Raw genomic sequence first — 115,343 nt, forward strand, 5'->3', positions numbered from 1 at the left:
ATTTTTAACCTTTTCAAATGATAGTGAGATTGGCTTTGTTATAAGTCGTCTAACGTAGAGATTTTTAAAAGCAGAATAATCCTTGCCTTGATGCATCTCGTGTTCAAAAATATAAGTGATGCTGTCAATTTCTTGGTCAATTGAAGTCTTTTGGTCTTTTGAAATAAATTCTATTTGTCGCCAATCGTCCTCAAGAATATTTAAATTGTTGCTATCAGTTTTATTTTCAAAGTCAGGGAAAGTATTTTCAATCGTCGGAATTGTCATTAAGAGTTCGTTAGGATTTATAGTCTGAACATTTCCTGAAGAGTCGGTCGCAATAATTTTACTTTCCTTTTGATTGTTGCAACCAAAAAGCGAAAACAGTCCGGCTATAAGTCCCATAAATATTAAAAGTTGTTTCATGTCGAATGTTTAATCGCAGCCAACGGGCAGGGCTTGGCGAAGTGGGGGAGTGTTGTTCCGTCCGCCCCGGCAAACCGAAGCCCAATTTATAAATTAATGTTGATGATTGGCACTTAGCTTAATTATTAACGTCCAGCCCGATATGAAGCACAACAGAATTACAACTGCTGAAACACAGCTTCCGTCCGCCCCCATTTTGCCAAACCCGATGTTGCCAGCAGTTTAGTAGAGTGCTTTTGAAAGGTTGTTTAAGAATTCACTTAATGCAAAAACCCGGTCTTCAGATATTACCTTTTTATCTCCGATTAGTAATTCATCTCTTTTAATTTCAATAATGATTTCGTTAAGACTGATTTGTTTAATTAACTCTCTAAAAGTATTGGTGATTTTCAGTTGAGCTTTTAGTTTGTCATTGGTTACTACAAAAAAGTGTCGGCTGAAAGCTTTATCATCTTCGAAATCCAACTCTATTGGATTGATAAGTTCATGAATTTTGTCCAAGAAGGTTTCTGTCCTAATTAAAATATGCCCATAATCTTCCTTCAGTTTGTAATAACCCCAGGGTTGAAATTCTACGCTGGGCCCTGGAGAATATCTCGAGTTGCGAAGCCAATCTTGAATATCGGGGAAGCACAAAAAGAATGGTCGATGTCCATTGTTGATTTTAAAGACAGATCCTTTATCATTTAAACCGTTGCTCCTAAATATTTCAAAAGAAGCAAAAGGCAAATTAAATTCGTGATCTACTTCAACTGAATAAGTGACTTTGAGTCTAGTATAAATGTCGAAAAGTCTCTGAGCCTCATCTATGCTCATGTCAAAAGTGCTAAAAGGGAATGGTACTGTCATAAAATTGCGGGCAACGGGCAGGGCTTGCTGCAGGGCTGGAATTCATTGCTGGTCCGCCCGGAACCGCTGCAGATTAAAGATATAAAAGTACAGGTTAACAAACAAAAGCTCGGCAATGTACGTCCAGCCAAGATGAAGCACAACAGCGATAAAATGACGATTGCTCCAACGTCCTGCCAGCCTTGCAGCAAACCCAATGTTGCCTGCTGTACATCTACAACTTTTCCTTTAAAATCTTTTCCAATGACAAAGGAACTTCGGAATTATGAGTTTCACCGTTCCAAATGTCATAGTCATAGGTCAAATTAGCGTACTGCCTGGTGTCAAGAAATACTTTTGCTTCATTAGTGCCTTTCAAGATTTTGTTTACAGTCTCCTTAGAACCCGAAGCAAAGTATAGATACTTATTTTGACTGAACCCTGTTTGTACATGATTGAACTTATAAATTGAATATTTATCAATCCATAAGGCCGGACTAAGAGCAAAATATTTTGAAAATAAATTGTCTGATTTAAAGAGGCAGAAGAATGCAAAAAGTCCGCCTAATGAATGTCCTAATATGCTATTGCTGTCTACGTTTGTTTTAAATTTTGAGTTTATGGATGGAACTAATTCATTTTTGAGATATGAATAAAATTTTTCTGTCTGCCCGTAATTTTTATCTCGTCCAACTGTGTCATAGCCGCTTATCGTTGGCAAAATAAAATCTCTACGGCGCAGAACATGAAAGTTGCCTATGTGTCCAATACCAACAAAAATTGAGTTCCGTAAGTTATTATACTGGTTTGTTGAAATAAGTTCCCGTAAATGTGTGCCTGATTTTAAATTAGCGTCGCAGTAATAAACTATGCTGTAAGTATCATTGAGATTGTAAGCGGGTGGCAAAGAAATGTATATTTCAAAACTGTCGCCTACAGTTTTTGAATATTCAATTTGCATTTTTGTGTCAAACTGTCCATGAGCAGATGCCAACGAAAGCAGCAGGAAGTAGAACAAGAAATGTCGTTTCATAAACGGAGGGTTCAATTGTATAGCAGGCAACGGGCAGGGCTTGCTGCAGGGCTGGAATTCATAGCTCGTCCTGCCCGGAACCGCTGCTGATTAAAGATATAAAAGTACAAGTTAACAAACAAAAGCCCAACAATGTATGTCCAGCCAAGATGAAGCACAACAGCGAAAAAATGACCATTGCTCCAATGTCCTGCCAGCCTTGCAGCAAACCTGATGTTGGTGGCAGGCGTTTACGTCAAGCTGTTTTGAAAATCCTTTTCAGTTTAGTTATGAAACGATTTTTATTTTTTTCGCCGTCCCAGTACTTTTTCCAATTGACATCAAATTTATCGCCCTTCATAATTTTACGATTGTCAGGCGGCATACCGACAACAGCTTTAAAAGGACCAGTTCCTCCCTCTAAATAATAAACCTCATTGTCGTCTCTAAATTCTCGGCTGAAAAACAAATGAACAACTGTCAAATTTGTTGTCGAGAAATAAATGCTGCTGTCAACCCATTTTGGTGTTTTGTCGTCCTGGTAAAATAAGTCGACAACTTGGTCAAATGAAATTTGTCTGCCTTGCAGTTTATTCCAAACTCTTAAATAACCATTTTCCTTTTCAGTCAAATGGTCGCTAACTGTTCGTTCGCTTGGTTCAATAATAAATTTATAATTGTCTGAAAGTTCGTTAAAGCAATTTTGAGATGTCCAGTGGTGCAAATGAACAAGTAGAAGTTTAAAATGGTCTATAAAAGTGTGTCTGTCCATTGCGATAGTAGGGTGTGTCTTTACGCTTGCCACCAACGAGCGGGGCTTTGCGCAGCCTGGGTATTTGTTGCTGTGTCCGCCCCACTGATGATGTAAATTAAGAAATGAATTTTGAAAGCCAAACAAAATTTGCTTTAATAAACGGTCCAGCCCATGACCAATGATTGGTAGCGAACAATTGTTGAAGATTGTTTGTCCTGCCCAAGTTGCGCAAAACCTAATGTTGGCGGCTGTGTTACTTCGTGGACTATCTAGCACTTAATTTTTAGTCGTTGATGTATCGCTGTAAACAGGGTTTCTGTAAGAAGTAATTTTTTCTAAATAGGGGCCTATTGCATCCTTTCTCCATTCGTTTGATGGGGTATAAACTACAGTTCCATTATTTTCTGTTTGCTGAATTTTTATTTCAAAACTGTCCTTTTGCAAACTAACAAAAATCATTTTTGTCTCCCAAATTCGTGATGGGTGTCCTGGGAAATATGCTTCTACATTTTGAAGCAAATTAATGATTGTGTCAATTTGATTTTGGTTAGATATAATAAAGTCTTTGCCTGTCAAATTCACATTCCAATCAGGTGCTGATGGTCGTAACAGAATTTTAGATATTGTTTTGCCTTCTACTTTTGAAATCGCATTCCATTTGCCCCAAAGTTGTCTTGGTAGAAATTGTCCGATAAATATAAGCCCCATTAAAACTCCAAGTGTAACATTCAATTTTTTATTATTCCATTTTCTTACAATTGAGAATGTTATTAGTAATGCCCCGAAAAGAAGCCAAAGTACTGTATGATAAGTCATTTAAAATATTTGTTTCATACACTGTAAATAATTGGAGTGTCGCAACATAGCAGCCAACGTTCAGGTATTGCTGCAGGCGGGATATTTTATAATGTCCTGCCCGTAACTACTGCTGATTGAAAATATTTTGTTGAAGTTAAAGACTAAAGCCAAATTACTAACGTCCAGCCCGAACCAATGTACAGCGATGCAAACTGCTGAAGTTCCAATGTCCTGCCCCGCTTGCTGCAATACCACTGTTGGGCGTAGGTTTTTTCACAACGGATAGTGTTTTAAATATTCGGTTTTGGGATTAATTTTTGTCCATTCGCCAAGTCCAACCCAATCGTAACCTTTACTTAAAGGAATAACTGGCATTTCAATATCGTCTAAAGAATATTGTTGCTCGTCAAAACTTGCTGGAAATACAAAACTCTCAATATAATTTTTGTCTAATTGTAGAATTAATTTGTCGAAAACTTCTTTGTCAAATTTCTTGTAATTGCTTAAAAGAAAGTCTGCAAACATTTTAAAAACGACTGTAGCATATTCATGAGGTGTTATTGATTGGTCAATATCGTCAGCAATGACACTTAGGGTAGCCCATTTTTCTACTTTCTCAAACGTTCTAAACCCTTTTTGTCCAAAAAATAATCTGGTCTTAGTCGCAAATGGACTTGTATATGGAAACGGGAACTTTCGATTCTTAGGTATTGACGGCGAAAAGGAAATAGTGAATACATAAACATATTTGTCACTTTGCAGCACTTTGTTTGGCTTTAATATATTTTCATTAATAAAGTCAAACACATACTCACTCACTTTATGTGAAATGCGAGGTCGAGCCAAAAGGCTTTTATAATTAACACCCCAACTTCTTTTAATCACAAATGGCATTGCTAAATTTTAGGGTCTTGTAAACTTACGCCCAACGAACAGGGCTTTATGCAGGTTGGGTATTAGAATTGTGTCTGCCCATGCCGCTGCTGATTGAAAATATGTTGTTGAAGTTAAGAACTAAAGTTCAGCGATGTTTGTCCTGCCCGAACCAAAGCCCGGCTTTGCAATTGGCTGAAGCTTAGTTTGTCAAGCCCAACTTGCATAAAACCCCATGTTGTGGGCTGTTGCCGTCAAGTTATTTTGTCTCAGTTTGTTCACGCAATTGTGACATATACCAATTGTGATATTCTTCTAACCGAGTAAAATATAATGTCAGTGCTTTATGTTCATCATTTCCTGTTTCCGCTAAAAAGTAGTCCTGCCAAAAACTTGTTTGTGCCGGATTATATCTTGAAGTGTACCATTCTATAAATCCTTTCTCTCCAAAATAAAAGTCAATTTCATTTTGCGAAATATTACTACAAAACTGATACCCAAGAATAAAATTGGGCAGTTTGCTAATTTTTGCTAATCCCAAATACATTCCCGGTCGCTCTCTTATCAGAGTTAGAAGTAGTTCCGTCAAGTTATTATATTGATAGGTTTTCATTTGCTACTTAGTGTGTTTCTTGGCAATTGCCCACAACATGTGTATTATAGCTAAAGTACGCTACTTTTTATCAAAAACAATTTTTCTAACTTCCTGTGAGTGAATAAAATATCTAAAAAAGCGCGGAAATTTATTTGTAGCGGTAATACACAGTTCATTGTTATTTTAAGTCCAGATTATCAAGCGGGCTTACAATTTTTATCAGGTCTTTATTGGTCGTGTGAAGATACCGCAACGTTGTTCTAAGATCATTGTGACCCAGCAACTTTTGTATCATGGAAATATCGGTACCTCTTTCCAGCAAATGTGTAGCAAAGCTGTGCCGTAACGCATGTATACTGCCCGGCTTAATTACACCGGCTTTTTGCTTTGCCTGCTGTATCACTTCTTCCAGGCTTCGGGTACTGTACGCTTGTCCGGCAACAGCTCCTTCAAACAAATATCCCTTTTTTTGAGGCTTATATTTTAATGCATATTCTCTTAGCATTACCAGCAATACTGCACTCAATGCTACCAGGCGATCTTTCTTACCTTTGGCCCTTTCTAAAAAAATACTCATCCTTTTGCTGTCAACCTGGTATGTTTTTAAAGCTACCACTTCACTCACCCGCAGGCCTGCACTGTAGGCCAGCATCAACATGGTCTTGTGCTTTAAATTGGTAATCGAATTGATTATGCCCGCAACTTCATCCTGGTTAAATACCTGTGGCAATTGTATATGTTTTTTGGGCCTTGGTATTTCCCAAAAAAATTTCTCCCGCCCCAACACTTGTTCATAATAAAATTTCAGTGCGTTGATCCTGCTATGCAGGGTATTTTCGGCTAGCCTTAATTTTTCAAAACAAAAAACAAGGTATCTTCTTAAATCAACTGGTGTTAAAGCGTCTGCATTGTTTTTGCCAACCGTTTGCAGTAGCTGGCTCATCTCTGTAAGATAAGTTCTGATAGTAGAGGGGCTATAGGCTTTTAAAACAAGCTGCTGCTTCATGGCTGGCAATACATGCGCATTGATCGCTTGTATGGTGCCTGCTTTTATAACCGTCAGCGGTTTATAAATGGTGGTGGTTGTCTTTTCTTTAACTCCACTAACTGGTGCAGGTGGTAAAGCTACTTTTGCCGGGCTTACGGCGGGGGTAACTTTTTGCCTTTGTATTAAATAAGTTTTTAGTTCAGCAAAGTCTGTTACAGCCAACCCTTCAAACGCAGCAGTAATGGCCATATAATTGGCTTTATTTAATGGAGTGTACCAGCATTTAAAAGTCTTTGTCCAGCGGCAATCGGTTACCTTTCTTACCGATTTGTTCAGTAAGGGCAGGTTGTTGAAGTAAATGCCAATGCAATCTTTTTCTCTGTGATAAAGTGGCCTCAATGTTACTGTTTCCATGTTTTTAAATTTAAAAATTCAATATTCCGGGTTTCATATTTCACCCGCGGAATAGATTTGTTATTTATTTAAATGGAACAGAGGTAGGAATGACGGTAATATTTTTGAATGGCAAAGCCATCTCTCAGTAACAGGATTTAGGTACGGGAGCAAACAACTTTATGGTACAAAATACAAATTATTGCTACATCTATATAAATTTTTATTAAAAGGAATTTAATCTGAATAATCAAGCAAGAAAATAAGAGACATGTTTTTTAAGAGTCCAAAAGTGTATTTCAGCATCCCTTCATTCTTTCCTCTAGTGGCAAGGTGAGACTTAAAAAATGGTAAGGCAACAGTAGCTACATATTTTTATATGGTAATAGTCTTTAAGGTTAATATACATTTCGACAGATTAATGCTATGGTTTTTACAATGTATAAAAGGTCTGCATAAGGAAGCTAAAGCAGTTATAGATATACTGCGTGATAACGATTATAAAGAATAAACCCTAAGCCCAATACCATACATTAACCATTGCTCTGCACAGACTGGAAGTCCCACTTCATTCGTTACCTTATAGAATTCTTAAATCCCCGATAGTTTAGTCATACTAGACAATTTTATGAACTAGTAAGTAAAATGATCTAATATATTAAAATCATCGCCGCAGAAATAACAATGAATTTGACGTTGTTGAAGGATCAGAGTTTCTATATATGAGAGAAGGCAATTTTTAAGAGTAAAAACTTTACATAAATTATTTAGAAATATTGTTTATTTTTTTTTGCCAATAAGCCTGCAATAAATAAAGGGCTTAAATATGACACACATTTTAGTTAAGTATATGTAAATCAATAAGATAAGAATCCTGTTCTGGGCACCCAAAAACTACAAACTTAGAACCCGCTTCCAGAGCGGGTTTTTGTTGCGATAAACTTTTCCTTTAGGTTACTTTTTTGATGACAGCTAAAAAATCAAACAGTGAAAAGCTCGAATACATTCATCCCGGCTTTTTTAGACTGAAACTTTGATCTTTTGAATCTTACACTTCATAAGGGGGAAGAAGGAATGATTGATGAAGTTCGAATCTTGCCATCATGGCTTTTAAAAAGTTGAGAACTTCTACCATAACGATGTCAGCTATTTTTATTTTCGCTGGTGATTGGTTTGGTGATCAGAGTTAGTCGGATAGAGTAAAATTCATTAATTTTTGTGACCAATAGGGAAAGGATTTAGTGCACTTCTACGAATTCTGTGCTTTGTATTTTAGACTGGGAACTGAAAATGTCAATTAATTGGTTTTTTCTAAATTTCTGGATTAGCCCAGTCCAATGGTCGGCCTGTTTTCGCTGATCATGTTTTTTTGTCTATCATTAATTAAAACAAGCTGTGCCTGGAAAAGTCGTGCCATAGGTTAATCCGGCTTCCTGTAAAAATCGACTTTCTCCGGTGCAAGCGGCTTGTTACCCAAAATAATATCCGCTGCCTTTTCTGCAATCATCATAATGGGTGCATATAAATTACCATTGGTTACATAGGGCATTACACTTCCATCTACTACCCTTAAACCCTCAATACCATGTACCCGCAAAGTGAGTGGATCTACAACAGACATATTATCCGTACCCATGCGACAAGTGCAGGATGGATGCAAGGCAGTCTCTGCATCACGACGCACCCAGTCCAGTATCTGTTCATCCGTATCAACTGCCGGTCCGGGTGAAAGTTCTCCACCATTAAATTCATCCATCGCTGGTTGATTCAGGATTTTACGGGCACAACGGATGGCTTCCACCCACTCTTTACGATCCTGTTCTGTAGAGAGATAATTGAACAGGATAGCTGGTTTTTCTTTTGGATCCGATGACTTTATTTTTATTGATCCACGGGCATCAGAATTCATTGGGCCAACATGCACCTGGTAGCCATGTCCCCCTGATGGAGACGTACCGTCGTATCGTATTGCCACCGGCAAAAAGTGAAACTGAAGATTAGGGTAGGCCACCATTTCATTGCTTCTGATAAATCCACCTCCTTCGAAGTGATTGGTTGAAGCAGGTCCTTTCTTAAACAACACCCACTGCAGGCCTACCAAGGGTTTGTTATACCATTTCAATGCCGGGTATACGCTTACTGGTTTCTTGCAGCTGTATTGAATATATACTTCCAGGTGATCCTGTAAATTCTCTCCCACACCGGGCAGGTCGTGCAGCACATCAACTCCTGCTGCTTTCAACGTTTCCGGGTTGCCGATTCCAGACAACTGCAGCACCTGCGGCGAATTAATGGCTCCTCCACAGCAAATTATTTCACCTGCGGTAACCCTGTGCAAATTATTTCCTTTCAAATATTCTACGCCGACGGCACGTTTACCCGAGAACAGAATTTTGGTGGTGAGCGCACCGCAGATTACTTCCAGGTTTTTTCGTTTTCCTAAAACAGGATGCAGGTATGCATCTGAAGCAGACCAACGCTTCCCGTTTTTTATATTGCGGTCGAACTTGCCAAAACCTTCCTGTTGAAATCCATTGACATCATCTGTGAGCGGATAGCCTGCCTGTTTGGCTGAATTAAAAAATGCATTGAATAAAGGGTTCGTTGCAGGGCCAGTTTCAAGATGTAATGGGCCATCGCCACCACGAAAGGCGTTCACTCCGGCGGTTCTGTTTTCTGACTTTTTAAAATAAGGCAGACAATGGGCATAATCCCATGTTTCCATTCCCGGATCCCTGGCCCACTTGTCATAGTCCATGGCATTACCACGAATAAAAATCATTCCGTTAATGGAACTCGATCCACCCAACAATTTTCCACGGGCATGATACACCTGGCGGTTATTCATGAATGGCTCAGGCTCCGACTTATATTGCCAGTCATAAAATTTACTGCCAATCGGGTAGGTGAGCGCTGCCGGCATATGAATAAAAATATCCCACCAGGCATCTGTCCTTCCCGCCTCCAGCACCAGCACTTTATGATCCGGATTTTCACTCAGCCGGTTTGCCAGCACACAGCCTGCAGATCCGCCTCCAATAATGATTGTATCAAAAATTTTATCCATTGCTATTTATACATTTAATAAGGGGAGTCTACATTTCCCAATTCCACATAAACACTTTTTAGCTGCGTATACTGCTGAATGGCAGCAAGGCTATTTTCCCGGCCAAGGCCAGATTGTTTATACCCGCCAAAAGGCAGTTCAATCGGAGTGATGTTATAATTATTGATCCAGCAAGTGCCTGCCTGTATTTGATGAATTACCCGGTGGCCGCGTTTGATATCATTCGTAAATACACCGGCTGCCAGTCCGTAAGCGGAGTCATTCGCTCTTGCAATTACTTCTTCTTCGGAGTCAAAGCAAAGTATGCAAAGCACCGGACCAAAAATCTCTTCCTTGCAGATTTCCATCGCATCCTCGCAATCTGTAAAAATTGCCGGCGTTAAAAAATTACCGGAGCGAATATCCCGTCCTTTAAAATCTTTTTCAGGTCGTATACCTCCGGTCAGTAATGTTGCACCAGCAGCTTTTCCTGCATCAATAAACCCCATTACTTTTTCCAGGTGTGCTTTACTGATCAATGCGCCCATCTGGGTATCCGGATCTGCAGGGTAGCCTACGCTGATTTTTTCAGTGCGCTCCTTTAGCTGCGACAAAAAGGAGTCATAGATTTTGTGCTGCACAAATACCCTTGTTCCATTAGAACAAACTTCACCCTGCGTATAAAAATTAGCCAACAGGGCGGCTGATACCGCATTGGATATATCAGCATCTTCAAAAACAATTAATGGAGATTTGCCACCCAGTTCAAGCGTTACTTTTTTTAGTTGGCTTGCGGCACCGGCAAATATTTTTTTACCCGTTGCCACTGAACCTGTCAGTGAAATTTTTGCGATACCTGGATGAGCTGTTAACATAGCGCCAACCCTGCCATCACCCTGCACTACATTAAATAAACCGGGCGGAGCGCCGGCATCCATAAATGCCTGCGCCAATTCGAGTGCCGTTGCCGGGGTGAGTTCGGATGGTTTAAATATCATCGAATTGCCGCAGGCCAGTGCCGGCGCAGCTTTCCAGGCAGCAATCTGGATAGGATAGTTCCATGCACCAATGCCTGCACAAATACCTAGAGGCTCCGGACGGGTATAGCCAAAGGCGTTTTTTAAATCAACAAAATCTCCGTGTATGGTTGCAGCCATTCCGCCAAAATATTCCAGGGCGTCTGCAGCGGAACTAACATCGACCGCCAGCGATTCCGAAAGCGGCTTACCAACATCCTGCGTTTCCAGCAAAGCAATTTTCTCTAACCTGGATCTTAATATCTCTGCTGTTTTTAACAGCACCCGCCCACGCTCTGCCCCCGTTTTAGTACGCCAGGTTTGAAACGCCTTTTGTGAAGAAGCTACAGCTGCTTCAATATCTTCTTCGTTTGCCTGGTAAACGGTTCCCAGCGGATTGTTGTCAGCCGGATTATAGTTTACCCAGGATTCCCTGTTTGTGTTGGTAGTTAATGCGCCATCTATAAACTGAGTATACTCCATATGCTTGTTAAGAAATTTGTTGTTTTTTATAAAGCCTGTAATTATAAATCAACACTCCAAGGCCAATCAGCCCCGCAGTGTATATCCATGCGGCATACTGATTATACCATCCTTCGCCATAGGTTGCTGTACGGGGCCATGACACATTGATTACCATAAAACTGCTCCAGGCAAGCGCCAGGATATTAACCGGGAAACCCCATTTGCCCAAACTAAACCTTGCGTCCGCATCTTCTCCATTACGGGTCAATATAATCCTGTTTCTCAGTTGAAGTGCTACGACTATCCAGTAGGCCAGGTTAGCCCACAATATAGCGATAGAAGTCACCAACTCAAATACTTTGGGAAATTGCAGGTTGACCGCCAGGATAATGATTGCCGCCAATCCACAAAGCAGGGTTGCCAACACCGGCGTCTGGGTTTTTGCGGAAACATGCGACAAGGATTTACTAAAGGGCAGGTATCCGTCACGCCCCATGGCGAACATTAATCTTACTGCTCCTGAATGAACTGCAAAAGTGCATACAACGATGGCAAAAATAACATTGCATAAAAAAAGACGGCCCGTAGTTTCACCCAACACTGATTTTACTAACATAGGTAATCCCCCGTTTATATTTCCCAGGTCTGGCATACCAAAACTTGGTACTGCCATCAACGCAAGCAACAATACTAGTAATCCCGCAAAGCCGGCGGCAAGCAAGGCCTGCAGGATGGCACGGGGCGCTTTTTTACGCGGATCATGTGTCTCTTCAGCCAATGTTCCGGCCGTATCAAAGCCATACAATACGTACGAAGCGGTTAAGGCAGTAGCTGCAAAAAAAATCTTCAGACCAGGAAAGGCATTGAAAGCAGATCCGGCATTTTTAATGTGAACAACTGCTTCGACCGGAGATCTTACCCTGTTTAAGAACAGTAAAATGATCAGCAATACAATACCAATCAGTTCGGTAAATACTCCAATATTATTAATCAGAGCCAGTAACTTAATACCCCTTGCATTGACGATGGTACTTATAATAATCAGGACAGAACCCAGTAAAATGGCGTTCACAGCAACCGATTTTGCATCATTGGAGTTTCCGATGATCTGGAATGATCCAGAAATCTGGGGCAGACTCACCTGCAGTGCCATGGCCACCGCAGCGATGGTAACAATCAAACAAGCCAGGTAAATCCAGCCTGTCATCCAGCCAAGAAAAGGATTGCCTGTAAACTTGGCCCATTGATACACCCCGCCGGATAAAGGAAACCTCGAAGCTAGTTCTGCAAAGCACAATGCCACCAGTAATTGACCAACCAATACAAATGGCCAGGTCCAGAAAAATCCCGGTCCGGCAACGCCATAACCCAAATGGAACATTTGAAAAAGACCGGTAAGAATAGAAATGTAAGAAAAGCCTGCAGCAAAACTGGAAAAGCTCCCCATGGAACGCTTCAATTCCTGGCGATAACCAAAACTGGCCAGGTCGTTATTATCGTTAGCGGGCGTTTCATTCATACATGAATTGCAGGTGATTGGTTTTAGTAAATATTAAATTTTAATGAACAGGCGCCTGTTTTATATGTTTACAGGCCATCCTGATTTTGTTGGTTATTGTCTTCATGAATATTGAATACCAGCTGCTTTTTTGCTCCGGCTTAATTATTGGATCTGACTCCAATTTATAAAAAAATCACCATCCAGCCCTTATTTTTTAATTTGGTTAGACGATTTTACTCCAAACCATAAAAAATATCCCCGTGTTGCCTTTATTTTTTAACTTAGTTGCGGACTAACTCTAAATGATAAAAAATACGTCTATGTCCTTAAACGGAATTGATTCAAACTTTACTTTACCTGTGCAGTATTACACAAGTACTGACATATTTGAAGAGGAGCTTGAAAAAATCTTCTATAGTAAATGGATTTATGTAGCCTGTGAAGCCGACATTCCGAAAGCAGGCGATTACATTGCGTTGAAATTAGGAAAGCGATCTTTTTTTCTGCAGCGGGCTGAAAACGATGACGTGCGGGGCTTTTACAATGTATGCCGGCACCGCGGTCATGAAATGGTTACCGGTGAAAAAGGCAACTGTCGCCGACTCATCTGCCCTTATCATAACTGGACTTACGGCCTTGACGGAAAGCTGATACACGCCCGCGGTATGGAGCCTGGCTTTCCTGTTGAAGATTTTGGGCTCAACCCGATAGGAGTAAGCGTAATCGGAGGCCTTATTTATGTATGTCTTACTTCGCCAGCTCCTCCTGATATCGAAATAGTGAAAAGCAGGCTTACCCCTTATCTTGCTCCATACGAAGTGGCTAAAACCAAAATTGCCTGCCAGAAGGATATTATTGAAGCCTGTAACTGGAAGCTCGTTATTGAAAATAACAGGGAGTGCCTGCATTGTTCCAGCAACCACCCTGAACTGTTGGTACCGTTGTACAGTTCAGGTTTTGGCAAAGGGCTGGACAAGGATAATGTACAGGCCGATGAGCGACGTTTCCAGGAAGCGCTCCAGCAAAAAGAAAGAGAATGGGAAAGCCTCGGCCTTCCTTTTGAATTGATAGAGTTCCCTGATGGATTGTGGTTTCGCACAGTCCGGCTGCCACTCGCCAACCAGTGCATCTCCCATACGCTGAAACCAGAACACGCCTGTAAAAAACTCCTCGGGAATTTTACACGGCCGGAGGGAAGCGGACTTTCTTTGTGGACGCATCCGAATTCCTGGAATCACTTTTTGACTGACCACATTGTCACTTTCTCGGTCTTCCCGCTTTCGGTAGACAAGACCCTGGTCCGTACCAAGTGGCTCGTTGCAGCCGATGCGGTGGAAGGTGTTGATTATAATATTGATGACCTGACAAATGTTTGGACTGCGACCAATGCACAGGATCAGCGCCTGGCAGAAGGTGCTTACCGCGGCATTTGCTCCGGTGGCTATATGCCCGGCCCACTGGCCGACGAGGAATACCTTGTGAAGCAGTTTCTTTCCTGGTACAGTGAAACAATGACTAATCGGTAATGACTAATTACTAATGATTAATGACTAATTAGTCATTTTTTAAAGACTATAAATTCATATAATGAAGAATATTGAAAAAGACTTTCTAAGAGAAAAGTCTTTTGCTTTTGCTGTGAGAATCCTTAAATTAAATAGGTATTTGACGGAAGAAAAACGAGAATATGTCATCAGTAAGCAGCTTTTGCGTGCAGGAACCAATCCTGGGGTTATGGTTAGAGAAGCTGCCTACGCAGAAAGTGCTGATGATTTTATACATAAATTGGCTATTGCCTGAAAAGAAATTAATGAAACGATGTATTGGCTCGATCTGCTTTTTTCGGCTCAAACCCTTTCAGAGATTGAACATCATTCGGCTATTAACGATGCTGAGGAAATAGCCAAATTACTTACAAGTTCAATCAAAACAAAGCGAAGTAATAAGAAGTAGTTACTAATGAATAATGACTAATTTACAGCGACTTGCCAGTATCCATTATTCATTAGTCATTAGTACTTAGTCATTAGTAATTAGTCATTAAAACATTATGAAGATTGTAATTATAGGAGCCGGTATTGTAGGTTGTTCATTGGCCGACGAGCTTACGGAACGGGGATATTGTGATATCACTGTTATCGAAAAAGGTAAACTGTGGAAGCCCGGTGGCTCTACATCACATGCGCCTGGCGTTGTCTTCCAGACCAATGGATCACGTACCATGGCGCAGTTTGCCCGCCAGACGGTTGAAAAATTATATAGCCTTCAGCATAGCGACGAGCCTTGTTTTCTTAAGGTGGGCAGCCTGGAGGTGGCCACAACGCCTGAGCGCCTTGCCGATCTTCACCGCAGGGCGGGACTGGCCATGTCTGCCGGGATAAATGCGCAGGTGATATCTCCTGAAGAAGCGTTGAAGTTGCATCCCTTACTGGATCGTGATAAATTGCTCGGTGCATTGTACGTGCCCGATGATGGCATCGCCCGGGCGGTACTGGCCGATGAAGTAATGGGGCAGCGTGCTATCAGCCGCGGCGCCCGGTTTATTGATGGTTGCGAAGTCATAGTCATTGATCAGATCGATGGTCACGTCACCGGTGTTCAAACAACACAGGGGACATTTCCGGCTGATATTATTGTTTCCTGCGCCGGAATATGGGGGCCGAAAATTGGTGCGATGGTGGGTATGTCGAAAGCTATACAGCCATTGGCGCACCAGCTATGCTATACGGTACCAATGCCGGAGCTGGCTTCTTATAAAACGGAAGCCGAATTGCCCGTGCTCCGTCACCAGGGGTCGGATCTTTATTTCAAACAGAGAGGTCAAAGTCTTGCGGTTGGCTGGTACGGACACCGGCCACTTCCTGTGAGGGCCCAGGACATCCTTCCCTCGGAGCTTGCTGAAGTAATGCCTAGCCAGGTGCCATTTACCCCGGAGGATTGGAAGGGTGCCATGGAGTATTCGACTGAAGTAATTCCCGCACTGAAAAGCACTGCTATTGCAGAAACGATGAATGGTTTGTTCTCCTTCACCGTAGACAACTTCCCCCTGATGGGGGAGTGGGCGGGGTTGAAAGGTTTCTGGGTTGCTGAAGCAGTATGGGTCACCCATGCATGCGGTGTGGCACGTGCAATGGCCGAATGGATCGTCAATGGACATCCAACACTGGCCGTGCACGAATGTGATGTTAACCGGTTTGATGCCCACCAGTTGGGTTCACAACATATTGAAGAACGCGGTGCACAAAACTTTGTGGAAGTGTACGATTTGCTGCATCCGTTGCAGCCAATGGAGTCGCCTCGGCCTCTTCGGACTACAGGTTTCTATCAGCGTCAGCAGGAGCTTGGTGGCTTCTTCCTGGAAGCTGCCGGTTTTGAACGGCCGCAATGGTACGAAGCCAACGCAGGTCTGGTCGATCGTTTCAAAAGTCCATCACGGGATGAATGGAGTTCAAAATTCTGGTCACCAATCATTGGTGCGGAAGTTTGTGCAGCAAGGGGGGGCGTTGGGCTTTTCGATATCACTACCTTAAAACGCATTGAAGTCACCGGTAAAGGTTCATTAGAGTTTTTGGAGCAAATGACAACAGGTAACCTGCGCAAGAAGCAGGGCTCCATCACTTATTGCCTGCTGCTGAATGATAAGGCTGGTATACTAAGCGATATCACTGTTATGCGGCGTGGTGAGCACGACTTTTTTATTGGTGTGAATAGTAATACTGATATCAATTACCTGAAACAACTGGCACCAGATACCGTACATGTGCGGGACGTGACTGCCGGCACTGTAGGCCTCGGGCTCTTCGGACCTAAGGCGCGGGCACTCGCCCAGTCTTTAACTAAAGATGATTTGAGCAATGAGGCACTCGGCTACTTTAAACTAAAGAATACCTATCTCGGCCATGTACCCGTGATGCTTGCCAGGCTATCTTACGTTGGTGAACTGGGATATGAGATATACACTACCGCAGATTTTGCGCTGAAATTATGGGACACGCTCTGGCAGGCAGGAAAACAGTTCGGACTGATTGCAGCCGGTCGTGGAGCATTTAATTCCATGCGCCTGGAAAAAGGATACCGCAGTTACGGAACAGATATGAACAGTGAGCACAACCCGCATGAGGCGGGGCTGTCCTTTGCCGTCCGTAAAGGAGGAGGATACAAAGGGGCGGAGGCTTTTAATGAAATAGACAAAGATGCATTGACCAGGCGACTGGTTTGCCTGGTACTTGAAAACCCACAACATGTGGTGCTGGGTAAGGAGCCTGTACTGAACCGCGGCAAGGTGGTGGGTTATGTTACCAGTGCCTATTTCGGTCATACCATTGGTAAGCAATTAGCTTATGCCTGGGTGCCCGCAGCATTGAGTACGCAGGGGACAGAATTAACGATCCGGTATTTCGATTTGGATTATGCTGCAATCGTTGGACAGGATCCGCAATTCGATCCACAAATGACAAGATTAAAATCATGATGAACACGAACGATACATTGGCCCCGGGCATTATAGGACGAAGGCGGGCAGCCGCTTTGCCTGAGCAGCCGCCGCAACTCTGGAAGTCGGTGAAGCCGAAGAAAGCATACGATATCATCATCGTAGGCGGGGGCGGTCATGGATTGGCAACCGCTTATTACCTGGCAAAAAATCATGGCCTCACCAATATTGCTGTTGTTGAGAAGGGCTGGCTGGCCGGCGGCAATACCGCCCGTAATACCACCATCATCCGCTCAAATTATTTGTGGGATGAATCGGCCGCGATTTACGAGCACTCCCTTAAATTATGGGAAACGCTGGAGGAAGACCTCGGCTATGAAATGTTTTTTAGCCAACGGGGCGTCTTGACGCTTGCACATTCGGTTAGTGATGTGCGTTCGAAAAAAAGAAATTTATATGCAAACGCCCTCAACGGTATCGACAGTGAGTGGCTCACGCCGGAAGAGGTGAAAAAACTGGTGCCCATCATCAATATCAGCGAAGATGTTCGCTACCCGGTGCATGGCGCTACCTACCAACCACGTGGCGGCATCGCCAAACATGATTGGGTAGCCTGGGGTTATGCAAAAGCAGCAAGCGATCTGGGAGTAGATATCATCCAGGGCACCGAAGTAACAGGCTTTGACATCCGGAACAATAAGGTGCAGGGCGTACACACTTCCCAGGGTACCATTGCTGCCGGCAAGGTCGGTATGGTTGCAGCGGGTCATTCCTCGGTGCTGGCCAATCTCGCCGGATTCTCCGTTCCAATCCAGAGCCGGCCATTGCAGGCGCTGGTGAGTCCACTGCTGGAACAGGTGCTCAACACCGTGGTGATGAGCGGCGCCGTTCATGTGTATGTAAGCCAGGCCCATAAGGGCGAGCTTGTAATGGGCGCTGGCACTGATGCCTTCAACTCTTATGCGCAGCGTGGCGGCTTTCATGTAATCGAACACCAGTTGGCGGCGGCACTGGAATTGTTTCCTATCTTCTCCCGTGCACAGGTGCTGAGAACCTGGGGAGGTATCGTTGATGTCTGTCCGGATGCATCGCCCATCATCGGACTTACCCCGGTTGAAAACCTGTTTATCAATGCAGGCTGGGGAACGGGTGGTTTCAAGGCCACGCCAGGTTCCGGCTGGGTAATGGCCCACACTATTGCAACTGGTACCCCGCATGAATTGAATAAGCCTTTTGCGCTCGACCGCTTCGTAACAGGGCATCTGATCGACGAACATGGAGCAGCAGGCGTTGCTCACTAAAAAAATATTTTATGTTGTATATTCCTTGTCCCCATTGTGGCCTGCGCAACGAAACTGAGTTCCATTATGGAGCAGAGGCCGGTGTAGCTTACCCCGATCCCAATGCCCTCACCGACAGTGACTGGGCAAAATACCTGCACATCCGGGCTAATCCAAAAGGTTGGCTTGCCGAGCGTTGGGTGCACTTTGCCGGGTGTGGCCGCTGGTTCAACTTATGGCGCAATACCGTCACGCATGAAATCGGACCGGCATACCTTCCTTTTACTGAACAACCAAAATCACCCGCTAACGGGCAGGAGGGCCTGAAGGCATGAGCGAAATTTTATTCATTTTTGATGATAATAATTACAAGGGACAATCCGGCGAGCCGATGGCGGCTGCCTTATTGCGTAGCGGCTTGCTAACGATCACCAACAGTACTTATCATGGACGTCCCCGAGGCGTGGTGGGATTAGGTGTTGAGGAACCCAATGCGCTTGTTCAACTGGTATCGGGTACGCAGGAATCCATGCGCCCGGCCACGGTGATTGAACTGGCCGAAGGGCTTAATGCACGCAGCCTTACCGGCATTGGTGCGCTGCCTGAACTTCCCGACGCAGCACGCTACGACAAGACCAACCGTTATGTTGATGTGCTGGTGATTGGAGCCGGAATTGCCGGGCTGAAGGCAGCTGCTGAAGCGCTGAAGGCAGGGCATGAAGTGTTGTTGACTGACGACCAGCCCGGACCCGGAGGACATCTCCGGCATCTTGGTGAGGCATTACCTTCGGTTTTGCAAGATGTTCTTACACACAAAAATCTTACGTATGTGCCAAGGTGCACCGCAACTGGGTTGTATGACCAGAATTATATAGTAGCTGTTGAACGGCGAAGCGATCATCTTGGAGATGCAGCTCCGGCTAACCGAGCCCGCATAAGGGTATGGCATATTCGGGCCGGTAAAGTAGTGCTGGCACCGGGTGCATTTCAGCGCCCGTTAATTTTCGCCAACAACGACAGGGCCGGCATTATGCTCTCTCATGCGGCAAGTACCTACGTGGCACTTTATGGAGTAACATTTTTTAAACGTGCTTTTGTTGTTACGGTCGATAACCAGGGATATCGTGATGCACTCAGGCTTCACCAGGCTGGTGTACAAGTGGAATCAATTTATGATGTAAGACAAGATGCACAGGGTGCAAGTGTTGACGCTGCAAAGGCGGCGGGGATTCCGATCCACCTCCACACGACTGTTCTTGACACTGTCGCCAATGCAGAGGGGGCTTTGCAAAGCATCATTCTACAAGACCTCAATACAGACGAAATAATTGAAGCAGCCGCTGATCTGTTGGCCGTTTCAGGGGGCTGGACCCCAATCGTTGACCTTGCCACTCACATCGGCATCAAGCCGAAATGGAGTGCGGAACATGCGGCCTTCCTGGTAAATCACAATACTGATCAGCTCCAAACGGCTGGTATGCTGGCCGGCGATTTCGGCGGCGACGATGATCCTGCGATATTCTTTGGTCCTGCATTGGATGATGAGCAAGCCCATAACGCATACATCGACCTGCAGCGGGATGCGACTTTACATGAGTTACGCCGTGCCGTTGGGGCAGGGTTGCACAGCATTGAACACATCAAAAGATACACCACCATCGGTACCGCACACGACCAGGGCAAGACCAGCGGCATGCTCACCATCGGTGCACTTTGCCAATTGAACGCCACTGCACAGGACGGAAACTCCGTTCTGTCGCCTGCAGAGGTGGGTACGCTTTCTTTCCGGCCACCTTATGTGCCGGTGCCGTTCGCTGCATTGGCCGGCCGGGAACGTGGACCGTTATCCGATCCCATCCGCATTACGCCCATTCATCAATGGCATGTTGAAGCCGGAGCAGTATTCGAGGATGTGGGGCAATGGAAACGACCCTGGTATTTTCCCAAACCGGAAGAAAGCATGGAAGATGCCGTTCGGCGGGAATGCGTGGCAGCAAGGGAGGGCGTTGCGGTGATGGATGCTTCCACGCTTGGAAAGATTGATATCCAGGGACCGGATGCCGGTGTTTTTCTTGACCGTATTTATACAAACATGTTTTCTACATTGCCCGTGGGGCAGTGCCGTTACGGCTTGATGTGTAAGGCGGATGGCATTGCTTTTGACGATGGCGTTACCACCCGCCTCGGCAAAAATCACTACCTGATGACCACTACCACAGGAGGCGCTGCCGGTGTACTTGCCTGGTTGGAAGAGTGGCTCCAAACCGAATGGCCTGAGCTGAAAGTGTATTGCACCTCAGTTACCGAGCATGTTTCGACGATCGCATTGGTGGGCCCGAAAAGCAGGCAACTGCTGCAGGAATTAGTAAAAGATATTGATCTTTCAAAAGAGGAATTTCCCTTTATGCACAGCCGTATGGCAACGATCGATGGCACAACGGTGCGTATTGCCCGGATTTCTTTTTCGGGAGAACTGGCATTCGAAATCAATGTTGACTGGAGCCATGCCCTTGCTACCTGGGAACGATTGTGGGCACTGGGACGACCCTACGACCTGGCTGCTTATGGCACAGAAACCATGCACGTGCTGCGGGCGGAAAAAGGTTACGTTATCATGGGCCAGGATACGGACGGAACACAAACGCCGCATGACCTCAACATGTCGTGGATTGTATCGAAGAAGAAGGAGTTCATTGGGAAGCGTTCTTTACAACTGCCCTACCTGCAGCAAGCGGGAAGACCACAGCTGGTAGGCCTGTTGCCGGAACTGGGTAACGAAGTACTACCTGAAGGAGCCTACATTACCGCATTGGATGTAAAACCCGACGGGCAGGGTAAAACCAGCCACACCGGTTTTGTAACGAGTTCCTACTATTCGCCAACGCTGGGCCGTTCATTCGCATTGGCACTTATAGCCAACGGATTGAACCGAATGGGTGAATTGGTGGCTGTGCCCATCGGAAAAAAGCTGTTGCAGGCAACCATCTGCGACGCTGTATTTATTGATAAAGAAAACCTCCGGAGAGACTAACCGAAAACCGAATTATGATCATCAAAGAAAGTCCGCTGAAAGGAATGAATATAGGAACCGTTGCAACGGTAGCCATTGCTGAATTACCGGGATTGCATACCATCGATCTTCGTGTGGCACCAGGAACCTCCTCACATGCCGCAGTAACCGAAGCATTGGGAATGGAGCTTCCGGGAAAACCAGGTCAGACCCGGGCGGTAACAATACCGGGTGGAAGCGAAGCGCATGCCTTGTGTCTGGCACCCGACTGGTGGCTGATTGTTGGATACCACGAAGCCGAACAAAAGCTGGCACCGCTGCAGTTGGACGGCCAACATCATTTTAGCGTTGTGGATGTAAGCGGCCAGCGAACCACGATTGAACTGGAAGGACCCAATGCCCGTGAAGTGCTCGCCCATCTCTGGGAGCAGGATCTCCGCGAAAAATATTTTCCTGTTGCAGGTGTATCCCAGGGCCTCATGGCAAAGGCGCCGGTAATCGTTTGGCACATTGCGCCGTTTCGGTATCGTGCCATGGTTCGTAGCTCATTCGCTTTGCACTTGTGGAAGGCGCTGGCAGATGCAGCGGGGGAGTGGATATAGGCATAGATAAATTCTTCTGGCGGATTTGGCCGCGGAATATTTCGAGCCAGGGGCTTTGAGTAGCTCATTATTACAAAGAGTACAAAATAATGCAAAGCATCCGCCAACCCAACAATGCCATAAGATGCGAACCATCAGCAACTCTACTGTACGAATGGTGAAACGGCAGTCTTCTTTTTTCGCTTTTTCAATTATGCTGATCAGCCAAATATCACATTGAAATTCCAGGTAGCGTTTAATAATCATAATCAGGAAGCTCATTAAAGTTCTTGAAGCTGATAGTTTAGCCACGGTTACTTTTAATTAATAAGATTCTACTGATGCATTGTATAAAATCAACTATCACCGCCAGGGAAAGGAATTTCATTCGCCGGGATTAATCGGTGGCAGAAAAGCTATCGGGTACCATTGAGCATAAAAATTGTAGCACAATTTGCTTACTCCTCCATCAAGTCGCCACCATTTTCTATTCCCGAATCATTTGTAGTGAATCTACTAAGCTACATTAGAAGATTTTCTAACTCCTTAGGTCAGGTGTCAATTAATTTGCAGTATTGTCTGATTTCTGAGGCAAAAAATCCAAGATCCAACCGGTGCGGCAATAATAAATATTGTTTGCTTCAGGCCGGGCGAACCAATAAAATCGTATAGCAGTCTGTTGATACAGTTTTACTAAGTCGCATATCTTCTATTTTCTTTCTCAGCCAACAGTGTTAATAGCAGGCGGTAAAATACTGCTTATTATGTCAAAAATATGGAATCACCGGCCGCATTTTCAGCCAATCAAGCACTCAGTTTTTTTGATGGTATTACAAGCCTGGCAGCATTCGTGTGCCCGGATTGTGTAACCTATATCACACTTTTGAATAATGGTAATACGGCCATTGTTTCACACCAGGGGAATATTCCTCCCGCGCTATTTGAAGACGATATTTTTAGCACGTTCTGCATAGAAAGTAACACTGCCTGCAACCTGAGCGATACCCGTTGCGAAGCCCGTTTTTCGGACAGTCCATTGGTAGCGCAGGCTGTTGTGGTTGCTTATACCGCTATCCCTCTGAATGATAAGGAGGGAAATGTATTGGGTGCACTGTCAGTTATCGCCAGCCGGGTAATACAACTATCAAACCAGCAAATTCTACTGCTGGAAACGCTTGCCCACCAGGCAGAACTTGAAATAATCAACCGGGAAAAAATTAAAACGCTGGAGGAGCGTATTGCCGGTGTGTTAAAAACAAACGAACTATTAGAACAAACCAGTCAGGTGGCACGCATCGGAGCATGGCAGCTGGACCTTGTAAATCAATCCCTTTACTGGTCGGCAACTACCAGGCAAATTCATGGAGTGCCAGATAGTTATATTCCCGATTTGCAAACCGCCGTTGATTTTTACAAGGAAGGCCAAAGCCGCGATACCATCAGCCGTTGTGTACATGAGGCTATACTCCACAATGCTTCTTATGATGAAGAATTACAGGTGGTTCAACAAGAGGGAACGGTACGCTGGGTGCGGGCAAAAGGAGATCCGGTATTTGAAGATGGAAAGTGCGTGCGGATATTTGGTACTTTCCAGGACATACAATTGCAAAAAGAGCAGCAGGAACTATTGGAAGGAAGTGAAAGAAAATACCGGTCCATTATAGAAAATTCATTAACAGCTGCTTTTTTAACTGATCCTTCTACAGGCACCATACTTGATTGCAATGAAGCCGCTGCTGGTATATTTGGTTATTCACCGGAAGTGTTGAAAACACTGGAAAGAAGAGATCTAATTGACGTTGATGATCCGAAATTTGCGCTGCTTGCTCAACAAAGAAATGAATATGGGCGGATACAGGGCGAACTGACCGGTATACGAAAAAATGGAGAGCGCTTTCCGTTACTCTATTCCTCTGCTCTTTTTCGTGACAGAGAAGGGCAGATGCGGGCAAGTATGTCTGCAATCGATATTTCTTCAATAAAAAAAGTAGAAAATGAATTGCGTTTAAGAAAGGACGAATTCGAGTCGGCTTTTGAATTCGCTTCTATAGGCATGGCACTGGTGGGTTTGCAGGGGCGATGGTTAAGGGTGAATAAAAGCCTGTGCAACATGCTTGGCTATACGCAGGATGAATTGCTGGCAATGACCTTTCAGCAAATTACGCATCCGGAAGATTTAAAAGCTGATCTCGGGTTGGTAAATCAGCTGATTACCGGCGAAATAGAAAATTATAAACTGGAGAAGCGCTATTATACCAAAACCGGGGCTATTATCTGGATCAACCTGAGTGTCTCATTGGTGAAGGGTAGCGAAGGGTTACCTCAACACCTGATTAGTCAGATTGAAAATATCAGTGAAAGAAAAGCTGCGGAGCATTCGCTTGTTGAAGAAAAAGAAACGTTGGCTAATGTGATAGAAGGTACCAATGCCGCGGTGTGGGAATGGAATATACAGACAGGAGAAACAATATACAATGAGCGCTGGGCCGGCATGCTGGGCTATACGCTTGAAGAGTTGCAGCCTGTTAATAAATATACCTGGATAAAGCTGACGCATCCTGTTGACAGGGCGATATCGAACCAGCTGATAAAGGCTTGTTTTAACAGGGAAACAGAACATTATGATTGCGAATACCGGATGAAACATAAGAACGGACAATGGATATGGGTATTGGACCGTGGTAAGGTGATCAGCTTTACAGCAGAGGGTAAGCCTTTAAAAATGTTTGGAATTCATATTGACATTACTGCCCGCAAAAATATTTTTGAAGCCTTACAGGAAAAGCAGGCTTTTATTGAAACGGTGCTGAACACCATTAATGTGGGCATAGTAGCCTGTGATGCCAACGGGGTAAAAATTTTATTAAATAAAGCTACCAGGGAGTTGTGCGGTTTACCCGATGATTATACAGCCTTCAATAATATGGCAGACTTTTACCAGCTCTATCAACCGGACGGGGTTACCATGCTGACAGAGGAAGAGGCGCCACTTCATAGAACACTGGTTGAAGGAGAGATTAATAATGTAGAGATAGCCATAATTCCCAAAAATGGCATTGCCCGTATTTTAAGCGCTAACGGGCACCAGATAATAGATGCCAATGGCGTAGTTTCCGGGGCCGTCATGGCGTTGCATGATATAACGGAACGTAAAAAGGCAGAACAATTGCTGGCTTTCAGCGAAAGACGGTTTAAAGGAATTTTCAATTCCACATTTTCGTTCATCGGTTTTCTGGCACCCGATGGTACACTGCTGGAAGCCAATGAAACCATTTTACGTTTTTCTGGTGTAAAGCCCGAAATGGTAATTAATAGAAAGTTATGGGATTGCTATTGGGGGGAAACTTCTGCTGAGGAGAAGGAAAAACTGAAGGGTAAAATTGCACGTGCGGCACAAGGTGAATTCCTGGAATACGAACTTAAAATTGTGAGTGGAAATGGCAAGCCTATACATATTTTATTCAACCTGAAACCGCTTTTTGATGACGATGGAAAAGTAATAGCCATTGTTTCGGAGGGACGGCCAATACAAGATATTGTGGACGCAAGGAAGGCGTTGCTGGAGAAAAATTCGGAGCTGGAGCAGTTTGCATTTATTGCCTCACATGACTTACAGGAGCCACTGCGAATGATACGTTCTTTTATGCTGCTGTTGCGGGATAATTATGCAGGCCAGCTGGATGCCAAAGCAAAAAAATACATCGATTATGCAATCGATGGTTCTGAAAGAATGACTGAAATGGTAAAACAGCTGCTTACCTACGCAAGGATAGGAAGCAATGAAACCATCAGGGAAGCAATTGATACCAACGAACTTCTGAAGGGCATATTAGCTTTACAAAATGCAGTACTGGAAGAAAAAGAAGCACAGGTAACCGTACATCCATTGCCCGGTATTTATGGCATGAGAACGCCGCTGGTATTACTTTTTCAAAACCTGATTTCCAATGCTGTTAAATACCAGCATCCTGGAATTAAACCACTTATAACAATCTCCGCAAGAGAAACGAGCCGCAATTATGAATTTGCAATACAGGATAACGGAATTGGCATCCCCCAAAATCACCAGGCAGAAATTTTTCAGCTGTTTAAACGACTGCATACTAAACAGGAATATGCCGGTACCGGCATGGGCCTTGCCACTTGTAAAAAAATTGTTGAACAACATAGTGGAAAGATGTGGGTACAATCTGAAGAGGGAAAAGGAAGCGTATTTTATTTTACCATAAAAAAGTAGTAGCGCCGAATTAAGACTACATCGATCTGTAAAAAAATGGAAAAGCAGATGAGTGAAAATGATTTTTTTTAATTGCCAGATCGGCATTTTGAAATCCAATGCGAAGATAAACTAGTTTTAAATGGATACAGCGTTTCGAACGCTCTGTCCAGCAAAAGGCTGCCTTCGTGCATGCCATGAATGCTGCAACTCCTGCAAATTTATTTACCTTCATCAATGTTGAATGTATCCAACAAACGCCCATGCTTTCACAAATGCGAAACTTTTACCGCTCCCCGGGCCACATTAATTCCCTGCCATGGTAAAGGCAAAATAACCAGCAAGTAATGCAAGGGAGATTACGGAGGTTCTGACTATCCATTTTAAAATGGTGAGTTGTAGTGAGTCTTCTTTCATATGTATAGCAGCAATTTTTAAGATGGATAAATATAAAGGTAGGTTTTTAAAAGGAGCTCATCAGCATCCTCAATAACAAATGAGTAACATCCCGGAAACTGGTAAAACTTCTTTTTGTTAATTGCCTGACGATGAAAACTTTCTCAGGTGAAAACCTGAATAATAAAAATGAGAAGGTATTTAAAACTCTCTTTTTTCCATAGCGGAAAATAACTATAAGGCTTGTATTACGACAAAAATAAAGCAAGCTTTAATTATGTTGGATACGCATTATTGCACCTCATTTTTTGTGACAAGAAACTGGTATTCTGCATGCTTTTTTAAATATGCATTTACATAAGGACAGTACACCACTATTTTGAATTGTTTTTCTTTTGCATATTCCAGGGCAAACCGGGCCAACGCGGCAGCAATACCCTTTCCTTCAAAGCCTTCGGGTACCAGTGTATGCATCAATACCAAATTGCCGTTGTGCCAGCGGTATTCAATAAACGCAAATTCACCGTTGCTTAAAAGGGTTTCAAAGTGAAGGCGCTTTTCGTTGTTGATGATTTTTATTTCGTTGCTCATATATACCTGTTTCTGCAAAGATAAATTCCTGCAGCAACAAATTCTTTCAAAAAGTAATTAAAAACTTTGCTACCAGCATACAACTAAAACCTTTGTAATGGGCAGAGGCATCCCGTTTTTTTTTTACTTGCTTTCTGATAAAAAAATTATCCCTTTTTTAAGGGATAAAAGATATGCTGAATTAAGCCCACTTTTATGCTGTACAAATTGCGGCAATAAAAATCATTGCATGAAACGTTCCATCCTGCTTTACCTTGTACTCTTAAATTGCACCATTCAGGCCGTTGCGCAAACCGATAGCTTTGATGTATTCACTTACCAGCCACCTGAGTTTTTTATAAAAAGTGAGTTACCATCCAGGGTACAATCTAATATGATAAGTACCAGCATCAATTTTTGTACAATTACGCTGTATAAAAGTCTTCCTGCAAACAGGGATGCAATGACCGGTATTATCAGCAAGTGGAATGAACAGGTTGTAAAGCGGTTGAATAAAGCCATTAAAAAGCCGGCCAGGATAATGACGGAACAGGTGTGGGATGGATGGGTATCTACGTTGGCGATTGGCAATTTTTATCAGAATAAAAAGAAGTGCGTGGTGATGCTGAACTCTTTCAGAAAAGATTCAATAACCACCTGTGCAGTGTTTGAGATGAGTGATCCCATTTTCAAAAATCCGGTACAACAATTTTCACCAAACATACATTTTAAAAAACAATAATGAAAAAGCAACTACCTCTTGTATTTATGCTGGTGCTTGTTTCAGGCATGGCCTTTTCTCAAACCAAAACCAAACTGCCTGTAAAGAAGGCCGTATCAGCATTGGAAAAATTATTAGCCGGTTCGGGATTGCCGTATAATATGGTAAACGACAGCCTGGCTGTTATCCCGTATGGCGGTGAAAATATTGTGTCGTACAAAGTATTGATACAGTCAATAAGCGATTTGATTATCGTTTTTACAGACCTGTCAGAAGCATTGCCGGGAAAGATTGATTCTTCAAAATACAAATACCTGCTGCAACAAAATAACCAGTTTGATGTGGTAAAAATTTGCATCAGTGGTGAAGATAATTCAGTCAACCTAAGGGCTGATTTATATAAGGCTGGTACCAGCAACGTGCTGCTGAAAAGAGTGATTGAACAGGTAGCCAATGTTACCAATATTATTGGGGGTGATTTTAAATAGGCTTATCATCTCAATCACTTTGTACCTAAATTCATTCTGTAATTACATCCTGGTATATACAATACAAATTGATGCCGTCTGAAAAATCCCATTTTTACCGGATACGAATATGCATGCACCAACAGTAGTTTTATAAAATAATAACCGGATTGATTTTGTCCTGCTAAAAAAAATGCCCGGATATAATTTCATAATTACAAAAAAAACTACAATGAAAAAATTATTCTTTCTTTCACTTACTGTGTTTTTTATTACGGTCGCCACAGCTCAATTAACACCCCGGGTTGAAAAAAACATAATTGTGAGACCGGCAACAAAAATTATTAAAACTAACCCGGTGCCTCCGCCGGCTCCGGCACCAGCAATAAATAAAGAAACCCCTGAGGGCGATCAAACTACCTCTGTGTATACTTTATCTTCTGTAAGGGTTAATATAAAAACCGGTAGTGATAATAAGGAATTTCCCTCCCAGGTATATATTTAAATATGGAAGAAGGGCGAGTTTTTTAACGCCATGTCTGCGCCGGGAAGGTTATATAAAATTGGTACTGTAAATGAAATGGCCGTAAACAGTAATACAGAACTGGGGTTAGGTAAAATTGCGCCGGATGACAAATTAAGTTTAAGCAATTTACAAACCAGCGGAGTTGAACTAAGGATAACTTATTTAGCCAATATTTTTCTGGATGCCTGGAAAATAGACAATATAAGTTGCACGCTTGAGTTCAGGGATCAAAACGGAAAACTTCATCCTTCGATGGGTACAAAAAATATTTCGTTTTCCAATGCCGCCGGATTTTTGGATGGAAAATATAAAGCAATGGTTTGCACAACCGATCAAAACTTTAACCCCGTGTCAGCAAATATCCAGGAGTGGCAGTAGTGCAGCTGATAATTTAATCCGGCTTCAATAAAAATTATTTGTATGAAAAAATACTTGCTTGCATTCATCCTTCTGTTATTATCGGTTTCAGTTTTTACGCAAACCAAACCCAAACCAAAAGAGAAACCTCCCACTAAAAAAGAAATGAGTGATATGATGCAGGAAATGCAAAAGTCAATGACCGGAATGAGTTCTGAAGATCAAAAGTTGCTGAACAGTCGGGTGTTAAAATACCTGATATAAAAGCGGCGAAAAAAACTGTTTCCGGAATCAGTGATGGTCAGATAAAAAAAGGGGTGGACGATGGCAGCAGGATTGTAGTCGGAGTAGAAGCCAGGGCCGGCGTAAACAGTGGCCCTTCACTTACCGGTAACGGTGCACTGCAGGGGCTGGATGTCCGGTAAATTCAATCAATAAATCGCTGAATAATAAAACGTCTAAAATGAAATATACACTAATATGCTGCATGATTTTTTGTGCGGTTTCATCCTCAGCCCAGGATTGTACCCCGGAAATACTGGCAAAAAAAACAGGCAGCTGGAAAGCCGGCCCACAAGGTTCTATTCATAACGTTACTGCTGCTGATTTGGTAAAAGAAAAGGCGGTACTGGCAGCCATCCGCAAAAAGCTTTTGGCTGATTATAAGCCAACGGGCTGTGAGGTGTCTTATAGTAATGTATTTGAAAAAGACATGTCTGCAGAAACCAAATGGATTGCAGATCCCTACCAGTTTGCCATGTATATTCTTCCTTATTTATGCGATACCAAAAGTGCTGATAAATCAAAATATACAGTAGCGATTGCAAGTGCAACAAATGTGAATATTACTGCCAATGCATTGTCGCTTTCCGGGGCGGGCGACTTGTACGCAGCAACTCTTCCTAATGATGATTTCAGGGGATACTTAAAACTTAAAAAGCGGCCACAAAAAAAAGACGGCGCCTGGTTTATGGGTGAAGAAGTGGTAGGTGACGCCGGTACAGCACATGAAATAAAAGAATCCAGTTGGCTGATTACTTATAATGATACGCTTCCGTTTTATTACGTGAGCCGAAAAGAGTACTTACAGATACAACTAAAAAGACTGGACCGGGCGATAAAAGAAAGTCCTGGTGAAAAAGAGTATAACAATAAGTTCATAAAAAACATAAATGACTATCTGGAAAGACCGGAGACAGAACTGAACCAGCCAGCCATTTGCATGTGGAACGAGGAGGAAAGGTTTGAAAAATTTGTAGATGAGGGAACAAAAGGTTCGTTCATTGCCATTAAACCCAATCTGGATTACTATCATAAAAAGTTGCCCAAATCATCCCCTCAATTTTTTACTGCAAAATATAAAATATCAACAGGTGATGATGTATTTGAAGAAAACATTGCCAATATAAAAAAGGCGATTGATTTTGCAACTCTAAAAACTATGCTGGAAAAATAAAGCGCTACATATTATTGGATTCAGGAAACAAGGCATTCATTGTAAGCTTAATTTATCAGGACGCGACAAGCAGTTTTCATTATTCATTTTTGGCTTTACGTTTTAAACCTTCTAATCAAATTTGATGATACTTGTACATGCGGTTTGGCATAAATAATTTGCCAAGCCTGCAAAGCAATCCATATTGTGTTCTTCAGTAATTGCTTTGCATCCTTTGTTGTTGGTATAATCAACCTGGCGTGGTACGCCAGGATGCCCGGCCCCTTTGCATCCCAGGTTAGGCGTTCATTGGGTACAAACTTCTGTACTTCGCTTTTAAGATCGGCGCCAAATGTTTTCCAGGTAAATTTCGTCTTTTCCAAAAGATGCCCGCCGGGCTCATTAACCAGTTTCACTTTTGATGCATTGAAATACCAGTCATGCCAGGTAGCTGCATTGGTTAGCCAAAACCAAACTTTCCCTGGTGTTGCATTTATTTCAATTTCATTATGCACAAATACCGGGGAATTGGAAGGCGAAAATTTCTCCGGGAAAATAATTTTTTGGTTGGGCATATAACAGGTCGGTTTGTCTGATCTGAAGATTGCACTTTTTTTTCTGCCGTTTGCTTAACTGTTTTGCAATTAGGGAAGCACCAGTCGCGATATAGGTTTAAATAACTGGAACTTAATTTTTGAAGTACTGTGTTTTAATTCCCGGAATCAATGCTGATAATTTTTTTATCCTGGTAGCATCGCTGGGATGGGTAGATAGAAATTCGGGTGTTTTATTGGTGTTTACGGCTGCCATCCTTTGCCAGAAGGGGATGGCTTCTTCGGGATTATAACCTGCCATGCTCATAAATATCAGGCCCAGTTTATCGGCCTCACTTTCCTGCATGCGGCTGTTAGGTAATGCCAGCGCCAGGTTGGAGCCTGCCATGTACAATCCCAAAAAAAGCAACTGCGTTTGCTGCTTTTTATTTTTGAGCGCATCTTCCAGTACCAGTCCACCCAGGCTGATCAGCAAACCTTCGCTCATTCGTTCATTACCATGTCTTGCAATGGCATGGGCAATTTCATGCCCCATTACTACCGCCAGGGCTGTTTCGTTTTGCGTTACGGGCAGCAGGCCGGTGTAAACTACTACTTTGCCACCCGGCATGCACCAGGCGTTGACAATATTTTGGTTAATAGTATTGAATTCCCATTTAAAACTTTTTACTTCTTTGCTCATGTTATTTTGTTGCAGGTAAGATTCCACAGCCTGTTTTATCCGGCCACCAACGCGGCTTACCATTTGTGCCCGGTCATCGGTTTGCATCAGCGTAGGGCTGGCTTTTACAACGGAATCGTATTCCGAAAACGCTAATGCCTGTATCATTGAATTGGGTACCAGGTTTAATTGTTTGCGACCGGTAACCGGTACCGTTTTACAGGCAGTAAAAGCAATACAACACAATAAAGTTGAGGTGATAATTTGCATACAATATTTCATGATTAAATTTTTGAAAAGGTAGATTTGTTTTGTTTTTTTAATAATCCCCTGAAAAGGTGATTTTAGCCGGCGTTCGTTTTATACCGGAATGATTTACCTTAAGGATTCAATTAGCCATGTAGAAAATATTTATTAATGAAAAAGTTATTGCTCGCCGCCATTTTTGTCTCCTTATTTATCAGTGCCCGTTGTACAGATACCTTATCCGTTTGCTCGCCCAACGGAAATATTTGCGTAAAAATCTGGTTGCAGAAAAACCTGGTGTATAAGGTTTATCACAAAGGCAATTTAATTATTGCGCCTTCACTGATGGATATGTTGCTGTCCAACGGCAAAAATTTTTCAGTCAATAACAGTATTAAATCCACTTCCTTAAAAAGAACAGCACAGCAAATAATTTCGCCTGTGCCCGAAAAAAGAAAAATCATTCAGGATGTATACAATGAACTCTCCATCCAATTCAAGCAACCCTATAAAATATTGTTCAGGGTGTATGATGATGGTGTAGCTTACCGGTTTGTGACTCAGTTTAAGGATTCTATTACCATACAAAAAGAGGTGGCCGAATTTCATTTTCCCGGAAGTCCGGCCGCATTTTTTCCCGGCATACATAAGCGGGATGATGCGGATATTTTTCATACCAGTTTTGAAGAACAGTATCCTTTGAGGAAGCTGGATTCTATAGCGCCCGATGAAATGGCTTACACCCCCGTGCTGGTGGTGCCTGCAACCAATCCCAAAATTGCCATCACGGAATCTGACCTGGATGATTACCCGGGCATGTTTTTAAATGGCAGTAACGGTGCTGTTTTAAAAGGGGTGCTTGCCAAATACCCGCTGGAAGAAAAGCTTACCGAAGGTGGGTATCCGCAGGCGCTGGTTACAAAACGGGCTGATTATATTGCCAAAACAAAAGGCAGCCGCAGCTTTCCCTGGCGGGTGCTGATCATTGCCGAAGAAGACAAACAACTGCCTTCCAATGATATTGTTTACCGCCTGGCTGCACCCTCCAAAATAGGAGATGCAAGCTGGATAAAACCCGGTAAATCGACCGATGAATGGACCATCAATATCAACCTGTTTAACGTCAATTTTAAAACGGGTATTAATACAGCCTCTTATAAATATTATATTGATTTTGCCAAACGCTTTGGCTTTACAAGAATTATGATGGATGCCGGCTGGAGTGATAACCTGGACTTGTTTAAAATTAACCCTGATATCAATATGGACAGCATCATTCAGTACGCCCACGAGAAGGGAATTAAGATCAATATGTGGACACTGGCATACACGCTCGACAGGCAATTGGATAGCGCCCTGGACAGGTTTAATAAATGGGGTGTGGATTTTATCATGACTGATTTTATTGACCGGGACGACCAGAAGACGGTGAATTTTTATGCCCGTATTGCAAAGGCCTGCGCCGATCATAAGATCATGATCATGTACCATGGCGCTTATCCGCAAAAAGGCTTTAACCGCACGTACCCCAACAATATTACAAGAGAAGGTGTGCAGGGATCTGAATATAATATGTGGAGTAACAAAACTACACCGCCACATGATGTAACGCTTCCCTACACCCGCATGCTGGCTGGTTCGCTGGATTATGAGCCACTGGTGTTTAACAACACCACACAAAAACAATTTCGCAATATTGAAGGCATGGTGATGACGCAGGGCACAAGAAGCCACCAGCTGGCTATGTTTGCTGTATATGATAACCCGATGCAGATATTTGGCGGTAATCCCTCCCAGGCCTGGCTGGAGCCTGCATTTACCGAACTGATGGGTAGCCTGCCTACCACCTGGGACGAAACGAATATCATTGACGGTAAAGCAGGTGAATACATTGTTACAGCCAGGCAAAAAGGCGCAGACTGGTACATCGGTTCCATGACCGATTGGTCAGCCAGGGACATCAATCTTAAGTTTGATTTTATTGCAGAAGGAAATTATAAAGCTACCATTTGCAAAGACGGCGTCAATGCCGAACGTTATGCCGCGGATTATATACTTGCTGACACGATGGTGAAAAAAAATGATACCATACAATTTCACCTGGCACCCGGTGGTGGTTTTTTTGTAAGGTTGGTAAAGCAGTAAATTGCTGTTTAATAATGAGTCTGTTTGCGATGGTGCGCTTAAAAATTTTGAGTCATAAAGCACGGTTTTTAATACAGTCCAATTTGTTCATTTAAGTTGAATCTTTCCGAAACCACTTTTTTGAAATATATTCAGCCCATGAAATATTGCTTACTTATTTTTTGGCTGCCATTTTTTGGTGCTTACCCACTTATCACCTCCGCTCAACATAACTTGGTCGCTGCCATTAAACACAGCGACGCCTATGTGTTGTTACCGGATGGTACCGTTTCAACAACTGTAAAAATCACCCGGACCTGGCAGGGCAACTTTTGTAATACCACGCTCACCAATGCCGGCAAAAACAACCTTCGTCTAAAAGAGGCCGTGCTGTTCCAGGCGAACCGTTTGTTTAAACCCGAAACAGCTATTTACGCAGAAGGCTTTCAAATGCTGAGCCAGTACCGTGGTACGCTGGCAACACCCAAACTGGTAGGCGGCTACGATGACAATGGCCATTATAAATTACCGCAGCCAACGGGGTACAAAGCTGTTTACAATATGCTGGTATTACAGCCTGCTGACAGCCAACCAATGTTAATGGGCTTTAATTCTTCTTTTCGTTTTATTGGAAAATTTTATCTTTCGGCTGATACGGTTAAAGTGGTGATGGACCTGGAAAATGCGCTGCTAAAGCCCGGTGCAAGTATTCGGCTGGAGGAATTTTCGCTGCTGACAGCCAAAAACAGCAATGCGCTTACATCGGCATTTGCCGCCCGTATCAATCACTTTCATCCGCGGTTGCAAAGCGATATTCCTGCAGGTTGGTGTTCGTGGTATTGTTTTGGCCCGGAGGTAACGGCAAAAAATATCAGCGATCATCTTACCTACATTAAACAACATATTCCGCAATTAAAATACATTCAGTTAGATGACGGATACCAGCCGCATATGGGCGATTGGCTGGAGACGGGTAAAGCATTTGGCAGCAGCATACAGGCTGTTTTAAAGCAAATAAAAACTGCCGGATTTGAACCTGCCATTTGGGTGGCACCCTTTATCTGCGACAGCAATTCAACAGTATTTAAAGAACATCCGGACTGGCTGGTAAAAGATAGTTTGGGCAAACCATTGCGCAGCGACAAAGTAACTTTTGGCGGCTGGCGTTTGGCACCCTGGTATGCACTGGATGCCACCAACCCCTTGGTGCAGGCGCATCTTACCCATGTGTTTAAAACCATGTCAGCGCAATGGGGATGCACTTATTTTAAACTCGATGCTAACTTTTGGGGTGCCTTACCCGGTGGTGTGTATTATGATAAGACCGCTACACGTGTGACTGCCTACCGCAGCGGAATGAAGGCTATCTTAAAGGGCGCCGGCAATGCTTTTATTTTAGGATGTAATCACCCTTTGTGGCCTTCTATCGGATTGATTAACGGTTCCCGAAGCTCTAATGATATCAGCCGTGACTGGAATACTTTTTCTGCCACCGGCGATGAAAATTTATTGCGCAGCTGGCAAAACGGGCGCTTATGGTGGAACGATCCGGATTGTGTTTTGCTTACCGGTAATCTGCCGGCGAATGAATTTATGTACCATGCATCGTTGTTATTTGCAACAGGTGGCCTGGTACTGAGCGGCGACGATCTTACCACCATTACGCCGGAAAGATTAGCCATTTTGAAAAAGATGTTGCCACCAAAAAAGACGAGCGCTTTGTTCAATCCGGCGCTGGATGTTGGCTGGTTAAAAACTCCCGGAGCAACCTTTCTTATTTTATTAAATAAAGATGACCAGGAGAAAAAGTTTACTGTTCCCTTGCCAATAGCTTACCGGGTAACAGATTACTGGACCGGCGAAAAGAAAGGTGTGTATAAAAGCGAATGGAAAGATACGTTACCTGCACACAGCGGTAAAGTGTATCAGCTAAAGTCGTTATAAACACACCTGATCATTCAGGCAATTCAACCGCAACAATAAAAATTAAACCACAATACATCAACACGGCATGAAAAAAAATATAACCAGTCTCATTCTTATCAACAAAATTTTTTGGCGTCAAAAAATTGGATTGTTGCTGATGCTGCTGTTTTGTTGTTTTAATAGCGAAGCCCAGTTAAAAATAACAAGTGCATTGTGTGAAAATAAAGTCAACCCGGCCGGTGTTGTGTTGCAAAAATTACGCTTCGGATGGGAACTGTCTTCAACTGAACACAATCAATATCAAACAGCTTACCAGCTGGTGATTGCTTCTTCAAAAAACAAGCTTGACCAGGGCGACTATGACGTATACAATTCCGATGTCGTAAAAAGCAGGCAATCTGTTTTGGTAGATTATAAAGGGCAATCGTTACAACCTGGGCAGTTGTATTACTGGAAGCTGCAGGTATGGGATAACGCTAATCATAGCTCGGGATGGAGCAGCGACCAGCAGTTTATTACCGGCTTGTTTTCGGCAACCGACTGGTCAAATGCAAAGTGGATTGGGTATGAGGAACTGAACGATTCCATGCGCATGGTGCCCGGTATACATGAACCATATGCAGAAACGCTGGGTAATAAATGCGTGCAACGTCCCGTAGTGCCGCTGTTCAGAAAATCCTTTACCATCAGTAAAAAAATAAAAACGGCTTTGTTGTTTGTTACCGGCCTGGGGCAGTACGAACTGAGTATCAACGGCGCCAAAACGGGCACTGCTTTTTTGGCGCCTGGCTGGACTTATTTTGATAAAACCATTTTATATAACACGTTTGATGTTACATCCCAATTAGTCGGCGGCAACAATGCCATCGGCGCTATTGTGGGCAATGGTTTTTATAATATCAACAGGGAAAGGTATTTTAAAATAGTAGATGCATTTGGCATGCCTACCATGATTTGCCGCCTGAAAATTACTTATGATGATGGCGCAACCGAGGACATCGTATCTGATGCCACCTGGAAAACATCGCCTTCACCCATTACTTTCAGCAGTATTTATGGCGGCGAAGATTATGATGCCAGGATGGAGCAGGAAGGATGGAACAAGGCGGCATTTGATGATTCAAAATGGATGCGCCCACTGTTAATAAAAGCGCCTAAAGGGCAACTGTCACCCGAACAGGATTACCCGGTTGCATTAATGGATTCATTCACCGTGAAGAAAATTGTACATCCATCCGCCAGTACTTTGCTGTATGATTTTGGTCAGAACATTTCAGGTATTATCCGGTTAAAAGTAAGAGGAAGAAAAGGGCAACAGGTCAAATTAATTCCGGCTGAACTGATTAATAAAAATCAACTTGCCAATCAGTCCGCCACCGGCGATCCTTTTTATTTTACCTATACGATGAAAAGTGATGGGGAAGAAATATGGCAACCTAAATTTACCTATTATGGTTTCAGGTATGTGCAGGTGGATGGTGCCGTAGCAGATGCATCTGCTAACGATATGGGCTTGCCGGTAATAGTACAGCTTTCGTCTTTACACAACAGAAACAGTAACCCGGTAAATGGTAATTTTGAATGCAGCAATCCATTGTTTAACCGCATTTATACGCTGATTAACTGGGCCATTAAAAGCAATATGCAAAGCATTGTGACTGATTGTCCGCACCGGGAAAAACTGAGCTGGCTGGAGCAGGATTACCTGATGGGCAATTCGATTCACTACAATAACGATGTATATCATTTGTATCGCAAGCTGGTGCAGGATCTGATGGATGCTCAATATCCCGAAGGTTTTGTGCCCGACATCGCACCGGAGTACGTGGTGTTTGAAGGAGGCTTCCTGGATTCACCTGAGTGGGGCAGCAGTTCGGTTATACTTCCGTGGCTGTTGTATCAATGGTATGGCGATAAAGACATTCTGCAAAAGGCTTATGCTATGGCAAAAAAATATGTAGACTATCAGCAGACTAAATCAAAAGATTACCTGTTATCACATGGCCTCGGTGATTGGTACGATTACGGTCCTAACCCGCCCGGCGAATCGCAGTTGACTCCGAAAACGGTCACTGCTACTTCTATATTTTATTATGATGCCACACTGGTAAGTAAAATGGCGACGTTGCTGGATGAACAAAGCGATGCAAAAAAATATGCAGCACTTGCAGCATCCATCAAAACTTCTTTTAACAAAAAGTTTTTTAACAGTAAAACCAATGTGTATTCAACAGGCAGCCAAACGGCTATGGCCATGCCTTTTAGTGTCGGCCTGGTAAATGAAAAGTATAAGAAGGCGGTAATAAAAAACCTGGTAGATTCAATTTACGCCGGCAATAAGGCGTTAACGGCGGGAGATATCGGTTTCCACTTTTTAGTGAATGCACTGGACAAAGGAGGTGCTTCGCAATTACTATTCGACATGAATAACCGCGATGATGTGCCGGGCTATGGGTTTCAATTAAAGAAAGGCGCAACGGCCTTAACCGAGTCCTGGCCCGCACTGGAAGATGTATCCAATAACCATTTAATGCTTGGGCATATAATGGAATGGTTTTACAGCGGTTTGGCGGGCATCGACCAGGAGGAGAGCTCGGTGGCTTTTCAAAAAATAAAGATCAGGCCCCAACCGGTTGGCGACATCGTTTCAGCCAAAGGCAGTTTTCATTCACCTTATGGATGGGTTACAACAGACTGGAAAAAAGAGGGCAAACATTTTTTACTGCGTGTGCAGATACCGGTTAATGCAACTGCCAATATTTATCTGCCAGCGGCTAAAGACGCAGCAATTTATAGCAACCAGCTGCGGGTGCCAGGCAAACAAATTTCCTACAGTGAAGGAGTAGCAAAAATCAGCATAGGCTCCGGTGATTATGAATTTGAAGTAAAATAAAATTTTTCGCACAACGGAAGCGACGAGTACAACGGACGCAACGCATTTATAAAATACAGGATGCAACTGATTCAGCCGGTTCTGTAAAAAAACCTTCGTGTAATTTGTACCCTTTGTTCACTTTGTGTGAAACCAATTTTTCACACAAAGTTCGCTACGAATGCAACGGACGCAACGCATTTATAAAATACAGGATGCGACTAATTCAGTATATTCTGCAAAAAGATTTTTGCGTGCTTTGTATCCTTTGCTCCCTTTGTGAGAAACACAACTTCTTTAAATATTTAAAATGTTTTTTTCTACCTTTAGTTAATCATACTACTATTTTTTTACACCGATTTTTACCAAGCCACAATGACTGAGAAAAAGAAACTATCCCGCAATAAAATTTTAAAAGAATTGTATTTCCAGGACAGCCTTTCCTGCGCAGATCTTTGTTTTAAAATTGATAAAAGCTTTCCTGTCACCGCCAAATTACTCGAAGATCTCCTCAGCCACAACCTGGTGGTTGAATCCGGTTACGCAGCTTCGACCGGCGGCCGTCGTCCACTGACTTATACACTTCAGAAAGATGTGATGTACCTGGTATCTGTCGCAATGGACCAGTTTGTTACCAAGATTGCCGTAATGGATATGGAAAATAATTTCGTTTCGCCCATAGAAAAAATTGTACTGCCGTTGCCCGATAACCCCGAAGCTCTACAGGTGCTGGTTGAGAAAATACAATACGTGATGGATAAGTCTGGCATATCCAAAGAAAAATTTGTTGGAGTTGGGATAGGGATGCCCGGTTTTGTAGATGTAAAAAAAGGCGTGAATTATACCCATTTGCAATTGCCCAATTATAAAAGTATTACCCGGCATATCAGCGAAAAAATAAAGGTGCCTGTGTTCATTGATAACGACAGCAGTCTTGTGGCACTTGCCGAATTGCGCTTTGGCGCGGCCAGGGGTGTGAGCAATGCCATGGTAATAAATATTGCATGGGGTATAGGTCTCGGACTTATATTAAATGGTGAACTCTTCAGGGGCCATGAAGGTTTTGCAGGAGAGTTTAGTCATATACCGTTATTTTTAAACGGCAAATTATGCAGTTGTGGTAAAACTGGTTGTCTTGAAACAGAAACGTCTTTATTGCTGATTGTAGAACAGGCGAAGGAAGGAATTAAAGCGGGCCGGATTTCTAAACTGAGTTCGCTGCAGGGAGATGACCTGGAGCAGGATTTTGACGCCATCATCGAAGCCGTAAAAAGTGGCGACCAGTTTGCCATTGAACTTTTTTCAAAAGCAGGATATAACATTGGAAAAGGTGTAGCAGTATTGATTCACCTGCTGAATCCTAAAACAATTGTGCTGAGTGGCAGAGGCTCCGCAGCCGGGCAGATATGGCAGGCTCCGATACAACAGGCTTTGAATGAACATTGTATTTATCGTTTGTATGAAAGCACCAACATTGAAATTTCCACGCTGGGAAAACAGGCCGAATTAATTGGCGCTGCTGCGCTGGTGATGGAAAATTATGAGCATATTCCGGGAATGAAAATTCACCCATTTCCGAAACAACCAGATCATTTGAAGGTAAAATAACCTGGTAATGACCCTGAGTGCAGGTTATCAACCAGATTACGTGTGCAAAGAGTAGCCAGGAATTCCCTCACTTAAGCAATGGTATAACGCTCCTTTATTTTCCGGCAAGCAACTTCGGTCATCACTTAATAACCGACTGGCATCCTGCCGCCCTGCAACTCCACATGGCCTTCCACAAATCAACTTCCACACAATTTACATTGGCACTAGCTCGATTTGTAAAATAATTAAATAGATTTGAAAACTTTTTTAATTATTTAACAAGTTTGTATATCTTTATTTTAATAACAAAAAATTAACCAGGACATCGCTGCTATTATTATATGACGGAAAAAAGGACAGTATGTAAAAATGACATATTAAAGCAGTTGTATTTTCAGGAGAATCTGTCTTGTGTAGATTTGAGTATCATAATAGAGAAAAGTTTTCCACTTACACAGAAGTTGATTGAGGAACTCGTTGCCGACAATTTGGTAACAGAGACTGGGTATGCTGTTTCTTCCGGTGGAAGACGCCCTTTGACCTATGCCATTCAGAGAAATGTAATGTACATGGTTGCGGTAGCAATGGATCAGTTTGTTACTAAAATTGCGGTAATAGATATGCAAAATCATTTGGTATCATCCGTGACCAGGATTTTTTTATCATTAACGGAGACCCATTCAGCGCTTCAGGTGCTGATAGATAATATTGCCGGCGCAATTGACACTTCCGGTATACCAAAGGAAAAGTTTATAGGCATTGGCATTGGTATGCCTGGTTTTATAGACGTAAAAAAAGGCATCAATTATTCTTTTTTATCGCTTCCTGATAATGAAAGTATTACAAAACATATGGCTTTTCAATTGGGCCTGCCTGTGTTTATTGATAATGATTCAAGCCTGATAGCATTGGCTGAGCTGAGATTTGGGGCCGCTAAAGGCGCCCGGAACGCAATGGTAATAAATATTGGCTGGGGAGTTGGTCTGGGGCTGATTTTAAATGGAGCACTTTACCGGGGGCATGAAGGGTTTGCAGGTGAGTTCAGTCACATTCCGCTTTTTTTAAATGGAAAATTATGCTGGTGCGGAAAAGCGGGTTGCCTCGAAACAGAAACCTCGCTTCTGCTGATTAAAGAAAGGGCGATAGAAGGAATAAATTCTGGCCGGGTTTCAAGGTTAAATACCCTTTCATTGGAAAATCATGAGACGGCTTATCAGGAGCTTATAAAAGCTGTGCAGGAAGGAGATCAGTTTACCATCGAACTTTTTTCAAAGGCAGGATATAATATAGGGAAAGGTGTAGCAGTGTTAATTCACCTTTTAAATCCGCAAAAAATAATTCTAAGTGGCAGGGGATCGGCGGCGGGAAAAATATGGGAAGCTCCCATTCAGCAGGCGTTGAATGAACACTGTATTCGCCGGCTTTTTCAAAATACGAACATAGAAATTTCTGTCCTGGGGCTGGAAGCGCAACTGATCGGTGCGGCGGCCCTGGTGATGGAAAATTATAACGAGATATCGTTTTTAAAAGAAGAAACAACTGGATTTGAACTTAGTCAACTATAGAAATACCCAATTTTTTATTATTTAAAGCAAAACAACACAACATGAAAAAAACGATTTCACACTTACTGCCGCTTCTGCTCTTATGCATTTGCTGCGGTACTGTTTTAGGCCAACAGAGAAAAACTATTACGGGCTCAGTCAGGGACAGTGCCGGTAATGCAATTCCGGGCGTATCGATTAATTTAAGTGGAACTAAATCGAATGCAGCAGCGGACTCCAGGGGGAATTTTAAAATATCGGTACCAGTTTCTGATGCGGTATTGATTTTCAGTAGTGTTGGATATACTACTAAGCAGGTTAATGTTGGTAAGGAAGATTATTTGACTGTAGAATTATCAGGTGCGGTTGGCAAATTGAACGAAGTTGTGATAACAGGTTTCGGTACAAGAACCAGTTCTCTGAAAGTTCCTTATGCTATACAATCAGTAGGTGGAGCTGAACTTGCAAGGGCAGGCACTGTGAACGTAGTAAACTCTTTGCAAGGTAAAATTGCAGGCGTTATGGTCAATCAGGGTGCAGGCGGACCTTCATCAAGTTCACGTATCCGTATCAGGGGTAATTCAAGCCTTAGCGGCAATACCATGCCTTTATATGTTATTGATGGAGTATTGATTCAACCGGGCGCATCAGGTGCTGATTCGTGGGGCGATAACAGGGACTTTGGTAACCAGATGAAAAATCTTAATCCCGATGATTATGAAAGCATGACTGTATTGAAAGGATCTGCAGCGAGTGCTTTATACGGATCACAGGCATTAAGCGGCGTAATATTGATTACAACAAAAAAGGGTAAGGCAAGGCCGGGCCTGGGTGTCACGCTTAATCAAACAACTACCTGGAATAAAGTGTACAGACTTCCTGATTTTCAAAACGAATATGGTGGCGGTAACAGCCCGACTTTTGCAAAAAATTCAGATGGAAAAGATATTATTCCCAATGATGATTATGCTCCCTATTATAGTTTTGGTCCAAAGTTCGCCGGACAGACTGTTATTGATGCGGACGGAGTAACCCGTGTTTATAAGCCAAATAACATGAAGGACCTTTACCAGACAGGTTTAATTAATAACACCAATGTATCTGTTGAAGGCGGCAACGATAAAACCACCGTGCGTTTTTCTTATACAAAATCAGCTGAGCAGGGCATCGTATCTACTAATAAGTTTGACAGAAATAGTTTTGCGTTGAGAGCTACCCAAAAAGTGGGCAAATTAATTAACATGGATTTTTCTATTAATTATGCCGCAACTGTTTCTAAAAATCCAATGCAGCAAGGTGGCCAGGGAAGTTTATTATACAGACTTGCCTACTCAAATTCACGCAACTTTCCTATAGACAATCTGTTCGCAAATTATATTGATGCTGTAAATGGCGGCCGCGTGCAAAAATCTCCTTATTTGCGTGGATCTATCACTGATGACATGTGGAGTATTTACCAAACCAATGTTGCTCAAAAGGAAAATAGTCTTTTGGCAAATCTTGATATAACTGCCAACATAACGCCATGGTTAAGCTTGCTGATGCGGGGTAACGTGAATAGTTATGATGTTAACCAGGAAACTAAAGAACGTGGCGATGGAGCCGGCTTTAACAGCAACAATTTTGGACGATATGCTTTGTATACTTCAAACAGAAAAGACGCCAGATTACAGGCCTTATTGACTGCAACAAGAAAGATTACAAACAATCTGGAATTCAGCCTGTCGGCTGGTGGTGAAACACAACGCGGACTTGGTGGTACGCAATTATCTGCAAATACTAATGGAGGCTTTAAGAATGCCGATATTTTTGCACTTTCCAATAGTAAAAATGCGTTAGACGTGAGTGGAGGCAAATACCCGCAAAGCAGGCTGGATGCGTTGTATACCTATGGTGATATAACCTGGAAAGAAATGCTGACATTGTCAGGTAGTTTTAGAAGTGACTGGAACTCTACCTTAACTTATCCTGACGGTCATGGCACTTATGTTTATAATTATCCGTCAATTGGTGCTTCATGGTTATTTACAGAATTGCTGAAAGATAAAAAACAATTTGATTTTCTTTCTTTCGGTAAATTAAGAGCCAGTTATGGTATTACCGGAGCCGGTACAGGAATTTACACTACGTCCAGTGGAAACTATGTTTTAAATGGCAACTATACAGACCTTGGCGCCACATCTGTTCCCCGTTACGGCTTTCAGAGCAATAGTCTTGGTAACCTCAACCTGGTACCTTTAAGAGCTTTTGAAACCGAAATAGGCGTGGATCTTCGTTTTTTTAATAACCGTTTAAGGATTGATGTTGCTGCCTATAAAAAGAACACCAAGAATGAAACCATACAGTTAAATGCGCCGCCAGAAAGTGGCATTGACAGCCGTTTAATTAATGCAGGTAATATTCAGAACAAGGGCGTAGAAATATTATTGTCCGGAGTGCCAGTCCGCACAAAGCATTTTGAGTGGACCACTACGGTAAACTTTACCCGTAACCGGAATAAGATCATAGCGCTTTATCCTGGTACAGACAGCAGAGACCTTGACCTGGCTTTCGGAAACGACGTTCGTTCGGTAGCCAAAGTAGGTGAAGATTTTGGTACTATTGTAAGTACTTATGCCTATGCCAGAGATCCACAAACAAACCAAAAATTATTGCAGCAGGATGGAACTTACTGGCGCTCTGGTGCCTACGGACAGGGAGAAAAAATTCTTGGTTCTGCAATGGAAAAATACCTGGTTAGCAACATCAACGAATTCAGGTATAAAAGCTTCAGCCTGTTTATACAGGTAGATGCGAAAGTTGGTGGAAAGATCGCTTCAACAACTCACCAGTATGGATCTGAATATGGTAACTATCAAAGTACTTTATTTGGTCGTGACGCAGAACACGGTGGTATAGCCTATACTGACGCCAATGGTGTTCAGCGCAATGATGGTATTATACCAGAAGGCGTTTTTGGGAAAAACACCATCATTAATAATATTGATGTAAGTGGATTAACTTATGCTGATGCTGTTAGCAAGGGACTTAAAAAGCCAATTGCAGCTTTGGATTATTACGAAGGTATAGCAAGCTGGGGCACAGGTATCCGTGAATATTCTGTTTTTGATAATACCTGGGTTGCATTGCGTGAGGTTTCTTTTGGTTATGACTTTCCAAAAAGCACTATCAGTAAATTAAAAATCAACAGACTTCGGTTAAATGTTTCAGGTAGAAATATTATTTACTTATATACTACCACCAAGGATCATATATATCCGGAATCAATTTATTCAAGCCGCCCCGGCGCATTTGCTGAAACTGGCGGTGGACCTTACCAGCGTCAAATGGCGGTATCGTTGCTCGCAGGTTTTTAATTCGCAGGCAATATCTTTTAATAATTTAAATTTTAATAAAAATGAAATTTTATAAATATTCATACTTAGCTATCCTGGCTGTTTCCCTGGCACTGGGTAGTTGTAAAAAATCGGCATTTGTCGAATTAAACACCGACCCTGGTGTACTATATTCCATTAAACCGGAAGAGCAGTTTCTAAATGCTGCCATCCAGGCCCATGGACAAGATTTTGAGCAATTTTATGATAACTACCGCCGCATCATGTTCTGGACTCAACAATCCACTGCTAACGCAGGAAATGGCTCAGTAACACTGAAAACCGTGGGTAATTTTAATTCGCGTTATGGAGTATTTTATCCAACGCTGGGATCTGTTTTAACGGATGTACAGGTTTTGATCAGCAAATTGCCCGATGCAGAAAAACCAAAGTACGATCAGATAAATGCCATCGCTGATATTCCCAAGATATATTATGCTTTCTACGTTTCAGATATAAACGGAAGCTTACCTTATACAGAAGCTTTCCAGGCACGGTATGGTGGCACCCTTACTCCTAAATATGAAACGCAGCAGGAATTATACGCCTTGTGGGATAAGCGCTTAAAGGAAGTGATTGCTTTGTTGAAAGCTCCGCCAGCTACAGCACAGGTAAGTCTTGGTAAAAATGATCTTTATTTTCACGGCGATGTGGCTCTATGGGCAAAGGCTGCTTCAGCTCTTCGTTTAAGAATGGCAATGCGCCTGATGAAGAGAGACGAAGCCACAGCTACAGCGATTGTTAAGGAAGTAATTGCAGATGCATCCAACCTGATGACAAGCAATGCAGAGGGCTGGGTGTTTTATGCTGATGTAAGTTTTACTGCCGGCGGCAACTGGGCTCCTGACGAATTCAGGGCTCCAAAGCCAACGGTAGATTTTATGTTCTCACAGAGCGATCCACGCTTGCGCCTGTTTTATAAAAAGAACAATTATACACAGGCTAATATGAATGCAGCCATTGCCAAAGGACTATATCCTGCAGGTACTATTGTAAGTGCAAGGCAGTACGTAGGAGCACCGGTAAGCCCAGACGTTGTAAAAACCGTAAGCTCCTGGTTTGTGCAAAAGAAGGTAGATGATAACCTGGCACTGGATACGGTTTCTTATCTGCAATGGAGAATGTTTCAGCCTGCAAACGGCGGCGGTACAGGAAAAAATTTCTTTCCTTTAATTTCTTATGCGGATGAATTGTTTATGCGTGCTGAATTAGCCGCAAAAGGTATTACTACTGAAGATGCCCAGGCTTTGTATTATGCCGGTATCGATGCTTCAATATCTTTCTATGATAAGGCAGCTGCAGACGCTAAGCTGGAAGATTACACAGCAGTAACGCCTGATGAACTGACAGCTTATAAAGCTTCTCCCGCTATTATGTACAGTGCTCCGAAAGCATTGGAGCAAATTGCAATACAATCCTATATTAACTTCTTTAAGCAACCCAACGAAGCATGGGCGCTGTATAAAAGAACGGGCTATCCAAATGCAACAACCGCTTTGGCTAATGAAAATATAATGATTGATGGTACGCTTTACCAGATCCCAAGAAGAGCCGCAATCAGCGCTCCGTCTACAAGTGATTTAAATGCAATAAACAAACAGGCTGCTTTGGATAATATGAAAGCAGACCCTGATTTTGGAACCGCTATCGATGATCTGTACGGTCGTGTTTGGTGGGATAAAAAATAAATTTTATTCAGATAACTCCAGGCCGCATGTTTTGCCTGGAGTTATCTTTTTATACTCTTTGAAATCAGTGTATCACTATCCGTTTCATTTAACAATTACAGTCTGTATCATTTCTTAATTTAGTCGCAGGGATAAATTAAATTGTGTTATAAAATGGTTGTCAAAACATGCTTACAAGACCACTTACCATATTGTGCCTGATTTTTACCACCTATAGTCTGCATGCGCAGCTAACTAAAGATTCCCTTACCATTTTTAATCAAGTCGGTTCTTACGACTTAACAGATATCAGCCTTCAAAAAAATACGGTCATTCACCTGGATGATAAAGCGCTTTCCCTGTTTATTTTTTTATCACCGGAATGTCCGCTCTGTCAGAATTATACCAGGACAATAAACCAGCTTCACGAACAATTTAAAGACCGCGTTGCCGTGTACGGCATTGTTTCCGGCAATGCATATTCTTCAAAAAATGTGATGGCTTTTCAAAATAAGTATCTTACCACATTCAATATATTAATTGACACAAAACTGTCATTAACCCGTTATTTAAATGCAACTGTAACACCGCAGGCCATTTTGCTGGATAACAAAGGCAATCTTATTTATACCGGCGCTATTGATGACTGGGTGCAGGGCCTGGGAAAGAAGAAAGTATCGGCATCAAAACATTATGTAAAGAATGCCATAGAACAAAACCTGCAGCCTGCAGACGTAACTATCAAAAAAACAAAAGCGTATGGCTGCAGAATCAATGATTACTAAAATGAAAAACTTTGTATACCTGGTTTTATTTTTGCTGAATAGCTCTATACTGCAGGCTCAGCAGTTGACTTACTACAATGACATTGCTCCCATTGTTCAAACCAAATGCGCCCCATGCCACCATCCCGGCGGCGGCGCCCCCTTTTCGTTGTTGGGTTACGAAGATGTAAGCAAACGGGTAAGTTTTATAAAAGAAGTTGTGCAAAGTGGTTATATGCCGCCATGGAAGGCAGACAATAGCTATGTACATTTTGCAAATGACAGATCATTGTCTCAAAAAGAAATTAGTTTACTGGTGCAATGGATAGATAATAAAGCGCCGCAGGGAACAAAAGTAAAGCAGGTGGCTGCAACGCCTGAGTTTACGAGTTTTACAACATATAGCCGCAAGCCCGACTTGGTTTTAAAAATGGCAGACAGTTTTTTAGTAAGGGGAGATAACAAAGAACGTTTCGCTATTTTTAAAATTCCTTTTGAATTAAAAGATGCTGAAAATATTGAAGCCATCGAGTTTTACAGTAATAATAAAAAGCTGATTCATCATGCCAACTATGCCATACATGACGTAGCAGATACTTCTATCAATATTTATAAAACGGATGCTACTGTAAATTTATCGGAAGATGATCATACTAAACTGGATCAATACAGGCTTTATAAAAAAGTAATGACTTATTATGGCGGATGGATACCCGGTACAACTTACGAGTATTATCCAAAAGAATTTGGATGGATAATGCCAAAGCGTGGTGTGATCCTTTTAACCGTTCATTTTGCACCCAGCGCAGTGGATGAAAAAAGTTTTTCACAGGTAAATCTTTTTTTCAAAAAAACACCTGTTACAAGACAGGTTAAGGTGATCAGTTTTGGTTCGGGTGGCATTGGTGAAAAACAGATAACGCCGATTTTTTACATCAAGGCCAATGAAAAAAAATCATTTACGTTAGAGGTGACTAACCCGGGCACTGATGTTTCCATAATGTATGTTTGGCCGCACATGCACTACATCGGCAAGAGTTTTAAAGCCTACCTTGTTTCGCAGGAGGGAGACACAAGTAAGCTTGTGTCCATCCCTGAATGGGATTTTCGCTGGCAGGAAATTTACCGGTTAAAACATTTGCTGAAAGTGCCAAAAGGATCTGTGATGCATATTGAAGGAACCTACGACAACACGGCCGAAAACCCGGCAAATCCGCGTAATCCGCCCCGCACTGTTTTTTCAGAAAGCTCAATGATATCAACAGATGAAATGCTGACTTTATTAATGGTGTATTTGCCTTATGAAGAAGGAGATGAGAAAAAGGAATTGGAATAGCATTGCTGCAAAACAAAAAACGGATCATCAGCCGACAAGCAACACGAGGCTGCAGGCTGAAGTACAACAGGTTGATACGGTACAAGAGGGCGATGCAAGAATGTTCCACAAGGCTTCCCTGCCCGGACAATAATTTATACAACAAATTGAGTATGCAATTTTATAAGATAACCAATATGATTAATTAATGAAGCAAACATTGCCCTTTATAGCTTTTTTGCTTTTATCAGCCTGCTCCAATACCTTGTTTGCACAACAAAAAAAAACAAGCTTGTTTTCATTGATGAACGAAAAGGAGACAGGAATATCTTTTTTAAATTCGATAGAGGAGGATGATTCTTTAAATGTAATGCGCTACGAATATCTCTACAATGGCGCAGGTGTGGGTATTGGCGATTTTAACAACGACGGATTAAACGATATTTTCTTTTCCGGGAACACAACCGCTAACAAACTTTTTTTAAACAAAGGCAATTTTAAGTTTACTGACATCACCGCATCTGCAGCTGTTGCAGGCAATGGTACCTGGCGCACCGGCGTGAGCATTGCGGATGTAAACGGTGATGGTTTAATGGATATTTACGTTTGCCATTCGGGCAAGTATGATGATCCTGAAAAACTTTGCAATGAATTATTTATTAACCAGGGTTTGAAAGACGGGCTTCCTTATTTTAAAGAGATGGCCAGGGATTACGGATTAAATGCACCGGGCACTCAATCTACGCAGGCAGCTTTTTTTGATTATGATAAAGATGGAGACCTGGATATGTTTCTGCTGAATCATAGCAACCATACTTACAATCCGTTTATCAATACAAAGAAAGTACGGTCAACTCCCGACCTTAATTTTGGCAACCGCTTATTTAGAAATGACCGCGACGCTAAAGGCAATATGCATTTTACAGATGTGACTTTACAATCCGGCATTGTAAATAATGCGCTTAATTTTGGATTAAGTGTAACCATCAGTGACTTAAATAATGATGGCTGGCCGGATATTTATACCACAAGCGATTACACAGAGAAAGATTGTTTTTACGTCAATAATAAAGATGGAAGCTTTACCGAATCTTTGGCTAAATCGTTCGCTCATATCTCCAAATACGCGATGGGAGCGGATATTGCCGACTATAACAACGATGGAAGGCCCGACGTGTTTACACTGGATATGTTACCCGAAGACAATCACCGGCAGAAATTGCTGAAAGGGCCGGATGAATACGATCAGTATCATCTGTTGCTTGACAGCGGTTATTATCATCAGCAAATGCGCAATATGCTGCAGTTAAATGAAGGTGTTGATAACAAGGGTAACCTTCGTTTTAGTGAGATAGGGCAAATGGCCGGTGTATCAAATACAGACTGGAGCTGGAGTGGCTTGCTGGCTGATTTTGACAACGATGGCTGGAAAGATATTTTTGTAAGCAACGGGTATCTGCGTGATTTTACTGACATGGATTTTTTAAAGTACTCCGTTGCAGATGCTAAAGCCGCGGCATTAAAATCTGGCAACTTAAATTACCAAACCCACGACCTGGTTAAGCTGATGCCCTCCAATAAATTAAGCAATTACATTTTTAAAAATAACCGCGATTTAAGTTTTTCAAATAAAACCATTGACTGGGGTATCAGTAAACCTACTATTTCAAATGCAGCTGTTTATGCGGATCTGGATAACGATGGCGACCTCGATTTGGTTGTGTGTAATAATAACGAGCCTGCGATGGTGTATCGAAACAATGCGAGTGAAATAATGCCGGCGCATTTCATCAAGCTTCGGTTTAAGGGAGATGGGGTGAACACAAAGGCGTATGGCGCAAAAGCAACACTCACAACAAGGAGTACAACACAATACCTCGAGTTATACCCGGTGAGAAGTTACCAGTCAACAGTTGCGCAGGAACTTGTATTTGGCTTTCCGCTTAACGATACGATCAGGCAACTTGCTGTTGAATGGCCCGATGGTAAAGAAAGCATTTTTACGAATATAAAAACAGATACTGTAATTGAATTAAAACAATCGGAAGCTTCCAAAAAAAAAGCTGAAACGGGACTTGCAGTTACAAAAATGTTTACAGATATCACGGAGAAGTCGGGCATCCGTTTTAAACATATTGAAAATGATTTTATTGATTTTAAAGATGAAGTGCTGCTGCCATACCAGTTATCAAAACAAGGGCCTGCGTTGGCGAAAGGCGATGTAAACGGCGACGGGCTGGAAGATATTTTTATTGGTGGAGCGATAGGACAGGCGGGCGTACTGTACCTGCAAAAGGAGAATGATACATTTGTTGAAACGCCGCAACAAGCCTGGATAAGTGATTCTGCAAGTGAAGATGTAAACGCCGTTTTTTTTGATGCCGACAAAGATGGCGACCTTGATTTGTACGTAGTAAGCGGCGGTAATGAATATGCGGATCAGTCCCCCGAATATGCAGACAGGTTGTACTTGAATGATGGTAAAGGAAACTTCGTTAAAAACATGGATGCATTACCGGCCATGCTCAGCAGCAAACAAGCTATTGCGGTGGGAGATTTTGATAATGATGGCGATCTGGATTTGTTTGTGGGTGGCAGGGGAGTGCCGGGCTCTTTCCCGTTGCCTTCAGTAAGCTACCTGTTGCGCAACGATACCCAAAATGGTGTTACTCGTTTTACCGATGTTACCGCTTCAATCTGCCCGGCATTGCAAAAATCCGGAATGGTTACCGTTGCACAATGGGCCGACATTAACAATGATCATTTTCCGGAGCTGGTTATTGCCGGAGACTGGATGCCCGTAATGCTCTTTAATAATAACAAAGGAAACCTGGAAGATATTTCACTTGCATCGGGATTAAAAAACCTGAATGGTATGTGGTCGGCGCTTACAGTCACTGATATTGACGGCGACGGGGACATAGATTTCTTATTGGGTAATTGCGGCTACAACGATCAGTTTTCAAAAACCAGTAAAGAGCAACCGTTGCAATTGTATGTAAACGACTTTGATGATAACGGCACCCTCGATCCGGTAATGTGTTATTATATCCAGGGCAAAAGTTATCCCATGGCCTCCAGGGATGAATTACTTGACCAGGTTTCGCCCCTCAAGAAAAAATACATCAAGTACAAAGATTATGCAGATGCTACTATCAACGATATCTTTTCCAAAGAAAAGATCCGGCAGGCACAGGTACTTTACTGCGATGAACTGGCTTCTGGTATTTTATACAATGATGGCCATAACAATTTTTCCTTTAAGCCTTTGCCACTGCAGGCACAGGAATCAAAAATATTTGGATTGACAGCTGTTGATTTTGATGGCGACGGAAAAAAAGATATTTTATCCGGAGGTAATTATTTTTCTTATCGTGTTCAGTTGGGCCGGTCAGATGCAAGTCTTGGCCTGTTGATGAAAGGTATGGGTAACCAACATTTTTCGGTCATCGATCCGCCACTGTCCGGTGTTTACATTGATGGGGATGTCAGGGCCATGACTGCTATAAAAAATAAATCAGGTGAAACACTCATTATAGTGGCCAAAAATAATGACACCGTGCAGGTTTTAAAAGCAAGCCGTAAATGAGAAAATTAATATTGATCACAGTGTTATTAATGCCCTACCTGTCCAATGCGCAAACCAGGGCATGGGAAACAGATGCGATCCCATTGCACCGGGCACAAAAGGCTTTAACGGATGTTATCATTCACGATATTTTTTCTCCGCCGGTTGCCAGCCGCATATACGCTTACACCAACATCGCCGCATACGAAGTGTTGGTAAAACAAAATAAAGCGTATCGTTCTATGCATACACAGCTGAATTATTTTCCCGAAATACCGGTTTGTAAATATAAAATCTGTGCTTCTCTTGCAGCAGTAAATGCTTTTTTAATCACCGGTAAAAATCTTGTTTTTTCAGAAGCCATCCTGCAGGATTCCATTACTCAAATTTTGCAATGGTATAAAAATAAAAAAATAAGCAGGCAGGAATATGATGCTTCAGTATTGTATGGTCAGCAGGTAGCCGATGCTGTTATGCAATGGGCGGCAAAAGACAAGTATAAAGAAACAAGAAGTTTAAGGCGTTATAATTATTTAAAACAGGAAGGCAAATGGATGCCGACACCGCCGGTATACATGGCGGCGGTTGAACCTAACTGGAAACGGATAAGGCCACTGGTACTGGATTCCGCCAGCCAGTTCCGCCCTGAGCTTCCACTGCCATTCAGCAAGGATACCAATAGTTTATTTTACCGGCAGGTATTGGAAGTGTATGATACAACCCGCCATTTATCTGCTCAACAAATTGCAATTGCAAGTTTTTGGGATTGCAACCCTTTTGCTGTAACCACCGAAGGCCACCTGAATTTTGCAACAAAAAAAATATCGCCCGGCGGTCATTGGATGTCAATAGCCGGCGTTGTGTGCCGCAGTACCAACGCTACGATGATGAAAGCCGCTGCCGCGTATTCCTTTACGGCTATCGCATTATTTGACGGATTTATTATTTGCTGGGATGAAAAGTACAGGAGCAATATTATCCGCCCGGAGACTTATATCAACAAATACATGGATGAAAGCTGGCGGCCGTTGTTACAAACACCACCTTTTCCTGAATATACCAGCGGGCATAGTGTTATATCAACCGCAGCAGCTACTGTGCTCAATCATTTTTTTGGTAATGCTATTGGTTTTGACGATGATACCGAAGTTGAATTTGGGTTACCTGTAAAGCATTTTAATTCCTTTTCAGAAGCTTGTAACGAAGCGGCAATTTCGCGTTTGTATGGTGGTATACATTACAGGGCAGCCATTGAGAACGGACAGAAACAGGGAAGCAGTTTAGGTGAGTGGATCACAGGGAAAATTAAAATGCATTGATGTTGGAAGGTGAAAATTCAGAAGGTAAAAAAAATATTAGAATCAATAATAGTTGCAATGAAGATTAAAAAAACGATGATGAATAAAAGTATTTTATTGATTTTGTTATTCGGGCACCAGTTTGCAAGTGGGCAGCAAACCTATGTTTTTACAAAAGGCTTGTTTGTAAATGGGGTACATCATTACGGCCGTGAAGCACTTTATATTGACACGGTGGCCTGGCAGTTATACAATCAGGTTTTACAAAAGCCCGAAGCTGGAAAAACAGCTAAGCAGGATAGCATAACAAATCGAATTAGATGGACATCAGTAACCGCAGACAGTGCCGGCGTTTTCAAAAGCAGGCGTTTCGGTGCGGGCGGATACTTGTATTTAACTTACACTGCAACCCGTCAGCAAAATGTGTTGCTGAACATTAAAGGCAATAGCGCCGTATATTTTAATGGTGTATTGCATGCAGGTGATCCGTATGGCGCCGGTTGGCTGTACATTCCGGTCACACTAAAAAAGGGGCTGAATGAATTGTATGTGCGCACTTACTTTCAAACCAGTGCTGCTATCATCTTTCCGGAAAAACCCGTAATGATCAGTACCACAGATTCCACGATGCCGCATGTGGTTTTAAAAAAACAAAATGGTGTTTTGCAGGGAGCTGTGGTGATCATTAATTCCGGTTTGCAGGACTTGAAAAATTACCAGCTAAAATCAATCGTATCCGGTAAAACTTTGCTCACCAACATTCCTGTAATACCGGCGATGTCATCACGAAAAGTGATCTTTAATTTTGATGCCGGAGGCATAAGCAGCACAGGGAAATATGATTGCGGTATCACCCTACAGAATAAAAATAAATCAGTTGATGAAAAGCAATTCATTCTTGAAGCAGTAGATTCATCAGCAAAATACAGCACTACTTTTATAAGCCAGGTGGATGGCAGTTTGCAATACTATTCAGTTACACCTCAGTTAAACGGAACAAAGGATAATGCAGCCTTATTTTTATCCGTTCATGGAGCAGGTGTTGAAGCGATTGGCCAGGCAAAAGCGTACCAATCCAAAGATTGGGGAACACTGGTAGCGGCCACCAACCGGCGTCCACGGGGTTTTAACTGGGAAGACTGGGGCAGGCTGGATGCACTGGAAGTACTCAATCTTGCCAAAGAAAAATTTAAGCCGGATCCGCAGCGTATCTATCTAACCGGTCACTCCATGGGAGGACATGGCACCTGGTTTTTAGGTGCTGCTTATCCCGGTAACTGGGCGGCTATTGCACCCTGTTCGGGTTATCCAACCTTAAAAGATTATGGTTCTGCCGATGGAAAAATCCCGGACAGCAGTAAAGATGTTTTTGAACAAATGTTACTGAGGGCGGGCAACCAGAGTGATGTCATCAGCCTTGCCAATAATTACAAACCATTTGGTGTTTATGTATTGCATGGTGATTCAGATAAAGTTGTTTCTGTAAATTATGCCCGGCAAATGAAAAAGTTGCTGGCAGCTTTTCATCCTGATTTTAACTACTACGAATATCCCGACGGCGAGCATTGGTTTGGTGACCAGAGTGTTGACTGGAAGCCCTTATTTGACTTTTTTAAATGGCATACGAGGCTTGCTGATACTGCCGTTAATCAAATTGATTTTACCACTTCGAGTCCTGGTATTTCCTCCACTTATCGCTGGGCTTCTATCCTACAGCAGCAACATCCCCTGCAGTACAGTAATTTAAAATTGGTTCGTGACAGAAATCAACATAGAATTACCGGTACCACAAAAAATATTCACATGCTGCAATTCCGTCTCAAAGATTTTGGCGCTAACACAACAGTCACTATAAGCCTTGATAATTCGGATACTATAAGCTACTCCACTGTATCAGCCAACGATAGTATTATACTGCAATTAAAGCAGAACAAATGGGTAGCAGGAGCAGCGCCATCTTTAAATGAAAAAGGGCCACAGCGATATGGTACCTTTAAAGAAGCGTTCAATCACCATATGGTATTTGTGTATGGTACCGCCGGTGATAACAAGGAAAACGAGTGGAGTTTAAACAAGGCCAGGTATGATGCAGAAACCTGGTATTACCGTGGCAATGGAGCAGTTGATGTGATAGCAGATAAAGAATATTCCTTAACAAAATATAAGGACAGGGGCATAGTACTTTATGGGAACAGCAATACAAATTCAGCCTGGAAAGGATTGCTGAATGATTGCCCGATACAGGTGGAAAGAAACAAAATTACAGCAGGCGATAAAGTATGGAGCGGAGGCGATCTTGGTGCTTATTTCGTGTGGCCGGTAAAAAGTTCTTTTATAACTTCAGTAGCTGTAATAAGTGGCACTGGTTTAAAAGGGATGCAGGCCGCATCAGCAAATCAGTATTTTGCGGGAGCAAGTGGCTTTCCTGATTTTATGATCTATGATATTGATATGCTGCAGTCAGGTGCACACGGTGTAAAAATGGCAGGCTTTTTTAATAATGAATGGAAGTTAGATAGCGAAGAATTCAAATTGCAACAGTAATATGCACTGTTATTGCTCCGGCCTCAATAAAACTAATTCGATAGTTAACCTAAAAAGCATTTAAAAAATAAGTATGAAACGCAACGAATTTATTAAAAGTGCCGGTTTATTAAGCGCCGGACTAATGATGAAAAATTTTTCTTTCGCACAAGCTGATCCTGCATTTCCCGTAGTAAGAATACCGTATGACAAAAGAAAATTTCACAGCAAAGCGGTGGAAGCTGCCATTACTGAATTTCAATCGAAAGTAAAAAATAAGGAACTTGGCTGGTTGTTTGGAAACTGTTTTCCCAACACGCTGGATACAACGGTTGACTTTGAAATGGTGGATGGTAAACCGGATACCTATGTTATTACCGGCGATATTGATGCCATGTGGATGCGGGACAGTACGGCACAGGTTTGGCCCTACCTGGCATTTGTGAAAAAAGATAAAGAACTACAGGAGTTAATTACCGGCGTTATCAACCGCCAGGTAAAATGCATTTTAAAAGATCCCTATGCCAATGCTTTTTATAAAGACGAGAATAAAGTGAGCGAATGGAAGAGTGATCTTACCACGATGCAACCCGGCATACACGAACGGAAGTGGGAAATTGATTCGCTTTGTTATCCCATCCGGCTGGCATATAATTACTGGAAAGAAACCGGCGATACAACTCCTTTTAACGGGCAGTGGAAAAACGCCATTCAATTAATTTTAAAAACATTTAAAGAACAACAACGCAAAACAGGCAACGGTACTTACACATTTCAACGCACTACCGCCTGGGCTACAGATGGCGTTCCGCTGGGCGGCTATGGTTACCCGGTAAAACCTGTTGGGTTGATCTGTTCTATGTTTCGCCCCAGTGATGATGCTACTGTTTTTCCTTTCCTCATTCCCTCCAACTTTTTTGCGGTAGTAAGTTTAAGGCAGGCATCCATCATGGTAAAACAAATTTTTAAAGATGATGGTTTGGCGAATGAGTTGACAGCCCTCGCAAGCGAAGTAGACAAAGCGTTGCAGCAATACGCTATTATCAATCATCCGCAATACGGAAAAATTTATGCGTATGAAGTAAATGGTTTTGGAAGTTTTAATTTAATGGATGATGCGAATGTACCGAGCCTGTTATCGCTGCCATATTTAAATGCGGTTAAAAATACCGATCCCGTTTATATCAACACCCGTAAATTATTGTTATCCAGCAATAATCCTTTCTTCTTTAAAGGCAAAGCCGCGGAAGGTATTGGCGGTCCGCATGCAGGCATGAATATGATATGGCCGCTAAGCATCATTATGCGTGGATTGACCAGTAACAATGATACGGAAATTAAGCACTGTATTGAGATGCTGCGTAAAACGCATGGCGGTACTGGTTTTATGCATGAGTCTTTCCAAAAAGATGATGCCAATAATTTTACCCGCAAATGGTTCGCCTGGGCCAATACTATTTTTGGCGAATTGTTGTGGGAAGTGTATCAGGCAAAACCACATTTATTAACGTAATGATTTTTAATTAAAAACTGCTGACCGACATGATAAAAAAATGCTTTTATACATTTTGTATTTCGCTTGCCTTGTTATTGTTTTTTACGAATACAAACGCACAGCAAAAAATAAATCCGGATTCTATCCGCAGTAAAATGCAATGGTTTGCTGATGCCAAACTGGGCATCTTTATTCACTGGGGCATGTATTCTGTAAATGGTGTTGATGAAAGCTGGAGCTTCTACAATAAAAAAATAAGCTACGCAGATTATATTAAACAGATGAAAGGATTTACCGCTTCAAAATATGACCCGCAGGCATGGGCAGGTCTGATAAAAGAAACGGGTGCAAGGTATGCGGTGATCACCACCAAACACCATGATGGTATGGCTTTGTGGCCCACCAAACAAAAACATTTAAGTGTGGTGAATAATACCCCTGCAAAGCGGGATGTGCTGGGGCCATTTTATAAAGCACTGGATGAACAGGGCATTAAAAGAGGCGCTTATTTTTCTTTATTGGATTGGAGTCATCCCGACTACCCGGGTTTTATGAAAGATACAAACCGCTATAAAATTGCAGAACAACCGGAGCGATGGAAACGCTTTCAGCATTTTTTTCAAAGCCAGATTAATGAAATCAACACGGCCTATAAGCCTGACCTGTGGTGGTTTGACGGCGACTGGGAAAAGAGCGCCGATGAATGGCAGTCAGCCGATGTACGGAAACAAATACTGGCGATACAACCTGATGCCATCATCAATGGCAGGTTGCAGGGCTATGGTGATTATGAAACACCAGAACAAAATTTCCCGGTCAGCAAACCGAAATATAATTGGTGGGAACTGTGCATGACCACCAATAACAACTGGGGTTATCATCCCGATGATACCGCTTACAAAACACCTTTTGAAATAATCACCATCTTTGTAGATGCGGTAAGTAACGGCGGAAACCTGTTACTGGATATTGGTCCGAAAGCAGACGGCACGATACCCGAAGAACAGGTGCATATTTTAAAAGAACTGGGTAAGTGGAATAAGAAGAACGGCGAAGCTATTTTTAATACCCTTGCCGGTCTACCGCAGGGCCACTTTTACGGACCAACGACCATCACCAAAGATTCAACCACATTGTATCTTTTTTTACCAGCACAAACAGCCGGCAATGTAATGGTAAAAGGCCTGGTGAATGACATCAGGGATATACAGGTGCTTGGTACCTCAATCCACTTACAACACAAAGTAGTGGGCAAAATTTCCTGGAGCCCGGTGCCAGGGTTGGTGTTTATCAATGTGCCTGAAAATGTCCGGGACGAATACATGACCGTGCTTAAACTTACATTGGATAAGCCGGTAAAATTATACCGTGGCCAGGGTGGGTTGAATTAAAATTATTCAGTTATGAATAGCAAATGATCAGTATTGAATACCTCTCTTAAGCTGGTATTTGCTTACTTTGATTTCGGCTTTTTTAATACAGTTATGAAAAATCAATTCACTATACAATTTTATTTTGTCCTTGTTATTTGTTGTGTTGCTGTCAATGCCAATGCACAGCAAAGGAAAGGCTGGAAGCTGATTTGGCGGGAAGAGTTTAACTACAAAGCCCTGCCCGATCCAAACAAATGGAATTACGAGAACGGGCATGTGCGCAACCAGGAGCAGCAATATTATACCAATGCCCGAAGCGAAAATGCCTGGGTGCAAAATGGTGTGCTGACTATTACCGGTAAAAAAGAAACCTATCCCAATAGTGATTATGTGAAGGGCTCCAATAACTGGTCACAAAAAGATTCGCTGGCACAGTACACTTCTGCAAGTATCAACACCAACCAAAAGGCCGAATGGCAGTATGGGCGTATTGAAGTAAAGGCAAAACTGCCGCATGGGGGCGGAATATGGCCAGCGATCTGGATGATGGGCATTGACCGGGAAAGAATTGGCTGGCCGGGTTGCGGCGAAATTGATATCATGGAATTTATTGGCAATCATCCGCAGGATATTTATGGTACCATTCATTTTGCTGATTCTGCTGCTGCAGGCGGGCACCGTTCGAGCGGGAGTAAAACAACCTCCAAAGCTTTGCAAAATGATTTTCATGTATATGCTTTGGAATGGGACAAAGATGCCATGGATATTTATTTTGATGATCAGCTGTTTCATCATTTTGTGATTGATTCTGCAGGTACCGGCAACAACAATCCTTTCAGAAAACCATTTTACTTATTGCTCAATTTAGCCATGGGCGCCGATTGGCCCGGCCCGATTGATGATGCTGTTTTGCCACAACAATTTGTAGTAGACTATGTAAGATTCTATAAAAAGAAGCATTAATATAACAGGTATAAAAAACTAAAATATAGTATGGATAATGTAAGCAGGTATAGTGTAGTAAAGGCAGGTTTGTTGTTGATTTGCTTTAGTATAGCAACCAGAGGGGTTAGCCAGATAGTAACAAAAGTAACCGACCCGGTGGATTGGGTAAACCCATTAATGGGCACCGACTCTAAACCGGATCTTTCCAATGGCAATACTTATCCCGCCATTTCTGTTCCATGGGGTATGAACTATTGGGTGCCTCAAACGGGTATGATGGGCGACGGATGGCAGTATACTTATGGGGCAGATAAGATCCGCGGCTTTAAACAAACACATCAGCCATCACCCTGGATGAACGATTATGGACAATTTTCCATTATGCCTGTAACCGGTAAATTAAAGTTTAACCAGAACGACAGGGCAAGTTGGTTTTCTCATAAAGCGGAAATTGTGAAGCCCTATTACTACAGCGTTTACCTCGCTGATGCGGATGTAACAACAGAAATAACGCCAACAGAAAGGGCAGCCCAATTCAGGTTTACCTATCCGCAAACGGATAGTGCTTTTATTGTGGTAGATGCGTTTAATAAAGGATCGTACATCAAAATAATTCCTTCTGAGAGAAAAATAATTGGTTACACAACCCGCAACAGCGGAGGTGTTCCGCAGAATTTTAAAAATTATTTTGTGGTGATTTTTGATAAGGAATTTTCTATCGCACAATCGTGGCGGGATGGTAACCTGGTAAAAGATACACTGGAGTTAACGGCCAATCATGCCGGTGCCATCATCGGTTTTAAAACCCGCAAAGGTGAAAAAGTACATGTAAAAGTGGCTTCTTCATTTATCAGTTTTGAACAGGCGCAACAAAACCTTACCCACGAATTAGACAAGGATTCTTTTGATGCTACCAAACAAAAAGCCCGCGATATATGGAACAAACAGATGGGCAGGCTGATTGCAGAAGGCGGCACGGTTGACCAAACAAGAACTTTTTACAGCTGTCTTTACCGCACCATGCAATTTCCACAAAAACAATACGAAGTAGATGCGTCAGGAAAGATTGTTCATTATAGTCCTTACAACGGTGCAACCTTGCCGGGGTATTTGTATGCCGGCACTGGTTTCTGGGATACTTTCCGGGCGCTGTATCCGTTTTTGAATTTGGTATTTCCATCTGTAAATAAAGAGATGCAGGAAGGCCTGATCAACAGTTATAAAGAAGGTGGCTTTTTACCGGAATGGTCAAGCCCCGGCTACCGCAATGTGATGGTGGGTAACAACTCCGCTTCTATTGTGGCCGATGCTTATGTAAAAGGTTTGCGTGGCTATGATATTAATACCTTGTATGAGGCGCTGTTGCATGGCGCGGAGAATGAAGGTCCGCAAGGCACAGGCCGCACGGGTGTTAAATATTACAACGAACTGGGTTATGTTCCATACGATGTAAAGATCAACGAAAACGCCGCCCGTACACTTGAATATGCCTTTGATGATTTTAGTATTTATCAGCTGGCAAAAGCATTGAAACGCCCGCAAAGCGAAATTGACCTGTTTGCAAAACGCAGCCAGAATTTTAATAATCTTTTTGATAAAGAAACCAACCTGATGCGTGGTAAAAACAAGGATGGCGCGTTCGAAAAACCTTTCAGTCCGTTTAAATGGGGCGATGCATTTACAGAAGGCAACAGCTGGCATTACAGCTGGAGCGTTTTTCATGATATTGAAAGATTGAAAACACTGATGGGCGGAAAGGAATCTTTTATAAAGATGCTGGATTCTGTTTTTGTAATGCCACCGGTTTTTGATGACAGTTATTACGGCGGCACCATTCATGAAATCCGCGAAATGCAGATCATGAATATGGGACAATATGCGCACGGCAATCAACCCATACAGCACTTTATCTATTTATACAATTACGCAGGCCAGCCCTGGAAAACGCAATACTGGATAAGAGAGTCGCTGAATAAACTGTACAAGCCTACACCTGATGGTTATTGTGGTGATGAAGACAATGGTCAAACCTCCGCCTGGTATGTATTCTCCGCTATGGGTTTTTATCCTGTTTGTCCGGGTACCGACCAGTATGTATTGGGAGCACCCTTATTTAAAAAACTGTCTGTAAAATTAGAGAACGGCAAACTGTTACAGATCAATGCACCAGCCAACAGCGAACAAAATTTGTATGTACAGAGCCTGCAGTTAAATGGAAAAGCAATTGACCAAAACTGGCTGAATCATTTCGATTTACAGAAGGGCGGAACGCTGCAGTTTTTGATGAGCGCTGCGCCAAATAAACAAAGAGGAATTAAGGATGCAGATGCACCCTATTCTTTTTCAAAAGACAAAAAATAACCAGCTGACTAGCCGGGCAAACAAGCCAAATGCATGCAATAAAATTTTCGGAAAAGATAATCATTGACGGGAATGCAGTAGCAATTTTTGACTTTACCCAGGATTACCGCAAACGGCTGCAATGGGATACCTTTTTAAAAAAGGCGGATCTGATAGAAGGCGCGGAGCACGCGGATAAAGGAGCGCGGGCATTTTGCGTAGCTAAAAACGGCATCGGTATGGTGACGGAATATATTACATTTAACAGGCCTCTGGCGACAGCCATTAAAATGACCCGGGGGCCTTTTCTATTTGCATCCTTCCTGGGATCCTGGACCTTCAGGAAAATAAGTGATAACAAAACGGAGGTGATATTTTTATATTCCTTTTCACTCCGGTTCCCTTTCAATTTGGCAACAATTTTAATAAAACGTAACTTACAAAACAACGTGAAACAGCGGTTGGTTGATTTGAAAAGAAATGTGGAAATTGAACGATCTCAGATATCTGGTTTGTAAAGTCTTCAAGTTGCAATAGCTTTCATTAGCTTCGGGGTTAATGTCTGACTTTAAAATCGAATATTAAAATTAAGGCAGACTTGGTTAATAGAAAGGAAACCTTAAGGGTATATTAGTGTTATTATTGACAAATGATTGCTTTATTAAACGCCACCGCCGGTACGCCATACCGGCCACTGAACAGTTGATTTATTTGAGTTGAATTATATTGACGAATAAAAGATTGAATTGTAAAAGTAAGCTGTATGAAATTTAAAATACTGGGCGTATTTGCCTTATTAATTATAACTGTTTTCGGCTGGCTGGCCTGTATGAATAATAACAGCAGCATTGCCGGAACAATGCCGGATAAAGTGAGTTACAACTTTCATATCCGCCCTATCTTATCTGATAAATGTTTTAAATGTCATGGTCCGGATGTAAATAAAAGAGAAGCTGGTTTGCGGCTTGATATTCCTGACTCTGCATTTAAGCCTTTGAAAGAAACCAAAGGCGCTTTTGCATTTGTTCCGTTTAAGCCGGAAGAATCAGAAGTGTACAAACGCATCTCCAGTTTGGATACCGGTTACCAGATGCCAACACCCTCTTCTCACCTCGGTGTTTTATCAGCCCATGAAATTGCCCTTTTTAAAAAATGGATCAGCGAAGGTGCCAAATACGAGCCGCACTGGGCTTTTGTAAAACCTGTTAAGGCGCCGGTTCCTGCAGTCAAAAATAAAGAAGTTGTAAAAAATGAAATTGACAATTTTATAATTGCCAAACAGGAAGCGGCAGGCGTTTCCATGAATGAAGAAGCAGATAAAGAAAGGTTATTAAAAAGACTGTCATTGGATTTAACGGGCTTACCACCGACAGAAAAAATGATGGATGATTTTATGGCCAATAAAAATCCCAATGCGTATGATGTGCTGATAGATACTTTATTGAACCGGCCTGAATACGGAGAAAAAATGGCGGTACACTGGTTGGATATCGCACGCTACGCAGACAGCTATGGTTACCAGGATGATAATGTAAGAACACAGTGGGCCTGGAGGGATTGGGTGATTCATGCCTTTAATGAAAACCTTCCCTACAATACATTTCTTACCTGGCAAATAGCGGGTGATATGTTGCCCAAAGCCAATAAGGAAGAAGTATTGGCTACCGCATTTTTCCGCAACCATAAATACACGGAAGAGGGAGGAGTTGTGCCGGAAGAATACCGCATCAGCTATATTCTGGATAAAACCAAAACCTACACCAAAGGCATTTTAGGTTTAACAGCAGAGTGCGCCCAGTGCCACGATCATAAATACGATCCCATTTCTCAAAAAGAATATTACGAGTTATTTGCCTTTTTTAATAACACGAAAGAGGTAGGCTACGAAGGCGATGTATCGGTTTCAAAGCCTGCAAAAAATCCTATTTTAAATATCAGCGATTCAGAGGCTAGAAGCGTGCTCACGTTTATCAATAAAAAAGATACGGGTGCCATGACAGTGTCTGTGATGGGCGAACGGGATACCATGCGTAAAACATATATCCTCAACCGCGGTGTGTACGATCAGCCAACAATAGAAGTAATGCCTTCTGCAATAAAAGCGGTGATGCCTTTTGATACAGTGGCTACACCACGTAACCGCCTCGGCCTGGCAGCCTGGACGGTGAGCCAGAACAATCCGCTTACGGCAAGGGTTTTTGTAAATCATATCTGGCAGGAAATTTTTGGTCGTGGTATTGTAAAAACAGCAGGTGATTTCGGTATGCAGGGCGAACTGCCCACACACCCGGAATTGCTCGACTGGCTGTCGGTAGATTTTATGGAACATGGCTGGGATGTAAAGCGACTCGTCAAGCAAATTGTATCATCTGCGACCTACCGACAGTCAGGCAAAGTAAAAGATGAAAACTATAAAAAAGATCCTGAAAATATCTGGCTTAGCCGTGCACCCCGCATGAAAGTAAAAGCAGAATTTGTACGGGACATTATACTCGCCAGCAGTGGCTTGCTGGTAGATAAAATCGGCGGCCCAAGTGTTAAACCATATCAAACAAAAGGCCTGTGGGAAATGGCAAGTTCAGGCAGGGGAGAGCTGGCCACTTACAAGCAGGATAAAGGTGAAGCGCTGTACCGGCGAGGTATGTATACGTTTATAAAATTAACTGTTCCACCGCCCAGCATGATTTTATTCGATGCCAGTAACCGTGACCAGTGCGAAGTAAAACGTACCCAAACCAATACGCCTCTGCAGGCATTGATGATGATGAATGATCCCACCGTACTGGAAGCTTCAAGGGTATTTGCACAAAAGCTGATGGAAGAAAAATCATTACCGGAAGAAAAGATAAAAAAAGCGTTTCACCGTATCATTTGCAGAACAGCTGGTACCAAAGAAATGGACATCCTGAAATCTTATTTCGATGACCAGTTGAAACAATTTCAGCAGAAGCAACTGAATGCAAACACCACTTTAAATGCCGGTGAATATCCGCAGGATAAAAATGTGGAAGCCAATACAACGGCTGCATTGATGAAGACAATCAGTATGATGTACAATATGGAAGAGGCCATTATAAAAACATAAGTTATGGATAAACGAATTCTGGAACACGGGCTGGGTATGAACCGGCGTAAGTTTCTGTCAAGAATGAGCTTAGGCATTGGTAGTGTAGCATTGGGATCGTTGTTGATACCGGATTTATTCGGTGCCAAAAGCGATGAAGAAATGTTGCTGGCCGGCCTGCCCAATTTTGCGCCCAAGGCAAAAAGGATCATCTATCTTTTTCAGAATGGAGCACCTTCCCAACTGGATTTGTTTGATTACAAACCGAAGCTGAACGAAATGTTTGGCCAGGATCTTCCTGCGTCCATCCGCATGGGCCAGCGTCTTACCGGTATGACGGCAGACCAGAAGAAATTTCCTTTGGCTGGTACCGCTTTCAGGTTCGACCAATACGGTGAAGCCAAGGCATGGATCAGTGAATTGTTGCCTTATACTTCTAAGGTGGTGGATGATTTGTGTTTTGTAAAAAGCATGCATACCGAAGCCATTAATCATGATCCGGCGCTTACCTTTTTTCAAACCGGCGCACAGGTGGGCAACCGCCCCAGCATGGGCTCATGGCTTAGTTACGGGTTGGGTAGTGAGAATAAAAACCTGCCTGCATTTTGTGTACTGTTGTCCAAAGGCAAAGGCAATGGCCAGGGTGTTTATTCAAAATTATGGAGCAATGGATTTTTAGATTCTGTTCACCAGGGCGTGCAGTTTAGCAGCGGCGATAACCCGGTGTTGTATCTTAACAATCCTGAAAGTATTGATAAGGCAGACAGAAGAAAGATGCTGGATAAGCTGGAGGAACTGAATGCGCAAACATTCCAGGAATCCGGCGACCCCGAGATCAATGCCAAAGTACAGCAATACGAAATGGCTTACCGCATGCAAACAGCGGTGCCTGAAATTACAGACGTTAGCAAGGAACCTGAAGATATTGTAAAACTATACGGTCCGGATTGCCTGATACCCGGCACCTATGCCGCCAATTGTTTGCTGGCAAGAAAGCTGTCGGAGAGCGGTGTTCGCTTTGTGCAATTGTATCACCAGGGCTGGGATAGCCACGGTGGTTTACCCAACGAAATCAAGGGACAGTGTATGGATACCGACCAGGCTTCGGCAGCATTGATTACCGATTTAAAACAACGGGGCCTCCTTGACGAAACACTCATTATCTGGGGCGGTGAATTTGGCCGCACGAATTACTGCCAGGGCAAACTGGAAAAATTAAATTACGGCCGCGATCATCATCCCAGGTGCTTTACCATCTGGATGGCAGGCGGTGGCGTAAAGCCCGGCGTATACGGCGAAACAGATGAGTTTGGATATAACGTAATCAAAGATCCGGTGCATGTAAATGATTTTCATGCCACGGTATTGCACCTGATGGGTATTGATCATGAAAAGCTAACCTTTAAACATTTGGGCAGAAGATACCGGTTAACGGATGTGGCTGGTAATGTGGTCAAGGGGATCGTGGCGTAGCACTTCGCTCACTCCCGGTCGGCACCGAAGGTCAGACCGGAGAATTTAGCTCGCGGACGGAGGTTGGGGATAACATAACCCCGACGGCGGCTTTCAGCCCCGTCGGCGGTTGAGAAGGGAGCAGCTGAGATCGTGAATACGTGAAAAGACATTTGGATTGAAAGCTAAAAGCTTAATTCAATATTACTCAACAACCGCCGTCAGGGTTTTTAACCGCTGACGGGGTTGGTAAAGATTGCTTAATAAAATTAACCTCATAAAAATAACCCATATGCACCGCAGAACATTTATCAGGAACTCTTCTATTGCCGCAGCCGGACTTATCATGCAGCCGTCACAGGCTTTTTATGATGATCCTGTGCTTGGCCAGGGCAACAAACGCTATCGCCTCAACAACCATTGGAGCCAGGCGGATGTGGCACGCAACCCGGTAAATGATTGCCATGAAATGGTGCAGGACAGCAAAGGCCGGATCATTTTGCTAACCAACGAAATAAAAAACAATGTGCTTATTTATGATAAAGGCGGCAAATTATTAAATACCTGGGGAAGCGAATATCCAGGGGCGCACGGGCTTACGATCTTCAATGAAAATGGAACGGAAGTATTGTTTATCTGCGACAACAATCGTCACCAGGTAATTAAAACCACGCTGGATGGAAGGGTACTGCTCACGCTGAATTATCCCAAAGAAACAGGACAATATACCAAGGCGGAAGAATACATTCCAACAGAGACTGCCATTGCTGCCAATGGCGATATTTATGTAGCCGATGGATATGGAAAAGATTTCATCATCCGCTACGATGCAAGCGGGCGCTACATCAGCCATTTTGGTGGCAGAGGCGATGAACCGAAACATTTACTAAATGCACATGGCGTTTGCATTGATAACAGGGATGCGAAAAAACCTTGCCTGTTGGTGACTTCCCGTCAGCAAAATGCCTTTAAGAGATATACTTTCAATGGCGAATATATTGATACCATTCCACTACCTGGTGCATGGGTTTGCCGGCCGGTGATCAAAGGAGAATATTTATACTCTGCCGTGTTGCAAAGCAATTCTAGTCTCTGGAAACAATCCGGCTTCGTAACGATACTGGACAAAAATTTTAAGGTTGTATCTAACCTTGGCGGCAGCGAGCCGATGTATGTTGACAACAAACTACAGGAGATGAAACAGGCCACCAAATATTTTGATTATCCTCATGATGTATGTATAGACGATGAAGAAAATTTGTACATCGCACAATGGAATTCCGGTAAAGTGTATCCCTATAAATTATCCCCGGTTGTATAACAATCGTTTTCTTTTTTGATGTAAAAATAACTGCCAAAAGCAGTGGGGCATTGTATTGTAAGAAGAATAAAATTGAATAAAAAATATGCAGCGGTGGAAAACCATTTTGTACAATACCAGTTTTGCATTCAATTGCCTGCTGGTATTTTTATTAATTTTTGAGAAAGGATTGATTGTTCCGCCGTGGGTACAAACCATCGGCCGCATGCATCCCCTGCTGTTGCATTTTCCCATCGTGTTGTTCCTGCTATGCATTTTTTGGGAGGTGGTTGCCCGCTTAAAAAAATCATCCTCAACTGAACAGGAGTCCATCGGCGATGGCCTGTTATTGCTGGCTTCCATCACTTCTGTCATCAGTGCATTGATGGGATTATTACTGTCAAAAGAAAACGGTTACACACAGGAAGTAGTCGCCTGGCATAAATGGGGCGGTATCATCGTTTCATTATTATCACTCGGCTGGTATGCTTTCCGTAGCAGCGTAAGACGCAGCAAAGCCATACTGGTAATGGCTTCCGTAGTTGGTGTTGCATCTGTTATTATTACCGGTCACCTCGGTGCAGACATAACCCACGGAGATAACTTTATACTGGCGCCGGTTTCAAAAGACCAGGAGCAAGCCCCCGTTTTATTTGAAGACGCCTTTGTGTATGCCAACATGGTACAGCCTATTTTTAAAGCCAAATGTGTCAGTTGTCACAATCCGCAAAAAGCAAAAGGCGAACTGGTGATGGCATCATTTTCGGCATTAAAAAAAGGTGGTAAGGATGGCGCATTATGGGATTTGACGCAACCGGATCTGGGATTGTTGATGAACCGGATCCACTTACCGGAAGAAAATAAAAAGCACATGCCACCCCTTGGCAAGCCGCAGCTTACGGGTGATGAGATCAGCATTTTATACCACTGGTTAAAAATGGGTGCCAACGACACGGCCAAAGTCGCGGCACTACCGGCAACGGATACACTCCGCACGCTGGCCACGGCTTTATTCAATACAATAGAAACGGACGACTATACTTTTAAGCCTGCCGATGAAAGCAAAATAAAAGAGTTGCGGAATAATTACCGGTTGGTTGCACCATTGGCTTTGGGCTCACCTGCATTGGGTGTACAGTTTTTTGGTGCTGCCCAATTTAAGCCGGAGCAACTTAAAGAGTTGCTGGCGGTAAAAGAACAGATCGTTACGCTTAACTTAAATAAAATGCCTGTGCAGGATGATGATCTTGCCACCATTGCGCAATTCACCAACCTCCGTAAACTTAATTTATCATTCACTAATATTAAAGGAACTGGTTTAAAAGCACTGAATGCGCTTAAAGAATTAAAACAGTTATCGTTGTCCGGTACAAGTATCAATGCAGCCAGCTTAAATGTATTGACGGCTTTACCAAAGCTAAGCCAGCTGTACATTTGGAGCACACCGGCACAGTCTGAAAATTTAGCAGCAATTGAAAAGCAATTTAAAAATACCAAAATAGAAACGGGCTTTACAGGTGATACCATTGTTATAAAATTAAACAAGCCAATGGTTGAAAATGAAGAACAGGTGCTGTTACAACCTACGCCTTTGAAACTAAAACACTTTGTAAGAGGTGTTACCATCCGGTACACAACAGATGGTAAAGACCCCGATAGTATTTCATCACCTGTTTATAAAGGAGATGTAATGCTCGATAAAAATATTACCGTAAAAGCAAAGGCTTATAAAACAGGATGGATCAGCAGTGATGTAGTAGAGAAAACTTTTTACAAAGCCGGCTTTAAAATTGATTCGATTCGTTTTATACAAGCTTCGGCGGATGTGCCTTATAAATCAATGCCGGCTACAATTTTGTCTGATGCGCAAAAAGGTGATCTGAACCAGGGAAGCGGCAAATGGATCGGCTACCGCGGTGCACCGATGCAAGCAGTTTTATATTTCGATACACTCAGAACTATTTCGTCGGTTACGGTTAGCAGTTTGATTAACATCGATGGCTATATCATGCCGCCCCAACAGCTGGAAGTCTGGGCTGGCAATGATCTGGCTCATCTCCGGTTATTGAAAAAAATAAATCCAACGCAGCCGGATAAGGCGGCACCTGCTTATTTAAAAGGGTACGACCTGGCATTTGAAGCGGTGAAAGAAAAGTACATAAAAGTGGTGGTTGTACCTGTTGCAAAACTACCGCTCTGGCATCGGGGAAAGGGTGATAAGGGATGGATTTTTGTGGATGAGATTTTTTTAAATTAAGTGAGCATAGGATTAGGTCTTTAGTTTGAAAAGCTTTTATTCTTTGTGTTAAACTGGCAGAAAAAGAAGACTCTTCAATCGTTCTTCGAGTTGAAAACAGTAACTGGATAAGCCGCCTCTTTTGCTACTGTTCCGGCTTGCCGGAATTTGAAAAATGCGCAGCATATTTTTTGAAAGAAGCAAAAGCAGCGGCGTTCCAGTTACACAGCCCGCCGGCTGAGGAGGCGACTATTCAAATAGAAAAGATCTTTGTATTTATTTGAAGTGTTTAACTTTCCAGGCCACGATACGACTCGTTACACTGCAGGGATTGGTGCTGTTACTACTTCTAGCTGAACGGCATGAATTAAAGAAAAAAAATCGTCATTCATTTCATAAAATAGTTCTTAAAAATAAATATACTGCATGAAAAAATTATTACCACTGGCTTGTTGTATGCTATTGATACTGGTATCATCTTTTACAAATGAAACCAGCGCACAAACAAAACCATCCCTCAGCAATGAAACACCTGCGCAAAAAATAAAACGCATGCAATGGTGGACAGATGCCCGTTTCGGCATGTTTATTCACTGGGGTTTGTATGCATTGCCTGCCAGGCATGAGTGGGTGAAGAACCAGGAACGCATTACCAACGAAACCTACCAAAAATATTTTGATGAGTTTAATCCCGATCTTTTTGAACCCAAAAAATGGGCGAAGGAAGCAAAAGCAGCGGGTATGAAATATGCCGTACTCACCACCAAGCATCATGAAGGATTTTGTTTATTCGACAGCAAATACACCGATTACAAAGCCACCAAAACTGCCGCCAAAAGAGACCTCGTAAAAGAGTATGTGGATGCTTTTAGAGCCGAAGGAATAAAGATTGGTTTTTATTATTCATTGATCGACTGGCATCATCCTGATTTTCCGATTGACAAAGTACACCCGCAACGGCCGCTTACTGACAGCGATACCGCTTATGCAAGATTGAACAAGGGAAGAGACATGGCGAAGTACCGCACTTACCTCTACAACCAGGTAACCGAACTGTTATCAAATTATGGTAAGATTGATATCCTTTGGCTTGATTTTTCTTATCCTGAAAAATATGGCAAGGGCAAAAACGACTGGAACTCTGTAGCGCTGATAAAGCAAATAAGAAAACTGCAACCAGGCATTATTGTAGACAACCGGCTCGACCTGGGCGATTATGCTGATGGCGAAGACTTTGATACACCCGAACAGGTAAGCCCCGAAGAGCTCGCAAAATACAAAGGCAAAACATGGGAAACCTGCCAGACATTTTCCGGGTCATGGGGTTATTACCGTGATGAAAATTCATGGAAAACTCACCGGCAATTACTTGATCTGTTGATCAGTTCCACCAGCAATGGCGGCAACCTGATTTTAAATGTTGGTCCAACTGCCAGGGGCGAATTTGATTACCGTGCCAACAACGCACTGGACAGTCTTTCGCATTGGATGCATGCCAACAACAAATCTATTTACTATTGCAGCTTTGCGCCTGACACTTACCAGGTTCCTTCAAATGATAAGCTCACCTACAATGCAGCTGCAAAGCGCCTGTACGTGCATTTGTTTGAGTATCCTGCTGATGGTAAATTGTTGTTACCGGGTTACAAAGGCAAAATAAAATATGCCCAGTTTTTGCATGACAATTCGGAGCTGAAGATGATGGAACAAGGCAATGATATCCTGTTAACATTACCTGAAAAAAAGCCTGTCTATGAAATTCCGGTGGTGGAATTAACTGTGAATTGATTGACTGATTTTATTCTCAAAGTACATTTCAAGGTTTTATTTATCTAAATTACAAAGCGACAGCGTTACATTTCAAATACTGCCGTCATAATAAAATATTCTTCAGCTATGCTAACAGCAGGACCACAGGGAAACAAAAAGCGAATGCTTGAAACGATTTGTTTAGCTGTTGTTCTTTCAATGCTCTCTTGCTCCTTGCAAGCGCAGCAATTGGCGCCGGGCATTAAAACTTCCAAACCGGTTATTGATGGTTTTATGGACAAGCGTTTTGGCATGTTCATACATTTTGGCCCGGTAAGTTTACGTGGTACAGAGATTGGCTGGAGCCGCGGAAGTGAAGTAGCCACAGAAGAATATGATAACCTCTATAAAGAATTTAACCCGGTATTATTTAATGCAGATCAATGGGTAAAAGCTGCGAAAGATGCCGGAATGAAATACATCACCATCACTGCCAAACACCATGATGGCTTTTGCGAATGGCCTACTGCGGCTTCTGATTACAACATCATGCATACGCCTTTCAAAAAAGATATTGTTGGTGCGCTTGCTGCGGCTTGTAAAAAACAGGGCATTGCCTTTTGTATTTATTTCACGGTGTTAGACTGGCACGACGCGGATTACCCGGTGCACAGTCCGCACGATTCTACCAAAAATGTACCCGGTAATATGCCCCGCTTTGTTGGTACAATTAAGAAAGAATTAAAGGAACTGATTTCACAATACAAGCCCTATATGCTCTGGTTTGATGGCAACTGGGAAAAGCCGTGGACAAAGGAATATGCAGTGGATGTTTACCAGTACATCAAAAGTCTTGATAAAAACGTAATCATCAACAACCGGTTGGGCAAAGGAGAGCACATTGCTTTTTCATCAGAGTCGGTAGGCGATTATCTTACCCCCGAACAAAAAGTGGGCGCATTGAATATGGACGATCCATGAGAAAGCTGTATCACCATTTGTAACCAATGGGCATGGAAACCAAATGATGAAATGAAGTCGCTGAGGCAATGTTTGCAGACACTGATCAAAACCGCTGGCGGCAATGGTAACCTGCTTTTTAATGTTGGTCCGATGATGGATGGCAGGATGGAAGCCAGGCAGGTAAACCGTTTGAAGGAGATGGGCAACTGGTTGAAAAAATATGGCGAGTCCATTTATGGTACAAAGGGTGGCCCTTATTATCCCAACGAAACATATGCTGCCACAAGAAAGGGTAACACTATTTACCTGCATATTTTTGAAAGGAAAGCAGCCACACTGGAACTGCCGCCTTTACCCGGAGTGAAAATTCTGAAAGCGCATTTCATGAATGGACCCGCAGTCATTGTTAGGCAGGAAACAGCTTCGCCCATCATCATTGATTTACCTAATGCATTACCCGACGCCGTAAGTTCAGTTATAATGCTGGAGTTGGATAAAAATGCGGAACAAATACCGGTGATAAAAGTGAATGGTCAGTAGTGAGTGGTGAATGGCGAGTGGTGCATAGTCAATTGTGAATGGTGAATAGTGAATACCGGGTGGAGACGCTAAATGCTAACGCTGACCATTGTCTATTGTCTATTGACTATTGACTATTGACTATTGACTATTGACTATCGACTATCGACTATCGACTATCGACCATTGACTATTGACCATTCACAATTGACCATTCACCATTCACAATAACACGCTCTAAATAAAGAAGAAGATGAAAAAAATACACCTCCTGTTTGTAGCGCTGCTCACTTTTGGTGCAGCCTTTGCGCAGACCTTTCAACCCAACTGGGCATCACTTAATACCCGCAAAATGCCTGAATGGTTTCAGCAGGATAAGTTTGGCATTTTTATTCATTGGGGCGTGTATGCAGTGCCTGCTTATGCACCGGTAATACCCAACAGCGGCGATAGTTATGCGGAGTGGTACTGGTATCGCCTGCAGGAAAAGAATAGCAACTTTACAGCCTTTCACAATAAAAATTATGGAGCTGATTTTACCTACCCGCAATTTGAAAAACAATTTAAGGCGGAAATGTTTAACCCCGATCAATGGGCGGATGTGTTCAAAAAATCAGGGGCTAAATATGTAGTGTTAACTTCCAAACACCATGAAGGTTATTGTTTATGGAACAGTGCTGAAGCTGACCGCGACTGGAACCGGCCCTGGAACGCAGTAACGGGTACGCCTAAACGCGATTTGCTCGGCGACCTGAGTACGGCCGTAAGAAAATCCGGTTTAAAAATGGGCTACTACTATTCCCTCTATGAATGGTTTAATCCCTTGTGGTTAATGGATAAAAAAAGATACGTATCAGAACACATGATACCACAGTTTAAAGACCTGGTGACAAAATACAAACCATCTGTCATTTTCTCTGATGGTGAATGGGAACTGTCTGACACCGCCTGGAAAAGCGAAGAGCTGCTGGCCTGGTTATTCAATGAATCTCCGGTAGCAAAAGAGGTGGTGGTAGATGACCGCTGGGGCAACAACACCCGCAGCAAAAATACGGGGGCTACTTATTCTACATCAGAATATGGCAGCGGCATGGATGCCAGTGTTACCTGGGAAGAAAGCCAGGGCATTGGTCACTCGTATGGCTATAACCGCAATGAAAAACTGGAAGATTACAAAAGCAGTCACGACCTGATTTTGATGCTGGCAGATATTGTATCAAGAGGCGGTAACCTGTTGCTGGATATCGGGCCTACAGCCGATGGCCGCATACCAGTAATTATGCAGCAGCGGCTGGAAGACATGGGCGCCTGGCTGCAAACAAACGGCGAAGCGATCTACGGCACCAAAGCATATAAACAGCCGTACGAATGGAGCGAAGGCAAAAAGCCAGAGAAGAAAGGCGAAGCTTTTATGGCAGGTTACAGCATTGCAGAAATGGTAAAACCAAAAAAGGAATTTGCCAATGTAGAAGCTTTTTTTACAACCAAAGGAAAAGACTTGTTTTGCATCATACCGAATTATAGACCGCAGATAAAACTGCGCAATTTTAAAGTAGCCTCAGGAGCTTCCGTTTCTATTTTAGGAAGTACTAAATCACTGAAAATTAAACAGGTGGGGCAGGATGCCATCGTTGATCTGTCTGCGTTAAAACCCGGCGAGGTTGCCGCTGAGTTATTTGTGTTACAAATAAAAAATGCTTTGTAAATTAAAAAATGAAGAAGCTTAATGCGATTATTGTATGGGGTTGTTTAAGTCTTGTATATACGATGTCAACTGCGCAGGTGATTAACGGGACTACTAAAAAAATACTGTTCATTGGTAACAGCATTACATGGGCTGGCATGTATGTAAACGATGTGGAAGCGTATCTGCGGGTTCAGTACCCGGGGCGACAATTCGAAATCATCAATGTTGGTTTGCCAAGTGAAACAGTATCCGGCTTATCCGAGCCAGGGCATGCGGATGGAAAATTTCCACGACCGGATTTACATGAGCGGCTGGATCGTGTACTGGAGCAAACAAAGCCCGATTTGGTATTCGCTTGTTATGGAATGAATGATGGTATCTATATGCCTTTGGATTCCGTAAGGTTTCAAAAATTTAAAGAGGGCATCAACTGGTTGCATGCCGAAGTGGTGAAAACAGGAGCAAGAATAGTGCACTTAACGCCACCGGATTATGATGAAGTGAAAGGTAAAATTATTGGCTATACAAAAGTGCTGGATACCTATTCAGATTGGTTGCTGAGTAAAATACATTCATCCAAATGGCAGGTAATTGATATTCATTATCCAATGAAAAAATACCTTGAGGAGCACCGCAAACTGGATGCAAATTTTGCACTGACACAAGACGGAGTGCATCCCGATGAAACAGGGCATTGGATTATGGCCCGGCAAATTTTATTGTATCTGGGATTTAAACCAGTCGCTGCGTCTAATAGTATTATAACAAGTTTATCACAAACAAAGGACGCAAAAAAACTGCTGACACTTGTTGCAGAAAGGCAGAACATGTTAAGGGATGCCTGGCTCACGGCAACCAAGCACACCCGCCCGGGAATGGCCACCGGATTGCCTTTGAGCGAAGCGCAGGCGAAAGCAGCATCGATGCTGTCTGCAATTGAAGTATTGATTCCAGGCAAAAAATAATGGGAAACAGGTACACCAGCCTGGAATAAAAGGCCTTTATAAAATGCGGTCGTTTATCTTCCACAATTGAATTCCAAAAGAAATAAAATTGTTGTACTTAAAATATATTCCATGAGCAATGAAGCAGCAGGCCAACGCAGAAACTTTTTAAAGCAGGCAGCAAGCCTTGGAGCGTTGGCTATGTTTCCAGCAACAACAATCTTCTCGACATCCGTAGTAACAAACACGAGCAAAGGAGGCGATGGCTATACTTTTTTATTCCAGGGCGATTCCATTACGGATGGCAACCGCACCAGGGACAAAGACTGGAACCATGTGATGGGGCATGGTTACCAGTATATTATTGCAAGCAAGCTTTGGTATGATTTTCCTTCGAAAGGATTTCATTTTTTTAACCGCGGCATCAGCGGCAATAAAGTACCCGACCTTGCCGCCCGCTGGCAAACCGACACCATCGATATACAACCAACCTGCTGAGCATTTTAGTGGGCATCAATGATGTGGATGCACTCCTGCACGGAGACAAGCATTTTACCGCCGGCCAGTTTGAACAGGATTATCGCCAACTGTTGCAACAAACAAAACAAGCTTTACCCGATACACAACTCGTAATTGGCGAGCCATTTATTTTGCCTGTTGGCAGAATAAAAGAAAGATGGGCCGAGTATTCTGCTGAGATGATACAACGCCGGGCCATTGCGAAAAAGTTAAGTAAAGAATTCAATGCTATTTTTGTTGAGTTTCAAACCGCTTTTGATAAAGCGTTATCAAAGGCACCGGCTGATTACTGGATTTGGGATGGTATTCATCCAATGCCTGCCGGGCATGAGTTGATGGCGAGGGAATGGATTGAACAGGTGAGTAGGCATTTGCCGTTTATTAGGTCGTGATTCACAATAATTATCCAGAATCAATAAACAGAAAATAAAATTTCATTTAAGCAGTTAGTTTAGTGGGTTTGAAGTATAACATCATTCAGCATTCCCCAACGTTACTCTAAAAAATCCAGCAATTTCGCCCGCATTTTTGGAGCACTTTGGGTCTATCTAAAATTCAAATTTCATTTCAGGTCGTTTTTTGATCGGCACCAAGCATTTATTACGTGAAATGCCTTATTGTAGTGGTGTAGATATTTTTTTTGTGATTATCCGAAAAGATGCCACGTTATCTTCATTAGTAAATAATCAAAGTAAGAAAATATTACAAGATGTTGCCGTATTCTTACAAAATGAGAATGCCATTTCTTAATGATCTGAGCCCACCTCATTTACCACTTAACATTTTAAAACCAATATTAAATAGATTTATGCAGAAGACGATTTTATCAGTACTTACAATAATTATTTTTTCTAAAGCTGTAAGCGGCCAGGTAACAAAAGGGAGTTGGTTAGTGAGTGGTAGTGCAAATTATTCCAGATTGCAAAGTTCAAGTGAGGCTGCTACGAAGTTTAAGCAAACGAATTTTCAAATAAGCCCTACCGTTGGATATTTCTTAAAAGATAAATTTGCCTTAGGACTTAGGCCATCACTTTCTTATGGCAGTAACACTATTGCTAATTCAAATACTGTTCTTGGTATTGGCCCTTTTTCCAGGTATTATTTTCTTAAGCCCGAAAATATCTTTAATCTTTTTACTGAAGGCAGTTATTCTTATGGAACTATTACCGGAGGCCAAAGACTAAACACTTTTTCAATTTTGGCTGGCCAGGTAGTATATTTTAATTCAAGCGTTGGACTAGAATTTACTGTTGGTTATTCTACAACTAAAATTGTTGACTATTCCGGTACTAATAACGAAATTAAAGTTGGTATTGGCTTTCAATTTCATTTAGAAGAAGATAGATAAAAAAAATCACATCAAATTAAAACAATGTTCAATTTTTTCCGCTCCGAATCTCCGCCCGTAAGTTTCCAAGGCGACTCTCTGCACAAGTTGCTGAAGTCCACAACCAGCAATGGTTGCAGGACTCGACGATTAACAATGAAGATTTCTCGCATTAACAATAAAATCGGCTATGACAATTTGATGATGCCGTCGTGATAGGTAGTAGAGTCCTGCAGGTTGTAAAGAATTGTGAGGCATCATACCCAGAGCAGAAACTCGCCTCGGAAGTTTTCAGTTTTGCAGGACCACCACCCAGGATTTAATCTCACCCACTAACTCCCCATCTTCATCTTTAAATAATCCCCTCTGTATGCCAGTGGCGTCTTTTTGGTAATGGTTTTAAACTGCTTATTAAAATGCGATAAATTATTGTAGCCACATTCATAACAAATTTCCGATACATTTTTTTCATCTTCCACCAACAACCTGCAGGCGAAGCCTATCCTTACTTCCATCAAAAACTGGATATAGGTTTTATTGGTCTTGTTTTTAAAATACCGGCAAAATGATGGTGTGGTCATATTCAAAATAGCCGCCACTTGCCCAAGGTGAATTTTCTCCTGGTAATGATTAAACGTGTATTCAAAAGCCAATTTTATTTTATCCCTGTTGGTACCCTCTGGTGATAGCATAAAACCCGCAGAAGACAGCGGTTTACATTCTTTACTGGCGGCAATTTCTTCCAGCAAAAAAAGCAGGTACGCCAGTTTCATGCCGGGGGAGGCGGTCAACATTTTCTCAATGGTTACGGGCAGACTGTTTTTTGTTTTACCGGTAATCTGTAACCCCGTCTGGCATTTTGCCAGCAACTGCCGCATGACCTTGGTTTCGGGCAGCTGTAAAAATGTGTCGCCGAATATTTCAGGCACAAATTTGATGCAGATAGATTCGCCGGGCGCTATACCTTTTTTATTGATGTGGGCATATTCGTGCCGGAAACAGTGCGGTAAGTTGGCTCCAATCAACACCATATCGCCATTGTCGAAGTTGCCGATATGATCACCAATCAGCCAGGTGCCAGAACTTTTTTTGATGTACAACAGTTCAACTTCCGGGTGGTAGTGCCAGTTGTTGAGCATGCTTTCGCCGACATCTTTCCGTACCAAAAAAGAAGACTCAGGTGTGGTGGTAATCTGGCGTAAAGTTGGTTTCATACATTGCAATAACGGGCAACTAAGTTAGGGTAATATACCATCAGTCTTTGAAAATAAAATGACAGTATAAATCAATGGTTAAAGGTAAGTTTACATTGTAAACACGATGCCATAAAGAACACCAACGTTTACTGACGAAGGTAATAACGATTGCAGAAAGGGGAAGATTGCCGGGAATGACAATATTTTACCCTTTCGTTTTTCCTTTGTTGTAGTCAATTACCGGAGTTTATTTGCATTTATGGAAAACCAATGTATAAAGGAGTGCATACCTTAAGCGCCCGCCTTTTGTGCGACGATAGCAGCCAGCGTTTAGTGCGGGTGCCTGGGTATGTTTTTAAAAAGGGTGATTTTAACCAACATGGCAGCCAATCAGCAATCAATCAAACAACTGTTTTAATAATCTAAAATGAACAAGGGCATGAGAAAGTTTTTTTTGTTTTTAATGATGGTATTTTGCTGCACCACCACCATATTACAGGCACAGGAAAGATACCAGGCTACCTGGGAATCGTTAAAAAAATACCAAACGCCCGATTGGTTCCGGGATGCCAAGTTTGGCATTTTTATTCACTGGGGTGTTTATTCGGTGCCGGCTTTTGGCTCTGAGTGGTATCCACGGCAAATGTACCAGCAGGGCTCTGATGAGTTTAAACATCATGTTGCCACGTATGGCAGCCAGGATAAATTTGGTTACAAAGATTTTATTCCCCTGTTTAAAGCCGAAAAGTTTAATCCTCAGCAATGGGTGGCGTTGTTTAAACAGGCTGGTGCAAAATATGTAGTGCCGGTAGCAGAACACCATGATGGATTTGCCATGTATAAAACGGCCTACTCCAAATGGAATGCTTTTGAAATGGGACCGAAAAGAGACGTAATTGGCGAACTGGCGGCAGAAATAAAAAAGCAGGGCCTGGTTTTTGGATTGTCTTCGCACCGCATAGAGCATTGGTTTTTTATGAATGGCGGCCGCAAGTTTCCATCAGATGTATTGGATGACAAATTCAATGATTTTTATGGTCCGGCAAGAGAAGAAAACGAAACGCCGTCGGCTGAATATATGAATGATTGGTTGCTGCGCAATACAGAGCTGGTTAACAATTACCAGCCACAATTGTTTTGGTTTGATTGGTGGATAGAACAACCCGCCATGGATCCTTACCGTAAATCGTTTGCTGCTTCCTACTACAACAAAGGGCTTGAGTGGAACAAAGGGGTGGTGGTAAACTATAAAAATATTTCATACCCGGATGGTACGGCCGTGCTTGATTTGGAGCGGGGTAAACTGGCTGGTATTCGTCAGCTGGCCTGGCAAACGGATGATGCCATTGGCAATAACTCCTGGGGCTATGCGGCGGGCAATACCTTTAAAGACGCCAAATATGTTATCACTAACCTGATAGATATTGTCAGCAAAAATGGCAACCTGTTGCTGAACATCGGGCCACGCCCGGATGGTACCATCACTGATGAAGAAACGCAAACCCTATTGGGTACGGGTAAATGGCTGGAAGTTAATGGTGAAGCCATCTATGGAACCCGTCCCTGGAAAACATTCGGCGAGGGCCCCACAGAATCTGCCAGTGGAAGTTTTGCTGATCAGAAAAAGCCATTCACTGCACAGGATATCCGGTTTACTACCAAGGGAGACATCTTGTATGCTATTGCTATGGGATTACCCGCTACCAACACCACCGTTAAAGCATTGGGGGTAAAAGCCGGCAATGGTACCATCGCATCAGTAGAAATGGTGGGCAGTACCGAAAAAGTATCCTGGTCGCAGCAAGCCGATGCGTTGGGAATAAAGCCATCTAAAAATTATCCATCGCAAAACGCGGTGACGTATAAAATAAGTTTAAAAAAATAACCTGTAATGACAGCATTGGTATGCACTGAACCTGGTGCTTTTGACTATAAAGAAATGGCGCCACCGGCATTAACGCCCGGTCACGCCATCGTACAAATAAAACGCATCGGCATTTGCGGTACCGACCTGCATGCCTTTGAAGGAACCCAGCCTTATTTTTCTTACCCCAGGATTTTGGGGCATGAGCTGGCCGGTGATTTAATTGAAGCCGATGGTGCAGAAGGATTTGTGCCGGGTGAAGCCATCACCATCATTCCATATTTTAACTGCGGCACCTGTATTGCCTGCCGCAATGGCAAACCGAACTGTTGCACACAAATCAATGTATTTGGTGTACACAGCGATGGGGGTATGGCTGAGTATGTATCAGTGCCGTCTTATTCACTGTTAAAAAGCAATGGGTTAAGTTATGATGAGCTGGCATTGGTTGAACCGCTGGCCATTGGCGCCCATGGCGTGCGCAGGGCAAACATAGCGGCGGGCGAATTTGTGTTGGTAATTGGTGCCGGCCCTATTGGTTTGGGCACGATGGAATTTGCCAGAATTGCAGGGGCTACCGTAATAGCGCTCGACATCAACGACCAGCGGCTGCAGTTTTGCGGGGAGAAATTGGGAATTGAGCATACCATCAATGCCGCGTCAGACAATGTAATACAAAGACTGAAAGCCATCACGAATAACGACATGCCCACGGTGGTAATTGATGCGACCGGCAACCGCCAGGCCATCAACAATGCCTTGCAGTACCTGGCGCACGGGGGCAGGTTTGTATTAATCGGTCTGCAAAAAGAAGAGATCAGTTTCAGTCATCCTGAATTTCATAAACGCGAATCAACCTTAATGAGCAGCCGCAATGCCACCCGAAAAGACTTTGAAACGGTAATGGCAGCGATGAAAAGCGGGTTGGTAAACCCGGCTAATTATATTACGCACCGGGCGAAGTTTTCGGAAGTAAAAGAAGTGTTTCAAAGTTGGCTGATACCGGCTACCGGCGTTATTAAAGCGATGGTGGAAATGGGATAGACGTGGAATTATTGTAACCTGTGTTGTATATTTAAAGGCGAATAATATATCGCATCAACATACTATACAATGGAAAACTTTTTTACAGAGCTTTTTCAATACACTGACGACACCAATCAGCAATTGATTGATTTGATGATTAGTCAGCCTGAAAAAATACCCGCGAATGTAACCAGGCTGTTTAGCCACCTGCTGAACGCTCATCATGTATGGAACGCCAGGATTACCAAAAGCGAACCACATTACGGCATATGGCAGCTGCATTCAACTAGTGATTTTAGAAAGATTAACCGGGACAATATCGACAATTCCTTCCAGATACTGAACAGTCGTAACCTGGAAGAAATGATAGACTATACAACTTCTAAAGGAGCCCCCTTTACAAACAGTATAAAGACCATGCTATTCCAGGTGATAAACCATTCTACTTATCACCGGGGGCAGATCGCTTTGGAATTAAGACAGGTGGGAATTGATCCCCCGCTTACTGATTATATCTTTTGGAAAAGATAGTTATAGCTGAAGACTATCTACATCACCACATAGTTGGTTATTTTTGACAAGTCTTCATTTTATTTGGAGAAGATTTAAACGAACGTTGTCTTAAACAGAAAAAGAAAAGAATGATAAAACGATTGCTTGTTAGCTGCATGGTATTGCTTGCTGTTGCTGATGGATTGAAGGCGCAGCCTGGTGAAAAATTATGGTATAAACAACCGGCTAAAAAATGGACGGAAGCCTTGCCCATTGGCAACGGCCGTTTGGGCGCCATGGTATTTGGCGGTGCGGCCAATGAACTGATTCAATTAAATGAAGCCACCTTGTGGGCAGGTGGGCCGGTAAGAACTAATGTGAACCCCGGCGCTTACGACAATTTATTAAAGGCAAGACAAGCCTTGTTCAACGACGAGCACTATGACAGTGCTTATCAATATGCCAAAGGCATGCAGGGTTATTACTCAGAAAGCTACCTGCCGCTGGGCGATTTAAAAATTCACCAGCAATTAAAAGACAGTAACATTACCGGTTATTACCGTGACCTCAATATCAGCGATGCGATCGCCACCACCCGTTTTACCGCAGATGGTACGGTTTTCACAAGGCAGATCATCAGCTCCGGGGCCGACCAGGTAATTGCCATTCATCTTACCGCCAGCAAACCAGGGCGGTTAAATTTTACCATTGGCACCGGCGGCTTATTGAAATACCAGCAATCCATCATCAGCAACAATGAAATTGCGATGAAGGGAAAAGTGCCTTCGCATATTCAACCGGTATATGTAGGTACTGAAAATGCGGTGGATGAAAAAGACCCCACTGGTTGCAGGGGCATGCGTTTTGAATGGCGGGTAAAAGCCATTAGTAAAGGCGCAACCGTTACTACAGATGCAACAGGCATCACCGTAAAAAATGGTACCGATGTGTTGATCCTGCTATCTGCAGCAACCAGTTTTAATGGTTTTGATAAATGCCCGGATTCAGAAGGAAAGGATGAAGATAAAATTGCAACCGGTTACCTGACTGCTGCGGCTAAAAAGAATTGGTCATCGCTGTTAAGCAGCCACCTGGCTGACTTTCATCATTTTTTTAACCGCGTAAATTTTACGTTGGCAACGCCGGCGAATAACACAAACGCAGCCTTGCCGACGGACGATCGGTTACTAGGATACACCGAAGGCGCCAAAGATCCATCTTTTGAAACACTCTATTTTCAATATGGTCGTTACCTGCTCATCAGTTGTTCCCGCACACCAGGCGTGCCTGCTAATTTGCAGGGTATCTGGAACAAAGAATTGCAGCCACCATGGAGCAGCAACTACACCACCAACATCAATGTGCAAATGAATTACTGGCCGGCCGAGGTCACCAATCTTTCGGAGATGCATTTGCCGCTGATGGATTTTATTGGCAATGTTGCCACGACAGGGAAAGTAACATCGAAAGAATTTTATCATACCAGCGGCTGGGCTTTGCATCACAACAGTGATATCTGGGCGCTCACCAACCCGGTAGGTGATATTGGAAAAGGCGATCCCATGTGGGCCAACTGGACGATGGGTTCACCCTGGTTATCGCAACATTTATGGACGCATTACAGCTTTACAAAAGATAAAAAATTTTTGAAAGAATATGCTTACCCGTTAATGAAAGGAGCGGCTGAATTTTGTCTTAGTTTTTTGGTAGAAGACAAAGACGGCTACCTGGTAACTGCACCGTCATTTTCGCCTGAAAATAGTTTTATTGACGACAAAGGAAAAGAAGGAGCTGCTTCCATTGCAACCACTATGGACATGTCAATCATCCGCGATTTATTCAGCAACCTGATTGATGCGTCAAAAGAGCTGAATGAAGATACTGAATTTAGAAACCTGTTGATAGCGAAAAAAGAAAAGTTGTATCCTTTCCATATTGGCAAAAAAGGAAATCTTCAGGAATGGTATAAAGATTGGGAAGATGTAGATCCGCACCACCGCCACGTTTCGCACCTGTTTGGTTTATATCCCGGCAGCCAGATATCGCCTGTACTAACACCAGACTTAGCGAACGCTGCAAAGAAAACACTGGAGCTAAGGGGAGATGCCGGAACAGGCTGGAGTCTTGCCTGGAAAATCAATTTCTGGGCCCGCCTACTGGATGGTAACCATGCGTATCTGATGATAGGAAAATTATTGCACCTCACCGGCCAGGAAGGTACCAATTATGCCAATGGCGGTGGCTCGTATGTGAACCTGTTTGATGCACATCCGCCGTTTCAGATTGATGGTAATTTTGGTGGCATTTCCGGCATGAGCGAAATGCTGCTGCAAAGCCATTTAGGCGAACTGCATCTATTGCCTGCCTTGCCCGACGCCTGGCAACAGGGTAGCATTAAAGGTTTAAAAGCAAGAGGCAATTTTGAGGTAGCCATTAACTGGAAAAATCATTTGTTAACCGGTGCTGTAATCAAATCAAATGCGGGCGGTGTTTGTAAAGTAAGAGCAGCGATTCCATTTAGTATGGTTGGTGTTGCTGCAAAGTCTGTTGCAGATAATAATGGCTACTACTTATCCTTCAATTCACAAAAAGGCAAAAGTTATGTTGTTGTACCCGGAGGTGAAAAATAGTATAAAATAGAAAGGGAATTTACTTTCCACTAAATGTTTCAGTTATTTGCGAGATATTCTCATAATCAATCTGCAGGCTCATCATAAACCTATAGGATTTAAGTAAGTTGTGACGAGAAGAATGTATCAACAAAATCCTATAGGTTTGCGCAGATTTTACATCACCTTGATAAAATGTAACTGTCAGCCACAAATCGTATGATCAAAAGAAATTGCTTACTAATAATTTTCATGCAATGCATTTTTAATTGCAGCGGGCAAATAAAATTATTGGTAGCATTAAATGGCAACGATACTAACTCCGGAACAATCACCCAACCATTTCAATCGCCTGCGGCAGCGATAGCTAAAGCCATAACGCTAACTGGTAAAGACGTAGTGATTGAAATAAGAAAAGGCGTATATCACCTGGATAAAACCATTGGCATAACGGCAGCTTCTTACCAGGCACATTCCCTTACCATCCGCGGTTATAAAAATGAAAAGGTTATCATTAGTGGTGCACAAAAAATTACACCGAAATGGCAGCCGTATAAAAATGGCATACTTCAATCGCACATCGTATTAAATGAAAAGCCCGACAGGTTATTGATGAATGGAATCAACCTGCCAATGGCCCGCTATCCGAACTTTGATTCAACTGCAAGGGTATTTAATGGTACCGCTGCCGATGTCATCAGCGACGAAATAGTACGCAACTGGCAACACCCACAAGGCGGATTTATTCATGCGTTGCACGATGGCGAGTGGGGCGATTTTCATTATTTAATTACCGGTAAAACAAATGACGGTAAACTTAGTTACGAAGGCGGCTGGCAAAACAACCGGCCTGCACCCATGCATCCTCAATATCGTTTTGTAGAAAATATTGTGGAAGAACTGGATGCACCAGGCGAATGGTGGTATGACAACAATGCTCAAATATTGTATTGCTATCCACCACGCGGAGCCGTTGTTGAAAAGGCTCAGTTTGAAGTAAGTCATTTGACGGACTTATTGCACATCATTGGCGATGCTCATCAGCCGGTAAAAAATATTTCCATTCAAAATATGACATTTACCGGTACCAGCCGGAGTTTTATGCTTACCAAAGAGCCATTGCTTCGTAGCGACTGGACGATTTACCGGGGTGGTGCAATTTTACTGGATGGAACAGAAAATATCCGCGTCACTAACTGCAGTTTTTCAAGCCTTGGCGGTAACGCCATCTTGCTAAGCAATTACAATAAAAGCGATTCCATACTCCACAACGAAATCAATGATATCGGTGCCAGTGCGGTAGCATTTGTTGGTAATCCAGCTGCAGTGCGGTCGCCTGCATTCCGGTACGAGTTGTCTGTTCCCTGGAAGGAAATGGATTATACACCGGGTCCTAAAACAAATGATTACCCGCAACACTGTTTGGTGCAGGATAATTTAATTCACCACATCGGCACGATTGAAAAACAGGTGGCCGGTATTGAGATTGACATGTCGGCATGGATCACCGTTAGTCACAATACCATTTACAACACACCCCGGTCCGGTATTAATATCGGGGATGGTTGCTGGGGCGGGCATATAATTGAGTTCAACGACGTTTTTAATACGGTGCTTGAAACCGGCGACCATGGTGCTTTTAATTCCTGGGGGCGTGACAGGTTCTGGAGTCCCGACCGTTCAGTGATTGACAGCATTGTAGCTGCAAAGCCGGGCATAGAATTGCTGGATGTGATTGCACCAAACATCCTTCGCAACAATCGTTTTCAATGCGATCATGGCTGGGATATCGACCTGGATGACGGCAGCAGCAATTACCTTATCTATAATAATATTTGTTTAAACGGTGGCTTGAAATTGAGGGAAGGATACCACCGCACGGTGACCAATAATATTATCATCAATAATACTTTTCACCCGCATGTATGGCTAAAAAACAGCGGTGATATTTTTGAGCACAATATTGTTAGCACACCCTATGCACCCATTTTAATGAACAGCTGGGGCAAAGTCATCAACAATAATTTTTTTCTTACCAAAGACGGACTGGAGAAAGCGCAACAGTTGGGGCTGGATAAAAATAGCATTACAGGAGACGTTCAATTCGTAGATGCCGCGGCTGGTAATTATACAATCAAGGCTGGCTCACCCGCACTTAAAACCGGCTTTAAAAATGTGGATGGCAATGCAGGTGTAATATCACCTGCATTAAAAAGGAAAGCAGCATCTCCAGCAATCAAGCCATTGTTTACCGATATTGCATCCGGAAAGGTAAGTACCATTGAATGGTTGGGTGCACGCTTTAAAAATATTGAAACATTGGGTGAACGTTCTGCAGCAGGCATGCATGACAATCATGGCGCCATGCTGGTAGAGTTACCTGAAAAAGCCCTTGCAACAAAAAGTAATTTGCAAAAAGGGGATGTAATAATTCAATTGGATAACACACCTCTCAAAGCCATCAGCGATTTATTGCAAACCTATCAAAATATTAAATGGATGGGGAGTGCGGAATGCATAATCATCCGCAACCAGGCAGAAAAAAAGATAACCATTTATTTTAAATAGAAACACCGGATAAACAATAAAAAAGAATAACAACACATGAAAATTTACGGACGATCAGGATGGCTGGCAATTGTAATGTTGCTCGCATTGTATAATACTGCTAACTGCCAGGTGGCGCAAACCCCGCCCATGGGCTGGAACAGTTACAACTGTTTTGGTTCCGCAGTGCATGAAGATGAGGTAAAAGCCAATGCAGATTATGTGGCGAAGAATTTAAAACAATATGGCTGGCAATATGTGGTGGTGGATTTTTTGTGGAGTTACGATAATCCTGTTGGCAGCACCATCGGCAACCCATTTCAAAAGCAACTGGAAGATGGTTCTTATGTGCCTTGGTTAACGATGGATAAATGGGGAAGGCTGATGCCGCAACCAACGAAATTCCCTTCAGCCTTTGGCGGCAATGGTTTTAAACCTTTGGGCGATTATGTGCATGCACTGGGATTGAAGTTTGGTATTCATGTGATGCGGGGTATTCCGCGACAGGCCGTATGGTCTAAGTCACCAGTGATGGGCACCAATGGTATTACGGCGGATATGATTGCCGATACCAGTTCTACCTGTCCCTGGATGAACCACATGTATGGCCTGAATATGAGCAAACCGGGCGCACAGGAATACCTGAATTCTATATTGCAATTGTATGCTTCCTGGGGAGTCGATTTTATAAAAGTAGATGATATCTCAAGGCCTTACCGTACCTCTGAAATAGAAGGGTACGAGAAAGCCATTGCAGCCTCCGGCAGGCCGATGCCGTTAAGTATTTCGCCCGGCGAAACTGCCTTAACTGCGAAAGATCACGTAACCAAACATGCCAGCATGTGGCGCATGGCCGATGATTTTTGGGACAACTGGGAGATGGTGTTGCATATGTTCAATTACGCCAAAAGCTGGGAAGGAACCGGCGGCCCGGGCCACTGGCCTGATTGTGATATGATACAGATTGGCAAACTTTCCAAGCGTGGCCCTGTCGGCCCGGAGCGATATAGCCGTTTTACAGAAGATGAATTGTATACGCACATGAATTTCTGGTGCATCTATCGTTCGCCCTTAATGCTGGGCGGTAATATGCCAGATAACCGGGAACTGGAGCTAAAACTATTTACCAATGACGAAGTGTTGGCGGTAAACCAGCAAGGCGACAACCCGAGACAGTTGTATAAGCAGGATGGCAGCATGATATGGGTTTCCAATGTACAAGGCAGTAAAGATTTGTATGTCGGTCTTTTTAACATCGGCGACAATGCGCATGAAGTTGTACTTGATTTAGCTTCTCTTAAACTAAAGGGCAGTGTTGGGATAAGAGATTTATGGAAGAAGACTGACCTTGGTTCATTTAAGAAAAAGTACACACAAAAAATAAATCCGCATGCATCGGTGTTGTTGCGGTTAACAGTTAAATAAATTTTAAATAGCAATCCAAAATGATCAACCAACAAATAACCAAACGTAGGTATTATTACACAGCAATTCTTGCAGTAATTTTTTGCAGCGCTGCGTTTATTGTTACTGCACAAACCAATAAAAATTTTATTTCCAATCCAATTCTGCCCGGCTATTTTGCAGACCCAACCATTGTAAAAGAAGGCGATACTTATTTTATTTATTCCACCATTGATCCATGGGGCGGCGATGAAGTAGCGGTATTTGAAACCAACAATTTTAAAAAATTTACCCGTCGCCATATAAACTGGCCCACCAAAAAAGCCTGTACCAGCCCGACTTCCGGCGATTCGAAGGTTTGGGCGCCTTCTGTAACGAAAGGCCCCGGTGGAAAATTTTATATGTATGTTTCCGTAGGCAGTGAAGTGTGGGCGGGCGTGAGTGATAAGCCGCTCGGCCCATGGAAAAATTTAAAGGCGGATAATTCGCCGTTGGTGACGAAAAATGATTATCCCGAAGTACACAACATAGATGCCGATGTATTTATAGATACTGATGGTGCTGCTTATTTATATTGGGGTTCAGGCTTTAACTGGGTGAATGGTCACTGCATGGCAGTAAAATTAAAGCGGGATATGGTAACATTTGATGGCCAGCCAAAAGAGGTAACGCCGCCCCATTATTTTGAAGCACCACATATGATTAAACGCAACGGAAAGTATTACCTGATGTTTTCCGAAGGCAAAGCCATTGATGCTACCTACCAGGTTGGATATGCCACAGGTGACACGCCCTTTGGCCCGTTTACAGCAGGTGTTAACGACCCGATATTGTCTACCTCAAAAGACAGTACAACCTACGGCCCCGGGCATCACACCGTGTTTTCAGTTAAGGGGCAGGACTATATTTTATACCATCGCATTCACCCGCAAAATAAAGCCTACGTGCTAAGACAATTGTGTATTGACAGCCTGCAATTTGATGCCAATGGAAATATTCTAAAAGTAAAACCAGGTGGCGTGAAGAAATTTATAAAGTGATTGTAAAAAAATAAATGGCTGGTAGCGTAACAATTTTAAGGACATCCTTTTTTATTGGTTTAAGTTTACCCGATATTTACTGTCTCAAATAAAATTCATTTTATAAAAGATGTACACTAAAAAATACCTGCTTTTTACGCTTGTTCCATTGTTAACTTTTACTGCGTTTGGTCAGCAAAGTACGGATGCAACACTCAATTCCATTCCGGTAGTAAAGCCCGGCGCCACACTGGTAAAACTACCACAGCAATTTGCATTTGCCGAAGGCCCGGCGGTGGATAAAAAGGGCGATATCTATTTTACCGATCAGCCCAATGATAAAATATGGAAGTATGATGTCAATGGAAAGCTGTCTTTGTTTATGAACAAGACCGGCCGTGCCAATGGTTTGTATTTTGATAAACAGCAACGCATCGTTGCCTGTGCCGATGAACAGAATGAACTACGTGCTATTACGCTGAAAAAGAAAGTAACCGTATTGCTGGATAATTTTGAAGGTCAGAAATTGAACGGTCCCAATGATTTGTGGGTGGATAGCAAAGGCGGTATTTATTTTACCGATCCGTATTATCAACGTGATTACTGGCAACGAAAGAAACCCGACATGAAAGGTTGCTATGTGTATTACCTGCCAAAAGGAAGCCGCAAAGCGGTGATCCTTGATAGCACGTTGATACAGCCCAATGGCATTGTAGGCAAGGCAGATGGTAAGACGCTGTATGTGGCCGACATCAACGATAATAAAACCTGGCGCTATCAAATCAATGCAGACGGTAGTTTATCCAACCGCCAACTCTTTGCAGCCCAGGGCTCCGACGGTATGACGATTGACAGGCAAGGCAACATTTACCTCGCTGGTGTAGGGGTAACCGTGTACAATGCGCAGGGCGTAAAATTGGGCAACATACCTGTGCCTTCCAAATGGGTGGGCAACCTATGTTTTGGTGGCCAACGTCGTGACTTGCTGCTAATTACTGCTTCTGAATCAGTGTATACTTTGCAGATGGCTGTGAAAGGGGAGGGGTGAAGCGTAAAATAATTCTAGTCAATTACTATTCAGCCAACCTAAATGAGATATGTCATCATCATGGCAATCCTATTCAAGCAATCAGCAGGCTCATCTAAAAATCGCAAGTTGACGAATTGAAAGTGCATTCAAAAAATGTTGACAAACAAATATTTGTTGTACTTTGTCATTTCAAAATTAACTTGTCAATTATTCTTTTGCCGTTCAAAATCCGCCACTTGCCAAACTTCCTGAAACAATTTTGTTTACTGGCCGCTTTATTACTGATTGCGCCAGGTTTATATCCCCAGTTAATTACCACCATTGCCGGTAATGGTACCGGCGGCTTTTCGGGTGATGGGGGGCCGGCATTGAGTGCTCAATTGGATAAGCCTGTAGGTATGTGTTTTGATGCCGCCGGTAATATGTTTATTGCAGAATACGGTAATCAGCGGATCAGAAAAATTGATGCGGTAACAGGATTAACAAGTACAATCGCTGGTAACGGTACCGGAGGCTTTTCCGGTGATGGCGGGCCGGCAATCAATGCGCAGCTAAATCATCCGGTTTATTTGGTGACTGATAAGCAGAACCACCTTTACATCTCCGACTACCTGAATTTACGGGTACGAATGGTAGATCTTACAACAGGTATTATTACTACCATTGCAGGTAACGGAACAGAAAATTATGTCAGTGGCGCCAGGGCTGACCAAACAGGTATGTTGCCTTATGGGTTGGCTTTTGATAACAATGGCGACTTGTTTATATCGCAGCGGCCGGGCCCCTTTGCGAGCTATACTACTAATATTATCAGTAAGGTTAACATGCTGACGGGCATTGTAACAACCTTTGCCGGTAACGGGCAATATATTTTTTCAGGTGATGGAGGGCCTGCTCTCCAGGCCGCTTTTTGTTATCCAATGGGTATGTGTTTTGACGCATCCAACAATTTGTATGTGGCCGACAATATTGACGTCCGTATCCGGAAAATAGATGCCATTACGGGTATTGTTACCACTGTGGCTGGTGATGGCACAGTAAACGATAATGCTCCCGATGGAACACTTGCAACGCAAGTCGGCATATCTTCTCCTACGGATGTTAAAATTGATGCTGACGGTAACTTAATTTACGTGGATTATAACAATATAAGCATCCGAAAAGTAAATATGTTAACCGGTGTTATGTCTACGCTTGCCGGTATGAGTAGCGCCGGTTTTGGCGCAGATTGTGTTTCGCCCACATCAGTGCCTATGGGGGAACCGCGGGCAGTGGCATTCGACTCGAAGGGAAATCTTTGTTTTACCGATCAGGATTATAACCGTATCCGTTCAATCATTCCGGGAACGCCATCCAGTATCACCATTGCCCCATCCAGCAGCGATGTGTGCCTTCAAAATGTAGTTACATTTTCTGCTCATACAACCGGCGCAAGTGCCCAGGCTTTTTATCAATGGACAAAGAACGGAGTAAATGCCGGAACCAACAGCGATGCCTACACCGATACATTTCATAAAGGTGATGTGGTTGTATGTATGTTAACACCGGGTACTTGCGGCAATACACAAGTAGCCAGCGCCCCGTACACTTTAACTGGTACTTTTGAAGTTACTCCTGTTGTAACAATTGAAGCAACCTCAACAGAAATTTGTGCAGGTACTGCTATTACATTTACCGCCACCAATGTTAGCGGAAGTTTGAACCCTTCTTTTGAATGGTACATAAATAACCAGCTGGCAGCAACTGGCAGTACCGTTTTTAATAGCAATACCTTAAAGGATGGCGATATAGTGCAATGCATTATGCGGATGCCGATGTGTAATTTCGGTACCACCAAGGATTATTCAAATGCAGATACTATCAGGGTGTATACATCACTGCATCCAACTGTAGGTATTGCTGCATCCTCACCTGCCGTGTGCAAAGGTAGTCCGGTAACTTTTATTGCAACCGTCTTAGAAACCGGTCCCGCGCCGGTATATCAATGGAAAATAAACGGGGCATCGGTGGGTATAAACAATGCTATATTTCAAACCGCGGGACTGCAAAATGGAGATGTTGTGAGTTGTGCGATTACAACCGCTCCGGCTAATAGCTGCCTGCCGGTTCAAACGGTAGCATCAAACGAAATAGTGATGACAATTCAGGAACCTGTAAACCCGTCACTTCAAATTAAGGCATTGCAAACAGGTTTATGTCAGGGCGACTCTGTTCAGTTGTTGGCAGTTGTAACGCCCCAGATACAGCAAGCTGTTTTTAAATGGCAGGTGAATAATACGACTGTATCCGGCACCAATTTATATACCGTACAGCACGCTGCCGATGGAGATCAGATTTCCTGTTCAATTGATATTGGTGGGTGTGCAGTTGCGCCGACAATTACCTCCAATACTATTAAGTTGTTGGTACACCCTTTACCGTTAGTCACCTTAAACCCTGCGGATACTGTTGTTGGCGCAGGCGTCAGCGTGCAATTAACGGGAACTGTGCCGGGTACCGGTTTTAACTTTTTTTGGAGGCCCGCAGATAAATTACAATCTTCCACAACACTAAACGCTATTACAGTGCCCATGCAAACTGCAACCACTTTTGAGTTGAATGTCACATCTGCTGACGGCTGTACAACAGTTAAAGAAGCAATCATTAAAGTAAATAGTAAACTGTACATGCCGGCTGCATTTACGCCCAACGGAGACAGGAAAAATGATGTATTCCGCATTCCGCCCAACGTATCGTTTCAGCTGGAATCTTTTAGCATTTTTGATCGCTGGGGAAATAAAATATTCAGTACATCCGACATCAGTAAAGGCTGGGACGGAACCTATATGGGCAAACCATTTAGAAGTAATTCCTTCATTTTTTTAATTACAGGCAGAGATAATAAAGGGATTGTAAAACAAAAAGGCAGTTTTTTGCTCATACGATAATATACATCATTTCACCAAACACAACAATTACTACAAGTGTAGATTTCGGCTGTTAATACAAACCGGATATTGCAAACTATTATTTAACGCCCCAAGTATAATTTGGTTTATCACCCAGTACATACACGAGTTGACCACCTTTGGTAATGTCTGAAAAGCTGATCCACGGCGTTTCAATTTTTTTGCCATTGAGTGTTACGGATTGTATGTAGATATTTTTGGCCGAATTGTTTTGAGTAATGATTTCAAATTTTTTACCTGCGTGATATTCTTGATCCAGCCAAATAGTTGTCTTATCAAACAAGGGAGCGGTCAACATTACTTTTGAATCTTTTTCCACACCACCGGTCATCTCAAAAAATCCCATGGCGGTATTTACAAACCAGCCAGACATCTGCCCTTCATCTTCATCACCTTCCCAGCCTTTGTAGGGCGTCATGCCATAAAAAGCGTCCATTATTTTGCGGGTATACAGTTGTGTTAACCAGGGTTTGCCCGAGTAGCTGAACAACCAGGCCGCCTGCATATTTTCTTCGTTGCCGTGATTGACATAGTATTCAAAACTGCTGTCCTGGTGCCGGTCAAAAACATAGGCAGTATAATTATGTTTTGCTGCTTTTTTAAATCCTTCTTCCAGCCGTTGATTGAACAAGTCTTTGCCCATCATTTCTATCAATCCGGGAACATCGTGCGGAACATACCAGGTGTATTGCCAGCCATTTCCTTCAATCCAGTTTTTGCCATTAAACGGATCATAATTTTTTTCCCAGTTGCCCATGGAATCTTTTGGTACCTGCCATTTTAATTTCGGGTGAAACTGGTTTTTCCAGTTTTGTGACAGCTTCATGCAATACACATAATCATCCGGCTTGCCCAATGCAAGGGCAAGTTGTGCGGTGCAATAGAAAGTGTACGCATAATCCAGCGTACGGGAAGAGCGTTCAATTTCATACGGCACGTAACCCAGCCGGGTAAAGTAATCCAGTTTTTCCATACCTGCCGTGCCTGATTTTTCTGTTCGCCCTCCCTGCTCTTTTGCATTGTGAATGATGGCCTTGTAAAATTTATCCAGGTCGTAGTTGCGAATGCCCTTTTGATAAGCGGCTACCATCAGCGCAATTTCGTGGGTAACTTCCATAATGCCGGTATGTTCCAAACCCGTGGGGCCGTCACTCGTCCAGCCGGTTTTATCAAACAACTCCAGTTCTGTCTTTACCCAATTGTTCATCATATCAGGCGCAATGGTGGAGAGCAGGAAATTATAATTCCAGTAAGAATTCCAGAAAGCATCGCCGCCATACATTTTACCGTTGGCCGGCAGCTGCTGAATAATTTCTTTGGGGTCCCGGTATCTTCCGTCAGCATCGCTCCAGGTTTGTTTTGAAAAGCTTCTGTATAAGTTGGTGTAGAATTTTGCTTTGTTCGCTTCATCTCCTTCTACAGTAATTTTCGACAACAAATCATTCCAATGATTCCTGGCAGCAAGCCTTGCCGTTGTAAAGTTCCAGCCAAAGCCATCCATTTCGGTGGCCAGGTTATTCCTTGCACCGGCCAAATCCACCAGTGATAAGCCCACCTTTAACTGAATGGATTCTTTATCGTGTACATCAAAGTTTACGAAGCCGCCAACGTTGCCATCGCCGGAAATCGCTGCGACATCTTTCTGGATTTTATTGCCCACCCAGCCATTTAAAGATTTAAATGGTTTACTGAACTGGATGGAGAAATAAAGTGTGTACTGGTCTTTGTTGATATCCACCGATCCTTCTACCAAACTATCATTTACTTTACGGATAATTCCATTGCTTACCCTCGCATTCATCTCCGTGGGAAAAAGCAGGCTGAGCAAAATACGGGCTTCTTCATTTTTAGCAAACGTGTATTGATGAAAGCCACAATGCGTGGAAGCAGTCATTTCTGCCAGGCAACCGGCATCATATAAAAAGCAGGAATAATAACCCGGTGAAGCTTTTTCCGTTTGCTTTTCAATGCGGGAATGAAAGCCTGCGCCTGCGCCACGATAAGGACTTGTTGCAGGTCCGGGCGTATTGGTGAAGTCCTGCACTGCAGGCATAATCATTAAGCCTGCCATGTTATATGCATGCAGGTGACTAAAGCCGGTGACGTTTGCAATAGAATAATCGTAGCCGCTCATCCAGCCGGCATCCTGGTTATCTGGCCCCAGTTGTATCATACCATAAGGCACGCTTGCATAAGGTCCCAGCATCCAGCGTGCATTGGAAGTGCCGGTGAATATATTTACATAATCAACCGGCTGTTTTTGTTTTGTTGATTTATTTTGCTGGCCCGAAGTTGTTGCGGGCAACAGGAGTGTGGCAACACAAAAAATAAAAAAGGTAGTGTTTACCGGTGTCAATATTTTTTTCATAATTATGTGGAAAGAGTAAGTGTATTTTAAAGTTAAAGTGGATGTACTTCACTTAAAAGAGAATAAACCTTACCATTAAGCCATACAATCGTCCAGCTAAAATTGACTTATTTTTTTGATACTTCAAAAGTTATTGCAGAAGCAACTTTGCTTTTGCAACAATAATAGCCAGAACCAACAACAGTATTGCGAAAGCTAATTTGATGCGGCGACTTTTTGCTGATGGTACTGATATTGTAGCCTGAAGATTGAAAAAAAATGATGTACATTGACTCCCAATAAAGAATAGCCATGGCAATCACTTCATGTCATCCAGTTAATAAACAAATAGCCTTCCGTTCAGTACTATTGCTGTCGGGTATATTTTTTCTTAGCCATGTTGCCGCACAGAAAACAGGAACGGTGCAGCAAGACAGGCAGCTCTGGCTTACTTACCTGGATAAAATAGCACGCCCGGTTTTAACCAATCTTGCCAACAATACTTTAAAAGAAAAAATGCCGGTGTTTTTATCTGAAAGGGTAGATAATAAAAATGCCAGGATGGAAGCTGCATACCTGGAAGCTTTTGGAAGAACGCTTGCTGGCATTGCTCCCTGGCTTCAACTGGACGAAGGCGATGGCGAAGAAAAAAAGTTACGGAATAACTACCGGCAGCTGGCAGCAAAGGCATTGGCAAATGCGGTGAATCCTGCCGCAAAGGATTACCTGTTGTTCAGCGGCACCCAATCGCTGGTAGATGCTTCTTTTTTATCGCTGGCTTTAATCCGTTGTCCGTGGTTATGGCAACAGGCGGATACAGTTACTAAGCATAACGTTCAGAATGCTTTTTTATTAACCCGCAATACCGTTCCCTATTACAGCAACTGGCTTTTATTTAGCGCTATGATTGAAGCCTTTTTTTGCAAGTACCAGTTGCCATATGATAAAATGCGGATTGATTATGCCGTAAAAGAATTTACCCATCACTGGTATACCGGCGACGGGTTATTTTCTGATGGCATGCAATTTCACCTGGATTATTACAACAGTTATGTTATTCAGCCTTACCTGCAGACTATTGTTAATATTATCAATAGAACAGATAGCAGCTATATATCCCTTGCGCCGACGCTGGATAAAATTGCCAAACGTTACGCAGTGATACAGGAGAGACTGATCAATACGGATGGTAGTTTTCCGGTAACGGGGAGATCCATTACCTACAGGGGTGGAGCTTTTCATCATCTAGCCAATATGACTTACACCAGACAACTGCCACCGGAACTAAGCCCGGCACAAGTAAGGTGTGCATTAACAGCTGTAATAAAGAAAACTCTGGAAGCGCCTGCAACGTTCAATGAAAAAGGCTGGCTAAATATAGGGTTGTATGGTTCGCAACCGGGACTTGCGGAAGGGTATATCAATACCGGCAGTGAATACCTGTGCACACAAATATTTTTACCTTTGGGTTTACCTCCAACGGATGATTTCTGGAACATGCCTGCTGTGCCCTGGACATCAGTAAAAATATGGTCAGGCCAGGATGTACCAGCCGATCATGCAGTTGAATAAGTGCCATCACCAACATGAAGAGTCGCAGCTATTTTCAAAACGGAGTTGGTTTACATTTGATACAATCATTGTTACGGTAACTAAGTAACGTACATCTTCTGTTGTGCATTGGATAATTTTCAATCCAGGTAACTATAAAAGGTCATAAAATAAAATACCGGATAGCCGGAAAAAATTACTGCATCCAACCGTCAATTTTTAACGGTTAAAATCATTGAATGGGTAAATCAAAAGCGCCTTCCGTAACTACTTTTCTGAGCGTACTTCCATCCAAAAGATTGGTCAGTTGTCCGCTGAACGTGCCTTTTATATTGGTAGCCGTTCTGCTGGTAATTTTGATAGTAAACGGAGGATTAGGAGCTAAAAAATTGCTGCTGGTATTCCAGATGGTAAATGACTGATCCGCATTCTGTAGAAAACAATCTATCTCAATGCGATATGTGCCAGGGGGAATAAAATGTTGCTCATCGTAGGTGCCGGGGTTCACTACAGAGTTATCATTCATATTTATAAAAAGTTGAAGCTGGGGAACAGTATTGCCATTCGGCTCTCCTGTAAATCCATCAAGAAATAGATAAGGAACTGGTGTTCCCGTTAAATTATCAAATACTTCTGCGTGTGCCCTGTTATAGAAAGATGTATATACACCATCTATTTTGCAATTAAAGATACCCGCAGGTGCTGCTGTAACAACTATATCAAACGTGCAGTTGGTATTTCCAACAGCAGGAGAAAGCGTACTGGTGCCTGCCGCAACCGGGGCGCCAAATCCCTGCAGGGTTACTGATATTCCTGTGGCGGCAGCTATAAACACACCGGTAGCGGAAAATTGAATACCATTTACCGCATTGGTGGTAATGGTATAAGGGCCGGCAGAAGTGACATCAACTTTTATGACAACCGTGTTGGCTGTGGTAAGAGGCGAATTGACCTGGTAAATTCCATTCACTACTGCGTTGTTGCATGCACCTGGCGAACCGCTAAGCGTAAAAACCGCAGGCGCCGCTACTTGTGCAAATGTAATATCAAAATTACAGGTAGCCGTTCCGGCGGATACAACAAATGTTTTAACACCCGCTGCTGCGGGCGTGCCCGTTGCCGTAAGCGTAACTGTTTGTAAACCTGTTGTAACAAAGGTGCCACTGGCAGCAAAGCTAACTCCATTTACTGCTGCAGTACTGATAGTATAAGTTCCGGTGGCGGTAACGGTAACCTGTATTTTAGCTGTGTTGGCAGCGGTCATTGCAGTGCCACTGGTATAGCTGCCGGCAAGTGTAAACCCGGTACAATTACTGCCAGTTCCTCCAAGCGTATATATGGCTGCGGTTGCACCTGGGGTTACAGCAACTGTGAATGTGCAACTGCTGCTTGGGGTGTCTGCAGTTATATTAAAAGTGCCGGATGTGACCGGGGAGCCTGTGGCTGTTAAGGTAACATACTGAATGCCCGTATTGACAAACATGCCTGTTGCAGAAAAGGAAAGCCCGTTTACGGCTGTGGTTGTTATAGTATATGAACCGGCGGCAGTAACATTTACTCCGAGCTTCACAGTATTGGCTATGCCAACTGCTGCACCAGCCTTGAAATCCCCGCTTACCACGGCGCCGGAACAAGCACCGTCGGTGGCAGTTGCATAAGTGTACACTGCAGGCACAACATTTTCCGCAACGGTTGTTACGGCAATAGCACAGGTTGTGGCGCCATACCTGATATTAAAATTATTAGTTGTTGCTGATTTGGGTGTACCTTTTGCCAACAGATGAATTGTATGGATGCCGGTGCTGTTAAAATTGCCTTCAGCACTAAAGGAAAAACCATTTATAGTATCCGACACTATCCGATAACTGCCTGTTCCTGTAACATCTGCCTGGATATCGATCGAATTGGCTGAAGTAAGAAGGGAGCCTGCTTTGAAGATACCGCTGACCGATGAGCCAAGACAATTTCCAGAAACAGATTTCAATGTTCCTGCAGATGTAGCGGCTGTTTCAAAACTATCCTCGCGCTGGCAGGAGCTTAACAAAATTATGGCAACTGATAGTTGGTAAAGCGTACGAATTAATCTCATTATTGTTAGTTGTGCGGTAAATATATCGGATATTATGTAACCACTAAAAATAATTTAACACCAACTCAGTACACAATAAAATGAATGTATTTCCAACAGGCTCCTTCCTTTGGTTTAATATACAGAAGCTGTTGGCATAACATCTGCATCTTTAAAGGCCGCAATATAACTGTCTTTATAAAGCACAGCTTCGTTTTTTTTACCTTCTGCCAACAGGCTTTGGTACAAGCCAAGCAGTGACCAGCCGTTGTTGGGGTTGGCAAGCAGATCTTCCCGGTATACTTTGTCTGCAGCGGAAGGTTGCTTCATTTTTAAAAGATACGCACCCAGGTATTGTCTTGCAGGCAGTATCCATTCCTGAGGTTCCCGGTAAATGAGCTTGTCCTCTTCTTCTACAGCGGTTCTCAAGGCGTTGATGGCATCGTTGGTTTTTCCTTCCGCATAATCAATTTCACCTTTTAATATGCCGGCTGCTATGCGGGCCATTTGTACGGGTGCGTTAAAAGGTATTGAACGGATAGCCAGCATCGTATCCTGCATGCCTGTCTGCAGATGATCCAGCAATTGCCGGGCGGCAGCTATATTCTTGTTGTGCACCTCTGATAATCCCCTTGCAAAATCATCCAGTATCATTGCGTATTTCCAGTTTTCATTTGGTTTGGGTGTGGCTAATATCTGCTCCCATTTTCCCATCCGAACCATGGCCAGTACCGGCAGCATCAACACTTCCTGGCTATGCGGATCTTTATCAATACCTGTTGCCAGTGCCAGCATCCTGTTTTTTGCTCTTTGGTACAACGGAACCGCCTTGCTGTACATTCCCGCGTTGATTGCACAAAATGACTGAACTGCATACACATGCACCATATTGTTTTTACCGATGTGTAAATTGGGTGCCAGGTCATCTATTGTGTTGTTTGCCGTATTGGCATCTTCGTTTACTGAAACACCTTTTGCAAAAAGGCCGTTGCGCTGGTACATATGTGTAGCCATATGTACCATATGTGCCACACCGGGCATGGCATCTTTTAATATTTCCGCACTGCGCAGGGCCAGTTGCGGCTCATGCGAGGCTTCAGTAAGATGAATATAATAGTGCAGTGCGGCAGGGTGCAAACGTTGCCGCTGCATAATACCTTCACAAAGGCCTACCAGCTCCTGCGTCCAGCTTTTTGGCGTGCCATCATTGTTCCAGAAATCCCATTTATGTTGCAGCATAACTGCATCTACATACAGGGCTTTGATATCATCATCGCTTCTAAACTGCTTTACCAGTGCGTGCAAAGCTGCCGCATAATTGCTGTCCAGCTGAGGCCTGTCTGAGTTGCTTGTATCGGCAGAGTATCTTAGTTGCATAGCCTTAATTAATTCTCTTTCTTTCTCACTTGCACCAGGCATATGTTTGTTCATATCTTTCAATACAGCTGGTACCTCATTACCCATCTTATAATAATTATTATTGTAGTAAGGCCCCATGGCAAGGGCCTGGCCCCAATAAGCCATGGCACAATTGTTATCAAAACGGGCGGCTTCTTTAAAAGAAGCCAATGCCTCCCTGAAATGATAGCTGTAATAAAAATTAAGTCCCTGGTTAAAATATATTTGGGTACTGTCATTGGTGGTGCTGATAGCATAACTGTAATGTCCCCATCCCGGCAACAGTGGAATAAATTTGCCATTATCCCCGGCCGTTACACCGGTTGCAGGAAAACCGCAGGAAATGATATCATGTTTTTCAGCGGCAGCGGCAACGGGTTTGTAAAAAGCTTTGCCTGCTACAAGTGCCAGCACGCAAAGTATAAGTACAGACGTGAATAATATGTTTTTCATACTGAGTCAATTTGTATTGAAGATAAAAATATTTTTTCTGGAAACGCAGCGTAAACAGCAGCTTTACACAAAGCCCTTCCGCATGTGGTGTAAAGCAGCTGGCAATTTGTATCCGTTTACAACTTTGCCGGATTATAGAACGCAAGGGATCGTTTTTCTGTATGCAATGTTGAAATTTTTCTCATCCGTTTTTTTCGTTGGTGTTTTTCGTTACTTTACGGCATGAGTACAGACAGGAGTAGCCGGTATAAAACCCCGGTGTATAAAAAAGATCAACCAGATGATAGTTATAAATTTAAGCCACTGCCCGGGCCTGTTGGGGTATACCCGTTTCACCTCGATATAAAAAGTATTATCCCGGATATCCATAGCGAAAAAATTATATTTCACATGGTGGGGGATACGGGCAGCTTACGCAACCCGGAGTTTACCCGTCTGGTGGCCAATGCGATGGCGCTCCAATGTGCGGAATCTGAAAATCAACCGCCGCAATTTCTTTATCACCTGGGAGATGTGGTATATAATCACGGGGAGGTAACAGAATATGACCGGCAGTTTTTTATTCCCTACCAACAATACCCGGGGCCAATTTTTGCTATACCCGGCAACCACGACAGTGATGTAAATCCGGCCGCTGTACAGCCTTATAAAAGCCTGGAGCCTTTTGTAAAAGTGTTTTGTTCACCTGTGCAACAGCCTGTTGATTTTAGTTTGATAAAAGACCGGCCAAGTATGACGCAACCCAATATTTACTGGACGATGGAAACACCACTGGCAACTATCATCGGGTTATATACTAATGTGCCTAAATATGGAATTGTTACCAAAGAACAACGTACCTGGTTTGCTGAAGAGTTGGTTACTGCCGGTAAGCAACAACCAGACAAAATGCTGATCGTTTGTATGCATCACTCACCTTATTCAGCGGATATTAACCATAGTTCAAGTATTGCCATGATTGAATTTTTGGAAGAAACATTTTTTCAAACAGGCGTTAGACCAGATGCTGTTTTTAGCGGACATGTGCACAGTTACCAGCGGTTTCTGAAAACCTATCCTGATGGGTTTACTACTACCTATATAGTGGCCGGTGCCGGGGGATATGATGAATTGCATCCTGTGGCTACATTAGATAATCCACAGTTTTCGGGTGATCATCCTTTGTTTAAAAATGTTGTACTTGTTAACTATTGTGATAATAAACATGGATTTTTAAAACTGGTGATTGAAAGGAAAGAGCATGGCCCGCAGTTAACAGGGGAATATTTTTCCATCGCACACGAGTATACAACAGCCAAAGCGGTAGATGCGCAGGTGGTTGAAAGATTTAGCGTAACACCGGGTAAAAAACTTACGCATAAGTAGACAGGGGATTAGGCAATAGCCTGGCATGTTTGATAAAAGTTAGCTTTATTCCAGATGTTTTAAAAACGATAAAATTTCGCCCTTTTTTCTAAAGGAGATGGCTACGGTGCTGCCGTCTTCCATTTCCATATAACTGTTTTTACCCTTGTAGTATTTTTTTAAAAACTGGGTATTTATCACCCATGAATTGTGCACCCTTATAAAATTAGATTCGGGTAAAAGTTGTTCCAGTTCTTTCAGTGTTTTGCTGCAGGTTATTTTCTTTTTATTTTCCAGCGATACGATGGTATAACTTCCCTTTGCTTCGCAGCTTACTATTTCATCTTTATTGATAAAAATAACGCCATCGGTAACCGGTAGGCCAATCTTATTATGACTAAAATTTGATTTAAGGTCTTTTAGCACTTTAAGAATGTCGGCGTTAACGGATAAGGAATTTATTTTTACAATAGCCTTTGCAGTGGCCTCTTGCAACTCGGCAATACTGATGGGTTTTAATAAATAATCTACCGCGTTGTGGCGAAATGCTTTTACCGCATATTCATTATAAGCAGTAATAAATATCACCTGGAAACTAATATCGGGTAACTGATCCAGCAGCTCAAACGCATTGCCTTTGTTTAGTTCAATATCAAGGTATACCAGGTCGGGTTTAAGCCTGTTTATCAGTTTGATTGCATCGGGTATATTCTTTGCATTGCCAATCAATGTCACATCATCAGCACAATGCTGTTGTATCATCGTTTCCAGTAGTTCGATGTTTCTTGGTTCATCTTCAATGTGTACCGCCTTTATCATGTTTTATATTTATATGGCAATTGTATAATAACTTGTGTACCTGCGGAAAGGCCATTATCCAGGTGCAAATCTTTAATTTCAAATTCCATTTCCAACTGGTTGATTTCGGTAATCACAGACAGTCTTTTTTTGATGATATCCATTCCGTAACTTTTATGTTCAGCATACAGATTATTTTTAAAATCGTTGATGTTGTCTCTGCCCACACCATTGTCCGTAACAGTACATTTTACAAATTCGTGGTTCAATTCAAAATGAACAGTTAGCATCCCTTTCCTGTTTTCCAGGGGTTTAATTCCATGCCTGATGCTGTTTTCTATTAATGGTTGCAGCATCATGTTCGGTATTTGCATTTTATCCGGCTCATCAATGTTTGCAACTGTCAGTTTATAAGTAAACTGGCCTGGCATTCTTAGTTGCTCCAGCATCAAATATTCAGTAAGGTATTCTATTTCACCGTTAATTGTAATAAAAGGAACAAGCGACAGATCCATGGTTTTCCGGATGAGGCGGGCGAATTTTACAAGGTATTCACTTGCTTCCATTTTGTTTCCCTTAAGTATTAACTGCTGTATAGAAGTAAGACAGTTGAAAATAAAATGCGGATTCATTTGTGAGCGAAAGGCAGCCTGTTCCAGTTCATGTATCCTTCCATATAAAGTAGTTTTTCTTTTTTCTTCTCTTCTTATTTTTTCGATTCTTTTTCTAAAGTAGATATAGACTAACAAAGGCAGTAAAATGGCTAAAATCAACCTGAGCCAGTTATTCTGCCACCATGGTTTTTCAATCGTAATTTTTAGTGTTATAATTTCAGAGCTTCTTTTCTGGTGCAAGGCAACCGCTTTAATCTGAAAGTTGTAAGTGCCCGGTTTAAGATTGTCTATCAGCAATTCATTATTAGTTGTGGCAGACCAGGTACTATCAGAGTTATCGAGCCGGTATAGATAGCTGATTTCATCTGCCACATTAAAACTTACGGCGCTGTATTGTATCAGCAACCTGTTTTTTGAATATGGCAGGCTGATGGCATTTACAGCGCTTGTATCGGTACTACTGGTGCTTACAGAAGTAATATAAAAAGGAATTACGGGCAGAACTTTATCCAAAAATTTGTCGGGTTCGTTAATAAAATATAGTCCGCTGCTTGTAGCAGCAACTATATTGTCTTGATATTTTATCAGCTGATTGATCGTAAGATTGAAAAAGCCATCGTTTTTTCCTATTTGGGTAATGGTATATTTTACAGGATTATAGCCAGTAATCACTATAACTGAAATTCCTTTTGCTGTTGCCACCCATAATTTATTTGCGATGGGTAATATGTATTTTATCTTATCACTCAATAGTCCGGTTGCTTCAGTAAAAGTAGCTATAATGGTAGTGTCTTTCAGCAAGGCGATTCCCTCCTGCCTTATGCCGATTGCCATCAGGCCGTTATCAAGTTGGCGTATACAACTGATACCTTTGTTTAACAATGCAGACGATGGTTTATATTTAACAAGGGTGTCCCAGGTGCCGTTGGACTTATATAACCCGTCATTGTTACCGGCCCAGATATTTGAATTGGAATCAAGATATGCTTTTGAAGGTTTATCTAAAATTTTTTTCGACCGAATGTAATTAACGTCTAAAAAAGGCTTTCTGTTGAAGGCACCAAAATCTGTTTTGTATTGTCTTAACGAATTTGCATCGCTGAATATAATGGTATCATTTTTTATTATCCCTTCAGCAGGAGAGGCAATCAAATAAATGAGGTTTAAATTAGGGTCTGTTGGTTTTACGATTTGATTGCCCCTAACGAGCCCTCCGAAGTAATAAAGTATTTTGTTTTTATCAATCAGTATATCAGTATTCGTATAGTATTTTAAATTTAGTAACAAATCACTTTTCATACCATCGAATTTGTATAAGCCGGATAAACTGCTGTACACAAAAATGCTGTCATTAATATTTAACATGCGGGAGATATCTGAATTTGTTTCATCGGTATTTTTAATGCGAAATATACCCGGATTTTTTACATAAAAAATGCCATTCTCAAGCGTTGAAAACCACATTCCGCCTTCATAATCTGTATTGATACAGGAAACACTTTTGTCAGATAATATTGGGGGGGCTGTTTCTTTCAATGAAACTGGGTTTACCGGTATAGCGCCACCCTTTCGTATACCAATCCATAGACGCCCGGACGCCAGGCACAGCGAAAGAATATCATACGGCATTTTTGCTATCAGGTAAGTACCATCAGGCCTTAATTTTCCCACCATTGAACCAGCAAAGAAAAAGATTTCCCGTGCATTATTTGAAATTGCCCCGTAATGCGGTGACGGATTGAATTTTATGGGAATTGACCAGGTAGTAATACGGTTGTTTTTTTTAACATGCAGAATCACTGTGTCAGACCCTGATCCTCCGGACACAGTTTTTTGAATGGTGCAATTTTTGCCGGTAACCTGGTCAATAAGAAATTCGGTTGATACTTTATCCCAGATATTATGATTGAATGCATGAATAATTCCGTCTGATGTTATAACATAGTTAGAATCAATGCTCGAATTCAGTGTTATATTTTCTGCATTATCCACATAAGCTTCAATAATGCCAATATTTTTAATCCGGCTCCTGATTTCAGCGTTGAACTTGTAGGGATGTATTTTTTCATTTTCAAAATAAGCCAATTGAGCAGTGTGTGAAAAGAACCAAATCCTGCCTTTACTGTCTTCCTTAATTTTAAAAACAACATTATCAGGCAAGTCAAACTGTTCCATTTTTTTACCATTAAACCTTACTACGCCGAGATCGGTGGCTATCCATATATAATGCCTGGAATCTTCAAAAATATAGTAGGCTTCATTGCTTGGTAATCCTTCTTCCTGGGTAAAGTTTTTAAAGATATATTCCTTTTCTTGTGCAGACAGGTTAAGTGGAGCAATGTTAAATGCAAAGCAGCAAATAAGGATTAAATAGCACTTCATTCATTTAAAGATAACATGCAAAATTATTTCTGCTGCAGAATTTTTTATCAGCACGAAACCTGCCGGACTAATTATTGCGGTTATGTACAAAACCTGTACGGATATTGTTAATAAATGACAAATAAAAACTAAGAATATTTCAGTTTAATCTGAGTGCTATATTTGATTTACCAACCTGATTTGTACTACTAACAATATTTCCGGGGATGTACACATGTAATACTAAACGATTACAGGTTACTCCCTGGACCCTATGTTGCTGATAATTTTCATCCAACTTACACTCACACAATCAATTTTTCATTTTTGCCCCCGGGCAGGAAATGAAAAATTGTATTGATTGATTGGCCCTTCCTGCCTTGAACGCAATTTCTACCGGCTAAAGTAAATTCATCCTGATGGGGCGTTCATCTAAAAAACGATCACCTGCCTTTTTTTATAACCGGTAGCATTTGACATGTATCTGGTAAAAAAAATAATTGGTCCAAATTTATATTATGCTGAAGTACTCCATTGCAGGTAGTGTATAAGATTTTTAAGAGTGGTAATTTGATGTAACCCTTACGGGTATTGAGTTGCAGTAAAAAATAAATTCAGGATATTTATTAAGAACTATTGCATTTGGCATTTGAATACTATATCTTGACACTCGTAGATCGCACATCTTACAGCTTCCCTTGGTAATCATTCTGTACGTTTTTAATTAATCAAAAATTGGTCATTCTAAACTATTTTAATTATGCAATCAGAATTTTTATTTTCAAAAAAGTCAATACTGCAGCACGGGCTAAAATCATGTTTGTCCACCATTGTTCTCATGATCTTTATAAGTACACCTGCATCCGCACAGCGAAAATCCTTATGGTCGGATGTTGCCGAAACAAAAATAAGGGCTGCACAGGGTGCCCGCATGATTGTACCCCGTGTTTACAGAACAGTCGCACTGAATCAGTCAATGCTGAAAAGTCTGTTAAAATCACTTCCGATGGAAAGCAGCGTTGCAGTTCGTAAATCAGGCAAAACGATCACCCTGCCAATGCCCGACGGATCGTATCAAAATTTTAGGGTAGTGGAATCGCCTGTTATGGAACCTGCGCTGATGAAAAAATACCCGGAAATAAAAACCTACTCGGGCCAGGGCATTGAAGATCCTGCGGCGACGGTTCGTTTTGACTGGACACCCAAAGGTTTTCATGCCATGATTCTATCACCAAAAGGTACCGTCTTTATCGATCCTTACAGCAAAGGAGACGTGGCTAACTACATCAGTTATTATAAAAAAGATTTTGTGCCGGCCGGCCGTAAAAATTTTTCAGAAGAGGCATCGGGAGAGGATATACTTAAGATGAAATCAGCCCCGCAAAAAACAGTACCAGATTATGCAGGCAAAGAACTGGTTTCATCAGGCACGCAGTTACATACCTACAGACTTGCATTGGCCGCAGATCATAATTATACTACATTTCAAGGGGGCACCAAAGCGCTTGCACTGGCGGCAATGGTGACTACCATGAACCGCGTGAATGGTGTGTATGAAAAAGAAGTATCGGTACATATGAATATCATAGCAGGCGATGATGCATTGATTTATCTTACCGCAGCGGGCGACCCATACACGGCATCAGGTGCATGTGATCTTCGTCCGCAGAACCAAACCAATATTGACGCCGTTACCGGAAGCGCCAACTACGATATTGGCCATTTGTTTGCCATGAGCGCCGGTGGTTGTGCGGTAAATAATTCTGTTTGTAATAATTCCCTTAAAGCATATGGTGTTACAGGTAACAGCAGCCCGGTGGGAGATCCTTTTGATATTGATTATGTAGCACATGAAATGGGGCACCAGTTTAACTGCCCTCATACCTGGAATGGTACCCAGGGTTCCTGTTCGGCGGGGCAATATGCGGCGGGCTCAGCCTATGAACCCGGCAGTGGAACCACCATAATGAGTTATGCCGGTATATGCGGCAGCGATGACTTGCAGCCACACAGCGACGCTTTTTTTGCTTCTAAAAGTTTTGATGATATCGTGGCATACACTTCTACAGGCACGGCGAGTACCTGCGGTGTTGCAACGCCTACAGGTAACAATGCACCTGCTGTAAATGCCGGCCCCGGTGGATTTACCATTCCAAAAAGTACGCCTTTTACTTTAACCGGTTCAGGGTCTGATCCCGACGGTGACCCACTGACTTTTGAATACGAAGAGTTTGATTTGGGACCGGCAGGAGCTCCCAACTCTCCCAGTGGAAATGCGCCCATATTCCGATTTTTTCCGCCGGGTAATTTGCCTACCCGAACGTTTCCTAAATTGTCAGATATACTCAATAACACACAAACCCTGGGGGAGATATTGCCCGGCTATGCCCGTACTTTGAATTTCAGGCTTACTGCCCGTGATAACAGGGCCGGTGGTGGTGGAGTGGCATATGCTTCGGTTTCTTTAAATGTAGACGGTGCCTCAGGCCCATTTGTGGTAACATCGCCGAACACGGCCGTTGCCTGGTGCCCGGGGGTACATACGGTTACATGGGATGTTGCCAATACCAATGTGGCACCTGTAAATGTTGCCAATGTAAAAATACTGATGTCTTCAGATGGCGGAAATACTTTTCCAACTGTGCTGGTTGCAAGTACTCCCAATAATGGCTCGGCCTCCGTTACAATACCATGCACAATCAGCAACCAGGCCCGCATAAAAGTAGAAGCCATTGGCAATGTTTTCTTCGATATTTCAAACGTCAATTTTACCACGGGAGATAATATACCGCCCACTTTTACTGCTCCGCCCAATGTAACAATATTTAAAGATGCCAACTGTAATTACACTGTGCCGGTTGCAACAACAGGTGATGTAACCAATGAAGCAGATAACTGCGATGCTACGCTCAATGCTACTTTCACTGATGCAATCGCTAACGGTACTTGCGAAGGCGAATTAATCATCACCAGGAAATGGACACTTACAGATGACTGTGGCAATACTACTGTACATAACCAAACCATTACGGTAACCGACAAAACTCCGCCCACTTTTACAGCACCACCAGCTATTACTGTTTATAAAGATGCCAATTGCAATCAGAATGTTACTGTAAGTGTTACAGGAGACGTTACGGATGAAGCAGATAATTGTGACCATACGCTGAATGCCGTATTTACAGATGGAGCACCTGTACCAGGCAGCTGTGTTGGTAACGAAACCATTACCAGGAAATGGACACTGACAGACGATTGCGGTAATTCAACAAGTCACAACCAGCTTATTACTGTTAAGGATACAACTGCACCGGTAATTGCTAACATTACTGCTACGCCTTCCTCGTTATGGCCTCCCGATCATAAAATGAATAAAGTGCTCATTGGGTACACAGCTGTCGACAACTGTTCGCCGCCTGCAAAAGTAACGACTGCATTAAAGGTTGCAAGCAATGAGCCGGTGAATGGCACAGGTGATGGCGATACTGCCCCCGATTGGATTGTGCAGGATAACCACCAGGTATCTATCCGGGCTGAAAGAGCCGGGACAGGTAATGGCCGGATTTATACCATCTTCATTACAGCAACCGACGACTGCGGAAATAAAAGCATGGACTCGACACATGTGATTGTCAATCATGATAACAGCCTTGCGGTGGTAAGAATTTTGACGGCGCAGGAAAATGTTGCGGGTCTTGAAGGCAAGGTATTTCCAAATCCCGGCACGGGCATTTTTAATGTGGTGGTAAAGAGTAACAATTCAACAGAAAAAGTTGTAATGAAAGTAACCGACGTGTATGGCAGACTACTGGAAATAAAAACCGTGAATGCCAATTCAACAACCAGGATTGGATCGGGTTATGCACCGGGCGGTTATTTTGTACAGTTAATACAAGGCAAACAACATCAGCAAATGAAATTGATTAAGACCATGAAAAGGTAGGCAGCAAATCTCTATGATTTGAATCATCGATTTTTTAACCCCGGCTGGCATGCATTGCTTCCGGGGTTATTTTTTTTAAACGATGAAATTGTGAAAAGTAGTTTGTATAAAATGATCGATCATCAGGTAATTGACTTTCACGTTAATTGTTATAATTTAAAATGCTTCATTCAAGCCCAGGAAAAACCCTTTTGAACCGTATTTGCCAAACGCATAATCCAAACAGAGATTGGTACGGGTGTGTTTATTGAACAGTACCCGTAAACCAGCGCCACCGCCGGGTTGCCATCGCTCAAATAATTTTGTGCCGAATGCATCGTTGGAGGTTTGCATATTGAAAAAACCAACGCCGCTTAAAAACTTGTTATTGGTTATAGGGAACCGATATTCCATTTCAGAATAGTTATATTGCGTACCTTTAAAATAGGCAACAGTATAACCGCGGCCGCTTCTGAATCCGGCATCTTTTCCCGTACCAGCTATCTCAAGATAAGGTAGTACGCCGCTAACTAAATAGGACCCCCAGTTCCAGAATGCCAACACATGCTCCGTGTGATTGGATGAAAGGGAGAAGTATTTTCTAAAGTCCGTTAAAAATTGCAATGCATTTTTTGAACTGCCCAGCCAGGTTTGATTTAAGCGAAAACCAGCATCGGCATACATGCCTTTATAGGCACGGTTCTGGTTGTCCCGGGTGGTATATTGTACATTTAATAAAAGGCCGTTGGAACTGTAATGATCGCGGTTAAAGCCATGTTGGTCACTGTAAATATTGTAGGGTGTTAAGGCTGTAGCATTATGTAACCTGTCTTCAATATTTTTTCTTATTTCGAATGACACACCTGCACCTACAAAAAGATTTTTTTGTATTTCTTTATACACTTTTTCCCTGAAGTTAAAATACAGCGAATGCAGCACATACCCCTTTCGGGTAGGGTTACTCAGCACTAAATCAGCCTCGGTTTTACCGGAGCCCTCGCCGATGCCCAATCCAAAATCAGGTGTTACACTTTTAGCTGTCACCAGGCTGCCCTGCAGGTTCCATTTGTTACCAGGCGTATAGATATTGTGGTTAATGTAAAAATAGATGATGCCTTTGGTTGTAATGGAAATAGATGTAGCGGCCACCGACATAAAAGTGGCAGGATCAGGTCCCAGTTTTATGCCGGCCACTGCCTTAATGCCTATCTGAAAACCAATAGTTGGGTTGGCTGCAATATTGGGTATCACCGTTATGCCGGATGGTTTCTTATTATTTACCTTTAGCTTCCCCTTTGGGTAAAAAATGTCCCGACCCAGGTCAGCTACATCATATTCACTCACTGGTTTCGTAACTGTAAGTTCAGGTTTTAATTCCGGATGGTGTAACGAATCGACCTTCACTGTATCAACAGGCATCAATTGGCTGTAACTATAGTTGCTGCTGCATAGCAGCATTAATAACACTGCTATTGGCATCACAGCTAAACGTACAGAATTACGGTTTGGGGATATTAATATCTGCTTATCTATTATTTTATTTTTGTTCATCGCAGTAGCAAAAAACAAATTTTAAACCAAAACGACCGGGCCTGGCGGAGGCTAAACTCTCTGTCCTGACTTCCGTAAATTTCAAACTAATTATTTATGCCGGTAAATCCTTGTGGCAAGCACAGTTTTCATGGTTGTTTAATTCAGTAAATAGTTATCAAAAACGATGATCTTTACAACCAATTTTTTATTATGAATTTACCTTTACATCAATTTTTTCGGATACTGTTTCTATTGCAATGCTGTTTTATTTTAACTGCCCAAAAAGCAACCGCCCAGGATCCTGCTTTACAAAAACAACTGGAGGAAAGTCAATACCTGAAGACGGTTATGAAAAATGATCCTGCCAATGCGGGGCTGACCAGGTGGTTAAAAAAGCCGGTGGAACAATCCAGGATATTACCATTGGCTGATGACTTTTATGCGTTAAAGATTAATGGACCTGGTACAATCCATATCAATCATGATATTACAAAATCAGCAAGCGGCAGCATCGTGCTGGAAACACCTGCTTCTCTTGCCATAAAAAATCCATCCAACAGAAGTTATGCTTCCGCAGAAATGATCAGGCCTTTAAATGGAGAAAATTTAACCGGCTTCAACCGCTTTTCTGTTTGGGTATATGCCGATGCGCCGGGTTTCTATTCTGTTTTTGTGGGCTGCACTTTATACAATGGTGGTAAACATATCATGCCCACGCCCGGCCGTTTTGAAGGTCAGCATTTTGAAACAATCTATCCCGGCAAATGGCATCGCATTGTTTGGGAAATGCCCGATTTATACCGTGATTCAGTGACCGGTTTTTCGGTGAACATAATGCTGACAGGTTCGCCCAAAGGCGCGGCTGATAAACTGAAGTTATATGTGGATGATATGCGCATAGAAAAAGTGGAGCCTGAAAACAGCCGGGGTTTTACTTTGAGAAAAGATGCCATTGCGTATAGCCATAGTGGTTATACAATCAATGCAGCCAAACAGGCCCTGGTGCAAAATAATACCGGCACTGGTTTTCAGCTGCTCAATGAAAAAAATAAAGTGGTGTTTAAAGGAGAAGGGAAAAAAATGGACAGTGGTTTTGTTCAATTCAATTTCAGCTCGTTTAATACGCCCGGATATTACACACTGAAGGCAGGCAACCGCCAAACCAAACCCTTTGCAATCGGCAACGATGCATGGCTGGCTACGGCATGGCATACACTCAATTTTTTCTATGCAGAACGATGTGGGTACGATCAGCCCGGTATTCACCAGGCCTGTCACCAGGATGTTTTTTGTGTTCATCCGGATGGAAGAAAAATAGCCGTGAATGGTGGCTGGCATGATGCGGCAGATTTAACGCAGGGCGTGGGTAACACCGCCCGTGGCGGCATGGCGATGCTGGAGTTGGCGAGGTCGGTAAAAAACAAAAACAAGCAATTGTATGAGCGCTTGGTTGAAGAAGCACGCTGGGGCTTGAACTGGACGATGAGCACGCGTTTTGGCGATGGCTACCGCGAAGGAGGATTGATCATTGGCATCTGGACAGATAACATCACCGGCACCAAAGATGATATTGAAGGCAAGGCCACCAACAACCCGCTTGATAATTTTATCGCCGCTTCTTACTGTGCCATGGCCGTTCCGTTTTACAAAGAGACCGACACGGTATTTGCACGCTGGTGCCGCAATAGTGCCATTGAAGATTTTACTTTTGCCAATGATATGCTGGGCATGTTTGCAACCAGTAAAAATGAAACAGAATTATATGCGCAGGCAACGGTATCTGCCATGCATTTGTACCGCCTCACAAAGGATCAACGTTACATGGATTGGGCAGTTCAGTATGCGCATGTTGTGATGGAATGTCAGCAAAAAGAAAGGCGTACTGATTGGTCAGTACCACTGCATGGATTTTTTTATGAATCAAGACAAAAGAAACGCATCCTTGAATTTTTTCACCGCAGCAATGAAGAGCTGATGGTGCAGGGATTAACTATGTTGCTGACCGATGCGCCACAGCATGCGGATGCCATTGCATGGAAAGCTTCCTGCCAGGCCTATGCAGACTACCTGCATGCTATTGCAAAGCTGGCATCACCTTACGGCATTTTACCTGCCGCCGTGTATGAATTAAACAACGCCGATTTCACAGGTATTTATCATGAAGGCGACCAGGTGGGTATGCCTTCGATGGAAGAGTACAATGCACAGGTAAAAA

At 42.7% G+C, this 115,343-nt stretch carries 74 protein-coding genes and 2 pseudogenes (2 of these 76 cut by a window edge); 55 read left to right on the forward strand and 21 right to left on the reverse strand.

Annotated features, from left to right (window positions below):
* The 11 genes from JWR61_RS05430 to JWR61_RS05480 form a co-directional block, all read right to left on the reverse strand.
* A protein-coding gene (locus tag JWR61_RS05430) for a hypothetical protein (RefSeq protein WP_301926824.1) crosses the window boundary here: on the reverse strand, window positions 1-405 show its 5' portion. Its footprint begins 303 nt before the window's first position; 405 of the gene's 708 nt are visible here — the first part of the coding sequence; it begins with the start codon at window positions 403-405; its stop codon lies off the left edge, out of view.
* 222 nt (window positions 406-627) lie between these two features.
* A complete protein-coding gene (locus JWR61_RS05435) occupies window positions 628-1,254 on the reverse strand; it encodes a hypothetical protein (protein WP_301926825.1) in 627 nt (208 codons plus the stop codon).
* A 214-nt stretch (window positions 1,255-1,468) separates the two neighbouring features.
* Window positions 1,469-2,266 (reverse strand): alpha/beta hydrolase, encoded by a 798-nt coding sequence (locus JWR61_RS05440; protein ID WP_301926826.1) that lies wholly within the window; start codon window positions 2,264-2,266, stop codon window positions 1,469-1,471.
* Between the two features lie 235 nt (window positions 2,267-2,501).
* Window positions 2,502-3,275 (reverse strand): hypothetical protein, encoded by a 774-nt coding sequence (locus JWR61_RS05445; protein ID WP_301926827.1) that lies wholly within the window; start codon window positions 3,273-3,275, stop codon window positions 2,502-2,504.
* Window positions 3,276-3,815 (reverse strand): hypothetical protein, encoded by a 540-nt coding sequence (locus JWR61_RS05450; RefSeq protein WP_301926828.1) that lies wholly within the window; start codon window positions 3,813-3,815, stop codon window positions 3,276-3,278.
* Between the two features lie 255 nt (window positions 3,816-4,070).
* Complete coding sequence (locus tag JWR61_RS05455) at window positions 4,071-4,691, reverse strand: hypothetical protein (protein WP_301926829.1); 621 nt, start codon at window positions 4,689-4,691, stop codon at window positions 4,071-4,073.
* Between the two features lie 238 nt (window positions 4,692-4,929).
* Window positions 4,930-5,283: a hypothetical protein gene (locus tag JWR61_RS05460; RefSeq protein WP_301926830.1), complete on the reverse strand. Its 354-nt coding sequence runs from the start codon at window positions 5,281-5,283 to the stop codon at window positions 4,930-4,932.
* Between the two features lie 160 nt (window positions 5,284-5,443).
* Window positions 5,444-6,667 carry a tyrosine-type recombinase/integrase gene (locus JWR61_RS05465; RefSeq protein WP_301926831.1) on the reverse strand — a complete coding sequence of 408 codons (1,224 nt, stop codon included), beginning with the start codon at window positions 6,665-6,667 and terminating at the stop codon, window positions 5,444-5,446.
* 1,399 nt (window positions 6,668-8,066) lie between these two features.
* Entirely contained in the window at window positions 8,067-9,713 is a 1,647-nt protein-coding gene (gene betA, locus JWR61_RS05470) for a choline dehydrogenase (RefSeq protein WP_301926832.1), read from the reverse strand.
* Between the two features lie 14 nt (window positions 9,714-9,727).
* Window positions 9,728-11,191 (reverse strand): betaine-aldehyde dehydrogenase, encoded by a 1,464-nt coding sequence (gene betB / locus JWR61_RS05475; RefSeq protein WP_301926833.1) that lies wholly within the window; start codon window positions 11,189-11,191, stop codon window positions 9,728-9,730.
* A gap of 7 nt (window positions 11,192-11,198) precedes the next feature.
* Window positions 11,199-12,692, reverse strand: coding sequence for an amino acid permease (locus JWR61_RS05480; protein ID WP_301926834.1), 1,494 nt, complete (start codon window positions 12,690-12,692; stop codon window positions 11,199-11,201).
* A 302-nt stretch (window positions 12,693-12,994) separates the two neighbouring features.
* Here JWR61_RS05480 and JWR61_RS05485 point away from each other — a divergent pair, with 302 nt between their 5' ends.
* From JWR61_RS05485 to JWR61_RS05520, 8 genes and pseudogenes are all read left to right on the forward strand, one after another.
* Window positions 12,995-14,200: an aromatic ring-hydroxylating dioxygenase subunit alpha gene (locus JWR61_RS05485; protein WP_301926835.1), complete on the forward strand. Its 1,206-nt coding sequence runs from the start codon at window positions 12,995-12,997 to the stop codon at window positions 14,198-14,200.
* Window positions 14,201-14,261: 61 nt separating this feature from the next.
* Window positions 14,262-14,627 (forward strand): annotated as a pseudogene (locus JWR61_RS05490) (four helix bundle protein).
* A gap of 97 nt (window positions 14,628-14,724) precedes the next feature.
* Entirely contained in the window at window positions 14,725-17,145 is a 2,421-nt protein-coding gene (locus JWR61_RS05495; RefSeq protein WP_301926836.1) for an FAD-dependent oxidoreductase, read from the forward strand.
* Window positions 17,142-18,407 carry a sarcosine oxidase subunit beta family protein gene (locus JWR61_RS05500; RefSeq protein WP_301926837.1) on the forward strand — a complete coding sequence of 422 codons (1,266 nt, stop codon included), beginning with the start codon at window positions 17,142-17,144 and terminating at the stop codon, window positions 18,405-18,407. Before JWR61_RS05495 ends, JWR61_RS05500 begins: the two co-directional genes overlap by 4 nt.
* Before the next feature lie 11 nt (window positions 18,408-18,418).
* Window positions 18,419-18,721, forward strand: a complete 303-nt coding sequence (locus JWR61_RS05505) for a sarcosine oxidase subunit delta (RefSeq protein WP_301926838.1) — start codon at window positions 18,419-18,421, stop codon at window positions 18,719-18,721.
* Entirely contained in the window at window positions 18,718-21,417 is a 2,700-nt protein-coding gene (locus JWR61_RS05510) for a glycine cleavage T C-terminal barrel domain-containing protein (protein WP_301926839.1), read from the forward strand. The genes JWR61_RS05505 and JWR61_RS05510 overlap by 4 nt, the downstream gene beginning before the upstream one ends.
* A gap of 14 nt (window positions 21,418-21,431) precedes the next feature.
* Window positions 21,432-21,998 carry a sarcosine oxidase subunit gamma gene (locus JWR61_RS05515; protein ID WP_301926840.1) on the forward strand — a complete coding sequence of 189 codons (567 nt, stop codon included), beginning with the start codon at window positions 21,432-21,434 and terminating at the stop codon, window positions 21,996-21,998.
* 754 nt (window positions 21,999-22,752) lie between these two features.
* The gene (locus JWR61_RS05520) at window positions 22,753-26,214 is read left to right on the forward strand and encodes a PAS domain S-box protein (RefSeq protein WP_301926841.1); all 3,462 of its coding nucleotides are present in this window, start codon (window positions 22,753-22,755) and stop codon (window positions 26,212-26,214) included.
* 666 nt (window positions 26,215-26,880) lie between these two features.
* Here the strand turns inward: JWR61_RS05520 and JWR61_RS05525 are convergent.
* Window positions 26,881-27,180: a GNAT family N-acetyltransferase gene (locus JWR61_RS05525; protein ID WP_301926842.1), complete on the reverse strand. Its 300-nt coding sequence runs from the start codon at window positions 27,178-27,180 to the stop codon at window positions 26,881-26,883.
* 229 nt (window positions 27,181-27,409) lie between these two features.
* On the opposite strand from JWR61_RS05525, the gene JWR61_RS05530 reads away from it, so the two are divergent.
* The 6 genes from JWR61_RS05530 to JWR61_RS05555 all read left to right on the forward strand — a co-directional run bounded on the left by JWR61_RS05530 (window position 27,410) and on the right by JWR61_RS05555 (window position 30,686).
* Entirely contained in the window at window positions 27,410-27,901 is a 492-nt protein-coding gene (locus JWR61_RS05530) for a hypothetical protein (RefSeq protein WP_301926843.1), read from the forward strand.
* The gene (locus tag JWR61_RS05535; RefSeq protein ID WP_301926844.1) at window positions 27,901-28,368 is read left to right on the forward strand and encodes a hypothetical protein; all 468 of its coding nucleotides are present in this window, start codon (window positions 27,901-27,903) and stop codon (window positions 28,366-28,368) included. Before JWR61_RS05530 ends, JWR61_RS05535 begins: the two co-directional genes overlap by 1 nt.
* A 211-nt stretch (window positions 28,369-28,579) precedes the next feature.
* Complete coding sequence (locus JWR61_RS05540) at window positions 28,580-28,852, forward strand: hypothetical protein (protein WP_301926845.1); 273 nt, start codon at window positions 28,580-28,582, stop codon at window positions 28,850-28,852.
* A 30-nt stretch (window positions 28,853-28,882) separates the two neighbouring features.
* Window positions 28,883-29,251, forward strand: coding sequence for a hypothetical protein (locus JWR61_RS05545; protein ID WP_301926846.1), 369 nt, complete (start codon window positions 28,883-28,885; stop codon window positions 29,249-29,251).
* A gap of 42 nt (window positions 29,252-29,293) precedes the next feature.
* Window positions 29,294-29,494 (forward strand): hypothetical protein, encoded by a 201-nt coding sequence (locus tag JWR61_RS05550; protein WP_301926847.1) that lies wholly within the window; start codon window positions 29,294-29,296, stop codon window positions 29,492-29,494.
* A 199-nt stretch (window positions 29,495-29,693) separates the two neighbouring features.
* On the forward strand, window positions 29,694-30,686 hold the full coding sequence (locus JWR61_RS05555) for a hypothetical protein (protein WP_301926848.1): 993 nt from the start codon (window positions 29,694-29,696) through the stop codon (window positions 30,684-30,686).
* A 95-nt stretch (window positions 30,687-30,781) separates the two neighbouring features.
* Here the strand turns inward: JWR61_RS05555 and JWR61_RS05560 are convergent, their stop codons facing one another.
* A complete protein-coding gene (locus JWR61_RS05560) occupies window positions 30,782-31,240 on the reverse strand; it encodes an SRPBCC family protein (RefSeq protein WP_301926849.1) in 459 nt (152 codons plus the stop codon).
* 112 nt (window positions 31,241-31,352) lie between these two features.
* Window positions 31,353-32,162, reverse strand: coding sequence for a M48 family metallopeptidase (locus JWR61_RS05565; protein WP_301926850.1), 810 nt, complete (start codon window positions 32,160-32,162; stop codon window positions 31,353-31,355).
* Between the two features lie 135 nt (window positions 32,163-32,297).
* On the opposite strand from JWR61_RS05565, the gene JWR61_RS05570 reads away from it, so the two are divergent.
* The 28 genes and pseudogenes from JWR61_RS05570 (at window position 32,298) to JWR61_RS05705 (ending at window position 78,625) form a co-directional block, all read left to right on the forward strand.
* Complete coding sequence (locus JWR61_RS05570) at window positions 32,298-34,271, forward strand: glycoside hydrolase family 97 protein (protein ID WP_301926851.1); 1,974 nt, start codon at window positions 32,298-32,300, stop codon at window positions 34,269-34,271.
* Between the two features lie 138 nt (window positions 34,272-34,409).
* Window positions 34,410-36,194: a glycoside hydrolase family 36 protein gene (locus tag JWR61_RS05575; RefSeq protein ID WP_301926852.1), complete on the forward strand. Its 1,785-nt coding sequence runs from the start codon at window positions 34,410-34,412 to the stop codon at window positions 36,192-36,194.
* Window positions 36,195-36,261: 67 nt separating this feature from the next.
* Window positions 36,262-39,069, forward strand: coding sequence for a family 78 glycoside hydrolase catalytic domain (locus JWR61_RS05580; RefSeq protein ID WP_301926853.1), 2,808 nt, complete (start codon window positions 36,262-36,264; stop codon window positions 39,067-39,069).
* 354 nt (window positions 39,070-39,423) lie between these two features.
* Window positions 39,424-40,656, forward strand: coding sequence for an ROK family protein (locus JWR61_RS05585; protein ID WP_301926854.1), 1,233 nt, complete (start codon window positions 39,424-39,426; stop codon window positions 40,654-40,656).
* Between the two features lie 401 nt (window positions 40,657-41,057).
* Window positions 41,058-42,203 carry an ROK family protein gene (locus tag JWR61_RS05590; RefSeq protein WP_301926855.1) on the forward strand — a complete coding sequence of 382 codons (1,146 nt, stop codon included), beginning with the start codon at window positions 41,058-41,060 and terminating at the stop codon, window positions 42,201-42,203.
* 41 nt (window positions 42,204-42,244) lie between these two features.
* Entirely contained in the window at window positions 42,245-45,538 is a 3,294-nt protein-coding gene (locus tag JWR61_RS05595; RefSeq protein ID WP_290336811.1) for a SusC/RagA family TonB-linked outer membrane protein, read from the forward strand.
* Window positions 45,539-45,579: 41 nt separating this feature from the next.
* On the forward strand, window positions 45,580-47,244 hold the full coding sequence (locus JWR61_RS05600) for a SusD/RagB family nutrient-binding outer membrane lipoprotein (protein WP_301926856.1): 1,665 nt from the start codon (window positions 45,580-45,582) through the stop codon (window positions 47,242-47,244).
* A 167-nt stretch (window positions 47,245-47,411) separates the two neighbouring features.
* Window positions 47,412-48,008: a redoxin family protein gene (locus JWR61_RS05605; protein WP_301926857.1), complete on the forward strand. Its 597-nt coding sequence runs from the start codon at window positions 47,412-47,414 to the stop codon at window positions 48,006-48,008.
* Window positions 47,983-49,323 (forward strand): cytochrome c, encoded by a 1,341-nt coding sequence (locus tag JWR61_RS05610; RefSeq protein WP_301926858.1) that lies wholly within the window; start codon window positions 47,983-47,985, stop codon window positions 49,321-49,323. The genes JWR61_RS05605 and JWR61_RS05610 overlap by 26 nt, the downstream gene beginning before the upstream one ends.
* A 187-nt stretch (window positions 49,324-49,510) precedes the next feature.
* Window positions 49,511-52,891 (forward strand): VCBS repeat-containing protein, encoded by a 3,381-nt coding sequence (locus JWR61_RS05615; RefSeq protein WP_301926859.1) that lies wholly within the window; start codon window positions 49,511-49,513, stop codon window positions 52,889-52,891.
* Entirely contained in the window at window positions 52,888-54,189 is a 1,302-nt protein-coding gene (locus JWR61_RS05620) for a vanadium-dependent haloperoxidase (protein WP_301926860.1), read from the forward strand. Before JWR61_RS05615 ends, JWR61_RS05620 begins: the two co-directional genes overlap by 4 nt.
* Window positions 54,190-54,246: 57 nt before the next feature.
* On the forward strand, window positions 54,247-56,712 hold the full coding sequence (locus JWR61_RS05625; RefSeq protein ID WP_301926861.1) for an alpha/beta hydrolase-fold protein: 2,466 nt from the start codon (window positions 54,247-54,249) through the stop codon (window positions 56,710-56,712).
* Between the two features lie 73 nt (window positions 56,713-56,785).
* Window positions 56,786-58,204 carry a glycoside hydrolase family 125 protein gene (locus tag JWR61_RS05630; RefSeq protein ID WP_301926862.1) on the forward strand — a complete coding sequence of 473 codons (1,419 nt, stop codon included), beginning with the start codon at window positions 56,786-56,788 and terminating at the stop codon, window positions 58,202-58,204.
* A gap of 29 nt (window positions 58,205-58,233) precedes the next feature.
* A complete protein-coding gene (locus JWR61_RS05635) occupies window positions 58,234-59,577 on the forward strand; it encodes an alpha-L-fucosidase (protein WP_301926863.1) in 1,344 nt (447 codons plus the stop codon).
* Window positions 59,578-59,670: 93 nt separating this feature from the next.
* Window positions 59,671-60,522 (forward strand): glycoside hydrolase family 16 protein, encoded by an 852-nt coding sequence (locus JWR61_RS05640; RefSeq protein ID WP_301926864.1) that lies wholly within the window; start codon window positions 59,671-59,673, stop codon window positions 60,520-60,522.
* 30 nt (window positions 60,523-60,552) lie between these two features.
* The gene (locus JWR61_RS05645) at window positions 60,553-62,865 is read left to right on the forward strand and encodes a GH92 family glycosyl hydrolase (protein WP_301926865.1); all 2,313 of its coding nucleotides are present in this window, start codon (window positions 60,553-60,555) and stop codon (window positions 62,863-62,865) included.
* Between the two features lie 29 nt (window positions 62,866-62,894).
* Window positions 62,895-63,362, forward strand: a complete 468-nt coding sequence (locus JWR61_RS05650; RefSeq protein ID WP_301926866.1) for an SRPBCC family protein — start codon at window positions 62,895-62,897, stop codon at window positions 63,360-63,362.
* Between the two features lie 245 nt (window positions 63,363-63,607).
* Complete coding sequence (locus JWR61_RS05655; RefSeq protein WP_301926867.1) at window positions 63,608-65,929, forward strand: PSD1 and planctomycete cytochrome C domain-containing protein; 2,322 nt, start codon at window positions 63,608-63,610, stop codon at window positions 65,927-65,929.
* A gap of 3 nt (window positions 65,930-65,932) precedes the next feature.
* Complete coding sequence (locus JWR61_RS05660; protein WP_301926868.1) at window positions 65,933-67,381, forward strand: DUF1501 domain-containing protein; 1,449 nt, start codon at window positions 65,933-65,935, stop codon at window positions 67,379-67,381.
* Between the two features lie 271 nt (window positions 67,382-67,652).
* Window positions 67,653-68,681 carry a 6-bladed beta-propeller gene (locus JWR61_RS05665; protein WP_301926869.1) on the forward strand — a complete coding sequence of 343 codons (1,029 nt, stop codon included), beginning with the start codon at window positions 67,653-67,655 and terminating at the stop codon, window positions 68,679-68,681.
* Between the two features lie 85 nt (window positions 68,682-68,766).
* Complete coding sequence (locus tag JWR61_RS05670; RefSeq protein WP_301926870.1) at window positions 68,767-70,917, forward strand: FN3 associated domain-containing protein; 2,151 nt, start codon at window positions 68,767-68,769, stop codon at window positions 70,915-70,917.
* A gap of 405 nt (window positions 70,918-71,322) precedes the next feature.
* On the forward strand, window positions 71,323-72,684 hold the full coding sequence (locus JWR61_RS05675; protein ID WP_301926871.1) for an alpha-L-fucosidase: 1,362 nt from the start codon (window positions 71,323-71,325) through the stop codon (window positions 72,682-72,684).
* A 180-nt stretch (window positions 72,685-72,864) separates the two neighbouring features.
* A pseudogene (locus JWR61_RS05680) lies at window positions 72,865-74,148 on the forward strand (alpha-L-fucosidase).
* 232 nt (window positions 74,149-74,380) lie between these two features.
* Window positions 74,381-75,832, forward strand: a complete 1,452-nt coding sequence (locus JWR61_RS05685) for an alpha-L-fucosidase (RefSeq protein ID WP_301926872.1) — start codon at window positions 74,381-74,383, stop codon at window positions 75,830-75,832.
* 8 nt (window positions 75,833-75,840) lie between these two features.
* On the forward strand, window positions 75,841-76,779 hold the full coding sequence (locus tag JWR61_RS05690) for an SGNH/GDSL hydrolase family protein (protein ID WP_301926873.1): 939 nt from the start codon (window positions 75,841-75,843) through the stop codon (window positions 76,777-76,779).
* 111 nt (window positions 76,780-76,890) lie between these two features.
* A complete protein-coding gene (locus JWR61_RS05695) occupies window positions 76,891-77,256 on the forward strand; it encodes a hypothetical protein (protein ID WP_301926874.1) in 366 nt (121 codons plus the stop codon).
* Between the two features lie 8 nt (window positions 77,257-77,264).
* Complete coding sequence (locus tag JWR61_RS05700) at window positions 77,265-77,669, forward strand: GDSL-type esterase/lipase family protein (protein ID WP_301926875.1); 405 nt, start codon at window positions 77,265-77,267, stop codon at window positions 77,667-77,669.
* A gap of 416 nt (window positions 77,670-78,085) precedes the next feature.
* Window positions 78,086-78,625 (forward strand): outer membrane beta-barrel protein, encoded by a 540-nt coding sequence (locus JWR61_RS05705; protein ID WP_301926876.1) that lies wholly within the window; start codon window positions 78,086-78,088, stop codon window positions 78,623-78,625.
* Window positions 78,626-78,936: 311 nt separating this feature from the next.
* Here the strand turns inward: JWR61_RS05705 and JWR61_RS05710 are convergent, their stop codons facing one another.
* Window positions 78,937-79,818 carry an AraC family transcriptional regulator gene (locus JWR61_RS05710; protein ID WP_301926877.1) on the reverse strand — a complete coding sequence of 294 codons (882 nt, stop codon included), beginning with the start codon at window positions 79,816-79,818 and terminating at the stop codon, window positions 78,937-78,939.
* A 421-nt stretch (window positions 79,819-80,239) separates the two neighbouring features.
* Here JWR61_RS05710 and JWR61_RS05715 point away from each other — a divergent pair, with 421 nt between their 5' ends.
* The 9 genes from JWR61_RS05715 (at window position 80,240) to JWR61_RS05755 (ending at window position 94,718) form a co-directional block, all read left to right on the forward strand.
* A complete protein-coding gene (locus tag JWR61_RS05715; RefSeq protein ID WP_301926878.1) occupies window positions 80,240-81,685 on the forward strand; it encodes an alpha-L-fucosidase in 1,446 nt (481 codons plus the stop codon).
* 6 nt (window positions 81,686-81,691) lie between these two features.
* The gene (locus JWR61_RS05720; RefSeq protein WP_301926879.1) at window positions 81,692-82,708 is read left to right on the forward strand and encodes a zinc-binding alcohol dehydrogenase family protein; all 1,017 of its coding nucleotides are present in this window, start codon (window positions 81,692-81,694) and stop codon (window positions 82,706-82,708) included.
* Window positions 82,709-82,777: 69 nt separating this feature from the next.
* Window positions 82,778-83,221 carry a DinB family protein gene (locus JWR61_RS05725; protein ID WP_301926880.1) on the forward strand — a complete coding sequence of 148 codons (444 nt, stop codon included), beginning with the start codon at window positions 82,778-82,780 and terminating at the stop codon, window positions 83,219-83,221.
* Window positions 83,222-83,331: 110 nt separating this feature from the next.
* Entirely contained in the window at window positions 83,332-85,812 is a 2,481-nt protein-coding gene (locus tag JWR61_RS05730) for a glycoside hydrolase family 95 protein (protein WP_301926881.1), read from the forward strand.
* 231 nt (window positions 85,813-86,043) lie between these two features.
* Complete coding sequence (locus JWR61_RS05735) at window positions 86,044-88,359, forward strand: PDZ domain-containing protein (protein WP_301926882.1); 2,316 nt, start codon at window positions 86,044-86,046, stop codon at window positions 88,357-88,359.
* Between the two features lie 36 nt (window positions 88,360-88,395).
* On the forward strand, window positions 88,396-89,763 hold the full coding sequence (locus JWR61_RS05740) for a glycoside hydrolase family 27 protein (protein ID WP_301926883.1): 1,368 nt from the start codon (window positions 88,396-88,398) through the stop codon (window positions 89,761-89,763).
* A 20-nt stretch (window positions 89,764-89,783) separates the two neighbouring features.
* Window positions 89,784-90,782, forward strand: a complete 999-nt coding sequence (locus JWR61_RS05745; protein ID WP_301926884.1) for a family 43 glycosylhydrolase — start codon at window positions 89,784-89,786, stop codon at window positions 90,780-90,782.
* A gap of 109 nt (window positions 90,783-90,891) precedes the next feature.
* Window positions 90,892-91,809: an SMP-30/gluconolactonase/LRE family protein gene (locus tag JWR61_RS05750; protein ID WP_301926885.1), complete on the forward strand. Its 918-nt coding sequence runs from the start codon at window positions 90,892-90,894 to the stop codon at window positions 91,807-91,809.
* 218 nt (window positions 91,810-92,027) lie between these two features.
* On the forward strand, window positions 92,028-94,718 hold the full coding sequence (locus JWR61_RS05755) for a T9SS type B sorting domain-containing protein (RefSeq protein WP_301926886.1): 2,691 nt from the start codon (window positions 92,028-92,030) through the stop codon (window positions 94,716-94,718).
* A gap of 79 nt (window positions 94,719-94,797) precedes the next feature.
* On the opposite strand, the gene JWR61_RS05760 is transcribed toward JWR61_RS05755, so the two are convergent.
* Complete coding sequence (locus JWR61_RS05760) at window positions 94,798-97,107, reverse strand: GH92 family glycosyl hydrolase (RefSeq protein ID WP_301926887.1); 2,310 nt, start codon at window positions 97,105-97,107, stop codon at window positions 94,798-94,800.
* A gap of 291 nt (window positions 97,108-97,398) precedes the next feature.
* On the opposite strand from JWR61_RS05760, the gene JWR61_RS05765 reads away from it, so the two are divergent.
* A complete protein-coding gene (locus JWR61_RS05765) occupies window positions 97,399-98,658 on the forward strand; it encodes a DUF2264 domain-containing protein (RefSeq protein ID WP_301926888.1) in 1,260 nt (419 codons plus the stop codon).
* A 211-nt stretch (window positions 98,659-98,869) separates the two neighbouring features.
* On the opposite strand, the gene JWR61_RS05770 is transcribed toward JWR61_RS05765, so the two are convergent.
* Together JWR61_RS05770 and JWR61_RS05775 are read right to left on the reverse strand one after the other, a co-directional pair.
* The gene (locus JWR61_RS05770) at window positions 98,870-100,726 is read right to left on the reverse strand and encodes a hypothetical protein (protein WP_301926889.1); all 1,857 of its coding nucleotides are present in this window, start codon (window positions 100,724-100,726) and stop codon (window positions 98,870-98,872) included.
* A 114-nt stretch (window positions 100,727-100,840) separates the two neighbouring features.
* A complete protein-coding gene (locus JWR61_RS05775; RefSeq protein ID WP_301926890.1) occupies window positions 100,841-102,556 on the reverse strand; it encodes a hypothetical protein in 1,716 nt (571 codons plus the stop codon).
* Between the two features lie 222 nt (window positions 102,557-102,778).
* Between JWR61_RS05775 and JWR61_RS05780 the strand changes: the two genes are divergently transcribed.
* On the forward strand, window positions 102,779-103,921 hold the full coding sequence (locus JWR61_RS05780; protein ID WP_301926891.1) for a metallophosphoesterase: 1,143 nt from the start codon (window positions 102,779-102,781) through the stop codon (window positions 103,919-103,921).
* A gap of 45 nt (window positions 103,922-103,966) precedes the next feature.
* On the opposite strand, the gene JWR61_RS05785 is transcribed toward JWR61_RS05780, so the two are convergent.
* Entirely contained in the window at window positions 103,967-104,719 is a 753-nt protein-coding gene (locus JWR61_RS05785; RefSeq protein WP_301926892.1) for a LytTR family DNA-binding domain-containing protein, read from the reverse strand.
* Window positions 104,716-107,694: a sensor histidine kinase gene (locus tag JWR61_RS05790; protein ID WP_301926893.1), complete on the reverse strand. Its 2,979-nt coding sequence runs from the start codon at window positions 107,692-107,694 to the stop codon at window positions 104,716-104,718. The genes JWR61_RS05785 and JWR61_RS05790 overlap by 4 nt, the downstream gene beginning before the upstream one ends.
* A gap of 817 nt (window positions 107,695-108,511) precedes the next feature.
* Here JWR61_RS05790 and JWR61_RS05795 point away from each other — a divergent pair.
* Entirely contained in the window at window positions 108,512-111,616 is a 3,105-nt protein-coding gene (locus JWR61_RS05795) for a reprolysin-like metallopeptidase (protein WP_301926894.1), read from the forward strand.
* 156 nt (window positions 111,617-111,772) lie between these two features.
* On the opposite strand, the gene JWR61_RS05800 is transcribed toward JWR61_RS05795, so the two are convergent.
* The gene (locus JWR61_RS05800) at window positions 111,773-113,074 is read right to left on the reverse strand and encodes a BamA/TamA family outer membrane protein (protein WP_301927100.1); all 1,302 of its coding nucleotides are present in this window, start codon (window positions 113,072-113,074) and stop codon (window positions 111,773-111,775) included.
* Window positions 113,075-113,338: 264 nt separating this feature from the next.
* Here JWR61_RS05800 and JWR61_RS05805 point away from each other — a divergent pair, with 264 nt between their 5' ends.
* Window positions 113,339-115,343, forward strand: partial view of a glycoside hydrolase family 9 protein gene (locus JWR61_RS05805; protein WP_301926895.1) — the 5' portion only. It continues 404 nt past the right edge of the window; 2,005 of the gene's 2,409 nt are visible here — the first part of the coding sequence; the start codon lies at window positions 113,339-113,341; its stop codon lies beyond the right edge, outside the window.

The organism is Ferruginibacter sp. (assembly GCF_028288465.1).
Classification (GTDB): Bacteria; Bacteroidota; Bacteroidia; order Chitinophagales; family Chitinophagaceae; genus Ferruginibacter.

What these genes read in the sequence shown, in the direction of transcription:
- JWR61_RS05640 (WP_301926864.1), top strand. Translation starts at nt 59,671, where the DNA reads ATGAAAAATCAATTCACTATACAATTTTATTTTGTCCTTGTTATTTGT.
- JWR61_RS05740 (WP_301926883.1), top strand. Translation starts at nt 88,396, where the DNA reads ATGAAAATTTACGGACGATCAGGATGGCTGGCAATTGTAATGTTGCTC.
- JWR61_RS05580 (WP_301926853.1), top strand. Translation starts at nt 36,262, where the DNA reads ATGAAAAAAAATATAACCAGTCTCATTCTTATCAACAAAATTTTTTGG.
- JWR61_RS05765 (WP_301926888.1), top strand. Translation starts at nt 97,399, where the DNA reads ATGGCAATCACTTCATGTCATCCAGTTAATAAACAAATAGCCTTCCGT.
- JWR61_RS05630 (WP_301926862.1), top strand. Translation starts at nt 56,786, where the DNA reads ATGAAACGCAACGAATTTATTAAAAGTGCCGGTTTATTAAGCGCCGGA.
- JWR61_RS05685 (WP_301926872.1), top strand. Translation starts at nt 74,381, where the DNA reads ATGAAAAAAATACACCTCCTGTTTGTAGCGCTGCTCACTTTTGGTGCA.
- JWR61_RS05595 (WP_290336811.1), top strand. Translation starts at nt 42,245, where the DNA reads ATGAAAAAAACGATTTCACACTTACTGCCGCTTCTGCTCTTATGCATT.
- JWR61_RS05660 (WP_301926868.1), top strand. Translation starts at nt 65,933, where the DNA reads ATGGATAAACGAATTCTGGAACACGGGCTGGGTATGAACCGGCGTAAG.
- JWR61_RS05730 (WP_301926881.1), top strand. Translation starts at nt 83,332, where the DNA reads ATGATAAAACGATTGCTTGTTAGCTGCATGGTATTGCTTGCTGTTGCT.
- JWR61_RS05480 (WP_301926834.1), bottom strand. Translation starts at nt 12,692, where the DNA reads ATGAATGAAACGCCCGCTAACGATAATAACGACCTGGCCAGTTTTGGT.
- JWR61_RS05650 (WP_301926866.1), top strand. Translation starts at nt 62,895, where the DNA reads ATGCATGCAATAAAATTTTCGGAAAAGATAATCATTGACGGGAATGCA.
- JWR61_RS05690 (WP_301926873.1), top strand. Translation starts at nt 75,841, where the DNA reads ATGAAGAAGCTTAATGCGATTATTGTATGGGGTTGTTTAAGTCTTGTA.
- JWR61_RS05495 (WP_301926836.1), top strand. Translation starts at nt 14,725, where the DNA reads ATGAAGATTGTAATTATAGGAGCCGGTATTGTAGGTTGTTCATTGGCC.
- JWR61_RS05735 (WP_301926882.1), top strand. Translation starts at nt 86,044, where the DNA reads ATGCAATGCATTTTTAATTGCAGCGGGCAAATAAAATTATTGGTAGCA.
- JWR61_RS05645 (WP_301926865.1), top strand. Translation starts at nt 60,553, where the DNA reads ATGGATAATGTAAGCAGGTATAGTGTAGTAAAGGCAGGTTTGTTGTTG.
- JWR61_RS05455 (WP_301926829.1), bottom strand. Translation starts at nt 4,691, where the DNA reads ATGCCATTTGTGATTAAAAGAAGTTGGGGTGTTAATTATAAAAGCCTT.
- JWR61_RS05525 (WP_301926842.1), bottom strand. Translation starts at nt 27,180, where the DNA reads ATGAGCAACGAAATAAAAATCATCAACAACGAAAAGCGCCTTCACTTT.
- JWR61_RS05750 (WP_301926885.1), top strand. Translation starts at nt 90,892, where the DNA reads ATGTACACTAAAAAATACCTGCTTTTTACGCTTGTTCCATTGTTAACT.
- JWR61_RS05440 (WP_301926826.1), bottom strand. Translation starts at nt 2,266, where the DNA reads ATGAAACGACATTTCTTGTTCTACTTCCTGCTGCTTTCGTTGGCATCT.
- JWR61_RS05665 (WP_301926869.1), top strand. Translation starts at nt 67,653, where the DNA reads ATGCACCGCAGAACATTTATCAGGAACTCTTCTATTGCCGCAGCCGGA.
- JWR61_RS05450 (WP_301926828.1), bottom strand. Translation starts at nt 3,815, where the DNA reads ATGACTTATCATACAGTACTTTGGCTTCTTTTCGGGGCATTACTAATA.
- JWR61_RS05520 (WP_301926841.1), top strand. Translation starts at nt 22,753, where the DNA reads ATGGAATCACCGGCCGCATTTTCAGCCAATCAAGCACTCAGTTTTTTT.
- JWR61_RS05635 (WP_301926863.1), top strand. Translation starts at nt 58,234, where the DNA reads ATGATAAAAAAATGCTTTTATACATTTTGTATTTCGCTTGCCTTGTTA.
- JWR61_RS05770 (WP_301926889.1), bottom strand. Translation starts at nt 100,726, where the DNA reads ATGAGATTAATTCGTACGCTTTACCAACTATCAGTTGCCATAATTTTG.
- JWR61_RS05610 (WP_301926858.1), top strand. Translation starts at nt 47,983, where the DNA reads ATGGCTGCAGAATCAATGATTACTAAAATGAAAAACTTTGTATACCTG.
- JWR61_RS05540 (WP_301926845.1), top strand. Translation starts at nt 28,580, where the DNA reads ATGAAAAAATTATTCTTTCTTTCACTTACTGTGTTTTTTATTACGGTC.
- JWR61_RS05795 (WP_301926894.1), top strand. Translation starts at nt 108,512, where the DNA reads ATGATCTTTATAAGTACACCTGCATCCGCACAGCGAAAATCCTTATGG.
- JWR61_RS05800 (WP_301927100.1), bottom strand. Translation starts at nt 113,074, where the DNA reads ATGCCAATAGCAGTGTTATTAATGCTGCTATGCAGCAGCAACTATAGT.
- JWR61_RS05620 (WP_301926860.1), top strand. Translation starts at nt 52,888, where the DNA reads ATGAGAAAATTAATATTGATCACAGTGTTATTAATGCCCTACCTGTCC.
- JWR61_RS05695 (WP_301926874.1), top strand. Translation starts at nt 76,891, where the DNA reads ATGAGCAATGAAGCAGCAGGCCAACGCAGAAACTTTTTAAAGCAGGCA.
- JWR61_RS05760 (WP_301926887.1), bottom strand. Translation starts at nt 97,107, where the DNA reads ATGAAAAAAATATTGACACCGGTAAACACTACCTTTTTTATTTTTTGT.
- JWR61_RS05435 (WP_301926825.1), bottom strand. Translation starts at nt 1,254, where the DNA reads ATGACAGTACCATTCCCTTTTAGCACTTTTGACATGAGCATAGATGAG.
- JWR61_RS05555 (WP_301926848.1), top strand. Translation starts at nt 29,694, where the DNA reads ATGAAATATACACTAATATGCTGCATGATTTTTTGTGCGGTTTCATCC.
- JWR61_RS05575 (WP_301926852.1), top strand. Translation starts at nt 34,410, where the DNA reads ATGAAATATTGCTTACTTATTTTTTGGCTGCCATTTTTTGGTGCTTAC.
- JWR61_RS05790 (WP_301926893.1), bottom strand. Translation starts at nt 107,694, where the DNA reads ATGAAGTGCTATTTAATCCTTATTTGCTGCTTTGCATTTAACATTGCT.
- JWR61_RS05745 (WP_301926884.1), top strand. Translation starts at nt 89,784, where the DNA reads ATGATCAACCAACAAATAACCAAACGTAGGTATTATTACACAGCAATT.
- JWR61_RS05655 (WP_301926867.1), top strand. Translation starts at nt 63,608, where the DNA reads ATGAAATTTAAAATACTGGGCGTATTTGCCTTATTAATTATAACTGTT.
- JWR61_RS05585 (WP_301926854.1), top strand. Translation starts at nt 39,424, where the DNA reads ATGACTGAGAAAAAGAAACTATCCCGCAATAAAATTTTAAAAGAATTG.
- JWR61_RS05720 (WP_301926879.1), top strand. Translation starts at nt 81,692, where the DNA reads ATGACAGCATTGGTATGCACTGAACCTGGTGCTTTTGACTATAAAGAA.
- JWR61_RS05510 (WP_301926839.1), top strand. Translation starts at nt 18,718, where the DNA reads ATGAGCGAAATTTTATTCATTTTTGATGATAATAATTACAAGGGACAA.
- JWR61_RS05505 (WP_301926838.1), top strand. Translation starts at nt 18,419, where the DNA reads ATGTTGTATATTCCTTGTCCCCATTGTGGCCTGCGCAACGAAACTGAG.
- JWR61_RS05570 (WP_301926851.1), top strand. Translation starts at nt 32,298, where the DNA reads ATGAAAAAGTTATTGCTCGCCGCCATTTTTGTCTCCTTATTTATCAGT.
- JWR61_RS05535 (WP_301926844.1), top strand. Translation starts at nt 27,901, where the DNA reads ATGAAAAAGCAACTACCTCTTGTATTTATGCTGGTGCTTGTTTCAGGC.
- JWR61_RS05545 (WP_301926846.1), top strand. Translation starts at nt 28,883, where the DNA reads ATGTCTGCGCCGGGAAGGTTATATAAAATTGGTACTGTAAATGAAATG.
- JWR61_RS05605 (WP_301926857.1), top strand. Translation starts at nt 47,412, where the DNA reads ATGCTTACAAGACCACTTACCATATTGTGCCTGATTTTTACCACCTAT.
- JWR61_RS05780 (WP_301926891.1), top strand. Translation starts at nt 102,779, where the DNA reads ATGAGTACAGACAGGAGTAGCCGGTATAAAACCCCGGTGTATAAAAAA.
- betA (WP_301926832.1), bottom strand. Translation starts at nt 9,713, where the DNA reads ATGGATAAAATTTTTGATACAATCATTATTGGAGGCGGATCTGCAGGC.
- JWR61_RS05530 (WP_301926843.1), top strand. Translation starts at nt 27,410, where the DNA reads ATGAAACGTTCCATCCTGCTTTACCTTGTACTCTTAAATTGCACCATT.
- JWR61_RS05550 (WP_301926847.1), top strand. Translation starts at nt 29,294, where the DNA reads ATGAAAAAATACTTGCTTGCATTCATCCTTCTGTTATTATCGGTTTCA.
- JWR61_RS05485 (WP_301926835.1), top strand. Translation starts at nt 12,995, where the DNA reads ATGTCCTTAAACGGAATTGATTCAAACTTTACTTTACCTGTGCAGTAT.
- JWR61_RS05565 (WP_301926850.1), bottom strand. Translation starts at nt 32,162, where the DNA reads ATGAAATATTGTATGCAAATTATCACCTCAACTTTATTGTGTTGTATT.
- JWR61_RS05675 (WP_301926871.1), top strand. Translation starts at nt 71,323, where the DNA reads ATGAAAAAATTATTACCACTGGCTTGTTGTATGCTATTGATACTGGTA.
- JWR61_RS05615 (WP_301926859.1), top strand. Translation starts at nt 49,511, where the DNA reads ATGAAGCAAACATTGCCCTTTATAGCTTTTTTGCTTTTATCAGCCTGC.
- JWR61_RS05710 (WP_301926877.1), bottom strand. Translation starts at nt 79,818, where the DNA reads ATGAAACCAACTTTACGCCAGATTACCACCACACCTGAGTCTTCTTTT.
- JWR61_RS05725 (WP_301926880.1), top strand. Translation starts at nt 82,778, where the DNA reads ATGGAAAACTTTTTTACAGAGCTTTTTCAATACACTGACGACACCAAT.
- JWR61_RS05600 (WP_301926856.1), top strand. Translation starts at nt 45,580, where the DNA reads ATGAAATTTTATAAATATTCATACTTAGCTATCCTGGCTGTTTCCCTG.
- JWR61_RS05465 (WP_301926831.1), bottom strand. Translation starts at nt 6,667, where the DNA reads ATGGAAACAGTAACATTGAGGCCACTTTATCACAGAGAAAAAGATTGC.
- JWR61_RS05705 (WP_301926876.1), top strand. Translation starts at nt 78,086, where the DNA reads ATGCAGAAGACGATTTTATCAGTACTTACAATAATTATTTTTTCTAAA.
- JWR61_RS05785 (WP_301926892.1), bottom strand. Translation starts at nt 104,719, where the DNA reads ATGATAAAGGCGGTACACATTGAAGATGAACCAAGAAACATCGAACTA.
- JWR61_RS05460 (WP_301926830.1), bottom strand. Translation starts at nt 5,283, where the DNA reads ATGAAAACCTATCAATATAATAACTTGACGGAACTACTTCTAACTCTG.
- JWR61_RS05625 (WP_301926861.1), top strand. Translation starts at nt 54,247, where the DNA reads ATGAAGATTAAAAAAACGATGATGAATAAAAGTATTTTATTGATTTTG.
- betB (WP_301926833.1), bottom strand. Translation starts at nt 11,191, where the DNA reads ATGGAGTATACTCAGTTTATAGATGGCGCATTAACTACCAACACAAAC.
- JWR61_RS05560 (WP_301926849.1), bottom strand. Translation starts at nt 31,240, where the DNA reads ATGCCCAACCAAAAAATTATTTTCCCGGAGAAATTTTCGCCTTCCAAT.
- JWR61_RS05500 (WP_301926837.1), top strand. Translation starts at nt 17,142, where the DNA reads ATGATGAACACGAACGATACATTGGCCCCGGGCATTATAGGACGAAGG.
- JWR61_RS05670 (WP_301926870.1), top strand. Translation starts at nt 68,767, where the DNA reads ATGCAGCGGTGGAAAACCATTTTGTACAATACCAGTTTTGCATTCAAT.
- JWR61_RS05515 (WP_301926840.1), top strand. Translation starts at nt 21,432, where the DNA reads ATGATCATCAAAGAAAGTCCGCTGAAAGGAATGAATATAGGAACCGTT.
- JWR61_RS05715 (WP_301926878.1), top strand. Translation starts at nt 80,240, where the DNA reads ATGAGAAAGTTTTTTTTGTTTTTAATGATGGTATTTTGCTGCACCACC.
- JWR61_RS05775 (WP_301926890.1), bottom strand. Translation starts at nt 102,556, where the DNA reads ATGAAAAACATATTATTCACGTCTGTACTTATACTTTGCGTGCTGGCA.